This window comes from Streptococcus oralis subsp. dentisani (assembly GCF_002096335.1).
Classification (GTDB): domain Bacteria; phylum Bacillota; class Bacilli; order Lactobacillales; family Streptococcaceae; genus Streptococcus; species Streptococcus oralis_Z.
On sequence record NZ_NCUW01000028.1, the window covers coordinates 1 to 115,343 of the forward strand.

Genomic DNA, 115,343 nt, shown 5'->3' on the forward strand with positions numbered 1-115,343 from the left:
GACGTACTGGCACTTACTGAGGCACTCGTTGAGGCGGATACGCTCGCTGACGTACTTGCTGAAACTGAAGCACTTGTTGAAGCGGATGCACTTGCAGATGTGCTTGCACTTACTGAAGCACTCGTTGAAGCAGATACGCTCGCTGACGTGCTAGCACTTACTGAGGCACTGGTTGAGGCAGATGCGCTCGCTGATGTACTTGCACTTACTGAGGCACTCGTTGAAGCAGACGCACTCGCTGACGTGCTAGCACTTACTGAGGCACTGGTTGAGGCAGATGCGCTCGCTGATGTACTTGCTGATACTGAAGCACTCGTTGAAGCAGATACGCTCGCTGATGTACTTGCTGATGCTGAAGCACTGGTTGAGGCAGACGCACTCGCTGATGTACTTGCTGATGCTGAGGCACTGGTCGAAGCAGATACGCTCGCTGACGTACTTGCTGAAACTGAAGCACTCGTTGAAGCAGATACGCTCGCTGATGTGCTTGCACTTGCTGAAGCACTTGTCGAAGCGGATACGCTCGCCGATGTACTTGCGCTTGCTGAGGCACTTGTTGAGGCAGATGCGCTCGCTGACGTGCTAGCTGAAACTGAAGCACTTGTTGAAGCGGACTCACTTGCCGATGTACTTGCTGAAACTGAAGCACTTGTTGAAGCAGATGCACTCGCCGATGTACTTGCACTTGCTGAGGCACTTGTTGAGGCTGACTTGGACGCGCTTGTTGAAGCACTTACTGAGGCACTCGTTGAAGCAGATACGCTCGCTGACGTACTTGCTGAAACTGAAGCACTTGTTGATTGTCTTTGACTTAGACTAGTTGAAGTACTACTACTCTTATATTCACTATCAGAAAGTTTTACAGTGAACGTATCCGTAGTCTTATCTTTATAGATAATGGTAACTGTTCCATTGTTACTAATAGTAAAGGAATCAATACGTTTTTCCTGCTTATTGTTTAGTTTCTCAACAGCCGTCAATATACGAGTTTTTTCTTGAGGTTTTAATTCAGAAACATTCTCTACTTGGAAGGTTTCAGTCGGTGCTACCCCTTCCATAATATCTGTCAGCCTACCTTGCACAATACGGACATTACCTGGCGAAGCATTTCCTGCACTATTTTTATTCCCAGCCTTATCCGTTGCTACTGCATTACGTTGCCAACTATTTCTACCATTTTTATCGTACTCTAGATTATCATTCAAATGAGCTCTTACTGTAATGCGAGCTGGACTAGCAGTAGTCGCTGTGATATTCCCCGTTAAATGCTCTACAGTTCCCGTCCCATATTTATTATCTTCAAAGAAATTATTTTTAAGGGCTGAACCATTTGCATCTTCATTTGAAACAATCTTAAATTCTGATAATTGCCCGCTATTATCTGTAGCAGTGAAATTAATTTGAATATCATCTCCTGCGTACACAACATAGTTGCCGTTTACAGGTGTTAGAGTTTGACCGTTACGAGTTACCGTTGCACTCGGAACTGGAACAGCATCCACATTAGCTGGGATAACAGTTGTAGTATTATCACGGTAGGTAATGGTAATATTCCCATTTTCAGCTACCGAAATCGTTCCGGTTACGCCATCTTTCGTAAAATCACTACCAGATAAAAGCGACTGGTTTTTTTCCTTAAATTTTTCAAGTACTTGATCGCGTTCACTTTTAGTCAAAGAAGAGGGATTCTTAACAATAACAGTATCCCCACTAACTGGGTTGTGGCGTTCGTTGAAGCCTTTGATATGGACATTCGTACGTGCTGTCGCAGTCAGGCCATGAATATCTGTTACTGTGTACTCCAGAACATAGGTACCAGGTTTATAGGGTTTCCAAGTACCGTTTTCACGACCCACCGTCCCCATTATGTTAATAGTGTATGTCCTTTGGGCCCCTGTTTGATTTCCCCACCTATCATAGGTATATAGATCCCCATATCCCCTTTTCTTAGTAGCTGGATAGTTCGGTGCATTTAAGCCTGTAATAATAGCATTGGATGGGGAAGCCGTGATTTTATCCATCCCTTTATCATCATTCAGCCTTATCTGGTAATTAACTGATTCATCATTATAAATTGTGATAGTGGATGGCATAGAAATCGTAGGTGGTTTAGAGGCTGCACGTGAGTGTGCCCCTCTAGCAATTTCTGCCCCATTTCGTGCATCACGCACACCAGAATTAGCCGCCAACACAGCATTGACAATCGAATTACGCGCTGAAGTAGCTTTTTGCACTACTGTTGTTAAATCACTAGTTGGATCAGCGAGGGCTTTTTCAATTTCTGTTACTGCAGCATTGGCCTTAGCAAGAGCTGAATCCGTATTTGGTAAATCAACCGCTTTTGCTAGATAGTCACCTATTTCAGCTGAAAGATTGGTCAACTTCCTACGGTTTTCTTCTTGTTGTTTAGCAGTGACTTCTGAAGATGCTAGTGCAACCGCAGCAGCTTCAATTAAGCTAGTTGTGACAGAAGTTGATTGAACTCCACTAACACTATTCTTACCAGTAATTTCAGTTATTTTTAATTCAGCTGAGTCAATTTCAAGGTTCTTTGCTTCTTTTGAAGTAGAAGGTTGCTGGTCAATTGCTGTTGTCGATCCACTCTGTTCAACAGACAGACTTGACACTACAGAAACATTCGATCCACTTATTGATTGACTGGCACTAGCAGAAGTACTGACAGACTCGCTGAATGACGTACTATTGGAAATGCTGACCGAAAGACTAGTAGAAGTGCTAACCGAGGCACTGGCTGACGAACTATTAGACACAGATTCTGACAGCGAAGTGCTTTCACTTACAGAAGTTGACAAGCTAGCAGAAGTTTCTGAGTCACTAGTTGATGTCTCACCTAGAACCACTGTATTTCTTGTAGCCAAGATATCCTTTGATTCCACCGTCTTTTCAACTGCAACAGTATCATTAGCGTAGACTCTTGTCTGAGTGGCCGCAAAACCTCCCAAAATGGTTCCAGTTGCTGCTACACCTTTCAACAAATCTAAGGCAGTCAATTTTTGACTTGCCTGATCTTCTACTAATTCTGTTTTTACCTGCGTAGCATCAACACCCCCACGCATAACTTTAAACAGACCAAATAGGGAAGTTGAGGCCCGCAACCAATGTTTCCCTGACTTGATTAATTTATACCTTGTGATGCGGTCGGTCTCTCTATATTCACCTCGTTGGCGTCTAAAAAACATGCTCACTCTCCTAAACTAAAAAAGAAATTCTTCTTACTATAAATTTTTATCTCTATATTATATCCTAAATACACCGACAATTCAATATCTCTGATTGGGACAAATAGAAAAATTAAGAAGCAAGTAACTTTCCCTCTGACAACATAACCTAAACGACATTTTCTAGAAGATAGGAAATTCCAACTCCAAACTGAGGAGAAATATCATTTTGGAACAATAGAACAACGAAATCATCCCAGAAGAAGTGACTGCAAAGCCTATTGAATTAAATTGTTTTCACTAATTTATCTTCGTTACAACAAAAAATCCCACGAATGGCCTGGATCCGTAGGGTTTTCTTGCTAGAACGATTATGATACTACAACACGGAGTTTGGCAAATTGATTTCATTTACCAAACGTAGTTAGTAAGGCAGGTTGCTAGGCCTCTCACTACCCGTTACCGATTGTTAGATTACGACACTGAGTTTTACAAATCGATTTCATTTGTAAAACTCAGTTAGTGAGGCAGTTAGGCAAGTCTAATAGGACTTGCCGTAGTCTACTTAGATTGCTATGCAATCAAGTAGATTTACTGAATCACATCTTCTCCTCCAACTCCACGTCTGGGTACTTGTCCGCAAACCAGCGGAGGGCAAAGTCATTTTCGAAGAGGAAAACAGGTTGGTCGAAGCGGTCTTTGGCCAAGATATTGCGGCTAGATGACATGCGTTCGTCTAGATCCTCTGGCTTAATCCAGCGAACCGTCTTTTTACCCATCGGGATCATGACCACTTCCGCATTGTATTCATTTTCCATACGGTGCTTGAAGACTTCAAACTGAAGTTGACCTACAGCGCCTAGCATGTATTCGCCTGTTTGGTAGTTAGTATAAAGCTGAATGGCTCCCTCTTGTACCAACTGCTCAATTCCCTTGTGGAAGGATTTTTGCTTCATGACGTTCTTAGCAGAAACTTTCATGAAAATCTCAGGGGTAAAGGTTGGTAGTGGTTCAAATTCAAACTTGTTTTTTCCAACTGTCAAGGTATCACCAACTTGATAAGTACCTGTATCGTAAACTCCGATAATATCACCTGCCACAGCATTGGTTACATTTTCACGACTTTCCGCCATAAACTGAGTCACATTAGACAGTTTGGCACTCTTCCCAGTACGAGGCAGGTTAACACTCATCCCACGCTCAAATTCACCCGAAACGATACGGACAAAGGCGATGCGGTCACGGTGTCGAGGGTCCATGTTGGCTTGGATTTTAAAGACAAATCCTGAGAAGTCCTTGTCATAAGGATCAACAATTTCTCCGTCTGTTTTCTTGTGTCCATGAGGTTCTGGCGCAAACTTGAGGAAGGTCTCAAGGAAGGTCTGCACACCAAAGTTAGTAAGAGCTGATCCAAAGAAGACAGGTGTCAATTCTCCAGCCAGAATAGCTTCCTCTGAAAACTCATTTCCTGCTTCATTTAGAAGTTCAATATCATCTTTGACTTGCTCGTAGAATGGGTTGCTAGCAAAGAGTTTTTCACCATCTTCTAGACTGGCAAAACGCTCATCTCCTTTATAGAGTTCCAAGCGTTGGTTATAGAGGTCATAGAGCCCTTCAAAGGCTTTCCCCATCCCGATTGGCCAATTCATAGGGTAACTAGCAATGCCCAAGACTTCTTCCAATTCTTGCAAGAGGTCCAGTGGCTCACGACCGTCACGGTCCAACTTATTCATAAAGGTAAAGACGGGAATGCCACGGTGCTTGACAACTTCAAACAATTTCTTGGTTTGGGCCTCAATACCCTTGGCAGAGTCAACTACCATGACCGCAGCATCCACCGCCATCAAGGTACGATAGGTATCTTCTGAAAAGTCCTCGTGCCCTGGTGTGTCGAGGATGTTGACGCGTTTACCGTCGTAGTCAAATTGCATAACAGATGAAGTGACCGAAATCCCACGTTGTTTCTCGATATCCATCCAGTCAGACTTGGCAAAAGTCCCTGTTTTCTTCCCTTTTACAGTACCAGCCTCACGAATCTCGCCCCCAAAGTAGAGCAACTGCTCAGTGATGGTTGTTTTCCCCGCGTCCGGGTGGGAGATGATGGCAAAGGTACGGCGTTTCTTAATTTCTTCTTGAATAGTCATATCTTCTCTTTCTTTTATTTTAGGATAATAGTGATTGCTATATTTTATATTTTTACATCGGAACATTCCAATCCTTTCAACTTACCTATTATAGCGGATTTTAGGGAGTTTTTCAATTGCTCATTCGATGAAAAGGCAAGCTAGAGCACAGATTGCGCTTGATTTCTCTTTTTCCACCGTTTCTTAAATACTTCATCAAAGAGAAGCAAGGCAAGAGAAAGAATAACCGACACAAGGAGGTACTTTATCCATAGAGGAGCATTCGAGATGAATGGTGTGTCTCTTAAGAGGCCATAATTTCCACCCGTCACCTGATTAACCCCAACTAGAAAGAGATTGAGGATAAAGGTATAGGCTACAATCATATATTTCTTGAGCAAGTTCTTGTCATAGTGATTCATCAAGTAGACCAAGGAGTTGACCAAAAGAGCATAGTGCCCAATCAAAAACGAAAAACTGGTGATATGGGGGAAGTCATAGGGGTCAAAAACAGGGTAAACCAGGGCAAAGACCGCTCCACTAGCTCCTAAGAGGGCAAAATATTGCTTGCTCCGCCATTTATCTGGCAAGAAAACCACCGCAAACATCGCCAAACGGCAATGATAAAAAGGAAGGCTATTAGAAAAGGGAATGCCAAAACCAACATACCAACTATAAAGTACTAATAACTGGAGGATCTGAATCCCCTTAAACAAGTAGACAAAGCGTGGATTCTTGTGATAAGCAAACGCCCCATAAATACAAAGCACTAAAAGAAGCATCATAACCCCATACCAAAAAAGCGGAATGGGAGGAGGGACCGTCTGAGTTCTGGTGATAAATTGATGGAACATGTTTCTATCCTAACTCTTATTTTTTTATTCTCTAGTTTTACCATTATAGCGAATTAAAAGCGATTTTTCAATTTCCATTTCTTTTCAGTTTGGCTCCCTTATTTATAGGAAAATATGGTAAAATAGAACAGACTAAAAATCATCATTTCACGAAAGGATGCAAGATGAAAATTACGCAAGAAGAGGTAACGCACGTTGCCAATCTTTCAAAATTAACATTCTCTGAAGAAGAAACTGCTGCCTTTGCGACCACCCTGTCTAAGATTGTAGATATGGTTGAGTTGCTAGGCGAAGTCGACACAACTGGTGTCGCACCTACTACGACCATGGCTGACCGCAAGACTGTACTCCGCCCTGATGTGGCCGAAGAAGGAACAGACCGTGATCGCTTGTTTAAAAACGTACCTGAAAAAGAAAACTACTATATCAAGGTACCAGCTATCCTAGACGATGGAGGAGATGCCTAATGACTTTTAATCATAAAACTATTGAAGAGTTGCACAATCTCCTTGTCTCTAAGGAGATTTCAGCAACTGAATTGACCCAAGCTACACTTGAAGATATTAAGTCTCGCGAGACAGCTATCAACGCTTTTGTCACCATCGCTGAGGAGCAAGCTCTTGCTCAAGCTAAGGCCATTGATGAAGCAGGAATTGACGCGGACAATGTCCTTTCAGGAATTCCGCTGGCTGTTAAGGATAACATCTCTACTGACGGTATTCTCACAACTGCAGCCTCTAAAATGCTCTACAACTACGAGCCTATCTTTGATGCGACAGCTGTCACCAATGCAAAATCTAAGGGTATGATTGTTGTCGGAAAAACCAACATGGACGAATTTGCCATGGGGGGATCAGGTGAAACTTCCCACTACGGAGCGACTAAAAATGCTTGGGACCAGACCAAGGTTCCTGGTGGTTCATCAAGTGGTTCTGCTGCAGCTGTAGCTTCAGGCCAAGTCCGCTTGTCACTTGGTTCTGATACTGGTGGTTCCATCCGCCAACCTGCTGCCTTCAACGGGATCGTTGGTCTCAAACCTACCTACGGAACAGTTTCACGTTTCGGTCTCATTGCCTTTGGTAGCTCGCTAGACCAGATTGGACCTTTCGCACCAACTGTTAAGGAAAATGCCCTCTTGCTCAACGCGATTGCCAGCGAAGATGCTAAAGACTCTACTTCTGCTCCTGTCCGCATTGCCGACTTTACTTCAAAAATTGGTCAAGACATCAAGGGCATGAAAATCGCTTTGCCTAAGGAATACCTCGGTGAAGGAATTGACCCAGAAGTTAAAGAAACCATTCTGAACGCAGCCAAACACTTTGAAAAACTTGGTGCTATCATTGAAGAAGTCAGCCTTCCCCACTCAAAATACGGTGTCGCAGTTTACTACATTATCGCTTCATCAGAAGCTTCATCAAACTTGCAACGCTTTGACGGTATCCGTTACGGCTACCGCGCAGAAGATGCAAGCAACCTTGATGAAATCTATGTAAACAGCCGTAGCCAAGGTTTCGGTGAAGAGGTGAAACGCCGTATCATGCTGGGTACTTTCAGCCTTTCATCAGGTTACTACGACGCCTACTACAAGAAGGCTGGACAAGTCCGTACCCTCATCATTCAAGATTTCGAAAAAGTCTTTGCGGATTACGACTTGATTTTGGGACCAACTGCTCCTAGTGTTGCCTATGACTTGGACTCGCTCAACCACGACCCAGTTGCCATGTACTTAGCTGACCTTTTGACCATTCCTGTCAACTTAGCGGGTCTCCCAGGAATTTCGATTCCTGCTGGATTTGCTCAAGGACTACCAGTCGGTCTACAATTGATTGGTCCTAAATACTCAGAAGAAACCATTTACCAAGCTGCTGCTGCCTTTGAAGCAACAACAGACTACCACAAACAACAACCCGTGATTTTTGGAGGTGACAACTAATGAACTTTGAAACAGTCATTGGACTTGAAGTCCACGTAGAGCTCAACACCAATTCAAAAATCTTCTCACCTACTTCTGCCCACTTTGGAAATGACCAAAACGCCAACACCAACGTGATTGACTGGTCTTTCCCAGGAGTACTGCCAGTTCTCAATAAAGGTGTTGTTGATGCCGGTATCAAGGCAGCTCTTGCTCTTAACATGGACATCCACAAAAAGATGCACTTTGACCGCAAGAACTACTTCTATCCCGACAATCCCAAAGCCTACCAAATCTCTCAATTTGATGAGCCAATCGGTTATAACGGCTGGATTGAAGTCGAGCTAGAAGACGGTACAACTAAGAAAATCGGTATCGAGCGTGCTCACCTAGAAGAAGACGCTGGTAAAAACACCCACGGTACAGATGGCTACTCTTATGTTGACCTCAACCGCCAAGGGGTTCCTTTGATTGAGATTGTATCTGAAGCGGACATGCGTTCTCCAGAGGAAGCCTACGCTTATCTGACAGCCCTCAAGGAAGTCATCCAGTACGCTGGCATTTCTGACGTTAAGATGGAAGAAGGTTCTATGCGCGTGGATGCCAACATCTCGCTTCGTCCTTATGGTCAAGAGAAATTCGGTACCAAAACTGAGTTGAAAAACCTCAACTCCTTCTCAAACGTCCGCAAGGGTCTTGAATACGAAGTCCAACGTCAGGCTGAAATCCTTCGCTCAGGTGGTCAAATTCGCCAAGAAACACGCCGTTATGATGAAGCGAACAAAGCAACCATCCTCATGCGTGTTAAGGAAGGTGCTGCAGACTACCGCTACTTCCCAGAACCAGACCTACCACTTTTTGAAATCTCAGACGAGTGGATTGAGGAGATGCGTACAGAGTTACCAGAGTTTCCAAAAGAAAGACGTGCGCGCTATGTTGCCGACCTTGGCTTGTCAGACTACGACGCCAGCCAGTTGACGACAAACAAAATCACTTCTGACTTCTTTGAGAAAGCTGTGGCCCTCGGTGGCGATGCCAAGCAAGTCTCAAACTGGCTCCAAGGTGAAGTCGCTCAATTCTTGAACGCCGAAGGCAAAACACTGGAACAAATCGAGTTAACACCAGAAAACTTGGTAGAAATGATTGCCATCATCGAGGACGGCACGATCTCTTCTAAGATTGCCAAGAAAGTCTTTGTCCACCTGGCTAAAAATGGCGGTGGCGCGCGTGAATACGTGGAAAAAGCAGGCTTGGTGCAAATCTCAGATCCAGCTATCTTGATTCCAATCATCCACCAAGTTTTTGCCGATAACGAAGCTGCTGTTGCAGACTTCAAGTCAGGCAAACGAAACGCAGACAAGGCCTTCACAGGATTCCTTATGAAAGCAACCAAAGGACAAGCCAACCCACAAGTTGCCCTTAAACTACTTGCACAGGAATTGGCCAAGTTGAAAGAAGACTAGACAGAACAAAACCAGCCCTAAGGTTGGTTTTTTCTTCTCTACCAGCTCCCAATAACTATTTTGGCTTTATTTCCAGAGTATTTTATGGTAAAATGAAGAGTAATAATATTTATTAAAGAGGTAAAAACATGATTGAAGCAAGTAAATTAAAAGCTGGTATGACCTTTGAAACAGCTGACGGTAAATTGATCCGCGTTTTGGAAGCTAGTCACCACAAACCAGGTAAAGGAAACACGATCATGCGTATGAAATTGCGTGATGTCCGTACTGGTTCTACATTTGACACAAGCTACCGTCCAGAGGAAAAATTTGAACAAGCTATCATCGAGACTGTCCCAGCTCAATACTTGTACAAAATGGATGACACAGCTTACTTCATGAATACAGAAACTTACGACCAATACGAAATCCCTGTAGTCAACGTTGAAAACGAATTGCTTTACATCCTTGAAAACTCAGAAGTGAAGATCCAATTCTACGGAACTGAAGTGATCGGTGTTACCGTTCCTACTACTGTCGAATTGACAGTTGCAGAAACTCAACCATCTATCAAAGGTGCTACTGTTACAGGTTCTGGTAAACCAGCAACGATGGAAACTGGACTTGTCGTAAACGTGCCAGACTTCATCGAAGCAGGACAAAAACTCGTCATCAACACCGCAGAAGGAACTTACGTTTCTCGTGCCTAATCTCTAGAAAGAGGTCATTCTATGGGAATTAAAGAACAACTTGGCGAAATCGTTATCGCCCCACGTGTACTTGAAAAAATCATTGCTATTGCTACAGCAAAAGTAGAGGGTGTTCACTCTTTTTCAAACAAATCAGTATCTGATACCCTTTCAAAACTTTCGCTCGGCCGCGGCGTTTATCTTAAAAACGTGGACGAAGAACTCACAGCAGATATCTACCTCTACCTTGAGTACGGAGTAAAAGTTCCTAAGGTAGCTGTTGCTATCCAAAAAGCTGTCAAAGATGCAGTCCGCAATATGGCTGATGTAGAACTCGCTGCTATCAATATCCACGTTGCAGGTATCGTTCCAGATAAAACACCAAAACCAGACTTGAAAGACTTGTTTGATGAGGACTTCCTCAATGACTAGTCCACTATTAGAATCTAGACGTGAGCTCCGTAAGTGTGCCTTTCAAGCTCTTATGAGTCTTGAGTTTGATACAGACGTCGAAACTGCTTGTCGTTTCGCCTACACACACGATCGTGAAGATACGGATGTGCAACTTCCAGCCTTTTTGACAGAGCTCGTTTCTGGTGTTCAAACTAAAAAGGAAGAACTAGACAAGCAAATCACACAGCATTTAAAAGCAGGTTGGACCATCGAGCGTTTAACACTCGTGGAGAGAAACCTCCTTCGCTTGGGAGTCTTTGAAATCACTTCATTTGACACCCCACAGTTGGTTGCTGTTAATGAAGCTATCGAGCTTGCAAAGGACTTCTCAGATCAAAAATCTGCCCGTTTTATCAATGGACTGCTCAGCCAGTTTGTAACAGAAGAACAGTAATTAGAAAAAGTGTTTGACAAATATCAAACACTTTTTTCTTTGCTACCCACTATCTAAAAAAGTGGTAATAGATATAATTATAAACAAAAATCCAGATAGGTTTTGCATGGTTGAGAAAGTTGAAAAAACTATGGCAGAGAATGGTCAATCGAAGATTGTCTGTAGAACGATAGACAAGAGCGAAAAAGAGACCAATCAAACTATAATATAATAAACTAATTGGGTCTCGGTGAGATAGTATCAAATGGCTGAGCCCAAAAATAAGACCTGATAAGATGACATCTAAATAATACTTTGACTTAGGAAAGAAGGTGTTCATAAAATACCCACGATCAAACGTCTCTTACAAAATAGGACCAATAACGACTGTTAAGATAAAACTAAGAACTGTAGATAAAAAAGTTGGTTGTCCATTTGAAAGAATCACCGCAAAATAGACATCATGAATATTCCTAGCATTAATCAAATGAGCAAAGCGTGCCCAAAAATTACCTAGAATCTGATGAACCACATAACATGCAAACAAGTAAAAGATAGTTGACCAGTTCCAGCTCTTTTTCTCAAAGATAAAGAGCATCTTTTGCTTTTTTAACCACCAAATTAATAAAAGGAAACTTCCTACTAATCCTATTGTCAAAATAAGAGAATAGACATCAGCGCCTAACCCTAAAATGATTGCCGCATACAATCCAATTGTTTGTGGTAAATAGGTAGATAGTAAAATAATAAGCAAAAATATTCCAAATTGTCTTAGTTTCTTTGTGTTTCTCATCGTACTTTTTTTGAAAGATTCTCCTGTTCGAAAGCCATACTTCCAAGCTTCCCCATAAGAATTAAGTGCCCCTTGCCCCATATAGGGTGCAAATTCTCTATAATATAACCGCCTACCATAACCATCTTCCCAAACAGCAAGACCATCTGAAACTTGGTCTAAGTCTTCTGACGAAAGAACTGTAAATGTTTCTGTACCTGTCATATTAAGTACCTTCTTAAAATATTGTTGTAGGCTCACATCTGCAGTATACATCTTTTTTATCTATTTTATAGTCCATCTCCTCAACTATCAATTTTTCGTCCTGAATTGCATTTTTCCATAAAAAATGAGACCTTTCTAGTCTCATTTAGTCATTCTTAGTATTTTCTAAAGCGTTGGTAACGTTCTTCAATAAGTTGGTCAAGTGGTAGTTCTTGCAACCTATCTAGTTCTGCACGCAATTCATTTTTAACACGAGCTTGCAGTTCTTTACTGGAGAGGCCTACCTCTGAGATTACCTTATCTACGATTCCCATTTCTAGGAGTTCATGTGAAGTGATTTTCATTAACTCTGCTGCTTCCATGGCACGGCTCCCATCCTTCCAAAGGATAGAGGCAAAGCCTTCAGGGCTAAGTACGGCATAGATTGAGTTCTCTAACATCCAGACACGGTCAGCTACGGCTAGTGCCAATGCACCTCCAGACCCTCCTTCACCGATAATAATCGCGATGATTGGAACCTTGAGGTCACTCATTTCCATCAGGTTTCGAGCGATTGCTTCCCCTTGCCCACGTTCCTCGGCTCCTACACCAGGGTAAGCACCCGCCGTATTGATAAAGGTCACAACTGGACGACCAAACTTTTCTGCCTGTTTCATCAGGCGAAGAGCCTTACGATAGCCTTCTGGATGTGGTTGGCCGAAATTCCGTTTGAGGTTGTCATGAAGACTCTTCCCCTTTTGGATACCGACGACAGTTACTGCTTGGTCACCTAACCAGCCAATTCCACCAATAACCGCACCATCATCGCGGAAAGAGCGATCTCCATGCAATTCGATAAACTCATCGAAGATTCCATTGGCGAAATCAAGTGCAGTCAAGCGACTCTGCTCACGTGCCTCTCTGACTATTTTTGCAATATTCATCCGCGACTTCCTCCATGCAATCTCACTAATTTAGCAATTGTTTCAGGTAATTCTCTCCGTTTGACAATTGCATCAACAAATCCATGTTCAAGCAAAAATTCTGCCTTTTGGAAGTCATCTGGCAAGGTCTCACGAACTGTATTTTCGATAACACGACGCCCAGCAAAACCAACTAAACTCTGGGGCTCTGCTAGGATAATGTCACCTTCCATAGCAAAAGAAGCTGTCACTCCGCCTGTTGTCGGATCCGTCAAAATAGTCAGGTAAAAAAGTCCTGCCTTGGAATGACGTTGAACTGCTGCAGAAATCTTAGCCATCTGCATCAAGCTCATGATTCCTTCTTGCATGCGGGCTCCACCAGAAGCTGTGAAGAGTACGACTGGCAAGTTTTCTACCGTTGCATACTCAAACAAGCGCGTGATTTTTTCACCCACAACGGTTCCCATAGAAGCCATGATAAAGTTAGAATCCATGATTCCAAGGGCAACTTTTTGTCCCTTGATGCTAGCTGTACCAGTTAGTACTGCTTCATCCAAACCTGTCTTTTCACGCATTGTTGCAAGTTTTTTCTGGTAGCCAGGAAAGTTTAATGGATCTTGAGTTTCAATACCCGTAAACATCTCCACAAAGCTGTCAGAATCAATTGTCAAATCCAAGCGTTCCTGAGCTGAAATACGGAAAGTATAGCTACAATGGGGACAAATTCGTTCACTCCCAAGATCCTTTTGGTAGATGATATGTTTACATCCAGGACACTTGGAAAAGAGTTCATCAGGAACCTCAGGCTTGGCTTGTGGTTTCTGCCTTACGGAACGGTTAGGATTGATCCGAATATACTTATCCTTTTTACTAAATAGAGCCATAACTCCCCCTTTTAGTTCTCATACTGTTTGAAAGTCTATTCTTTTTCTTGGTATTTTGGCAAGAAAGTTTCCATCAAGAAAGAAGTATCGTAGTCACCAGCGATAACTCGGCGGTCTGAAATCAGATCCAACTGGAAGTCTGCATTGGTTTGCACTCCTTCAATATCAAGTTCATAAAGTGCCCGTTGCATCTTCATTAAGGCATCAAAACGATTCTCCCCATGAACAATGATTTTAGCAATCATACTATCATAGTAAGGGGGAATGGTATAACCTGGATAAACTGCTGAGTCCACGCGCAAGCCAACTCCACCACTTGGTAGATAGAGATTGGTAATTTTACCTGGGCTTGGAGCAAAGTTAAATGCTGGATTTTCCGCATTGATCCGGCACTCGATAGCATGACCTCGTAGGACGATATCTTCTTGTTTGAAAGGTAAAGGTTGCCCGGCAGCAATGCGAATCTGTTCCTTGACGATATCAACACCTGAAACAAACTCAGTCACTGGGTGTTCAACTTGCACACGAGTATTCATTTCCATGAAGTAGAAATTGCCACTCGCTTCATCGAGAAGAAATTCAATTGTCCCAGCATTTTCATAGCCTACAGACTCTGCTGCACGAACGGCTGCAGCACCAATTTCATTACGAAGGGTTTTGCCAATCGCAATGGATGGGCTTTCTTCTAAGACCTTTTGGTTATTCCGTTGGAGTGAACAATCCCGTTCACCAAGGTGGACAACATGACCCTCTTGGTCCGCAAGGATCTGAACTTCGATATGGCGAGCTGGATAAATCACACGCTCTAGATACATAGCGCCATTTCCAAAATTGGCCTTGGCTTCACTGGATGCTGTCTCAAAGGCTGCGACCAAGTCTTCTGCCTTTTCAACCTTACGAATCCCTTTTCCACCACCACCAGCTGATGCCTTAAGCATGACTGGATAGCCAATCTTTTCTGCAACTGCAAGGGCCTCTTCAGCCGTGTGAACTTCACCATCAGATCCTGGGATAACTGGAACCCCAGCCTTGATCATTTGCTCACGCGCATTGATCTTATCTCCCATGGTATCCATTACAGCCCCAGAAGGACCGATGAACTTAATCCCCACTTCATCACACATCGTGGCAAACTTGGAGTTTTCGCTAAGAAAACCAAAACCTGGGTGGATGGCTTCTGCTTCTGTCAAGACTGCGGCAGATAAAATCGCATTGATATTGAGATAAGACTCTGTCGCCTTACCAGGTCCGATACAGATAGCTTCATCCGCTAGGAGTGTGTGAAGAGCTTCCTTATCAGCAGTTGAATACACTGCTACGGTCGCAATGCCCAATTCACGCGCAGCTCGAATAATGCGAACCGCAATCTCACCACGGTTGGCAATCAAAATTTTACGAAACATGGAGAACCTCCTTAGTTTCCAATTGCAAAGGTAAGAGTACCACTCGCTGCAAGCTTGCCATCCACTTCAGCCTTTGCTTCAACCACAGCAATCGTACCACGACGTTTCACAAAGGTAGCCGTCATGACTAATTGATCACCTGGTACAACTTGCTTCTTAAACTTGACCTTGTCCATGCCAGCGTAGAAGACTAGTTTCCCTTTGTTTTCAGGCTTGGACAATTCCAAGACACCCGCAGTCTGTGCCAAGGCTTCCATAATAAGGACACCTGGCATAACTGGGTATTGAGGAAAATGACCATTAAAGAAAGGTTCGTTGATAGTGACATTTTTAATGGCAACAATAGTATCTTCGCTCACTTCCAAGACTCGATCCACTAGGAGCATGGGGTAGCGATGGGGTAGCGCCTCTTTGATTCCTTGAATATCGATCATTTGATACGTACCAATCCTTTACCAAACTCAACCATTTCTTCGTTAGAAACAAGAATTTCAGTTATCACACCATCCTTAGGTGCCGGAATTTCATTCATGACTTTCATGGCTTCGATGATCACCAAAGTCTGACCTTTTTTTACACTGTCACCAACCGTTACAAAGGCAGGTTTGTCTGGTCCAGCAGCCAAGTATGCTACCCCTACAAGTGGGCTTTCAACGATATCACCCTCTGGAGCAACCGTCGGTTCAGCAGGCGCTGGAGCTTCTTCCAATACACTTTCTACTGGAGTTGAAGGGGCAGAAACTACTGGACTTGTAGCTACCGCAGTTGGTGCTGGAGCAACTTGAGCAGGCGCTTCAGAAGCCATTCTAGCTTCATTCTTGCTAAATTGCAATTCATCCGTTCCGTTTTTATAAGAAAATTCTCTCAAACTTGATTGGTCAAATTGAGCCATCAAGTCCTTGATCTCATTTAAATTCATAATTATTTATTCTCCCAACGTTTGAAAGCAAGAACCGCATTGTGTCCACCAAATCCAAAAGTATTTGAAATGGCATAAGGAATTTCTTGCTCCAAGCCTTGTCCATAAACGACATTCGCTTCGATATAGTCTGACAACTCGCTTGTCCCAGCTGTCATTGGTACAAAATTATGACGCATGGCTTCGATGGTAGCAATCGCCTCTACCGCTCCTGCAGCACCAAGCAAGTGTCCTGTAAAGGACTTGGTTGAAGATACAGGTACTTCTTTACCAAGAACAGCTACGATCGCACCACTTTCTCCTTTTTCATTAGCAGGAGTTGAAGTTCCGTGGGCATTGACATATGCTACTTGATCAGGAGAAATTTCTGCCTCTTCCAAAGCCAGTTTAATCGCCTTAATCGCGCCTTGACCTTCTGGATGAGGTGAAGTCATATGGTAAGCATCACAGGTATTCCCATAACCAACTACTTCAGCCAAGATGGTTGCTCCACGTTTTTCAGCGTGTTCAAGACTCTCGAGAACCAACATCCCAGAACCTTCTCCCATGACAAAACCGTTACGATCTTTGTCAAATGGAATAGAAGCACGAGTTGGATCTTCTGTAGTTGATAGGGCAGTCAAAGCTTGGAAACCGGCGATGGCAAAAGGAGTGATTGATGATTCTGATCCACCAACTAGCATGACATCTTGGAAACCAAACTTAATAGAGCGGAAGGCATCTCCAATGGCATCATTTGATGAGGCACAGGCTGTATTGATTGATTTACAGATACCGTTTGCTCCAAAGCGCATAGCAACATTTCCTGAAGCCATATTTGGCAAGGCTTTTGGAAGGGTCATTGGTTTAACGCGTTTTGGACCTTTTTCATGAAGACGGATAACCTGATCTTCGATTTCTTTGATACCTCCAATACCTGAAGCAACGATGACACCAAAACGATCTTTATCGATTGCTTCTACATCAAGATTTGCATTAGTAACCGCTTCTTGAGCTGCATACAAGGCATACAAAGAATAGTTATCAAAACGGTTGGTATCTTTTTTGACAAAGTATTTATCAAATGGGAAATCTTGAATTTCTGCTGCATTGTGTACAGCAAATTCGCTGTGGTCAAATTTAGTAATTTCTCCAATTCCAATTTTTCCAGTTTGCAAACTGTTCCAAAATTCTTCTGGAGTATTTCCGATAGGAGAGGTCAATCCGTAACCTGTTACTACAACTCGATTTAGTTTCATCTGTCTTACCTATATCTTTCCTTATTTTTTTACATGCTAAGTCCGCCATCAACAGCGAGAACTTGTCCAGTCAAATAATCTTGTTGGGCTAAAAAGACCGTGGCGTCCGCGATATGGTCCGCCTGGCCAAACTGTTTCATAGGGATTTGCGCAAGTGTTGCTTCCTTGACCTTATCAGACAAAACGGCAGTCATATCTGACTCGATCATTCCTGGCGCAAGAGCATTTACACGTACATTGCGATTGGCTACTTCACGTGCAACTGACTTAGTGAAACCAATCAAACCAGCCTTGGAAGCCGCATAGTTGGCTTGTCCGATATTTCCCATCAGACCAACCACACTGGACATATTGATAATCGCACCTTCACGCGCCTTAATCATCTGTTTCAAGACTGCTTGAGTCATGTTAAAGGCCCCTGTCAAGTTGATCTTAATCACTTTTTCAAAGTCTTCCTCGGTCATCTTAAGCATGAGCGTATCTTGAGTGATCCCAGCATTGTTGACCAAGACATCGACGGAACCGAGTTCTGCAATCGCTTGATCTACCATACGTTTGGCATCTGAAAAGTCTGAAACATCACCCAAGATCGGTACCACTTTGACACCGTAGTTTGAAAACTCAGCCAGCAATTCTTCTGAGATTGCTCCGCGACTATTCAAGACTACATTGGCACCCAGTTGAGCAAATTTGTGAGCAATGGCAAGCCCAATACCCCGACTTGAACCTGTAACAAAGATATTTTTATTTTTTAGTTGCATTCTGTTCTCCTGTTTCCTGTTGTATTTTGTGGGAGAAGGGATCACTAGTTTCCTAGTAGAGCATCCAAACTTGCCAAATCTTCGACATTGGCTAGTTGAGCTGTTTTATCAATCTTTTTGACAAAGCCTGACAGGACTTTCCCCGGACCGATTTCAATGAAGTTGGTCACACCAGCATCTTGCATCACTGCGATACTCTCATAGAAACGAACAGGTTCTTTCACCTGACGCGTCAAGAGCTCTTGGATTCGGTCTTTTTCCATGATTGCAGCTTCAGTATTACCTACTAGAGGACAGTTAAAGTCTGAGAATCTAATCCCCTCAAGAGCCCCAGCTAGTTGCTGACTGGCTTGCTCAAGAAGAGCTGTATGGAAAGGACCAGATACATTTAAAGGAATCAATCGTTTGACTCCTGCTTCCTGCAAGAGTTGGACTGCACGGTCAACCGCAGCCACCTCTCCACCAATGACGATTTGGCTTGGGGTGTTGTAGTTGGCTGGAGTCACTACTCCAACTTCAGAAGCAGTTTTGCAAGCTTCCTCTATCACATCTACTGGAGTATTGAGAACGGCTACCATTTTACCAGAACCAGCTGGCGCCGCCTCTTCCATATAAGCTCCGCGCTTAGCAACCAAGGCCACTGCCTCTTCAAAGTCCAAGGCACCACTTGCTACAAGAGCAGAATATTCCCCAAGAGACAATCCTGCTACCATATCTGGCTGATAGCCCTTTTCTTTCAATAGACGGTAGATGGCAACCGAGGTCGCTAAAATTGCTGGTTGCGTATAGCGAGTCTGGTTTAACTTGGTTTCTTCCTTATCAATCAAGTCACGAAGGTCATAACCCAAAACCTGACTGGCTTGGTCAATGGTTTCCTTGACGATAGGATAGTGATCATAGAGATCACGCCCCATCCCTAGATATTGAGCACCTTGACCTGCAAATAGAAAGGCTGTTTTAGTCATTTCTTACAACTCCTGCCCAACGAGAGGCTTCTTCTTGAATTTTCTTGGCTGCACCATAGTATAGATCTTTTAGGATTTCTTCGACAGTTTCTTCTTTAGAGACCAAACCAGCAATCTGACCTGCCATTACAGATCCACCTTCTACATCTCCATGAACAACGGCTTTAGCAAGAGCACCAGCTCCCATTTGCTCAAATATTTCTAAATCTGGATTTTCTTGTTTAAAGGCATCCTTTTCAGCCTGTTCAAAGTCACGTGTCAACTGATTTTTAATGGCACGAACAGCATGTCCAAAGTGTTGAGCTGAAATAGTCGTATCGATATCACGTGCTTTTAAGATTTTTTCCTTGTATTTTGGATGGGCGTTAGATTCCTTAGCTACTACGAAACGCGTACCGACTTGAACAGCCTCAGCACCAAGCATAAAGCCTGCAGCGACACCCTCACCGTCTGCAATTCCTCCAGCTGCGATAACTGGAATTGAGACAGCCGCAGCAACTTGGCGGACCAAGGTCATCGTTGTTAATTTCCCAATATGCCCACCGGCTTCCATTCCTTCTGCAATAACTGCATCTGCACCAATTTTTTCCATGCGTTTTGCCAAAGCAACACTTGGAACAACAGGAATAACTGTAATTCCTGCATCATGGAAACGAGTCATGTATTTACTTGGATTTCCAGCACCAGTTGTAACCACCTTAACCCCTTCTTCAATCACGAGATCAACGATGTCTTCTACAAAAGGTGACAAGAGCATGATGTTGACACCAAAAGGTTTATCCGTAAGTGATTTGATTTTATCGATATTAGCCTTTACGACCTCTTTAGGTGCATTTCCACCACCGATAATCCCTAGACCACCAGCTTTTGATACTGCACCAGCCAAGTCACCATCAGCAACCCAGGCCATTCCTCCTTGAAAAATAGGATAATCAATGTTCAATAATTCTGTAATACGTGTTTTCATAGTGCCTCCATCATTCCTTGCTTACGTAATAGTTCGATGAGCTTATCGTTTGAGTTTCAAACTATTACCTAAACAAGAGGGAGTGGGTTTCCCCTACTCCTTCTAGTAATATGTTAATTATTTTGTTTGCTCTTCAACGTAGGCAACCAAGTCACCAACTGTTTTCAAGTTATCTTCTGCTTCAATTTGAATATCAAAGGCATCTTCGATTTCAGAGATTACTTGGAACAAGTCCAATGAATCTGCATCCAAATCATCAAAAGTAGATTCAAGTGTTACTTCTGATGCATCTTTCCCAAGTTCTTCAACGATAATTTCTTGTACTTTTTCAAATACTGCCATGATAGGACTCCTTTAAAATATAAAAAATTTATAACTATGTGTTTACCACATGATTACCTAGATTGTAAGAATGAGTGTGCCCCATGTCAAACCTCCACCGAAGCCTGATAGGAGAATCGTCTGGCTACCATCTAAACGAATCATGCCATTCTCCACACACTCTGAGAGCAAAATCGGAATACTTGCTGCACTGGTATTTCCATACTCCATCATATTAGCGGGAAGCTTGTCTCGGTCTACACCGATTTTCTTAGCCATCTTATCCAAAATGCGGATATTTGCCTGATGAAGCAAGAGATAATCCAATTCCGATGCTGCGATTGGACCATTTTCAATGGTCTCTTTGATTGATTTAGCAACATCTCGATTTGCAAAATCAAAAACTGCTCGTCCATCCATCTTCAGAAAAGCAGGGACTGCTTCTTGATCCGAGAAGGGCGAAGTCAAAGCCGTTTGACCATAGGTCAAACACTCGCTCCGAGAACCATCCGTATAGAGACTTTCCACGAGGAAGTGCCGTGTTTCACTCGCTTCCAAGAGAACCCCACCTGAACCATCTCCAAAGAGAACAGCTGTCGAACGATCCGACCAGTCAACCGCCTTGGATAAGGTCTCAGCCCCGATTACAATCCCTTTCTTGAACTGTCCAGAGCTTAAAAACTTTTCAGCAGTTGAGAGAGCGAATACAAAGCCACTGCAAGCTGCTGTCAAATCAAAGGCGAAAGCTCTATTAGCTCCGATATTGGCCTGAACCCGAGCTGCCGTAGAAGGCATCATCGAATCTGGAGTAATCGTCGCTACAATGATAAAATCAATCTGCTCAGCCTCTATGCTCCCTTTAGCCAGCAAGTTCTTGGCAACTTCTGTCGCCAAGTCACTTGTGGACTCCGTTTTTGAGATATGTCTCTGTTTAATTCCTGTACGACTTGAAATCCACTCATCGCTTGTATCCATTATTTGGGCTAAGTCATGATTAGTGACCACTTGCTCTGGAACATAATGAGCAACCTGGCTTATTTTTGCAAAAGCCATTATTTCAAATCCTCCAAAAATTGATAAAGGTTCCTTAAGCCTCTGTCCATGACTTCTTTTTCCTCGGGACTCATGCCATCAATAATTTTTTCGACCATGGCCTTGTGGAAACGTTTATGAAGGCGGTGAACTAGACGACCTTTCTTTGTCAAATGCAGATAAACCACACGACGATCTTGGTCTGAACGAACACGCTCAATATAACCCTTTCTTTCTAGGTTATTCAAGCTCGTCGTAACTGTCCCTAAGGTTACCATCAGTTCTTTGGAAACTTTGCTAGGTGTTGCCTCAGGAAACTTACCAATCACATCAATCGTGTGCATTTCTTTGATGGAGATGTCTTTGAAGCGACTACCTCTCAAGCTAACCTCCTCGATCACAAGGACATTATTAAAAATGGATGTTAAATAATCATTGACTTGTTGGTAATCCAATTCTCATCCCTCCTCTTTAGAAAAAACTTTCATTATCAAAACATTTGATAAAAGAAGTATAACAAACTTCAAAAAATTGTGCAAGTCTTTTTTTATTTTCCTGAAAATTTTGGTCGTCTTCTTTCAGAATGAGCTCGAACTCCTTCTTTAAAATCTTCCGTTAAAGATAAAGATTCTTGTAGTTTCAATTCCAAATCGGCATAATTCTGCCAATCCTTAAATTGACTTTCCCAAACTAGCTTCTTAATAGCTGCATAGGAGTTAGCTGAGCCTCGTCTTAATTTCTTCAGAACTTGTTCTCTTGTTTTTTCTAATTTATCAGCTTCACAAACACGGTATACCACGCCCCATTCTAGCGCTTTTTCCGCAGTCAAGGCTTCTCCTGTCATGGCAAGTTGTGCTGCTCGTGTTACCCCGATACTACGACTCAAGAGATGAATTCCACCAGCGTCTGGCGCCAATCCAACTCCAACAAAGGCTTGAATGAATTTTGCCTTGTCAGTCGCCAAACAAAAATCAACTGCTACTGCCATATTTGCTGCAGCACCAGCGACCGCTCCATCTACCTCCATCAAAACAGGTTTAGGAATTTGCTTGATTTTAAAAGAAATTGTATTGACTAATTCTGCAATCTTATTCAAAGAAGGGATATCATCCTCGTCCACTGCTCGTTTCATCTCAACCAAGTCTCCCCCAACTGAAAAGACCTTCCCATTAGCATTAATCAAGATAAACTGAACAGCTTGATCCTGCTCTGCTAGGGTCAAAGCTTCTAAAATCTCCTCACACATTGGGATATGGAAACCATTTGCCACTTCGGGACGATTCAAAGTAATGATAGCAAGATCATCTACAATCTGATATAAGATATGATTCATAGCTTCTCCTTTTCTTTTGTAAGGCAATGAAATTATTTTATTTTCAAAGTATATCTTTTTTTGGATAAAGAGGCAAGAAAAAACTAAAGGAAAGTGTCTCAGCTGATTATTTCCCCATCGTTTATGAATGTGAGTGAAAGTTGACCACTTATTTTTAAACTGTTGTATCTTTTCAGAACAAATTAACATTTACTTCTATTGTAATAGGAAGATATTTTCTTCATTGAAAAATGCCCCTCTTTCTGCTATAATCGTATAAAATACTTACTTGAGGAGTCCTTATGAAGGTTGTAAAATTTGGTGGAAGCTCGCTTGCCTCTGCTGGTCAGTTAGAAAAAGTTTTAAACATCGTTAAAAGCGATAAAGAGCGCCGTTTTGTCGTCGTTTCTGCACCCGGCAAACGCAATGCTGAAGATACTAAGGTAACTGATGCCTTGATTAAATACTATCGCGACTATGTGGCTGGTAATGACATCAGTGCTAGTCAAAGCTGGATCATTGATCGTTATGCCGCTATGGTCAGTGAACTAGGGTTAAAACCTGCTGTTTTAGAAAAAATCTCTAAAAGTATTCGGGCCTTGGCAACTCTTCCTATAGAGGACAATGAATTTCTCTATGATACCTTCCTAGCTGCTGGAGAAAATAACAATGCCAAATTGATTGCAGCCTACTTTAACCAAAACGGCATCGATGCACGCTATGTTCACCCAAGAGAAGCTGGGATTGTTGTCACAAGTGAACCAGGAAATGCACGTATCATTCCATCTAGTTATGACAAGATTGAAGGCTTGGCTGATAGCACCGAAGTTCTTGTCATCCCTGGTTTCTTTGGTGTGACTAAGGAAAATCAAATCTGTACTTTTTCACGTGGTGGTTCAGATATCACAGGTTCTATCATTGCAGCAGGTGTTAAGGCTGATCTCTATGAGAACTTTACAGACGTAGATGGTATCTTTGCTGCCCATCCTGGTATTATCCACCAACCTCACTCCATTCCTGAATTAACCTACCGTGAAATGCGTGAGTTGGCTTACGCTGGATTTTCAGTCCTTCATGACGAGGCCCTTCTTCCTGCTTACCGCGGAAAAATTCCTCTTGTCATCAAGAATACCAACAACCCTGACCACCCAGGAACACGCATTGTTTTAGAACACAGTAGTGATAAATTCCCAGTAGTCGGGATTGCGGGTGACTCAGGATTCGTCAGCATCAACATGTCAAAATACCTCATGAACCGTGAAGTAGGGTTTGGTCGCAAGGTTCTTCAAATCCTTGAGGACCTCAATATCGGTTGGGAACACATGCCTACAGGTATCGACGATCTTTCAATCATCCTCCGCTCCCGTGAATTGACTCCTATCAAAGAAGAAGAAATTCTACGTCAACTCGTTCAAAAGGCTGAAGTGGACCATGCTGAAATCGAACATGACCTTTCCATCATTATGATTGTCGGAGAAAAGATGAAGAGCCATATCGGGGTAACTGCTACTGCAACACGTGCTTTGTCTGAGAATAAAATCAACATCCAGATGATGTCCCAAGGTTCAAGTGAAGTTTCCATCATGTTTGTTGTCAATAAAGAGCAAGAAAAAGCAGCTATCAAGGCTCTCTATCATGCCTTTTTCGGTGAAAGTAAGGAAGATTAATCATGGCCCAATCACTCAATCAAGCCATTGACCTCCAAACCACTGGAACATCTTATCTCTCTATCTCTGGAAAGGTTGGGAAATTTCTAGTTGGGGATCAAGCCTTAGAGTTTTATCCTGATGTCAATGTCGAACAATATATCCAGATTCCTTGGTCTAGCATTCAGCAAATCGGAGCCAACGTAAGTGGTCGCAAGATTAGCCGTCACTTTGAAGTCTTCACTGATCAAGGAAAATTCCTCTTTGCTTCAAAAGACTCTGGAGCTATCCTCAAAATCGCTCGGGAAAAACTTGGCAATGACAAAGTTGTGAAACTTCCGACTCTACTCCAGACCATTGGACAAAAACTTAAAAATCTATTTGCAAAAAAGTAGAAACTTTAGTATAATCATAGCAACGGATAAGTAAGTTATCTCCTTCTTTCAGAAAGTCTGCGGGTGCTGCGAGCAGATAGAGGGGATAGGTGAAATTCTACCGTTAGTAACAATTACATACACAATCAAGTGCACACCTGTGAAGTTGGATGGAACCGTGGCCCTGCCACTCCAACGCTTTGTCAGGTGTGCTTTTTTCATAAAGGAGTTCTTATGTTAGATATTAAACGTATTCGCACAGATTTTGATGCTGTCGCTGAAAAATTAGCTACACGTGGTGTAGATGCTGCTGTTTTGAATGAGATGAAAGAAATCGACGCTAAACGTCGTGATATCTTGGTCAAGGTTGAAACGCTCAAGGCAGAACGTAACACTGTTTCTGCTGAGATTGCCCAAGCCAAACGCAACAAGGAAAATGCAGATGACAAGATTGCTGCTATGCAAACCCTATCTGCTGAGGTCAAAGCCTTGGATGCTGAATTGGCGGAAATCGATGCTAAGTTGACAGAATTTACGACTACTCTTCCAAACATCCCAGCTGACAGCGTTCCTGTCGGAGCTGATGAAGACGATAATGTGGAAGTTCGTCGTTGGGGTACTCCGCGCGAATTTGACTTTGAGCCAAAAGCTCACTGGGATCTGGGTGAAGACCTCGGTATCCTTGACTGGGAACGCGGTGGTAAGGTAACAGGCGCTCGTTTCCTCTTCTATAAAGGTCTTGGAGCTCGCCTGGAACGTGCTATCTACAACTTTATGCTAGATGAGCATGGTAAAGAAGGCTACACAGAAGTCATCACACCTTACATAGTTAACCATGATTCTATGTTTGGTACTGGTCAATATCCAAAATTCAAGGAAGACACTTTTGAATTGAAAGACACTAATTATGTCCTTATTCCTACTGCTGAAGTTCCTCTAACTAACTATTACCGTGATGAAATCCTTGACGGAAAAGACCTGCCAATCTACTTCACTGCTATGAGTCCATCATTCCGTTCTGAGGCTGGTTCTGCTGGTCGTGATACTCGTGGCTTGATCCGTTTGCACCAATTCCACAAGGTTGAAATGGTCAAATTTGCCAAACCAGAAGAATCTTACGAAGAATTGGAAAAAATGACAGCCAACGCTGAAAACATCCTTCAAAAACTCAACCTTCCATACCGTGTCGTTGCCCTCTCTACTGGAGACATGGGCTTCTCAGCTGCCAAGACTTACGACTTGGAAGTTTGGATTCCAGCCCAAAATACCTATCGTGAAATCTCAAGCTGTTCAAATACCGAAGATTTCCAAGCGCGTCGTGCCCAAATCCGTTACCGCGATGAAGCCGATGGTAAAGTTAAACTTCTTCATACCTTGAACGGTTCTGGACTTGCAGTTGGACGTACAGTGGCTGCAATTCTTGAAAACTACCAAAATGAAGATGGTTCTGTGACCATTCCAGAAGTACTTCGTCCTTACATGGGTGGAGCTGAAGTTATCAAACCATAAAAAACAAGGCCTAGCTAAATAATAGCTAGACCTTTTTTCGTAACCAAATCAGATAAGCACCCAATACGAAGAATAAAATAGTGAGGCAAATAACAGTTTCAGCCAACACCAGATAATCCAGAAATGGAAGTTTCAAAATTCCCTGAGCCATCTTGAGAGAGGTAGCTGTGATAATGGTTGGAAAGGTGAGGGCTGAGAAAGCTGGTTGAAATCCTTGTTTTAAAATATTGGGCAGGCGAGTTAAAACAAAGAAAAAGAAGGATTGAGAAGCCAAAATCATGACGATTAAGAGCCAAGTCGGTAGGCCTGCTCCTCCAACTCGAATCAGAGAAGCCAAAAGTAGAGAGAAAGGGGCGCAGTAGATCCCTTCTTGTCCAAGTAAGGCTAGTGGGAGTGGCTGTTTCTTTAAATCGCTATAAATAAGCGGATAGAGATAGAAGGTTAGGAGAAAACCAAAAATCAAGGTCGCATAGGCGATTTCGATGATACCTACAAGAGGATAGGTCAAGGCAGCCACTGCTATCCCCACATAAAGCACCGTCCAGCTTGGAGTCGCATGAACCCTCCGACCCGGACAAGCAAACTTGATGGTAAAACCAGCAATCAAGACCAAATCCAAGAGAAATGAAAACCACCATAGCCCTTGCGCTACTAAGGGAAGATGAGGGAACAAGCGAAAGACATAAGTTGATAAAATCATTCCAGCCATGGGAAAGGTCGCCATTCCTGATAAAAGAGGGGGCTTGGTCAATTCTTGCCTGGTTTCCTTCCGATTAAACAGATGAAGAATCAGAAAGTAAATCCACAAAATCAACCCTATCAGACTAAACAGATGTGACAGAGCAGGCCAAGTATCTGCAACCAGATTTCCTGCACCTGCCAAACCTAACAAACAACCAGAAAATACCAAGGGGAGTTTTTTCATGGCAACCTCCATTAATCATATTATTAGTATAGCATAAAAGCGCTTAAAATAGCATAGAAAAATGAAGACTGGGTTTCTCAGCCTTCATTTTTTTCTTTATGATTCGAACTAGGCATAGGGTTGCAATTCTGGGTTAATAGGCGTATTGGCTAAGTTATTAGCATAGTTGCAAAGGCTGGCTAGGCTGACACCGAGAACCACATCCAGGGCATTTTGCTGCGTATAGCCGGCTTCTAAAAATTCACTAAGCGCTTCATCCCCTACACGTCCTTTGGTATTGATGACTGCCAAGGTAAACTTGGCCAGAGTATCTAGCTTAGGATCTGATTCGATTGGAGTGCGATTGCGAAGGGCTTGAAGAAGATCATCATTCATTTGGATTTGTTTGATTGAAAAGGCAGTATGGCCTGCCACGCAGAAAGCACAACCATTGGTTACTGCAGCTGTGATTTGCACCACTTCTCTCTCAACTGGGGTTAGGCTATTGCGACGGTTGATGGCTCCGACAGTTCGGTAGGCTTTTAGAGCAGTAGGAGCATTGGCCAAGAGACCGATTAGATTGGGAATATAGCCATTGTTATCTTTTTGTACTGTTTCCAGAACTTCTTTCACTTCTGCTGGAGCTGATTCTACTGTATGGATGGTAAATGTTGTCATAAGAAACCTCTTTTCATTTTATTGTCATTTAGTCTATCATAGAATTTCTTCTTTGGATAATATATATTTTCAATTGCCATGATAGGAAATGTTTATGAAAGAAAAAAATCACACTAAGAGTGTGATTGGGTTAGTGTTTAAAATACTTTTTGGTTTCAGCAATAACGACTGGTGACAAGACCAAAAGGGCAATCAAGTTTGGTAGAGCCATCAAGGCATTGACGATATCTGCAATAATCCAGACCATATCCAACTCGATAAAACCTCCCAACAAGACCATGAGCACAAAGATCACTCGATAGAGCCAGATAAAGCGAACCCCAAAGAGAAACTCGAAACAGCGTTCTCCATAGTAATTCCAACCGAGAATTGTCGTAAAGGCAAAGAGAACAAGGAAAATAGTCAAAAGAGCAGGGCCAAAATGTGAAAAAACTGTTGAAAAGGCTGACTGGGTCAAAGCAACACCATTCAAATCACCGCTCCAAACCCCTGTCACTAAGATTGTCAGACCTGTCAGAGTACAGATAATCAACGTATCAATAAAGGTTCCTGTCATGGAAATCAAGCCTTGCTCGACAGGCTCATTAGTCTTAGCTGCAGCCGCTGCAATCGGAGCTGAACCAAGGCCAGATTCGTTAGAAAAGACTCCTCGCGCCACACCATTTTGAATCGCAGTACGGATAGTCGCCCCTGCAAAACCACCTACCGCAGCTACTGGGTTAAAGGCTGAAGTAAAGATGAGGGCAAGTGTGGCTGGGATTTTCTCGATATTAAAGAGAATAACTGTAAGAGTTCCCAAAATATAGACGATGGCCATAAAAGGAACAACTGCTGTTGAAACCTTGGAAATGGATTTGAGTCCACCAAAAACGGCAATTCCTACAAAAATGGATAAAATAAGAACTGTGATAGCTGGATCAATTTGAGCTGTATTTTGGATAGATTCTGTAATTGAATTGACTTGGGTAAAGGTACCAATCCCTAGAAGAGCCACCAACACACCCGCTAGGGCAAAGAAGATTGCAAGGGGACGCCACTTTTCTCCCATACCCAAAAGAATGTAGTGCATGGGCCCTCCAGCTACAGCCCCATTTGCATCCTTGCTACGGTATTTGATAGCCAGTAAGCCTTCAGCATACTTGGTTGCCATCCCAAAGAAGGCTGCCATCCACATCCAAAAGAGAGCACCTGGCCCACCAACCTTAATGGCTGTTGCAACTCCGATGATATTTCCCGTTCCAACAGTAGCTGCAAGGGCTGTACATAGAGCGGCGAAACTGGACACATCTCCATGTCCCTTGTCCTTGGTAAAGATTAACTGAAAGGCCTTGGAGAGACGAGTTACCTGTAAAATCCCTAGTCGGATGGTTAGATAGATACCCGTTCCGACCAATAACAGTAAGAGGGGAGGTCCCCAAGCGAAAGCATCAAGCGCTTTTAGCAATTCTAACATGTCCTACTCCTATCTTTCAACCCCAAAAGAAAGAGCACATGCAAGATACATGTACTCTGGAATGCTTAGATAAATGCCAAAAAGCGGTCTATCTTAGCTCTGTCCTTTTACCTGAGAGTTTGAGCAGTTGCCTGCCTTGCCCCTTCGGTGCCTTTACGGTCTCTCCAGAGTTCCGTCCATTTACAGTCATGGAAAACAAACTTTTCTCCACTTCTATTAAACTTCATTCGGTGTTGGTATTTTATTTTTTATTATTCTACAAGAAAAGTGGGGATTTGTCAATGTGTTTGTGAATAAAATAGAAATTAGTTCACCAGTTTTTATTGTATGAATGACCTTATTACCCCAAAAGTAGAGCCATAATTCAATAGAAATCACAACTTTCTGATAAATTTTAAAACGCTACTTAAACTCATTTCCCACTCTGTGCTTCTCCTAAAAATTTTCGAATCGCTTCTACCATTTTCTCTGGTTCAGTTGACGAAAAAATACGACTATCTCCTCTCAATTCATGACTTGTATTGTCAAAAGCAAAAATTGGTTTATGTTTATTACCAATTTCTTCTACAATCGTTTCTATAACTCCACCATGATTGATATCCAAATAAAAATCCATATTATCCAAAGCTTCTTTCATATTAAAAGGATTAAAATTTGGATAAATTGACAGATTTAAAAATCGTTGCATGTCAACTACACTATCAGCAAAATTTGTTGGCGCTAATATTGTAAAATGAACTTCCGATAGTTCTGACAAAAGATACTCTATTGATTCTAAAACAGCACTATTTGTAAAAATACAAGTATGATATAACGGCGCTCTCACTAGCTCATCAAAAGAACGTCTAATGATATCTGTTCCCAATAATACATCATTCCAATTCAAGCCATAATAAAACCACCACAATTTACGAAAACGAGTCAAAGTTAAATGAGTCCATGGTTTAAACTCTGAGGTATAGTGAATAATCTTAGGTTCAGAATTTCCATAATAGTCAGATTCGTACCATTTACTGTTGCCTGTTAAATGTAAAAATTGATCCAAACCAACCATAAAGTTATACTCTTTATTCAAATGTAGCCACTGGTCACCAAAATACATGTTGAGAACACCTTGATCTCCATAAACATGCTTATGATGTTGGACAGTTAACTCTAGTAAACTTTTTGTCGAATGGTTTTCCCGCCATTTCTTCGCATCAATCAACAACATACCCGCATTAAAGGTTGTCAACCAACCATCTTGTCCAAAATCTTGAACAGCTGCAATGGCATAGCCTTGTAAGTCTAAGGAGAACAATTCATCCAATCTTGCATTTACGATCATATCTGAGTCTAAGTAGAGAACTCTGTCTTCTTGTACTTCATCTGCTATGAAATACCTAAAGAAAGTAGCATAGGATAGAATTGCATTTGGCAAGCGAAAATCACGAAGGTTGTGAGCCGTTTTTTTAACATTGACGATCTCAGAACCAATGACCTTAAGGCGATTTCTCATTAAAAGAAACCATTCACTAGGTAAATCGTCATTAAACACATAAAATTTCACTTCATGATTATGAACCGAAACGGATTTTATTACGGTTTCTACCTTATCAAGGTAATGAATATCCGCTCCAAGAGCAATCACTTTATGATACATTCTCATCACTTCTCTCCAATATCAATTTTCCCTAGTTGATGACGAATATACATCACCAAGTTCTCTTTATCCTCTAAGCTAAATATCTGATTTTCCTATCACTGAAATGCTACCAATAATATCGCCAACCCCATTTCAGTGGTTAATATCCAATTCAGTTTTAAGCACATAATCGTTATTAGATTAATAATAAAATCAAAAACTCCCATTCCATTCTCAAATATTGAATCCTGACCAATGGTGATTTCTTACATATAACAGATTGAACAAAAATCATTAAAAATACTCTACTAGCAACTCAGCATCTAAAACTTCAATGTGACGATAATCTCCAACTGACTGTACTAGATTTTTAAAATCTATCCTGCATTTCTCGACTCTTTTAAAAGTGAAATTTGCAAAAACAGTACTTCTATATTCTCAAAAATCACTCCTCATTGTCATCTCTTTACAATGTATTTACCACTGACTTCGTCAATCTTATCTTCAACCTCGAATTTGTATTTTTAACTGACTGGAACTTTCGTTATAATTTATTGTTTGATTTAACCTTACTTTATAAATTACGGAATCCTTCTACCCTTTAAAAGTCACAATGGTTGCGCCACTGCCTCCAGCATTTTGTGGGGCATAGCCAAAACTCTTGACATGCTTGTTTCTTTGTAGGTATTTGGTAACACCCTCGCGGATGACTCCTGTTCCGATACCATGAATGATGTCTACTTGTGCCATGTTATTGAGCAGGGCTTGATCAATAAAGGCGTCCAGCTCATTCATGGCTTCCTCGTACCGTTTGCCACGAAGATCTAGTCTCGCCTGTGGACCACGACCAGATGCACGTTTGACAACATTGACTTGTTTTTTCTTGACTAGGGCCTCTTGCTGAGCCTGAACAAGATCAAATTCTTTCTCTTCCAAGGTCATCTTGATCAAACCAACTTGGGCTTCCCAACGGCCATCCTTGAGCTGATTGGTCAAGGTTCCTCTTTGACCATAACTGAGAACCACAATATCATCTCCCACCTTCGGAGCTCGTTTTTTCTTGGCTTTTTGCAGAACCTTGTTTTTAGACAAGTCGACTTTTTCAGGAGCCAATTTTTTCAGCTCAGCCTTGGCCTCAATGATTTCGTGGGGTTTGAGTTGAGACTTACTGTGAAGATTCTTGAGAATCTGGTCACTCTCACTTAGAGCGAGTTCCACAATCTCAGCAGCCTGTTCACGCGCCTTATTGAGCTCAGTTTCCTTTTCACGATTGAGCTCATTGTAGAGTTTTTTGAGCGCTCGATTCATCTTGAGGTTTTCTTGCTCGACCTCACGGATATTATCCAAGCGTTTACGGCTTTCAAGCGTTTGTTCTTCCAATTGTTCAATGATGCGGTTGACATCATTATCTTGGTTGACCTGCTGGCTAGCATCCCCCACGATGACATCTGACAAGCCCAGGCGTTTGGCAATTTCAAAGGCATTACTTCTGCCAGGAACTCCCTGCATAAAGCGATAGGTCGGACGCAGACTAGCTGTATCAAACTCCATGCTGGCATTTTGCACAAAGGCTGTCTCAATACCATAAGCCTTGAGTTCTGGATAATGGGTCGTCGCCATGGTCTTGACCTGACGCAGACGAAGATCCTCCAGAATAGCCATGGCAAGAGCTGCACCTTCCTGTGGATCGGTACCAGCCCCGAGCTCATCTAGCAATAAGAGCGAATGTTGGTTGACCTTGCCAAGAATATCTACGATATTGGTCATGTGGCTGGAGAAAGTAGATAAGCTTTGTTCGATAGACTGCTCATCCCCAATATCCGCGAAGATTTCCTCGAAAATACCGACACGGCTCCCCCTATCAGCTAGAATGGGCAAGCCTGACTGGGCCATAAGTTGAGTCAAGCCCAGAGTTTTGAGCATGATGGTCTTCCCACCCGTATTGGGACCTGTAATGACAATAGCCGTTAATTCCTTACCAAAGTGTACATCGTTTGCCACTGCATTTTTGACCAAAGGATGGCGAACATGAAGGAGTTGAATCTCTTGCTTATCTGAAAGTTGAGGAACAACTGCTTGTCTTTCTTGAATGAAACGCACTTTGGCACGAATCAAATCTAGGTGCCCGATAATCCAAGCGTCATTAGCAATCTCTGCAGCATGAGGACGGACCCGTTCCGATAACTCCTGCAGGATACGAATCATCTCATAGCGCTCATCAGCTCGCAGACTCGCGATTTCTTCGCTTAGTTTCACGACCTCACGTGGCTCGATATAGACCGTATTTCCACTGGCAGAGATGTCGTGGACAACACCTGCAATCTTGTTGCGATAGGTATTCTTGACAGGTAAGACTTGACGGCCATTTCTGCTAGCGATAATCCCTTCCGTCAACATCTGAGCTTTTTGCTTGAGCAAGTCTTGCAAGACATCTCGAACTTGACTCTCGCTATCATGAATTTTCCGACGGATGCGTGCTAGTTCTTCGCTGGCGAAATTTTCTATGAAACCTGCGTCATTTAGGGCTTGGAGACTTCCTTGCAAGTGTGGAAAATCATGTAGTTTTTCAAACCATCTCGCCAACTGTTCCAAGCGTACGTTTTCAAGATTGGCATAAAAACTTTGTAACTCTCTGCTAGCAAGCAAGACCCGTTTGAGGAGTAGAAACTCCTCGATATTGAGGTCCGCCCCCATCTCCAGACGCTTACAAACCGCTGAAATCTCACGTGTCGCTAGGATGGTAAAGTGAGGCTGCTCCACAAATAGGGCTTGCATTTCCTCCATTTCAGCAAAGGCCTGTTTGATTTTATCCTCCTTGGTAGTCGGAACCAAACCTTTTAGCTCCTCTAGTCCCTGTTCGGTCAGGATATGAGGTTCAAACAAGGCTTTGATTTTATTAAATTCTAAGGTTTCTAGTATTTTTGTATTCATATTCTTTCCTTGTGTATTTGTTTACAAAATTGTAGCAACTAGAGGTTTTTGACTTTACCTGATACTAGTCATCCAATCTGTAAACAAAGGGCTAGGAAAACTCCCGCCCTTTTTATCCGATTAAATTTGTAACCCAGAGTTGTTTGATAAAGTTTGTCGTAAAAGGAACACTTTGGATGATATGCTTGGCTACCACGCTCTTTTCAAGGGGATTTTGCACAGCTGCCATAGGCACCGTTGCAAGAATGGTCAAAGCCATTTGCAAGACAAATAAGGTCACCAATAGAGACAATAGGCCTGCTCCGATACGAAACCATTTGACATCGAGCTTTTTAGTTGGAATCAAGTGTAGGAACAAACCGATAAAACGTCCGATACTGTAACAAATTCCGAAAACTAGAAGGTAGGCCAGACCCGCATAAAAGACCTTGTCTAGCTGAAAAAGCTGGTCTGAAGGGAAGAAAAAGGTTCCCTGCCCTTCCTGAGGATTAGCATAAGGGACAAGCAAGTGAAATTGATCTCCCAGCGATTTATAAAACTGCCCAGCAACAAAGGCTGAAATCACTGCCACGAGGAAATAATAAACTTGCAGCACCAGACCTCTACGGTAGCCGATGTAAAACCCCCAAGCTAGAACCAGTAAGAGAAGGATCGAAATCATAGGGAATCCTCAATCTTGCTCTGCTCTTGCTTGACAGCCACTAATTTATTTCGAAGGTCTTTAAGCTCCTGCTCCTTATCGTCAAACTCAATCTCACGACTGAGCTGCGTCGATAGGCTGTTGATCGCTAAAAGGAGGGCAATCGTTTCATCATCTGCCCCAGGCATTTGTTCTTTAATTGCTTGGTATTTTTCAGTCGCAACCTTGGCTATTTCCTCCATAAAGAGGTTGTCATGCTCGGTTGTTAAGGTTAATGTCTTTTTCCCGAATGTAAACTTATATCGATTTAGATTTGCCATAAAATTCACCTCACGATATTATACCAAATTTCGCTAACTTTGTCAGTTTTTACCAATTCTCCTGCTTTTATGGTACAATAGAAACTATGGCAAGTATCACACTCACACCAAGTGAACAGGAAATTCAGAGCTTTTTAAGTCAGTATCAGAAGGCTCTCACTCCTAGTAAAAATCCTTATATCCGCTACTTTTTGCGCCTGCCTCAGGCAACGGTTTCCATCTATACTTCTGGAAAAGTCCTCCTGCAGGGAGAAGCTGCTGAGCAATACGCCAGTTTCTTTGGCTATCAAGTCCGACAAGAAAAGAGCGGACAAGACTTTCCTATGATTGGGACTGATGAGGTGGGAAATGGTTCCTACTTTGGTGGGCTAGCTGTCGTGGCTTCCTTTGTGACACCAGACCAGCATGACTTCTTGAGAAAACTCGGAGTGGGGGATTCAAAAACCCTGACAAACCAAAAGATTCGTCAGATTGCCCCTATCCTCAAGGAAAAGATCCAACATCAAGCGCTCCTCCTCTCACCGAGCAAGTATAATGAAGTTATCGGAGAGCGTTACAATGCTGTTTCTGTAAAGGTTGCCCTTCACAACCAAGCTATCTTTCTCCTGCTTCAAAAAGGAGTCCAGCCAGAAAAAATCGTGATTGATGCTTTTACAAGTCCTAAAAACTATGACAAGTACTTGACGCAAGAAGCCAATCATTTCCCAAACAAGGTTAGTTTGGAAGAGAAAGCCGAGGGAAAATATATGGCTGTCGCAGTTAGCTCCATCATCGCGCGTGATCTCTTCTTGGAAAACTTGGAAAATCTTGGACGAGAACTGGGCTACCAACTGCCAAGTGGCGCAGGAACCGCTTCTGATAAGGTTGCTAGCAAAATCCTTCAAGCCTATGGTATGAAAGGTCTCAACTTCTGTGCCAAACTGCATTTTAAAAATACTGAAAAAGCTAAAGCACTGCTAGAAAGGTAAATTATGAATTATTTGAAAACATTTCTAAAAGAGTTGGGACTTACGTTCCTCATCGTTATAGTAGTGGGACTCAGTCGCCTCTTTCTCTGGACCAATGTCCGTGTGGAAGGACACTCTATGGACCCTACCCTAGCTGACGGAGAAGTTCTCTTCGTTGTTAAACACCTCCCAATTGACCGCTTCGACATCGTTGTTGCCCATGAAGAGGATGGAAATAAAGACATTGTCAAAAGGGTCATCGGTATGCCTGGAGATACCATCCGCTACGAAAACGATAAACTTTATATCAACGATAAAGAAACGGACGAACCTTACCTAGCAGACTACCTCCAACAGTTTAAAAACGACAAACTTCAGAGCACTTATTCAGGGAAAGGCTTTGAAGGGGATAAGGGGATCTATTTTAGAAGCCTTGCTCAGAAGGCTCAGGCCTTTACTGTCGATGTAAATTTCAACACCAGCTTCAGCTTTACAGTTCCTGAAGGTGAATACCTCCTCCTTGGAGATGACCGTTTGGTTTCTAGCGACAGTCGCCATGTTGGAACCTTTAAGGCCAGTCAAATCAAAGGGGAAGCCAAATTCCGTTTCTGGCCACTCAACCGTATCGGAATCTTTTAAAACCAGCAACCAGATGCTGTGATAGTCTTTTTGAGTTAGCCTTTTAGGATTAGATTGCAACTTGGCGATATCTTGTACCAAGCCCCAAATCCAAGAAAAGCCTAACTGAGAGCTCTATCCCAGCTCTTTTTCTATCAAAAAGGAAACCTATGGAAGTTTATTTTTCAGGCACCATTGAACGTATTATTTTTGAAAATGTCAGTAATTTTTATCGCATCCTCCTCCTAGATATCCAAGATACCAATGCGGAGGACTTTGACGATTTTGAAATCATCGTTACAGGAACCATGGCTGACGTGATTGAGGGCGAAGAGTACACTTTTTGGGGACAAATCGTTCAGCATTCCAAGTATGGTGAACAGCTACAAATCAGTCGTTATGAGCGAGCAAAACCCACTAGCAAAGGCCTAGTCAAGTACTTTTCGAGTAGCCATTTTAAGGGAATTGGACTCAAGACAGCTCAGAAAATCGTTGATACGTATGGCGAAAATACCATAGACGAAATTCTGGAGCATCCTGAAAAGCTGGAAAGTATTGCTGGACTCTCTGCCAAAAACCGTGAAGCTTTTGTCTCCACCCTCCGTCTCAACTATGGGACAGAGATGGTCTTGGCAAAACTGGCCAACTACGGCATTCCTAATAAACTAGCCTTTCAGATTCAAGACTTTTACAAGGATGAAACGCTGGATATTGTCGAGAATTATCCCTACCAGCTGGTTGAGGATATCAAGGGCTTGGGCTTTACCATTGCTGACCAATTAGCTGCTGAACTAGGTATTGAAAGTCAAGCTCCTGAGCGCTTCCGTGCAGGTCTTGTCCACAGTCTCTTTCAAGGCTGTATGGATACGGGTGATACCTATATGGAAGCTCGAGATTTACTGGAACAGACCCTGACTCTCCTCGAGTCTTCCCGTCCCGTGGAACTGGATCCCAGCCAAGTTGCTCAGGAACTCTCCTACCTGATTGAAGAAGACAAGGTTCAGCAGATTGACACTAAAATCTTTGATAATAGCCTCTTTTTCGCTGAAGAAGGCATCCGCAGTCACTTGGTTCGTATCCTTGAAAAAGGAAAGAAACAAAGTCAAGATTTGGAAACCATTCAAAAGCATATCGCTAGTGTTGAGGAAGAACTAGGTATCCAATACGATAGTATCCAAAAGCAAGCTATCTGTGATGCCATCCAGAACAAGGTCTTTATCCTAACAGGTGGTCCTGGTACAGGTAAGACGACTGTTATCAATGGGATTATCGCTGTTTATGCCCTGCTTGAAGCACTCGATCTCAAGAAAAAAAGCAACTTACCTATTCTTCTCGCTGCCCCAACTGGTCGAGCGGCTCGGCGCATGAATGAATTGACAGGTTTGCCTAGCGCTACTATACACCGTCATTTGGGAATGACAGGTGACGATGATACCAGCCATCTGGAAGATTATCTGGATGCTGATTTTATCATTGTAGATGAGTTTTCTATGGTGGATACTTGGCTAGCAAATCAACTTTTCTCCAACATCTCTTCTAACAGTAAAATCCTCATCGTGGGTGATAGCGACCAGTTGCCTTCTGTCAGTCCTGGACAGGTCTTAGCTGATCTGCTCCAGATACCCTTGATTCCGCAGACTCGCTTGGAACGGATTTATCGCCAGAGCGAGGAATCAACTATCGTTACCTTGGCTAGCCAGATTCGACAAGGCATCTTGCCAGCTGACTTTACCCAGAAAAAGGCAGACCGCTCCTACTTTGAAATCATGAGTAGCCATATCCCTGCAACCATTGAGAAAATCCTCGGTGCCGCCCTCAGAAGTGGCATTTCGGCTCGTGATATTCAGGTGCTGGCGCCTATGTATCGAGGTACTGCAGGTATTGATGCCATCAATCAGCTCATGCAAGACCTGCTCAATCCACCACAAAAAGACCAACTCAGTTTTGAAGCTCCCCAATGCTTCTATCGCAAGGGTGACAAGGTCATTCACCTAGTCAACGATGCCGAAGTCAATGTCTTTAATGGAGACCTAGGCTACATCACAGACCTGATTCCTGGAAAATACACCGAGTCCAAACAAGACGAGATTGTCATTGATTTTGATGGCAATGAGGTTATCTACCCTAGAAATGAATGGTACAAGATTCGGCTAGCCTATGCCATGAGTATCCATAAGTCTCAGGGGAGTGAGTTCCCCGTTGTCATCCTGCCCATTACTAGTGCTAGCAAGCGCATGCTGGAACGCAATCTCATCTATACGGCTATTACACGGGCTAAGAGCAAGCTCATCTTACTAGGCGAATTACAGGCCTTTGACTATGCAGTCAAACATATCGGAACTGCTCGCAAGACCTATCTGATTGAGCGTTTTCAGGATTTGGTTGAATCAGCTGACCAAACCAACCCAGCCCCAACTGAAACAACAAATCAAGAGGGAGCTCCTCTATCCTACATCCTCACCGAGGAAAACTGGAACAGCATCCCAGCCATGATTGGGATTACAGATGCAGACTTAAAAGAGATTTTTGGAAAATAGAGCAGCAGAAAGCCCACCTGATTAGGTGGGCTTTTTATCTTTTAAGATTATTTTACTGTTGCAGTGCTTGTGATCAATTCAACAGCTTTTTTGATTGCGATATCATGTTTCAACATATCAGCTGAAAGCAAGTTTTGAACTTGTGCAACTTCCATGTTGTAAGTTGCTGCCAATTGTTCGATTTCTTTTTGGATTTCTTCTTCAGTAGCGTCAAATCCTTCAGCTTTGGCAACTGCTTCGATAACAAGGTTAGTCTTAGTACGTGACTCAGCCTCTGCTTCGTATTGTTTGTGAAGGTCTTCTTGAGTAGTTCCAGTGATTTGGAAGTACATGTCAGGGTTGATACCTTGACGTTGCAAGTTTCCAAGGAATTCGTTTACTGAGCGGTGAACTTCTTCGTGGATCATTTCCTCTGGAAGTTCTACGATTTCAGCGTTTTCTACAGCTTTATCAATTGCTGCACCTTCTACTGCATCTTTGTATGCTTCTTCTTTTGCAGCAGCCAATTCCTTACGGTATTTTTCTTTCAATTCAGCAAGTGTTTCAACTTCTTCGTCAATGTCTTTTGCAAGTTCATCGTCAAGAGCTGGAACTTCTTTTGCTTTTACTTCGTGGATAGTTGTTACGAATTTAGCTTCTTTACCTGCAAGATCTTCTGCTTGGTAGTCTTCTGGGAATGTTACGATAACATCAACAGTTTCGCCAGCTGAGTGACCTACCAATTGGTCTTCGAAACCAGGGATGAATTGACCTGATCCAAGTCCAAGTGAGAAGTTTTCACCTTTCCCACCGTCGAACTCAACACCGTCGATAGAACCAACGAAGTCAATCACAACTGTGTCGCCATTTTCAGCAGCACCTTCTTTGATAACCAATTCAGCCAAGTTGTTGCGTTCGCGTTCGATACGCTCTTCAACATCAGCGTCTGTTACTTCTTTTTCCACATCTACTGATACTTCAAGGTTTTTGTAGTCGCCCAATTTTACTTCAGGTTTTGTCACGACTTCAGCAGTGATGACCCAGTCTTGACCTTTTTCCATTGAAGTCACGTCAATTTTTGGTTGCGCAACCACTTCAAGACCAGCTTCTTTTACAGCTGCTTCATAAGCGTTTGGCAAAAGAGCGTTCAAAACATCTTGGTAAAGTGTTTCTTCACCAAACTTTTTATCGAAGATAGGACGTGGAAGATGACCTTTACGGAAACCTGGAACGTTAAGAGTTTTCTTTACTGAGTTAAAGACACGATCCACTTCTGGTTTGATTTGGCCTTGAGAGATAGTAAAAGTCAAGACACCACGGTTTGTTTCTTTGTTTTCAAATGATACAGACATTCTGTCATTTCTCCTTAAAATTTTTTAAATACAGTCTATTATAACATAAACGGGCGACTTTTTTCAAGTCATGAACGCGCTTTTCAATGATGCTAAAGGTACTTGCTAGCCTCCTTGATACTAAGTTCAGCCATTCTTTCCTTGTTTTTTTCGATGAAGCTTGCTACCCAATCTGGATTGGTTTTGGAGTAGTCTCTTAGAGCCCAACCGATGGCTTTATTGATAAAAAATTCTGTCTGATCCAGATTATTGAGCAGGATCTTTTCCATTAGATGAACATCCGTTTTCTCTTTTCTTAACAACTGGTGGTCAATGGCGACTCTTCTCAGCCAGATATTATCTGATAGGCTCCATTGGAGGATGATTTCTCCCAGTTCTGGCTTGTCATATACCAAATTTCCTACTACTCGATCTAGGATATCCACCGTATCCCACCAAGATTTTGTGACGACCAGATGCTCAAGCTTGGGCAAATCGCTCTCTGTTAGATAAGACTGCATGGCTTTCAAATAGTTGGCAGCCACATATTGGTATTCTCTAGCATCCTTTTCCCAGCAAGTGTCTACAAAATCCCAATCGATGACCTTTATTTTTTTCGCACTTGGAAAGTATTTTTTATAAAGTGCATTTCTTTCAGGACCTGCAATGCCTAGAAAGGGAAATTGGTGGCGCATATAGGCTTCCATGGGGCCTGCTTTATGCGGATCTTTTGCCGCTTCTAGCTCCTCAAGAATATCTACAAGACTCATCTAAAAGTCCTCCTGCCCCACCAAGTGGTGCTGAAAGGCATAAACCGCAGCCTGGGTGCGATCACTGACCTCAAGCTTAGCTAGGATATTAGACACATGGGTCTTAACCGTCTTGAGAGAGATAAAAAGTTCATCTGCGATGCGTTGATTTTCGTAACCCTTGGCGATGAGTTGGAGCACGTCTCGCTCACGCGCAGTCAGTTCTTCATGAAGTTCCATATGATTGCGGTGGTATTCGACCTTCTTGCTGACCTCTTGTTCAATAGCCAGCTCTCCAGCAGCAACCTTACGAACAGCATGGAGCAATTCGTCTGCGCTAGAAGTCTTGAGCATATAGCCCCTAGCCCCAGCATTTAAGACAGGCATAATTTTTTCATTGTCTAGATAAGAGGTCACAATCAAAATCTTGGCTTCAGGCCATTCTTTGAGGATAGACAAGGTTGCATCAATCCCATTCATCTCAGGCATGACGATATCCATGACAATCACATCTGGGCGCAATTCCAAGGCCAAGGAAATCCCTTGAACACCGTTGGCCGCCTCGCCCACAACTTCTACATCGTCTTGGAGGTCAAAGTAGCTTTTCAAGCCCAATCGGACCATTTCATGGTCATCTACCAGTAAAATTTTCATCTTTACTCCTTTATGATTCCTTGTCTAGCAGGGGAATACGGATATCAACCGCCAGTCCTTGCTTAGGTGCTGTCAAGAGTTGAACAGTCCCTGCCATATCCTCTACCCGCTCCTTAATATTTCGCAGTCCATAACTCAAGTCGTCGAAGCTCCCCAACTGGAAACCAATCCCATTGTCCACTACCTTTAGCTGCAATTCAACATCTGTCTGATAGAGATAGACATCCAAACAAGATGCCTGGGCATGGCGGAGGGTATTGCTGATCAACTCCTGCAAAATACGGAAGATATGCTCCTCGATTTTCTTTGGCAATTTCGTCACATTTTGCTTGAGACTAACCTTGAGATCGCTCTTGTCCTCAAGCTCTTTTAAGAGGATTTGAATCCCCTCAACCAGACTCTTGTCTTCCAACTCAACTGGTCGCAAATGCAGGAGCAAGACCCGAAGATCCTTCTGGGCTGTTTCGAGGATGGCTGCGACACTTTGCAACTGGGTCTGCATCTTTTCTCTATCAAGCTTCAAAGCCTGCTGACTGACACCTGATAAAATCATATGGGCCGCAAACAACTCCTGACTAACTGTATCATGTAAATCACGCGCTATCCGCTTCCGTTCTTTCTCGATAATCACTTCTTCCTTGGCTAGGCTTTGATTTTCAGCCTTTTGAACAGCTTCTGTCAAAAGATTGAGCTTGCCAGACAAGGACTTGAAACTGGCATCCAAGTCTGGATCTGCAACCTGAACCACTTCTTTTCCTGCTAATAAGCGCTTGAGATTGACCTGCATTTTTCTGCGAGAGACTTCTTCTATCACTCGCCAAAAGAGGACAAAAAAGAAGGTCATGGAAAGGCTAAAGACAAAGATCAAGAAGATTAACTTTTCAGTTTTTTCGATATCTTGTAACAAATAGGGCCAGTCTAGTTCAAAAATATCAAGCAGACTATTGGTCAAAAAGAGGATAAAGAGGAGAGAAGTCAGCCCGATTAACAGATACGATTGCTTTTTCATCCTCTGACCACCTCCACATCTCCAATCATACTGGTTAGGAAAATTTTGACACTCTTGTTACTCTTGAGATAGTCCCTGGTTTCCTGATGATAGTGTTCATTACGAAGGGCTCGCTTGGGTTGATGGAGGAAAGTTAAATCTCCATAGAGGCAGTTGACACTGAGACTGATTTCCACATCTACAGGTACGATAATCCTAGTCGTTCCAATCATCTTTCTAAGGATAATGACATTGTCATGATTGGTTAGAATAACTCTTTCTAGATGAATGGTATCCTTACCCATGAGGCGAAAGAGATTGATATCATCAAACTGACAGGTCTGGTGACTAGAAAAATGATGGAGATTGCCAAACCAGCGATTCTTTTCATTTTTAACCGTCACCACCTCTTCAAAGACTAGATCCGTCTCCTCCCTTTCTTGGTTCATCATAGGATAAAGGAGAAAAAGACTGTAAATTACCGCTACAAAGATAGCTAAAATCACAAAGGGATTGAGCATGACGATGAAAAAGAAAAGAATGGTCGCTGCAATGAGGAAGACATTGTTGCCCTCTTTACCTGAATAATAGCGGAGCAAGAGCAAAAAGAGGAATAGAATCAGCAGAAAACGCGAAAAATGCTCTGATACCATCAAAATCAGAGCTCCCGTCAACAGACAGGCTTCAATAAATAAAAAGATTTGAAATTTTTTCATAGCTGCATCCTCTCTTTTCTATTTTATCACAATTCAAAAAAGTCACCTCGGTCTGAGGATGGAAAAAAGGCGGTGGTTACGCCTTTTTCATCTGATCCTTTGCCTCTTTTAATTTTCCATAGAGAAGATAGTCTACTTTTTGCAGATCAGCTATGGTGGCACAATTAAGGGCACACATGATCAAACGCAGATCTTCTTTCCATCCTTGGACAATCGCAATCACCTCTTCGACTGAGTGATTTTCTACTAGCTCTAACATGGTTCGTGACAATCCCACAGCCTTGGCTCCAAAGACCAAGCACTTAATCATATCAAGCGGGTTCCGAACCCCTCCACTAACCAAAAGTTCGACCTTGTCTTTCCAGCCTTGGGCATTGAGAAGGGCTTGCATGGTGGATTGTCCCCATTGATTGAGGTAGTCGCGTTGCCCACTGCGACGGTTTTCAATGTAGGCAAAGCTAGTCCCACCACGACCCGACAGGTCAAAGGTTCGAACACCCAGTTCATAGGCTCTCCTGATGGTCTTCACATCCATCCCAAAACCGACTTCTTTTAAAACAAGAGGAACAGGGATACGCTTGCTATAATCTGCTAGATGCGATTGCCAGCTTCTAAACTTCCTTTCTCCCTCAGGCATGAGCAATTCCTGCATGACATTGACATGCACTTGCAAGAGAAGAGGATTCATCTCTTCTACAGTCTGAAGTCCTAACTCAACAGGTTTGTCCAATCCAATATTGGTTCCAAGGAGGAGCTTTGGATGGCTAGATTTGACAGAAAAAGAGTCATCTGTTGGATTCTTGAGGGCTGCGCTGTAAGACCCTGTTACAAACAAAACCCCACAGGCTTCTGCCACCTGAGCCAGCTTTTGATTGATTTCTTTACCTTTTTCGCTCCCACCTGTCATGGCATTCATATAAAAAGGAAAGTCCCACTTTCGACCTGCAAATTCTGTAGACAAATCAATCTCATTCAGGTCATAAAGGGGCAGGGAAGAATGAATTAACTCCACCTCATCAAAGCTATTATAGGAACTTTTCTGCTCAAGGGCATAGCGGATATGCTCGTCCTTACGATTTGTCGTCATGTCCTATCCTTTCTTGGTATAAGAGCTCAATCCCCAGATCGGCCCAGCGATTTTTTAAGGTTTCAGTTGATTGCTCATCAAAACTCAAGGCAACGCCACAGTCACCACCACCAGCGCCACTACTCTTGGCAACAGCCTGCAAATCTTGACTGGCTTCTTTCAACTGTCTGAGCGAAGGAGTGTAAATACCTGCACTCAACCCTTCTAAAAGCTGACTGGCTGTTTCCACCTGCTCGATGATTTTTTCCACGTTCCCCTGCTTCAAGGCTTCTACCAAAGCAGACACCGTTGCTTTCGAGGAAGTTAAAAAATTCTGGTCTATGTTTTGCTTGATTTGCTGGACCATGTCACTTGATACGGCCACTTCCTTAGTCCATCCCACTAGGAAATCACATTCTAGAGCTGGTTGCACTTGTGAGATCGAAAAGCCCCAATCACGCTCCAAAACTGTCGCCAAGTTTTCTTCTTCCAACCAAGTAGTCACCTGCTGGCGATTAAAAGACTGGTAGAGAACCAAATGCTCCGCCACAATACAGGCAAGGTCTCCCATAGAACCATTGTCTCCTCGCTTGAGCAAGACCGCGCTAGCCAGCTTGAATAAGAGTTCCTGATCAACCGTAATATCATGTAGAGCCAGCAGAGCCTTGACAACCAAAATAACGACGCTGCCACTAGAGCCTAGACCAAACTTTTTCCCTTCTCGTTCCATTTTGCCATGAATTTCTAGGGAAAAAGGTCGCAAAGTCTGACCACGATCAGCGAGGAAGTCATTCATCAAAGCAATTGTTTCTTGAATCAAACTGTAGGCAGGATTTGGCGTCAAGTCCACTGCAAAATCAAACATATCTGAATAGATACGGTAGCTGTCAGAAAAGGCAACCTCTCCCCTCATATAGATGGGAATGGCCTTTATTAAGGCCAACTGCCCTGGTTCTAAAATAGCATACTCACCCGCCCAATAGAGTTTTCCGCAAGTTTTAACAGCAATCATCTTGACTCAAATCCTTTGTTTTCGACACAATCAAGCGATAACGTTGACCGAAGATTTCTGACAAATGCTCCAAGTCTTTCTCCTGACAGAGGACCTTAACATTGGGACCAGCATCCATGGTAAAGTAGCAGGCTTCCCCTTGCTCACGAAGCCGGCGAACAAAGTCCATAGCTTCATAGCTTGCATCGGTCAGATAAGAAAAGGCTGGTGATGCAGTTTTGGTTGTAGCATGCATAGCAAGGGCGTTTTTCTCAGTCAATTCCCCAACCTTGGCAAAGTCATTCTCCTTGAGATAAACTAGCATATCCTGATAATCCTTCTCAGATTGTCGGACCCAGTCATCAAAGGTCGTCGAGGTTTCCACACAGAGTTTCATCCCATCTCGGCTGGAGATTGGTTTTTTCTTGTCTTCTAGCACCAACATAATCATAGCTAGTTTCAAGTCTGTCTCTACAGGATAAATTTCTCCGCTATCCTTGTCCCAGGCACCTAGTGGTCCATAAAAACTCCGAGAGGAAGAGCCCGAGGCAAACTTAGCCTCCTGCGCCAACTGACTCCGATCCAAACCAAGCTGGAAATAAGCATTGCAAGCCTTGACCAAGGCGGACAAACCACTGGAACTGGATGACAAACCTGCTGCAGTCGGCATGTTGTTTTGGGTATCGATACGGACAAAGCCCTCACCTGCTGGACGGTAACGGTCGATGATTTTGCTCATCTTGGCATGCTCTGCCTCATTTTGGAGCTGACCATTGATATAAAAGGCATCAGCCGTCGCAGCCGTCGGTAGAGGTGACAAGGTCGTCTCTGTGTACATATTTTCCAAAGTTAGAGAAATACTGCTAGTAGCAGGTACCATTTCTTTTTCTTTTTTCTTTCCCCAGTATTTGATGATGGCAATATTTGCGTAGGAACGTACTGTTACAGGCTTTCGATCCATGTCTGAACAGCTCCTTTCTCTTCTAATCCTTTTGCTAGTTCTTGTGCTTGATCTAGAGTAGCTACCAAGGCTATGATACAGCCTCCTAGCCCACCACCACTCATCTTGGCACCCAAAGCTCCCTGACTCAGAGCCGTTTCAACGAGGGAATCTGCCTCAGGGCTACTGACACCAATTTCTTTTAGATGTAAATGCGCCTGACTGAAGATTTGTCCCAGTTTTTCAGCATCTTTTTGTCTGATTGCATCTTCTGCCCGCTGGGTCAATTCTCCCAAGGCATGCAAAAACGGGAGAGCATCCTTGCCCTTGCTTTGAACCACTTGGATGGCTTCGCGTGTATGACCGTAAACGCCTGTATCTGCAATCACCAGATAGGCTGATAAGTCCATGTTTAATTCTGTAAAGCCGACATTCTTGATAAAACAAATCGGTCGATTACTAAGACAGGTCTTGGCATCCAAACCACTTGGATTCATATGGGCAATCATCTCAGCTCGATTGACCAAGATTTCTAGTACATCATGAGACAGTTCTGCCTGATAGTAGTCAAAAACCGCACGAATGGCCGCTATGCTGATAGCCGCTGACGAACCCATACCTCGTTTTTCAGGGATAGCCGAGTCAATCACACAGCGAATGCAGGCTTCTTTAATCTCTAAATACTCCAGTGAAGCATACACTGCCATGGACAAGGTATCCTCCTCATAGAGACGCCACGGACTGTCAGTAGGGACCACCTTACAAGTCACCTCCACCTCTAAGAGAGGCAGGGAAATAGCAGGATAGCCGTAGACGACCGCATGCTCCCCTATTAAAATAATCTTACTATGTGCCTGACCGACACCAACTTTTTTTGTCATGTTTTCCTTTAACCAGACGAAAAGACCGTCTCATTTCATACAGTAGTATTTTCTCCTATCTATTTTATTATATTTTCACAAAAAAAGCGATTGTTTCCATTCACAATCGCCTCTTTCATTATTGAACCCATTCGCCATTATAGTTGACAGAATAGCCTTCTACGGTCGTATTCACTGCTAAAGCACCTGAACTATAAGCATAGTACCATTTACCATTGGCTTGGAACCAACCCGTCTTCATATCACCATTATTTGCGTTTAGATAATACCAAGTCGAACCTTCCTGATACCAACCAGTTGCCATAGCTCCTGATGAACGGAGGTAGTACCACTTGTTACCAAGGTATTGCCAGCCCGTTTTCATATCTCCATTTTGAGCATCTAGATAATACCAAGTTGAACCATCTTTCACCCAGCCAGTCGCCATAGCTCCTGATGAACGGAGGTAGTACCACTTGTTGCCAAGATATTTCCAACCAGTTTGCATAATGCCAGTTGCTGGATCTAGGTAGTACCATGGGGCCGCTTTTAGCTTCTCTTCATCATAGGTTAGAGGATAATCCTTGATCCAACCACGTGCTATCTCCCCAACAGTCAATCTGTCGATGCGAGAATCAAAGCCGCCATCCTTTTGTAAATAATACCATTGCCCGTCGTCATATACCCAACCAGTTTTTAAGGTGTGATAACTTCGTTGGTCTTCAAAATAATAGACTCGTTTTTCTGCTGGGCTATCATATTGTTCCCCATGATGTTTGTTGGTATTGGTAGCAGTTTTTGCTTCTAAAACTTGCTTGCCAACAAACTCTTGTAGTACTCCATCTTGACCAAAGTAAAACCAATCTGGTCTAAAAGCAATATCTTGCCTTAGAGAAGAACCAATCGTAACCCCTTCGTGTGGAGCAGGTATATATTGCCAGCCGACAACCATCTCTCCAGATAGAGGATCAAAATAATAGTACTTACCATCAATCACTCGCCAGTAGGTTTCTTTGAGGTCCCCCTTCTTGTAGTAGGTTCTTCCGTTTTCTTGGACAAATTTCCAACCTTCTGAATCAGCATCAGCCGCCAATACTGTACTTGTCGCTAGCAAACCAAAGAAAAAGACTGCGAGTAGAACTTGCATCATTTTTTTCAAAAATTTCATTTTAGTATCCTCCATGATTAATTGTAGCAAAGACCTGACTGCATGTCAATATAGAAAGAATTCACAAAAAAGCAGTTCCAAATGAACTGCAACTGCTTTCCTATTCTTGCATGGTGTAACCAACACCACGCACGGTTTTAATGTAGCTTTTTTGACCTTTTACATCAAGTTTGCTACGTAGATAACGGATATAAACATCCACGATATTGGTCTCTGTCGCACTTTCGTACTTCCAAACACTTTCCAACAACTGCTCACGAGTCAAGACTTTCTTGCTTCCCATGAGAGTGGCCAAAAGGTCATACTCACGGCGCGTCAGAGCAATCATCTCCTCGCCACGATAAACGGTATGATGTTCTACATCCATACGCAGATTGCGGTAAGACGTTGGAACCTTCATCTGACTACAGTGTTGGTCAATGAAGTCCCGACCTCGGAAAATCGCTGAAATACGAGCTACCAGATTATCAATAATCACTGGCTTATAGATGTAAGAAACGGCGAAGCGCTGGATTGTCTCAATCTGGGCTTGCAATTCTTCGCGATGGTCCAAGACCATGATTACTGAGGCTGGTTTTGTCCGACTCAGCTTGTCTGCAAAATCCTGGGCCGTCATATCCCCCAGATGAGCATTCAGTAAAATCAAGTCATAGTCTGTCTGGAGAGCTATGGAGAGGGCTTTTTGCCCCCCCTCTACCTGATCAACACGGTATTGCTCTTTTTGGAGTTCCAGACTGAGAAAATGAGCTAGATTTCGTTCTTTCTCAAGTAATAAAATCCGTTTCCCCATGGCAGACCTACTTATTTTTCGTCATACCAAGAGTAGTGGAATGTTCCTTCTTTGTCTTTACGTTGGTAAGTGTGGGCACCAAAGTAGTCACGTTGCGCTTGGATCAAGTTAGCTGGAAGGTCAGCTGAACGGTAGCTATCAAAGTAAGTAATAGCTGCTGAGAAGGTTGGTACTGGTACACCAGCTTGAACAGCAAGAGCTACGATATCACGCACTGCTTGTTGGTACTTAGCAGTAACGTCCAAGAAGTACTCGTCTAAGAGAAGGTTAGCAAGGTCTGCATCACGATTGTAGGCATCTGTGATCTTTTGCAAGAAACGTGAACGGATGATACAGCCATCACGCCAGATAGATGCGATGTCTGCAAATGGCAAGTCCCAGTTGTTTTCTTTAGAAGCTACACGCAATTGAGCAAAACCTTGTGCGTATGAAATGATTTTTGAGAAGTAAAGGGCTTGACGGATCTTTTCGATCAACTCTGCCTTGTCTCCTTCAAATTTGAAGGCAGCTGGTTTCGGAAGCACCTTGCTAGCATGCACACGTTCTTCTTTGTAAGTAGAGATGTAGCGTGCAAATACGGACTCAGTGATGAGTGACAATGGCACACCAAGATCAAGTGCTGATTGACTCGTCCATTTACCAGTTCCCTTGTTACCTGCAGCATCAAGGATGTAGTCTACGATTGGTCCCTCTTGACCTTCATCGTCTTTACGGCTCAAGATATCAGCTGTGATTTGGATCAAGTAGCTGTCCAATTCGCCCTTGTTCCACTCAGTAAAGATTTCAGCCATGTCTTCTGCAGAAAGGCCGAGCAAGTGTTGCATGAGGTCATAACTTTCTGCGATCAATTGCATGTCACCATACTCGATACCGTTATGGACCATTTTCACATAGTGACCAGCTCCATCAGGACCGATGTAAGTCACACATGGTTTGCCATCTTCTGGTGCTTTGGCTGAGATTTCTTCGAGAACATCAGCAACCAATTCGTAGGCTTCTTTTTGTCCACCAGGCATGATAGAAGGACCTTCAAGGGCACCTTTTTCACCACCGGAAACCCCTGTACCGATAAAGTTGATGCCAGAGTTGGCCAATTCTTCATTGCGACGGATAGTGTCTTTGTAGAAAGTGTTTCCTCCGTCAATCAAGATGTCACCCTTGTCAAGGTGTGGAAGAAGGGCTTGGATAGTTGCATCTGTACCAGGTCCAGCTTGAACCATGAGCATGATACGACGAGGTTTTTCGATTGAGTTTACAAAGCTTTCCACGTCATAGCTTGGCACAAAGTTCTTTTCAGGATGGCAAGCAATCACATCTTCTGTTTTTTCTTTACTACGGTTGTAGATAGCAACTGTGTAACCACGAGATTCAATATTTAGGGCAAGGTTACGACCCATTACGGCCATACCTACGACACCAAAGTTAGCTTTTGTCATGTGACACTCCTCTTGTTTAATATGTTTTATTTTATCATTTTTACCTATGAAAGGAAAGAATTTTGTAACGATTGCTTAGTAGTCCAAATCATCTGCATGGCCAGAAGCATTCCCGACAAAGTAACCCGTCTTACAGTTGAGGGTGAAGAGATAGGTTCCATCTGGTTTGTAGAGGTTATAATAACCATTTCCGTTTACGATATTGACCCGTTCTAGGATATATTGGTTGCCTGTGATATAACCGCGAGCACGTGATGTTGCTAGGATTTGTTCCAGAACACCATCAGCAAAGGTCCAAGCAGGGTTGTTGCTATCGTCTACAGCTGATTGGTTGTATGGTACACGGCTGACACTTCTTTGAAGGTTGACACCATCGCTAGACAGGCCTCCATTTGTATCATTACTAGCTGGGGCAGTTGGAGCACTTGATGCAGAACTAGATGATGCAGACGAACTGCTCGTACTACTATCAGTCGTTGCGCTTGAACTTTCCTGACTACTGCTACTTGAACTTGAACTAGAGGCACTTGTTTGCTGACTCTTACCAAGGCTAATGGCCTTATCTAATAGTTTGTCTAGCTCTGTATTTCCTGTTTTAATTTCTGTAAATTTAGCATCTGCCTTGATTTTTGCATTGGTATCCAAGACACCGTCAGTAATTGCAGGAGTTTCAAACTGATTATTCACTTCTTGCACAGCCTTGATTTGAGTTGCTAGGCTATCATACTTAGATTTTGCAAGTGTATGCTCTCGGCTACCTTCAAGTTTATCTAACAAGGTCTTTAGCTGATCCAGCTTATCAAACTGATTATTTTTCAAAGCTGTTTTGTTAGCATCCGTATAGAAGGCATCATAGAGGGTATTAAACTCTTGTAGGTCCGTTTGTGTTTCTTGATTGTTAGAAGACGACTGAGAAGACTGGATGGCTTGGTTGGAGCGAGTTACTTGGCGATAGACGTAGTAGCTTCCTGCCAAGACGAGAGCTGCCGCCAAGACTGATCCCGCAACCACCCACTTTCTCTTCTTAGAATCACTTTCAGGCTCTGACTGGGCTGAACGAGAAAGAATAGGTGTCTCCTCTTCTTTCTCATCAGCAACCTCTACTGGCGCTTGCTTTTCCAACACAAGCGACTCCAAGTCTTTGTTTTCTTCTCCTGAAGGAGGCAAAATCACGTCCGAGCTTGTAGTTTCAGCTGAGTCTGACAGCGATTCTTCTGAAACTGTCTCGGGTTCCTCTATGACTGGCGCCGACTCTTCAGTGATTTCTGGAACTTCCTGTGTCAATTCTTCTTGAGCCTGAGCTGCTAGTAGTTCTTCTTTTTTAAATTGACGTGTTTCAAATTTATCCGCCTCGATTTCCTCGCGGTGTTGTTTGATATATTTATCCAGAATGCTGTCTTCTGGCAGAACACCCGCTTCGACTTCTTCATTTTTACGAATGACTTGACCAACTGTCAAATCTTTAGCCTCTCCAAAATCAAATTGGGCTTCTTGTTGCTCATGATTCTGCTGATCCTGTGTTTTGTTACTCATTTGTCTTCCTTTCTATTTCAACTCTTGGCGTTTCACACGCTGACCAAAGTATTGATACAAATCCACTTTTAAGGTCCCGTTATACAGTTTTCGTTTTTTATCAGCTGGACTTCCGTACTTACTTTCAAATGCTTCATCACTCGTCAGGATAAACTTACTCCAGGTTTTCAGTGGCGCAAACACCTGTCCCATCTCAGCATAGAGCTTGGTAACTCCTGCATCATCAGACAAACGCTCCCCATATGGCGGATTGGAGATGATGACACCATTTACCTTGTCTGTGCGCAAGTCTTGTACCCGCATTTGCTTAAAGGTGATATCGCCTGCCACACCTGCTGCTTGGGCATTTTCCTTGGCAATTTCCACCATACGAGCATCAATATCACAGCCCATAATATCCAGTTCCAGTTCACGGTCAATTTTCTTAGCAGCCTCGGTACGCACTTCTTGAATTAACCGATCGCTGACCCAGTTCCATTCCTCAAAAGCAAAGGAACGGCGAAGGCCAGGAGCCATCTTTTTAGCTATCATAGCCGCCTCGATACAGAAAGTTCCTGAACCACAGGTCGGATCAATTAAAGGCTTGTCTGGATACCAGTTAGAGAGTTGTAAAATGGCTGCTGCCATGTTTTCCTTGATAGGTGCTCCACCCTTTTCCGTACGATAGCCACGCTTGAAAAGACTAAATCCTGTTGTATCAATCATGACAGTTGCCATATCTTTAAGGATGGACACCTCAATCTTAAATTCAGGACCATTCTCCATCAAGGGAACACCTTCTGGGCGAGCATAATGTTTTTGCAGTTTCTTCACAACAGCCTTCTTGGAAATCGCCTGAACACTAGGCTCATTATGAAGTTTAGACTTAACACATTTAGCCTTTGAGATAGGGAAACGTGCTCCAAGCGGAAGATAGTTTTCCCAATCTAGAGCAAAAACTCCTTGAAAGAGTTCTTCAAAGGTCTTTGCAGGAAAGCTCCCGACTACAATCTTGATGCGGTCAGCTGCTCGAAGCCAAAGATTGGTCTCAATGATTGCCCGCACATCTCCTTGGAAACGGACACGGCCATTTTCAACCTGGCAGTCATAACCGAGCTCTCGCACCTCACGCCCAACGACAGCTTCAAGACCCGCTGCAGCAGTTGCGATTAAATTAAATTCTTTTTTCATTTTACAGTCTTGCAAGACCTTTCTTTTGTTCACTTTAAAAAATGAGGTTGAGAAAGATTTCTCAGCCCCAACCTATATGCAATTTTCTATAAGCCATGTTTTGTTCCAGAAGTGACTAGGACCACTTCCTTCGATAATCATCTGTCTACCACTAACAGCATGAAGCTGCTAGCAGTCAGAGTACTACGTTCGTTTCCGTGCACTCCATGCCCCGACCAGAATTTGGGTTGCTAGCTTGAGGGGTTTACCGCGTTCCACTCTCTCCGTTTCCAGAGAGACTCCGTCACTGTGGCACTTTCAAGCCTACTCTGACCTATCCGAAGACTTAGCCATTTCGACTGCCGTAACGATCTCTCGTCCCTAGGCTTATGGTTTCGCCTAGCACAAACACTACAGGCATCACAGCCTGTGCTAGCATGGACTTTCCTCATGAAAAGAGATTCTCTTCACGCGATTATCCAAAAATTGCATTTATGCACTTGATAAACACTCAATTATCAATCTTGATTGTCTAAAATTTGCTTGCCAAATACTTCTTTTTCAAGTCGATTTAAGCGTTTCAAGATATCAAAATTTGTCATCGAGGTAGTGCTCGTCATTTCGATAGAATCCGGCTGAGTCGGCGTTGTCTGCGATTTATGAGACAATTCCTCCTTCAAATCAGCAATCTCCTGACGAAGAGATTTAACCAAAGCTGCATAGGTTTCATAGTCCTTAATCACATCATCCAAGAACTCGTCCACTTCTGCCTTACTGTATCCACGAACTTCACGTCCAAAGTCCTGTTCAAAAATATCTTTCGCTGAAAAAATAATACTTGCCATCTCTATCTCCATTATCAGTTGCTAGTATTATTATATAAAAAAACAAACAAAAATCAAGGTCAAAGCCTCAATTTTCGGGAAAATTTTCTGCCAATTCATTTAAGTCCTCAAATGTTAATCTTCTTGTAACATAGTTTTCTTGATTTTTCATCATTTGGTAAAAATAGCCTAACTTGCTTTCCTTTTCTTCGTCATAAAAGAGATAGCATCCGTCCGTATTTTCCAGCAAAAATTTCTGATAATCACGCAGTTGTCCCTTATGCTCATAGTGTGGATAGGCGTATTTAACGAAATCAACTTGTTTAAATTCACTTAGTTTGACCTGATTAGCCTCATTCCAATTACTTCCATGAGTTTCGAAATCGAAAACCGTTGCAAGTTGAAATCCATAGTCTGCTTTCATATCCCGAGCAACTTCTAGCACCCAGTATTCAAAACCCAGAGCCCCTGTAAAGACAAGCCAAACCACTCCATCCTCAGCTAGGCGTTCTAAATCTCGTCGGATAGCCTTTTTTATGATTTCAAGGCGGATATCCTTGTCATTAAACAAACCCAAATCAAAGGCAGAGTAGCCCAAAATTAAAACCGTTGTCATTTTTAACCTTTCTTTGTAATTTTATGATATAATGAAGTGATGTTATTGTACCAATAAGGAGAACCATGGTCAACTATCCACATAAAATTTCATCACAGAAAAAGCAGGTCTCCCCTTCACAAACAAAAAATTTCGCAAATCGGGGAATGTCTTTTGAAAAGATGATCAATGCTACCAACGACTACTATCTGTCACAGGGAGTGGCTGTTATCCACAAAAAACCTACCCCCATCCAAATCGTACGTGTTGATTATCCCCAAAGAAGTCGAGCCAAGATCGTTGAAGCCTACTTCAGACAAGCCTCAACTACAGACTATTCGGGAGTTTATGATGGATACTACATCGACTTTGAAGCCAAGGAAACCAGACAAAAATATGCGATTCCGATGAAGAATTTTCATCCTCATCAGATTCGTCATATGGAACAAGTCCTTGCCCAACAAGGTATCTGCTTTGTCCTCCTTCACTTTTCTTCTCAGCAAGAAACCTACTTATTGCCGGCCATTGACCTCATTCGTTTCTATCATAAGGATAAGGGACAAAAGTCAATGCCACTTGGATATATTCGAGAATTTGGATATGCAATCGAGCCAGGTGCTTTTCCTCAGATTCCCTATCTCGACGTTATCAAAGAACACTTACTAGGTGGTAAAATAAGATGAACAAACAAACTATCCTACGAATAGCTAAGTATGTAAGTATCTGCCTTTTGACCTTATTTATCGCAGCTATTATGCTAGGTGGAGGTCTCTTCCTCTACTATGTGAGCAAGGCTCCAGCCCTATCCGAAAGTAAACTAGTCGCTACAACGTCTAGTAAGATTTATGACAACAAAGACGAACTCATCGCCGATCTTGGATCAGAACGACGTGTCAATGCACAAGCAAACGAAATTCCGACAGAGTTGGTCAATGCCATCGTCTCAATCGAAGACCATCGTTTCTTCAATCACCGTGGAGTCGATACCATTCGTATCCTCGGTGCCACTCTACGAAACCTTCGTGGTGGGGGGGGACTTCAGGGGGCTTCAACCCTGACACAGCAGTTGATTAAATTGACCTATTTCTCTACTTCAACTTCTGATCAGACCCTTTCACGTAAGGCTCAGGAAGCATGGCTTGCCGTTCAGCTCGAACAAAAAGCAACCAAACAAGAGATTCTAACTTACTACATCAACAAGGTCTACATGTCAAACGGTAACTACGGAATGCAGACAGCTGCTCAAAATTACTACGGCAAAGACCTCAAAGATTTAAGTTTGCCCCAATTGGCTCTCTTAGCCGGAATGCCTCAAGCTCCAAATCAGTATGACCCTTACTCACATCCAGAAGCTGCTCAAGAACGCCGAAATCTCGTTCTCTCTGAGATGAAAGGGGAACATTATATTACTGCCGAGCAATACGAAAAAGCTATCAACACCCCTATTACTGATGGTCTCCAAAGTCTGAAGTCAGCTAACACCTATCCACCTCACATGGATAATTACCTCAAAGAGGTAATCGACCAAGTTGAACAGGAAACGGGCTACAACCTTTTAACTACAGGTATGGAAGTTTATACCAACGTTGATTCCAATGTCCAACAACGTCTCTGGGATATCTACAATACCGACGAATACGTTAATTATCCAGATGATGAGTTGCAAGTAGCTTCTACCATCGTTGATGTCACAAACGGAAAGGTGATTGCCCAGCTAGGTGCTCGCCACCAATCAAGCAATGTTTCCTTCGGTATCAATCAGGCTGTTGAAACCAACCGTGACTGGGGTTCTACTATGAAGCCTATCACTGATTATGCTCCTGCTTTGGAGTATGGTATTTATGACTCTACGGCTGCAATGGTTCGCGATGTTCCCTATAACTATCCTGGAACTGACACCCCTGTCTACAACTGGGATAAGAGTTACTTTGGAAATATTACATTACAGTACGCCCTACAACAGTCACGAAACGTGCCAGCTGTAGAAACGCTCGATAAGGTTGGACTAGATCGTGCCAAGACCTTCCTAAATGGACTAGGCATTGATTACCCTAGCATGGTTTATGCCAATGCCATCTCAAGTAATACAGTCGAGTCTCATAAACAATACGGAGCTAGCAGTGAGAAGATGGCTGCTGCTTACGCGGCTTTTGCTAATGGTGGTATCTACCGTAAACCAATGTATGTCAACAAGGTCGTCTTTAGTGATGGTAGTTCAAAAGAATTTTCTGACCCTGGTACACGGGCTATGAAAGAAACTACTGCCTACATGATGACGGAGATGATGAAAACTGTCCTAACCTATGGAACTGGTCGTGGTGCCTACCTCTCATGGCTACCACAAGCTGGTAAAACTGGTACATCAAACTACACAGATGACGAGATTGAGAGATACATTAAGAACTCTGGATATGTAGCTCCTGACGAAATGTTTGTCGGCTATACTCGTAAATACTCAATGGCTGTTTGGACTGGTTATTCTAACCGTCTCACTCCTATCGTTGGGGATGGTTTCTACGTCGCTGCTAAGGTCTATCGTTCGATGATGACTTATCTTTCTGAAGATGACTCCCCTGGTGATTGGACCATGCCGGAGGGTCTCTATCGAAGCGGAGAATTCATCTTTAAAAATGGAACACGCTCTACATGGACAAATCCATCTCCCCCACAGCGTTCTATCCCTGAAACCTCTACTTCTGAAAGTACATCGCAAACTACTACGACTCCCCCAAATACAACTCCAAACACGAGCAACAGTCAGCAACCAAATTCACCTCAACAAAATACAAACCCTAATCAACAAAATCAGGCTCCTCAAACAGGACAGCCATAATAAAAACAACCTCCTGAGAATATTCTTTCTCAGGAGGTTTTAGCTATTGGTAAATAGTTCTTGTGGCTCTCTAGCATGAGAGGGATATGTTCCAAACTTTTAGTCTGGGTAGTTTGGTAGAATACCTTAGTTCAAGTTCATGTGATTGGATTAATATTGTTTTTTATTATTTGTAGAATATATACGATAATAGTTCATTAAAACTTAATATACTTCTGTGGTAATAAAACAATATTCAAAAATGGAATTTTTTTCAATATATAAGTTGCTAGTATGGATAAATACCAGCCTAAGACAATTCCAACAACAACGTGAAGAAAAACTGAGTTTACTCCCACTTTCAACATTAGAATCCGAATCATGCTACAAATTGGTGCATGGAGAATATAGATACCTAAACTATCTTTCCCGTATTTAGTGAAATATAGGAAAGTTTTAGGGAAGCTTTTCTCCATTTTAGGAAAAATCGCAAAAGCAACTAATACACAGACAATAAAAGCAATTCCCCACAAACCTGGGTTACTATAGCTTACATAATCCTTCTTAGACCCTACTTCATAAAACAAGAACCAAGCGAACATATAAATAAAATCAAATAGCACAAAGAAAAGCAGAAACTTTTTCAAATTAATTTTATCAAAATGAATTTCACTCAACACACTACCAAGAAAGAAACAGATCCCCCAGACTAGTGTTCTTTGAACAATATAAATATCTGTTTGAACAAATAGGGTTAAACAATAAGCAAAAACACTTATTAAAAATAACATTCTACGATTTTTGATTAAAATAGATACTAATCCATAGATTATCAAAATCGACCAGAGTATATATAAATACCATGAAACCCCAAGAGGATCTTTATAGATATTTAGCAAATCAGATATGGTTGTAGGAACACGAACAGATGCCCCCGCAATTTTTTGAAGACCAAAGTGAATGATTGAATAGAAAATATATGGCAGACCAAAAACAATTGTCTTCTTTTTAGCATATTGCCAGAACTCTTTCAAATCAGATATGGGTTTGAAAAAGTATCCTGATAGGGCAAAAAATACGGGTATATGAAATATATAGACTTGTGCTACTAATAGTGATAATATATTGTCCGCTGTGGGGAATTTTTCTGATTGATACAGTCCAAGCAACACATGTCCTACTAAGACTAAAAAGATGGAAAAACCTTTTCCAAAATCTATCCAACTAATTCTACTTTTTGCCATGCTCAAACTCTTTCTCCACAACCTCAAGTGCCCGTTCAATCACCACATGCATATCGTAATATTTATAATCTGCTAAGCGCCCACAGAAGATAACTTTATCATTCTTTGAGGCTTCCTCTTGGTACTTAGCAAACATAGCATTATTTTTCTCGTCGTTGATTGGATAGTAAGGCTCGTCCCCACGCTTCCAGTCAGCTGGATATTCACGCGTGATAACTGTCTTTGGCTGTGTTCCATATTCGAAATGTTTGTGTTCGATGATACGAGTATAAGGGATCTCACGCTCTGTATAGTTCACTACAGCATTCCCTTGATAATTTTCCTCGTCCAAAATTTCATGCTCAAAGCGAAGGCTACGGTATTCTAACTCTCCGTGCTTGTAGTCAAAATACTGGTCGATCATTCCTGTGAAGACAACTTTTTCAGCTAATGCTTCTAACTCTTCACGGTGAGCAAAGAAATCAACACCAAGCTCAACTTCAACGCCTTTAAGCATATTTTCGATGATGACATTGTAACCACCAATAGGAATCCCTTGGTAACGGTCGTTAAAATAGTTATTATCAAAGGTTAAACGAACTGGAAGACGTTTAATGATAAATGGAGGAAGTTCTGTTGCTGAGCGTCCCCATTGCTTTTCAGTATAACCCTTGATCAATTTTTCATAGATATCTGGACCAATCAACTTAATAGCCTGTTCTTCCAGATTTTTCGGCTCAACATCTTTCATATCAGCTGTCTGCTCAGCAATCTTATCTTTTACTTCCTGTGGAGTTTTTGTGCCCCACATAGCATAGAAGGTATTCATATTGAAAGGAAGATTATAAAGACTTCCTTTGTAGTTTGCGACAGGTGAGTTGATATAGTTGTTAAATTCAGCGAATTGATTGACATAGTCCCACACTTTTTTATTAGAGGTATGAAAGATATGGGCACCATATTTATGAACATTGATACCTTCTACATTCTCACAGTAGATATTTCCACCGATGTGATCACGCTTGTCAATCACTTTTACTTTTTTTCCACGTTTTGTAGCTTCGTGCGCGAAGATTGCTCCAGACAAACCAGCTCCAACGATTAGATAGTCGTACATATTAAATCTCCTTTATTTTTTACTAAGCTGTTCTTTTAACTCTTTAAGTCGAACAACTTTAAATACTAGAATGCATACAAGATAAATGATTACTCCTAAAACAGCATAGACTACGACATTAAGTGTTGGACTAAAAGATAATGATGTTTTTAAGTAAAGTAATATTGTATACATCAGACATGAAGCCACAATAATCTTAAACATAGGTTTCAATATAGTAACTTCTTTTAAATAAATTCTTGTATAGAACAATTGTATTCCCCATACAAGAGCTTCTGTCAACACCGAGACAATGGCTGCCCCTATATAGCCAAACTTAGGGAGAAATAACAAATTCAATCCCACACTCAGAATAGCGGGAGCTGTCGTTGAAACCATAAATTCCCTATTTTTATTGTGCGGAATCAATATTTGAATTCCCATTATATTGGTCCAACCGATAAAGAACATACGGAAAATCATAATAGCGATTGCATAGCGTGCATCTTGAAAGTCTTGACCAAGGAAAAATTGGACAAAATCATCATTAACAATCAACATTCCTGCCATAATTGGAAAAATAACCAAATTATAAATTAAAAAGGACATCTCATGCATCTTATTGACTGCCTTATGATTACCTGTCGCTAACAAATGAGCGACACGAGGTAACATAACGCTTCCCAAGGAAGTTACCAAGGTCAAAAGTATATTTACCAACTTTAGAGCCTGGTCATAAATCCCTACATCTTTTGTCGAAGCTAACGCTCCGAGCATGGTACGATCTAGCGTAACATACAAGGAAATAGCCACTTGCGGAAGGAACAATAATATGACGGGCTTCACATGATGCCTAGCATATTCTATGTCAAAATGCGGTTTACCGATAAACTCACTAGCAGGCAACCACATACTTAGCTGTCCCAAGAGTTCAAACATAGTTAGTAAAAAGACATAGAGGTATAGGTCATTTGCAGATTTGACAAAGAGGAAGACGGAGATCACCCCAACTAGTTTAACCGTAATATTTCGAACAGTAATCTTTCGAAAATCTTCTAAACCTTGAAAGAGCCAGGATATATCTAATCCTTTAGAAAACAAACTCAAACCAAGAATATAGGCTACCGGATTTTGCATAAAGGGAAGAGTTAGGCAAAGAAGACAATACAAGGACAGAGAAAGAACTGTTGCACCTAATTGCAGGGAGTAGATTCCCCAAAAATTTTTTTCAATTTCCTTACGATGACCTGAAATAACCTTGGTCCCATAGTTGGCAACTCCTAAAGTCGCTAAAAGGATAAAGTAGGTGACAATGGAATTGAAGTATCCATATGTTCCTAGGTCATCCGAAGAAAAGACTCGTGTCACATAGGGAGTCGTAATGATAGGGAGTATAATCACTAACAATTGATACGAAAGATTGTAGGCGTAGTTTTTTAATACTTTCATTACCTTTTCTCCATTATATCTAGATTTAACTTTTTAAATAGCTACTGTCTCTACCTAGTTGACTAGCCATTTGTATTTTTTAAAATATTTTTTAAATATAATTGTTCCTATCAATGATATAAATAACGTAAGAAAAAATCGTAGCACCACTAAAACAACTATTCCTAATGGTGTAAACATAAAATACGAATTTAGGGAATAACTTAATTTCAAGATTAAATAATTTAATGGATCAGAAAAAATATATATACCTAATCCATTAATTAGAATCATCTTAAAAATACTAGCATCACCAACACTTTTCTTTTGAGATAATTGATACGCGATGCTATACGTTAATAATGAACCCAAGACAGCCATTAACTCAACTAATACTTTACTAAACAATACCTGAGTAAACTTAACATAGAGATTTAATAAAACCATTAAGGCAAATACCGTAGATAATAACAAAACATAATTTTTTTTCTTATTAATAAATTGATTATATTTTTCTCTATTTGATTCAAACAAAAAGCCTAAACTAAAGTAAAATAAAAATTGAAGAGGTACTTTAAATAGTGGGAGTTCTATTTTGTAACTCAAAATATGCAGAACATAAAAGACAACATAAGTAGCAAGCTTTGTTTCTTTTTTTAGCGTATAGAATGCAAATATAAAAATAATAAATAAAGCATATAAATACCATAAATGACTATTCCCAATTAAGAAAAATTGTCCTACAAATGCTTTAAAAGGATCTGTAGAATCAAAATAATTTGAAATATATTTTATTGGTATTGAATAAAGAATAGTAAATATAATGAAAGGAAAAAGCAATCTCTTTGCCTTATTTTGCACAATTAATTTCAAAGTAGACCATTTATCTCTTTGAACCTGAAGATAGTAGAAAGCTCCTGACAATGCCATAAAAAGTGGCATATGGAAGTAATATAATACTTCTCTTACTTTATCAAAAACTTTATACAATACCAACGATAAATTTTGATTTATATATTGTTGATAATCAACCCCCCCGTACTTAGTCGAAATCACATAGTATGTACTGTGGCTTAATACAACCATTAAAATGGCAATTACTTTTAAAATATCATATTCCTTCTTCATGTATGTTCTCTATTCAGAATCAAGGCATAAAATATCCCAACAAACAGGATAAATAACGGTGTATCTGTAAATATTGCTGTAAATATTAGAATTATAAACAATAAAGCTAACATCTTAGAGTTTGATGAAAATCTCTTCAATAGTACACTAACAACAGGATAAAAGTATAGCACGCCCAAAATTATTCCCCCTTGAGCTAAGATGACAAAAAAACTATTACTGTATCCTAAATTACTTCGTATAGTGGTATCCATGTAGGACTCAATCGCTCTAATCCCAGATGATAAACCTGAACCAAAAATAAAGTGATCTTTCCATGCCAAAAAACCTGCTACATAATCATCATATCGAATACTTGCTGAAGCGGAATCGGATTTTTCCCCCCACACTTTAACCAAAGTAAAGATTAATACAGGGATAGATATTAAGTTAATATATTTAAACCAACTTCTTTTTTGATTTATCACTTTATAAATAAGTAATAAGCCAGCTATAAAAAACCCTGTTGTTGATGCTGTTGTAAGAATTGTTAACATTAATAAAACAAATATTCTAGTGCTATGTTTAAGCAATAACTCTTGAAATATTAAAGCAACACTTAGCAATAAACTCCACATTGGCGCTTCTGCAAAAATACCGCTATTCCTAATCATTTTATAACCCAAAAATAAAGCGTTTTGCGTTTCAAAATACAAATTATAATAACTAGTAGTTACCTGACCACCACTCCAGCTACTTACTACATAGTTTGTCGGTTTTATTATATTTAAAACACTACCAAAACACCAAAAGAGCAGAGAAATAACAGCTAAAATTAAAACAATCCTCACAAAGATAGCTAAAAAATTTGTTAATGTATTTTTATAATATTTATACATTACTAGTATTAGCATTAATGGTACAACAATAAAATGGTATGTTAGTATATTTGACGATATGACAGAAGCCGAAACAAAAAGATTAATAATAATTGCAAAAAAATAAAGAACAATAACTAATAGCATTTTTTTAAAATATTGGAGAGATAATCTACCGCTAATTACTTCCAACAAAACTGCAATTGTAATCACAACAATCAGATAAAAATTTAATTTATTCTCTACACCTATATACAAATAAATAGAGTTTGTTTTTATAATTATTAGAAAAAGTAGTAACGTATCAACAATATTCATTAAGTTAATCTTCAATAATATCCCCCCTACCTTTTAATTGCTTATTAAACTAAAAATAAACCATACTTCATTTTAAGTTTTACAGATACCCCAAAAAATCTGTGGCTCTTTTTTCGATTAGCTTAAATTTCCTTAGTGCCATAACTAACAACTCCTAGAGTAACTAATAAAACCGGTAACAATAGAGTTAAAATATCCATGTATTCCCAAATTCTCTGAAGACAATACCCATGTCACATAGGAAGTTGTAATGATGGCAAGTATAGTGATTAATCGTAGACTCCTCCACATTAACCTTGCTGTCTACAATAATAAAAATATCATGTTCCTTATAATCCAACAGAGAAATTAAAAATTTCAACTATTCAAACTTATTATGTTCAATTATTATATAAGCTTGTTTCATAATTCCTCGTTTCTTAAAATACTCGATATTCTTATCAAATACATTAATCTACTATACTACCTTAACCTTAAATATACTTTAGATGATAGCATAAATATTGTATATTTTAATTTTAGTCTCCACGATATTTTTTTGTTTAATAACATGTTCTTAAAGTCAACTTTCAATAATTCTCGATCTTTCGAAAAATCTGTTAAACCAGAGTCAGCCTTTGCACCGATTACAGCAAAGCCTCCTCGTAATTTTTTAGCTTGCAGAGATTGTTTTAATTCTATACTTTGAGTGTAATCTTTCTTTATAACTTCCTCGTTTTTCGAAACGGCATCAAAAAAATCATATCTTTTCTCAGTAAAAGTCGAACGGACAATACTACCTTCTCTACGGTAATAGTTATATGTTTTAAGTGGACTAATCACAATTTTATCCGCTAAGGCAAGATGATCCGCTACCACATAAAAGTCTTCATAGATTTTTCCAACAGGAAATGGAATTTTTTCCAAGATATTTTTGTGATAAAGCTTAGCACAAGCAGAAACTGTCGCAATCTTGTCGTCTAGCATTAGCTCAAGAGCCTTCTCTTTTGTAACAACACACAAATCCTTATAATCTGACTCCTCAAGTTGATACGAACTATAATCATTATACTTAGACGTTGCCTTCACTTTGGTAGAAATCAAGTCTGCTTGATGCTCCTGCTGAATTTTCACTATCAATTCTAGAGTATAATCTTCCAAATAATCATCTGGGTCTAAAAAGAAAATCCACTCTGATGACGCTTTCGAAACTCCTAAATTACGGGCATCAGATAAACCTCCATTTTCTTTATGGAAAACAGAGACGTTTTCATATCGCTTAGCATACTCTTCACATAACTGAGGAGAGTTATCTGTTGAACCATCATTTACAAGGATTATTTCAAAATTTTGATACGTTTGTTTTATCAGACTATCCATGGCAAAGTGTAAATAATCAGAAACATTATAAACCGGAACAACAACACTAATAAACATCCTAAACTCCTCTCTCTTTTTCTTTCTTTTTAGAATATTTTTTCAATATTGGATTGAAGACAAAGTCTAGAAAATAGTGAGATTTATAGTTCAAATAAGACAATCTATCAAATTTTTTCGTAGGGATATACTCATAAGAACTCTGCTCAATTTGTCTGTATAATTCTTCTGATAGTGTCTTTGAGTCCTCAACCATCCATGACAAATCTATCTGCAAACTGATAAGATAAACTAAAGTATCTGCAACCACTTTCTTTAAGACAGGATCATCCGCAATTTTTGAGAAATAAGTCAGCACAGAATTTGTTACAGTCAAATGGTGACGAACATTTCGTTTCATACTCTCAATATTCATACTCTGCTCGGGTCGTCCGATATAGTATTGGTATACATCATAATTCCAATAACAGAAACTATGAACATACTCTAAAGGAAAAAGAGTGTACTGAATGTCAACATAAAATGTCTTTTCACTTAAACGAATTCCATTCTCAACTAGGATAGATGTTCTATAAGTTACCGAGTGCATTGGGATCCGTTTCTCTGGAATCCCAGAATATTCCTTACCAACCTCATATTTCTCAGCAAAATCATTTCGAACAGTAGTATTGTTATAAACATGTTGTTCTGTAAAGTCCGTAAGAATCATATCCACATCAACAACTGATAAAGTATCTAAAAACTTTTCAAACTCTGACGGGATAACCCAATCATCGCCATCAATAACTTTAAAGAATTTCCCCTTTGCTTCCTGAATGCCACGATTAATTGTTGAGCCATGACCTCCATTTTCCTTTGTGATAATACGACCATTCAGCAACGAATCTTTTCTTAGGACCTCTTCTGCTACTTTGGCTGTGTCGTCCGTACTTCCATCATTCACAATTAAGACCTCAAATTTTTGTTTGTAATCTGGGTGTACTTGCTGGAATGATTCGATTCCTTTAGAAATATAGTCCTGAATATTATAACTAGGCATTACAATTGTCAATAAACACTCTTGCATCTTATCTCCTAAATTGTCTCAATCAACTCTATCCATTGATTGAGAATTTTATTCTTATCAAATTTATCCATATTGTCTTTGGCATGTTCTGAGAAAGAGTGTCGCAAATCATCATTTTTCATCAATTCAAGCAATTTCTCACTCATCTGATCCACGTCATAGCAATCAATCAGAAATCCGTTGATTCCATCTTCAACAATCTCACTGGGTCCCGTCGGACATCTAAAGCTAACAATAGGAAGATTGTATTGTTGTGCTTCTAATAGGACTAAAGGCAAACCCTCATAGCGAGAAGTCATGACATAGATACTATGATTGGGATAAATATTTTCAGTTCCCTTTACATTCCCTTTAAAATTAACTTGTGAAGAAACACGACCTTCTTCTAGTTTTCTTTTTAAATCCTGTTCAATAAGCTTATCCCCTGAACCATATATATCCCACTGCCAGTCTGGATGTTGTGATAATACTTTTATAGCTACTTCGGCGAGATAATCATATCCCTTTTGACTGTGAAATCGACCCACCGTGAGGATTTTTTTAGAATCATTATTCAAGCCTGTTTTATGGTGCTTGGTTTCTTCTATCCAATTATAAATTGTAGCTACTTTCTCTATAGAAATCTTATATTTTTTTGAGTATTTTATCCGGTCTTCCTGCGTTAAAGTAACAACCTTATCAAAATACTTCGCTCCAATATATCTCTGTATTTTTCTACTTCTTCCATCTTGAAACTCTAAGCTGTGATGATCACAAAAAACAATTTTCACATCTAGACCCAGAGTAGCCAATCGTATCATAATATTTGTTAAAGGAGCTATTGAAAAAATCACTTCTATTCTTTCTTTTTTTATATACTCTCTGAGCTTAGTAGTTAATTTTAAAATAGCAGTTCTAATACGAATATCACCCTTGTAAAAATTCACCAATTGAACATCTGGATGAATATCATAATTTATGAATCCATCCTCATCCAATAGAATAGACAAAAGTTTTACATCATAATGACTTGACAACTCATTAGCCATACTGATAGCTACTTTTTCAGCTCCACCAATTTTACTTAGATTGTATCTAACTATTGCTATTTTTTTCATATTTAACCTACTCTTATCCTTCTTTCTCACCAAGCGATATTATTTTATAGTGGTGCTGGACTCTCTTTTCTTCTGGAGGTAATTGCATGTAATTTTCCCCGTAGATCGCTGTCAAATATTCTTTATACCTAAAAGGACAACTCAAGTCAATTTCTTCAAATTTTAATAAGACTGGTGTGCCAAAATAATCAGAGGGAACAATCTCTCTTAATTTATATGCCCCTGTATAATTGCCTGAAAATTCTTCATCAAATGAATATCTTTTAATGGTCTTTAAATATTTTTTTTGCGCCCAGTCAAAAGAAAGTATCTTCTCAATTTTAACTATGTTTGCAAAGGCAATAATTACTTTTTCAACTAAGGGCCTATTTTCTTTCTTCTGATTTACTAAACTATTAAACTGAGAAAGTTGAACCATCATCCGTCTGTATAAGTATCTATACTCATGAATTTTTCTCTTAATTGGGGCAGCAGGCATTCCATCAAGTGGAAAAATGTCTATCCACAAACTCTCCACCAATTCTTCTTTACTATAATTCATTATGATTTTCGTTGAATCATCCCGAATTACAGAGAAAGCTTTTTTATAATTAGCGGCGTCTTCACTTAAAAATTTATAATTATTCGGCAGGAAATTGGGAGCTACTTTCTTAAACTTTTCGTAATCTTCTCTTGGCATGCCAATATCAATATCATCATCCCAAGGGATAAATCCTTTGTGACGTACTGCTCCAAGCAATGTTCCCCCTAGAGCATAGTAAGTCAAATTATTTTCTTCACAAATGTTAATAAATTCTTTCAAGATAGACAGGATTTTATCTTGAATAACTTTTATATCTGACATACTTGTCCTCCTAAACTAAGGGTGAGTTCTTCGTTTCACAATGCCCAATGATAGTTAAATTAAATAATTTTAATATTAGTATAAAGCTTGAAAGTTACTTGGTAAACTCTAAAAACTCTGTCCATATTTTTTCCCGAAATACTTGGCTTTCAAGAAAGATTTGCCCTTCTCAAACAAATTCACTTTTCCCATATACATAAATGGAACTTCTTTAACACGTAGATTTTGGTAGTCTAACCAAACATTAAAGAGACGCTCACTAACACGCCCAAATAATCTTGCATCAAAAGCAGAGTATCCTGTTATATCCAATCTTCTGTACAACTCATCAATGATAGGGAACAACCACTCACAATAAGATGATACATTTTCTTTGGACATGATAAACATATTGAACATGTAGCCACTACGACAGTCCATCACCTTGTCAAATGTTGCTAAATATTCTGGCGAAACCTCTTTTATAATTTCTCGTGTTACATCTAAATGACTGGAGTCATGAGTGTTGGCATAATGAGAATAGAGAGTTTCAATATAATATTTTCTCTTTTTGGGAACAACGACATCTACTTCAGACATGAGCTCCTTAACTTGATCTGCCGATAAGATAACTTCATTCATGTTAATCTTATCATGATAAGGTCGGTTCTTATCTGTAAAATAACGTCGGTAATGAACTAATCCTAGGTAATCACAGTCTAAATTTTTCCAAGCCCAGTATAATCCTGTCAATTCACAATAATAAGGATTGAGGTGTGAGATATGATTACCTTGATTATCTCGTTGGTAGCCTAGATTTTCCTTTCCTTCACTGCCAACCTGAACAGGAACATATAAGTCCTTATCTTCTGGCATTTGAAATCTTTTATGAGTCGCTACTATAATTTTATACTTTTTTGACATTTCTACATCCTAACTCCAATTCCTAAAATCTTACCTCACTGGACAATTCTTTGGATTGAATCCCCATTCATTTTTTCAAGCAAAAAATACTAGATTAAATCCACTTATTCATAATGCTTCCTTCACTTGAAAAAATGAATACGAATACCCAAGAAACGTTATTCGTATTCAACTTCATCTTTCTATCTATTTTTTACTAGATGATTTAGCTCATACATCAATGAGCCCCTTCTCCAGATAGAACTTTTTTTATTGTCAAAAAGAAGATCTTGACATCCAACAAAAAGGATTGGTTCCGAGGATAGTACAATTCCATTTCACAGCGTTCAGGATAATATACCTCACTCCTACCAGAAACTTGCCACATCCCTGTAATACCTGGTCGTACAGATAACAAAACTTGCTGTTCTTCCTTAGAATACTCCTCTAACTCATTCTCCAAAACCGGTCTAGGTCCAATAAGACTCATATCACCTAACATTAAATTTATAAATTGAGGAATTTCATCAATACTCGTTTTTCTTATAAAATCTCCGATATTGGTAAGACGAGGATCCTCATTTGGAGGTAATTTATAACTATTATTTATATATTTTTCATAGAGTGCTTTATTTGCGGTCAAAACTTCTTCAGCATTTTCAACCATTGATCTAAATTTAATAATTTTAAATTTTTTCCCCTTCAGTCCCACTCTATATTGTGTGAAGAATATACTTCCTTTGTAACCTTTTATTTTATAGATAATATAGATTATTAAAGAACTAGGTAAGACTATGAATATTGTTCCAAATAAGCCGATAAAAACATCCATAACTCTTTTAAAGCAAATATAGATGATGCCATTCTGTTTCACCTTAAACTCCCCCTCCCATGATAATCATCTCAAATAACCTTGGTACTACAAGACTATTTATTTCTTTCCATAGTTCCCATAGACTCCATAAGAAGAGTATTTCTCTATTGAAGTATTCAGTTTATTTAGCACAACTCCTAAAAACGGCTTACCTGTTTGTTCCAACTGCTCTTTCGCCTTTTGAACATCCTTGCGATGTGCTTCACCAACTGCCGTAATCAAAACAGAAGCATCACATTTCTGTGTCACAATAACTGCATCGATCACGATACCTACGGGAGCAGTATCCACAATGATATAGTCAAAATATTTACGCAGGGTATCTAGCATCGTTCTGAAATTTTCACTTTGTAGAAGAGCTGTGGGATTTGGTGAAATTGAGCCCGCCTGAATGACAAAGAGATTTTCAACATTGGTATCACATAAACCTTGTGACAAGTCTGTTGTACCTGATAAAAACTCTGTTAAGCCAGTAATCTTCTCACTAGATCTAAAAACACCTGACATGACCGAGTTACGAATATCCGCATCAATCAATAGGGTTTTATAGCCTGCACGCGCAAAAGCCCAAGCAATATTAGTAGAAGTTGTGGACTTTCCTTCTCCCGGCTTAACTGAAGTAATAGAGATGACTTTCAAATTATCTCCACTTAACTGTATATTTGTACGTAAGGCATTGTAGTATTCCTCTGCCTTTTTTACGAGCTCCAATTTTTTCTGTGTGATTTCTAATGTTGGCATCGTTCTCTCCTATTTCAATTTATCTAAATTTGGAATGACCCCTAAGAGTGGAATTTGCATAACGTCTTCGATATCCTCTGGTCGCTTGACGCGGACATCTAGCAATTCAACCAAGAGAACGACAACAACTACCACCCCTAAACCTCCGAGAAAACCTATCAAAGTATTACGACGGATATTTGGAGATGAAGGAGAAGTGGCTGGTCGCGCTTCTTCAAGCGTTGTCACATCAGACACACGCGTTACGCTAATGATTTTTTGAGCTGCAATCTCACGCAAGGAGTTAGCGATACGACTTGCTTCCTCCGGCTGTTTGTCCTTGACGGAAATAGAAACAATACGTGTATCAACTGGTACAGTTACTTGTATTTTACTAGCAAGATTTTTGGTCGGCATATCGAGTTGCAAGTCTGTTACAACCTTCTCTAACACGTCTTGGGAAAGAATGATTTCACGGTAGTCTTTAACAAGATAAGAACCTGCCTGCAAGTCCTGATTTGTCAAGCCTGGCTTGTCACCTTGGTTACGGTTGACTACATAAATACGCGTTGTACTGGTATACTCTGGCTTTACAATAAAGCTACTATATGCAAAGGCAAGCGCTCCCGTTACGATAGCAACCAAAGCAATAATCAATTTCCGTTTCCACAAGGTATTTAACAATTGAAATACATCAATTTCCATAGTATTTTGTTCTTTCATCATTTCTCCTAAATTAGTTGATTCATTACAATTTGTCGAGGATTTTCTTCAAAGAGTTCTCTAGCCTTCTCTTCCCCATACTTTTTGGCAATTATGCTATAAGCTTCTGCCATGTGAGGAGGTCTACCGTATAGACTGTGCATGTCACTTGCAATCACATGGACCAGATCATGCTCTAAAAAATACTGAGCTCTTTTTTTCATGAACTTGTGGCGTTCTCCAAAAAGTTTGGGTTTGAGGACGTGTGAACTATTTACTTGTGTGTAACACCCCATTGCAATCAGCTCACGAACACGTTTTTCATTTTGTTCAAGAGCATCATAGCGCTCGATATGGGCAATGACTGGGGTAATACCCAACATCAAGATTTTGCTTAAGGCACTATGAATGTCACGATATGGTGTATCCATACTAAACTCAATCAGGGCATATCGACTAGCATTGAGGGTGGGGAGTAGCCCTTGTTCTAATTTATCAAGGACATCTCGTGTATAATAAATCTCCGCTCCATAAGCAATCACCAAGTCATCTGCCACTTCCTTGGCGAGTTCCTGCACCTGACGAAAATTAGCAGCGATCTTCTCTTCTGGGGTCTCAAACATACCTTTGCGACGGTGAGAGGTGGAAACAATCATCCGTACTCCCTGATGATAAGCTTCTGCCAAGAGAGCCTTGCTTTCTTCTCTTGATTTTGGTCCATCATCTACATCAAAGACTATGTGCGAATGAATATCAATCATCTCATTTACCCTCCATCACATCTTGAATTGCCGACTTGACAGCAGCTAAGCTACTATCATCAATTTCCATCATGTAAAGGTTGCTATCTGGCATGGCATAAGAAGGAAGATCCATTCGTCCTGTTCCTTTTAGGTCTTGAGAGTTAACCTTATAGTTGCCACCGCTCTCCAACTGTGTATTGACCAAGTCCATCATGGTCTCAAGTGGCATATTGGTTTGGAGAGAGTCTTGTAGGCCTTGAATGATATGATCATAATTTTTCAAGGCTTCAGTTGAGGTCAATTTTTGAATAATGGCCACGATTACTTTTTGCTGATTGCGTCCACGATCTCGGTCACCATCTGCTAGAGAATAGCGTTCTCGAACAAAACCAAGAGCTTGTTCTGAGTCAAGATGCACATTGCCAACAGGATAATACTTCCCATTAGTGTGGGCTGTAAATTCTTGATCATTATAAACATCAATTCCACCTAAAAGGTCAATCAATTTCAGGAATGATGTAAAATTCAAGCGAACGTAATAGTTAATATCTAGACCATAGAGATTTTCCAAAGTGTGGATAGAAGCATCCACTCCATAGATTCCTGCGTGGGTCAATTTGTCCTTTTGGTTGTTGCCCCCATCTGCAATCGGAACATAGGAATCACGTGGCGTTGTTGTCAAAAGGATTTTTTTTGTGTCGCGATTTACGGTCATCAGGATATTGACGTCTGACCGCGAAACCGAACTAATCGGACCGTAGGTATCAATCCCACTTACATAAATGTTAAACGATTGACTCTTGGTTGCCTTCGGAGCAGCCACTTTTTTAGTCAGCTCCTTGGTATAAATTTTTTTGATTTTTGCAGCATAGTCAGGATATTCTGATTCAATGATATTTTCAAAGACACTATTTAAAACAATCGCCTTTGTGTCACCTGCAAGCAGGTTCTTATAAGCTGCTAGATAAGAAGCACTCTGCTCTACTGTCAGATCCTTACCTTGATTTGATTTAATATCTGTAAGTAATTTTTGAATATTTTCATTATCCGTTTCGGTCGGAGCCATAACACTGTCTAACTGGCTAACATTATTGATATCGCTGTCTTTCAAAACTACAACACTAATCGAATACTCTGAATAATTAGACGTCGCATTCAAACGATTAGTTAAGCCAATAAATTGTTGGACTGTAAATAAAGAAACAGATCCTATAAGAATAGACAAAATCAATAGAAAAATAGTGAACTTCTCAGCTTTTTTATAAAAAATCAGAAGAAAACTGATAACAGCCACCGTTAAAACCAAGACTGCCGCGACTATGTTGAGATATCTGAAAGCAAGTATGTTGTGTCGAAAGATTAGAAACAACAAAAAACCACCCAAAATCAGATAAATGGTTAGTAAAAATATATTAATATTGCGCTTCATATTGCCCGAACGAACTCTCTTTGAAGGTCTACTCATGATACTCCTCTATACGTCAATAGTTAGAATCATTATATCATAGATACAAGATAAATTCCATTCATTCGGTCGAGTTAAGCGTTTTTATTTCTATGTGTGGCTTCCGATTAGACGATTCAATATAGAGAGTCTCGACAAGAAAAATAAGATCCCTTGCAAGAGACCTTATTTCAACTTTTTATTTGACATGATTTTTAAATTCTTTTTGACTCTTTTCGATAGCCTTTTTACTTTCTTCTTCCCACTTAGCCTTGGCTTCATCAAATTGTTTCTTGGTAACAGGGTCTTTTTGTAATCTCATGTACTTGTAATTATTTCCGTCACCCTTGATACCTACTAAGGAGTAGGCACGCGTAAACGGAGTTACTTTAGTTACAGAGGCTGTACCACCATTTGACATAGCAGACATGACTAGAGAATTGTCAATCATCCAAGCTTGAGCTTCAGCGTATTTTTCATAACGCTTAGCGACATCTTTGTTCTCAGCATCTGCTCCTTTCAGGAGTTGTGTATAGGTATCAAGTCCCAAACTCTTGATGAGTTCCTGGTCTTCCTTGGCATCAAGGCCAAAAATCTTGAGATAGAAGCCAGTTTCAGCATTGAAGGGGTCTAGATAAGTTGATGGATCCTGGTAATCACCAACCCAACCATCAAAGTTTAGGTCGTAGTCGCGGGCTGCTGGATTGGGTGCTAGGAAGGCAACATTGCCAAAGTCATCTGTAGAAAGCTGTTGAACATCAATGACAACATTATCAGAGCCTAGTACTGTTTCAAGTGTCTGTTTAACCGAATTCATACCAGAAACTGCATTTTTATTGGTTTGATCAACTGGGACGTCCAAATGAATCGGGAAGGTCACCCCTTGGGCTTCCAATTCCTTTTTAGCTTCCGCAAATTTGGCTTGGGCCTTTTCCTTGTTGAAGTAGGCATCTTGGGCATCCGCCAAGTTGATACCTGACCACTCTGATCCGTAGTTGACAAGCTTAGAAGCTGTCACTTCTCCAAAGGTCTTATCTCCAATCTGGACAAAAGTTGGGGGAACTAGAGTATTACGAAGGGTCTTGCTAGCCGCTTCTTCACCGTTAGATTGAGCAGAGTAGGCTGTACGATCGATGGCAAAGTTCAACGCCTGACGGAAATTTTTATTTAAAATCGCTGTTTGTGTTGATTTCTTTTGCTCATCCGTCGTTTTAGCTGTGTGGTTATAGGCTTTACGGTTAACGTTAAAGTTGAAGTACCAAGAAGTCTTGTCTTGTAAGCTATAAACGATATTGTCTTGGTATTTTTCTTTTGTCTTGGCATAGCTAGAGCTATTTGGATAGACTCCCGCAAGCGTATAGGCACCACTTTCAAAGTTTCGAATGGTCATCTCCTGATCTGATCCATCAAAATAGGCTAACTTAACTTTTTCAATGGTCACTTTATCATGATCATAATAGTGCGGGTTCTTCACATACTCGATCGAAGATTTTGATGTGAAATCTTTTAACAGATATGGACCATTGTAAAGAATGCTGTTTGGCGTCAAGGTTCCAAATTCTTTATCCTTGGATTTTAAAAACTCTTCGTTAACTGGGAAAAGGATACTGTTGGTTGTCTTTGAGTTCCAGTATGGCTCTGGTCGAGTCAAAGTGTACTCAACCGTATAGTCATCCAAGGCTTTCACACCAACCGTTGTGAAGTCATTGGTCACACCTGTCACATAGTCATTCAATCCCTTGATTGAATTTTGAATCAGATCCATGGCTTGACCCTTGTTGTCCGCAGCATACTTAATCCCGGTGACAAAGTCTTGGGCTTTGACTGGAGCGTACTCTTCTCCATCAGCAGTGTACCACTTGGCATCTTTTCTGAGCTTGTAGGTATAGGTCAGACCATCCGATGAAACAGACCATTCTTCAGCTAAAGCTGGCGTTAGATTTCCATAACTATCATTTTCTAGCAAACCATCCACAAGATTGGTAATAACGGCAGTATTATCTGCATAATAGTCTAAAAGATAGTTAAATGTCGTCGGATTTGCACTAAATGTTGATGAGAAGGTACTTGTATCTGAGTTGGACTGTCCACAAGCTGTCAGTAAAATCCCTGTAGCTAGGACAAGACCTGTCCCGATTAGTCTTTTTTTCATTTTGATCATCATCCACTCCTTTATGTCACTTTTTATAACATAACTATATTTTATCAAATTTATTCAAAAATGTAAAGTTACTACTTTTACGACGACTGGTGTCTCAAAAACAAAAAAGGAAGTAGAGATTTCCTACAACTTCCTTTTCTATTTATAGATTACTTGACATGTTTTTCAAGTTCTTTTTGGTATTTGGCATTTGTTTCAATTTTTTCTTTCTGCCATTTCTTGAGAGCTTCTTCGTATTCTTTTGTAGTCACAACATCATTTTGCAACTCCAAACCTTTGAAGACAAATGGATCTCCCTTGATTCCGACTTGAGAGTAAGCTTTTGTAAATGGTACAGTACGGCTAACAGTTGGAGAACCACCTGAAGAAGCAACTGGGATCAAGAGCGAACTATCAGATACCCAGGCTTGCGCTTTAGCGTATTTCTCATAACGCTTATTGAGATCACTTGTTTCAGCTGCGGCATCATCCAAGAGTTTCTTGTATTCATCCAGACCAACTTGAGCCATCACTTCTGGATCTTTGCCACGAGTGATACCCAAGTGCTTAAGGGCAGAACCCTTCTTGGCATCAAGAATATTGAGGTAGGTAGCTGGATCTTGATAGTCTGGTCCCCAACCAGTTCCATTCAAGTCATAGTCTTTTTGTGCTGGAACCTTAGCTTGAGAAGTAATGCTCAATTTTTCATTATCGGTCATTTGAAGGACATCGACAATGACATTCTCCGTACCAAGTGATGATTCGATAGACTGCTTGAGTGAGTTGGTTTGTTGAACCGCGATTACATCTGTTTGTTCAACGGGAATGTCCAAATGGATTGGGAAGGTGACACCCTTGGCCTGCAATTCTGTCTTAGCTTTAGCAAAGGCTGCCTTAGCTTTTTCAGGACTGTAAATCGTATCCTTGCCATCTGTAAGGGCTACGTCTTTCCACTGGTCACCATAAGAAACGAGCTCTGCCTGAGCCAACTCTCCAAAGGTTTTTTCACCCACTTGAACGTAGTCATGAGGCACCAGGCTGTTACGGATAATTTTGTCCGCACCTTCTTCACCATTCAACTGAGCAGTGTAAGAGTGACGGTCAAGGGCAAAGTTCAGCGCCTGACGGAAGTTCTTGTTAAGAAGAGCTTCTTTTGTTGAAGTTTTTTGAGCTTCGTCTGTTTTGGCTGTTTTATTGTAAGACTGGCGGTTTACGTTAACAGTGAGGTAGTAGCTTGTCGCTTCTTGTGGACTGTAGACAATCTTATCGCCGTACTCTTTTTTAGTTGATTCAAAGTTTGAGCTTGTTGGGAAGAGACGGGCTGTTGTATAAGCACCTTGTGTAAAGCTGCGAATCAAGGATTCTTGGTCAGAACCATCGTAGAAGGTTAGTTTAATATTGTCAATCTTAACATTATCCTTGTCCCAGTAATTTGGATTCTTTTCATATTCAATGACTGATTTTGAAGTCAATGATTTCAAGAAATAAGGACCGTTATAAAGAATGCTTGATGGTGTTGGCGCACCGTAGTCGCTCCCTTTAGAATTCAAAAACTCTTCATTTACTGGGAGCATGGTTGCAGTTGTGACCTTAGAGTTCCAGAAGCTTTCTGGTTTGTTAAGCGTATATTCAACCGTGTAATCGTCAACAGCTTTCACTCCTACAGTAGAAAAGTCATTGCTTTCTCCACTGATGTAGGCAGCCAAGCCTTTGATAGAATCTTGAAGGAGAGAGAGGCCGTCTGATTTACCATCAGCTGCGTGTTTCAGACCCGTAACAAAGTCCTGAGCCTTGACTTCAGCATACTCTTCTCCTTCAGAAGTATACCATTTTACACCCTTACGAAGTTTGTAGGTATAGGTCAAGCCATCTTTAGAAACGGACCAGTCTTCTGCAAGCGAAGGAATCAAGTTCCCGTATTTATCGTTTTCCAAGAGGCCATCGACAACGTTGGCTATAACGTCAGAAGTTGAGCTCTTGCTCGTCACGCTGTAGTCCAAAGATGATGGATCTATTGCATAGACATAAGAAAATGTCTTGGGAGCATCAGCCTTTTTTTCACTTTGCCCACAAGCGGTTAACAGAAGTGCTGCACTCAAGACAGCACCTGCTCCTAAGAGCCACTTTTTCGATCTCATAAGTAATCTCCTTAAAGATAGTATTTTCACCATTATACCCTATTTTTTTATAAAAGCAAGGGCTTTCGGACAATTTTTTAGAAAATTCTAACAAATATTTTTTAAAGATTTTTCTATACAATTTTTAGTAAAAAACCTCAAGCTTCAAAAGCTTGAGGTTCGCTCATTTTAGTCAGTCATTTCCACACAGAAGGCATCCCATGGAGCCAAGGTCTGTTTCTCAACTGATTCTTGAGCCACAGTATTTTCAATCAAGACAGATTTAACTTTTCCTTCTACTGAAAAGTTTTGTCTTTCATTGGACAAATTAGCCACGACTAGGAAGCAACGGTCACCGTCCTTACGGATATAAGCAAAGATCTTATCAGCCGTATCAAGTAATTCAAAATCAGCTCGAATCAACCAGCTGTTCTCCTTACGGATCTGGATGAGTTTCTGATAGGTATAGAAAATAGAATCTGGATTTGCCAGTGCTTCGTGAACATTGATTGCTTGATAGTTTGGATTAACTGCCAACCAAGGTTGACCTGTTGAGAAGCCAGCATTTTTGCTTTCGTCCCATTGCATCGGAGTACGGGCATTGTCACGACCGATGACACGGATGCTGTCCATGATTTCTTCAATCGGAACGCCTTTTTCAAGAGCCTCACGCGCATAGTTGAGGGATTCAATATCTTCTACTTGATCCAGTGTTTCAAATGGATAGTTGGTCATCCCAATCTCCTCACCTTGGTAGATATAAGGAGTCCCTCTCATGAGATGAAGCAAGATTGCAAAGGCTTTGGCAGATTTTTCGCGGTATTCTTGGTCATTTCCCCAGATAGAGACGATACGAGGAAGATCATGGTTGTTCCAGAAGAGGGAATTCCAGCCATCCTCAACACCTAGCTCTGTCTGCCATTTGTTGAAGATTTCTTTCAACTTACTGACATTCAGTTCTTTTTGATAGTGCCACTTAGGTTGCCCTTCCTGATACTGAAGACAGATGTGCTCAAACTGGAAGACCATCGACAATTCTTGGCCCTTCGGATCAGAGTAAAGCTTGGCAATTTCTGGCGTCGCCCCCCAAGTTTCTCCCACTGTCAAGAGATCTTTATCTCCAAAAGTCGCTTGGTTCATCTCCTTGAGATAGGGGTGGAGCATAGGACCGTTATTAACTACCTTCTCATCAGGAATCTTACCAATCATATCAATGACATCCATACGGAAACCACCAATTCCTTTATCAATCCAGAAGTTCATCATCTCGTAAATTTTCTGGCGTAGTTTTTCATTCTCCCAGTTGAGATCAGGCTGTTTCTTGCTGAAAAAGTGGAGATAGTATTGACCTGACTTTTCATCGTATTCCCAAGCAGACCCACTAAAGATAGACTCCAAATCATTGGGTTCATCACGCCAAATATAGTAGTCTCGCTCAGGACTATCAGGATTTTCACAGGCCTCGACAAACCAAGCATGCTCATCCGAGGTATGATTGACTACTAAGTCCATGATAATTCGAATATCACGCTTCTTAGCTTCCGCGATCAATTCATCCATATCCTCCATGGTCCCGAAAATAGCAGCAATCGCTTGATAATCTGCTATATCATAGCCATTATCATCCATAGGACTGTCATAAACGGGAGAAAGCCAAATCGCTGTGATCCCTAACTTGGCTAGATAGTCCAACTTACTTGTAATTCCTGGCAAATCGCCAATTCCATCTCCGTTGCTGTCCATAAAGCTCTTAGGATAGACTTGATAGACTACGGCATTGTGCCACCATTTTTCTTGCATCTTGTTACCTCATTATTTTAATAATCTACAGTCTATGATAACGCTTTTTCAAACTTTGTGCAAGCGTTTGCCTAATCTTTTTGATTTCTTTTTTACCTTTATAGTTTCCTAACTTCCGATTTTTTATTATAATGGAGGTCAGAGGTAAAAAAATGAAAAAACAAGCTTTTAGTTCTGAACAATATTTGAATCTACAACGCGACCATATCTTGGAGCGCATCAACCAATTTGACGGCAAGCTCTACTTGGAGTTTGGTGGCAAAATGTTAGAAGATTTCCACGCTGCTCGTGTACTTCCTGGTTATGAGCCTGACAACAAAATCAGACTTTTGCAAGAGTTGAAGGAGCAGGTTGAGGTTGTGATCGCTATTAATGCTAGCAACATCGAACATTCCAAAGCACGTGGTGACTTAGGTATATCTTATGACCAAGAAGTTCTTCGTTTGATTGACAAATTCAATGAATTGGGAATTTTTGTTGGTTCGGTTGTTATTACGCAATACGCAGGTCAACCCGCTGCAGATGCCTTCCGCAACCAGCTAGAGAAAAACGGAATTGATTCTTATCTTCATTATCCAATCAAAGGATATCCGACGGATATGGATCACATCATTTCTCCAGAAGGCATGGGAAAAAACGACTACATCAAAACTAGTCGCAAGTTAATCGTCGTAACGGCTCCTGGACCTGGTTCCGGGAAATTGGCAACTTGTGTGTCCAATATGTACCACGACCAAATTAACGGTATCAAGTCTGGTTACGCTAAATTTGAAACCTTCCCTGTCTGGAACCTGCCCCTTCATCATCCAGTCAACTTGGCCTACGAGGCCGCCACAGCAGACCTAGATGATGTCAACATGATTGACCCCTTCCATCTCCAAACCTACGGAGAAACTACTGTCAACTACAACCGTGATATTGAAATTTTCCCAGTGCTTAAACGTATGTTGGAACGCATTCTTGGTGAATCTCCATACGCTTCACCGACAGACATGGGTGTCAACATGGTTGGTTTTGCTATTACTGATAATGAAGCTGCTATTGAAGCTTCTAAACAAGAAATCATTCGCCGTTACTATCAGACTGTACTTGATTTTAAAGCTGAAAAAGTCGGCGAAACTGCTGTCAAGAAAATCGAGTTGCTCATGAATGACCTCGGTATCACACCTGCAGACCGCAAGGTTGCTGTTGCTGCACGCCAAAAAGCAGAAGAAACTGGTGGCCCTGCCCTAGCTCTTGAATTGCCATCTGGTGACATTGTCACTGGTAAAAACTCAGAGCTCTTTGGTCCAACAGCCGCTGCCTTGATCAATGCCATCAAAAAATCAGCTGACATCGCTAAGGAAGTGAAACTAATCGAGCCTGAAGTCGTCAAACCAATTCAAGGTCTTAAAATCAACCATCTAGGTAGCCGCAATCCGCGACTCCATTCAAATGAAATCCTGATTGCTCTTGCCATCACGGCTATGGAAAATCCTGATGCTGCGCGCGCAATGAAGGAACTCGGCAACCTCAAAGGAAGTGAAGCCCACTCAACCATCATTTTGACCGATGAAGACAAGAATGTCCTTCGCAAACTAGGTATCAACGTAACCTTTGACCCTTACTACCAATACGATCGCCTGTATCGGAAGTAATTAAACGAGGCTGGACAAAACTCAATTTGAGGAAAAAGCCAGTAGATATTTCCATGATAAAAGATAAAACGCATAATATCAAGTCTTTTGAATACTTGGTATTATGCGTTTTTATGATTTTCTTTCCTCATTTATTTCAATGAAATTGCCAACTCGACACAGGCTCCTCCTTGGTATGGATTGAGCAGGGTCAGACGACCAGCATGCAAGAGAGCGACCTGCTTAGAAAAGGCTAAGCCGATTCCATGATGGGGATTAGCCGAATTGCGGCTTTGGTCACTCTGGTAAAAGAGTTGGTCTGCTCCCAGCAGCATCTCCTCCGAAAATGCAGGGCCGTTGTTCCAGATAGCAAAAACCAACTGGTCCTGTTGTAATGATACCGTTAGCTTGACTTCCTTTTGATCCTGGTCTGCATGTTCAAGCGCATTCAGTAAAATATTGAGCAAAGCGCGCTTGAGATAGTCCAAGTGAATCGACAAAATCAGACTAAGATCACAATCTTCTTGGAGATAAAAACAATAGCTTTCCTGTTTGCTGAACAGTGCCCAATCGTCCTGCAAATCAGCTAAAAAGTCCCCTAAGGAAAGCTGACTGAACTGATTAGAATCAATCTGAAAAGTCTTAGCGTAATCAATCAAAGAGCCACAATACTCTTCCATCTTGTGACTGGCCTGCAAAATCTCAGCAGCATAGTCTGCCTGCGGCTGGCTCAACTGCGCCAATTCCAAGAGCTCAGCATTCCCCTTAATCACAGTTAGGGGTGTCTTCAAATCGTGCGATGTCGCTGATAACTGTAAAATCAACTCCTGATTATGCCGCTGCTCTTTTTCTAGAAGACGAGCATTTTCTTGGTGGCTGTTCCGTAAATCGCTATAGACTTCTAGCATTTCCTCAATTCGAAAAAGCTGGCTTTGATTTTCTTCTAAAAGCTTCTCACTCTTTAGCATTTTTATTTCCCTGTCGATTTTTCGGAGCAATTTCAAAATATGATAAAAAGTAATCAGCAGCAAGCTCCCTGCCCAGAAGAACAAGGTGAAAAGGGCATAATCGCTGCCTTGTGTAAATTCATAGCCTATAAGCACAAAAATCAAAACATGAAAGAATACGATTTTTAAACTGGTTGTCCAGACTAGGCTTTTGAAATTTCGGGTTCTAATTGCCATCTATAGCCTACTCCTCTCACTGTTGCGATTGCTTGCAGCCCTTCTTGTTTGCATTTTTGGCGAATCTGATATACGTATTCTGAGATGGAGCGAAGCTGTGTTTCTGAGCTTTCTGGATAAAGCAAGGTATGCAAGCGTTCAGCTGAAAAGGTCTGCTTGGGATTGCTAGCTAGTAAATGCAGCAACTTAAACTCTCGCTCTGAAAACTTCAAGACTTTACCAAAACAGGCAACTTCATAGCGCTCTGGATAAAATTGACAAGAAGCAATTTCAGAATAGCGCTCCTCACGTCTTTCCTCCCGCCGAAGATGAGCCCTGACACGCGCCAGCAATTCTTTGGTTCCAAAAGGCTTGACAACATAGTCATCTGCTCCGCGAAAGAGCCCTTCTACTTTGTCCGCCTCCAATTCCTTAGCCGTCAGAAATATAATTGGACACGAAAGATGAGGACGAATGTAGGAACACAACTCAAAACCATTAACAGGCTCCATCATCACATCCAGCAGAATCAAGTCATATCCGACAAAATTCGTCAGCTCTAGCTCTTCTATCCGATCAAGCGTCGTTACATCATAAGCATCGAGCTCTAGGACGTTTTTCACCAGCTTCAAAATGCTCTGGTCGTCATCAACCACCAAAATACGATACTGTCTCATATTTTCCATTATAGCATACCTCTAGCGAACATCTCGTTTCAAGGTTAAGAATATAGCAGAACTCCAAACCAAAGCTAACCAGAAAAGCTGTATTCCCAACCCTGATAGATCTATTGACTGCTGAAGCCCTTCATACTCAAAAAGATTTAGGGTAGCCAGATCGGGCAGGTATTTTGCTTCCTTGATGAACGTTGCCAATAAACGGCTGAGACCAATCAAGAGAGGAAAGAGCACCGACACCGGCACAACCCAAGATTGAAATAGCAAAGCGAGGCCGGCGGTTAAAAAAGCCAGAAAAAGATTGCTGAGAAGACCAAAAGAGCTGTAATAAAGGAATTTCCCCAGCAAGGACCAGCTAAAGCTTAGGTCAAATCGAGCCAGCATAACAAAGAAACAGCTACTTATAATGACACTATAGAGAACCAAGAGCAGCAAGAACAGAAAAAGGATTTTCCCAGTCAACCAAGCCTTTCTATTTGATACGGTTAGAAAATTCGTTCGCATCCCTGACTTGACAAACTCCTGGGCAAAATAGAGGGAAGTAAAGATGACGATGACAGGCTGCGCCAGATAGAGGGCATGCAAAGTCTCGCTCAGAGCTTTCGTCTGGCCAACTGCTGTCTGACTGTAGTCAAGATTCATCAGAAAAAATGGAACGACGACCAGAGCCGCCAAGGCGGCACCAAGAGCGAGATAGTAAGAACGGAACTTAATCCATTCACTTCTAAGCAGAGCTTTGATCATCAGTAGCGCCCTCCTAAATCCGTCTTCAAAAAGCGCAGAGAGGTCATGCCGCCGATGACTAGGATCCATGCGCCTAGTATCAACAGCCCTTGCAAGGGATTGTTGACATATTGGGAAGTTGGCGTTGCAGTAAACAACTCTCCAGCTGGCTGTGGCAAATAAGCTCCCCAACTCGTGTGAGCTGTCAGGTAGTTTCCTAGATTATAGATCTGTGGCACGAGAAAAAGCAGAGGAACTAGCATGGTCCGAGCCAATAAACTTAACAAAAACGAAAGAATTCCCAATAGGGTTAGAGATAAGGTTTTCCACAAAATCAGACTCCAAGCTGCCTGATTGAGCAGAATCGGATCAAGCCCTTCCTTTCCTAAAGCCATGTGCATGACCATATAACTAAAGTAAATTGATAAAAAGCTAGTGGCAAGAGAAAAGCAAGTAAAGGTCATAAGTTTCCCCACAAGCAGCTTCAGGCGGTTATTACAGGACAAGAGGCTGGTTCTCAAGCTATGAGACTGAAATTCCATAGCTCCCAAAATTCCGGCTAAAATGACCAAAACCATGCCCGCCATAGAGGCACCGTTGAGACCCAGATATTCCAGCGGATCAATGGCTTCTGCCAAACCGGGAACCGTCTCAGGTGTGGCATCCAAGCCAATAGACAAATACTGTCGCCCCTCCAGCCAGGATACGGCAGGTACCAATAGCAGCATGAAGGCCATACTCACTTTGAAAGCCTTGGTTGAACAGATTTTCAACCATTCTGAATGCAATAAGGACATCGATTCTTTCATCTTAAACCTCCTCTGTCAAGTCAAAGAAGAGATCTTCTAGACTGTCTGAATCTTGCAGCACCTCTTCCAATCGTCCATGCTCAATAATTCGCCCATGATGAATCAAGACCACATCATCTGTCACCATTTGTACCTCTGACAGGATATGGGAGGATAGAAGTACCGTTTTCCCTAAATCAGCCTGCTGACGGATGAACTTTCTAAACCACTTGATCCCACTTGGATCCAGTCCATTGGTCGGCTCATCTAATATAAGAAACTGAGGATCACCCAGCAAAGCTGCTGCCAGACCCAGTCGCTGACCTTCCCCCAGAGACAGACTTGACAAGAGGTCCTTCTTCTTATGAGCGATTCCTGTCATCTCCAAGACCTCATCAATCCGAGACTTGGGAATAGCATTACTCGCCGCAATAATCCTCAAGTGGTCATAGACCTTTCGATTTGGCAGACCGCCAATGCCGTCAAAAGCTGCACCTACCGTTCTGAGCGGATAAGTCATTGACTGATAGGTTTGCCCATCAAAAGTCGCCGTCCCTGCTGTCGCCCGATCTAACCCTAAGAGAATCCTCAAGGTCGAGCTCTTGCCAGCACCATTTGGGCCCAGAAAAGCTGTAATCCGACCACTTCTAGCTGTAAAAGAAATATCTTTTAAAATCTGCTTGCTGCCATGCTTTTTGCAGACTCCTTCTATTTTCACCATATGTTCCATACTGAACTCCTTTATCTTTATTTTTTCCAGTATACCCAATCTAGTTCAGAATTAGTTCAGAGATCAAGCAGAAATTCTAAAAGTTGACTCCACCTTTCAAAAGTCGCTCTAGCTTCATTAGAAAGAACTCAGTTTTTCTTTATAATTCTGCGGGTTTTGTATGGAGACTTTGTTATAACGCTAGTCTCAAAAAGTCATTTGTCAAACTCCATCAAGAGCTGGCTTTATGTTATAATGAAAGAAGAAAACTGAAAGGAACGACCATGTCAAAAGAAGTTATTGTTGAAAGTTTTGAACTTGACCACACTATTGTTAAAGCACCCTATGTTCGCTTGATTGGGGAAGAAACAGGGCCAAAGGGAGATGTCATCTCCAATTTTGATATTCGTTTGGTGCAACCAAATGAAGACTCTATCCCATCCGCTGGTCTTCACACTATCGAGCACCTCTTGGCTAAACTCATCCGTACCCGCATTGACGGCATGATTGACTGTTCACCCTTCGGCTGCCGTACTGGTTTCCACATGATTATGTGGGGGCGTCATACCAGCGCTGAGATTGCAGCCGTTATCAAGGATTCACTCAAGGAAATTGCTGAGACCACTACTTGGGAAGATGTCCCCGGAACAACCATCGAATCTTGCGGAAACTACAAGGACCACAGCCTCTTTTCTGCTAAAGAATGGGCTAAACTCATCCTGAAACAAGGTATTTCAGATGATGCCTTTGAGCGTCATGTCATCTAAATGCAAAAGAACCAGTTACAATAACTGGTTCTTTTTTATTCTCAAAATCTTGAGTTAGGCTTTCTCACGAATGACCAAAACGCCATCTTCCATATCTGCTTCTAGGTGTTTGGCATCTAGGTGATCCAAGTGGAAGTCTGTCACCTTATCACGAATTTGTTGTTCAACCACACGGCGGAGTGGACGAACACCCATGACTTCGTCATAACCTTCTTCTGTGATAAAGTCCTTAGCTGCTTGGCTAACTTCAAGGTCGATTCCTTTCTTAGCCAAGGTTTGGTTGACTTCAGCCAACATCAAGTCCACAATCTTAGAAAGGTCTTCCTTATTCAAGTGTGAGAACTCGATAACTGCGTTAAAGCGGTTAAGGAACTCTGGACGGAAGTATGGTTTCAAACGATCCATTAATTCTGGTTTGTCTGCATCTTCCATCAAGTTAGCTTCATAGCCAAATCCAGCATTTGATGTTGCGATAATGACAGTGTTTTTGAAGTTCACGGTATTTCCTTGACCATCAGTTAAACGACCGTCATCCAAGACTTGGAGGAGAAGGGTAATTACTTGAGGATCAGCCTTTTCAATTTCGTCCAAGAGAATGATAGAGTAAGGATTGCGACGAACTCGTTCTGTCAAGGTATTGCTATTGTCATCATACCCCACATAACCTGCTGTTGTACCGATTAACTTAGAAACAGCTGTGCGGTCACTGTATTCAGACATATCCAAGCGGATAATCGCATCCTTAGTCCCAAACATATCGAGCGCCAATTGCTTAGCAAGCTCCGTCTTACCAACCCCAGTAGGACCTACGAAGAGGAAGCTACCGATTGGGCGATTGCCTTCATCAAAACCAGCACGGTTACGACGGATAGCGCGAGCCACTGCTTCTACTGCCTTATCTTGGCCGATTACCTTGTGTTCCAAGCGATGGGCCATATCTTTCAAACGTTCGATGTCTGACGCTCCCATTTGTGATACTGGAATACCTGTCATTCGTTCTACAGATTCGGCCACATCATTGACAGTGGCAGTCACTTTCATATCTTCTGTGTGGTTTTCAACTTTTTTCTCCAATTCTGCAATGCGTGTTTTGGCATTGAGAGCTGCTTCAAAGTCTTCTGCCTCAACTGCTTTTTCTTGCTTGTCTTTTTCTGCCTCAATTTCACGTTCAACAGCATGAACATCTGTTACTGGATGTTGAGCTGCCAAGTGAGCTGCCGTTACATCGACAAGGTCGATAGCCTTATCTGGCAAACTACGTTGAGGAATATATTGGATCGAATAATCCACTGCTGCTTTCAAGACTTCATCTGGCAAGATGACATTGTGGTGTTGTTGATAGAGGTCACGAATCCCTTGAAGGATTTTAAAGGTATCCTCTGCTGAAGGAGCATTGACCTTGACTTCGTTGAAGCGACGAGCAAGAGCTGCATTCTTCAAGATAGTGTTACGGTATTCGTCTTGAGTTGTCGCTCCAATAACGGTCAACTCACCACGGGAGAGAGCTGGCTTGAGAATGTCCGCAAGCCCTTTAGAACCACTGTCTCCACCAGTGCTACCAGCACCGAGGATTTGGTGAATTTCATCAAAGAAGAGGATAATATTTCCTGCTTCTTTCACTTCATTGACTAAGTTTTGAACGTTTTCTTCAAAGCTACCACGGTATTGAGTACCAGCCTCAAGACCTGAGATATCTATGGAAATGATTTCCTTATTCTTAATAGCAGCTGGAACATCTCCGTTCACAATGGCTTGCGCTAGTCCTTCAACAACTGCTGTCTTACCAACACCTGCATCTCCGACCAGAACAGGATTATTTTTCGTACGACGTGAGAGGATTTCAGATGTTTCTTGAATTTCCTTGTTTCGTCCGATAACAGGATCCAACTTACCCTCACGAGCTTCCGCTGTCAAGTTACGACCTAGTTTAGCAAGGACTCCGTCTTGTTTCATACCTGAAGCGTGTTGTTGCATTTGCGCATCAGATTCTGCATTTCCTGGTAATTTCCCAGTTGCACGATACTGAGCAAATTCCTCAGGTGTCACTTCTCGTCCATTAATCAAGTAGCGACGGTTTTCAGAACTGTATCCTCGCATACCACCCATCAATTGGTTAAATAAATCATCCATGTTGTTAAAGTTATTAAAGTTGTTGTTCATATTCTTTACCTCGTTTATTGTTTATTATTTGCGATCTCTGATATTGACTATCTTTGACCTTTGTTTTAAAAAATTTAGACTAGCTATCTAGCTACTCTACGTATAATTTCTGGTTTTTCTTTTTTAAATAAGCCTTTTATCATCTTCTTTTCAAAGTCTGTTAGATTAAACATAGGCCTCACCCCTTTCTAGGGTATCTATCGTACATTTTCAAGAAATAGAATCATTGAAAATGAAGTTTTCTAAGGAATTCATTTTCCTTATGTTTCTACTATATCACATTGGTCAGTAAAAGTCAATAACTTTTTGACCAAATTTAACTATTTTTTAAAAGAATTTTCAAAGACGCAAAAAGCCAGTCATATCGACTGGCTTTCTTTCCATTCTAATTGAATCTTAGCTCAATGCGTCATCCATTGAAAGAACTTCGTGGAAGACACGTTGTGTCAATTCAGTTTTTTGTTCTGGAGTGAGGTATTTGGTGTTTACACAGTATCCAGAGATACGTACGATAACGTCTTCACCTGACATGATCTTTTCGTAAACATCGTTCAAGTCCATAACGTTCAAGTTAACGTGTTGTCCACCGTTTTCGAAGTAACCATCAAGAATTGTTACCAAGTTATCAACTTGTTCGTCACGAGTCTTACCAAGAGCGCGTGGTGAAACTTGAGTTGTCAATGAGATACCGTCAGCTGCGTAACCAAAGTCAAGGCTAGCAAGTGAGTTCAAGTTTTGCAACCATCCACCTTTAGCTTTGTTAGATGGGTTCGCACCTGGTGAGAAGAATTCAAGTTTAGACAAGTTCACTGAACCATCTTCGTTGAGGTATACACCTTTGTGAACTGGTGAGTTACCAGTTTGTTTAGAGTATGCAACGTTAGATGTGATTGTCAAAAGTGATACGGTAGCTTCTGCGTCTTTGTAAAGTTTGTGGCTACGTAGACGAGTTGTGTAAGCTTCGATCAACCATTCTGCCAATTCGTTTGAACGTGGGTCATCTTCACCCCAACGTGGGTATTCACCGATTGTTTCGTAATCGTAGATGTAGCCATCTTCGTCACGGATTGGTTTAACTGTAGCGTATTTAATAGCTGACAATGTATCAACAGTGTTCGCAAATCCACAGATACCGAATCCCATGTTGGCACGTTGTTTAGTTGGCAAGAAGGCCATTTGAACAGCTTCGTAGTTGTACTTATCAGTCATGTAGTGGATGATATTCAAAGCATCTACGTAAGTGTCAGTCAACCAGTCAAGAGATTTTTCAAAGTTGGCTTTAACTGATTCAAATTCAAGAACTTCATCACGGATAGGATCGATGTCAAATACCTTGTAGTCTTTGTGAACATCATCGTAACCACCGTTCAAACCAGTAAGAAGGGCTTTAAGAACGTTTACGCGAGCACCGAAGTACTGAATGTTGTGGCGTTGATCTTCATTTTCTGGGTCAAGTGGTGATACACAGCATGAGATACAGCTCATTTCTCCATATCCGTCTTTAGCCATTGTTGTTACACCTTCGTATTGGATAGAAGAGTGCTTGTGGCTCATATGCATACAGTAGCGACGGAAGTTGTATGGCAATTTGTCAGTCCAAAGAACTGTCAAGTTTGGTTCTGGTGAGTTACCGATATTGTCAAGAGTGTTCAAGAAACGGTAGTCCATCTTAGTAACACGGTGACGACCATCGTTACCCATACCAGCCATAGAAGTTGTGATGAAAGTTGGGTCACCTGAGTACAATTGGTCATAAGCTTTTGTACGAGCAAATTTAACTGTACGAAGTTTCATAACGAAATCATCAACGAATTCTTGGATTTCTGATTCAGTAAATGTACCACGAGCAAGGTCACGTTCTGCAAAGATGTCAAGTACGATTGGTACACGTCCTAGAGATGTGGCAGCACCGTTAATAACACGGCAGACAGCCATGAAGGCGATATTCACCCATTGGATTGCTTCTTTAACGTTCATCGCTGGTTTACGAACATCCACTCCGTAAAGATCACCCAAGCGAACAACTTGTTGCAATGCTTGGTATTGAAGGTTTACTTCTTCACGAAGACGGATTGTTTCTTCATCAATTTCTTTGATTGCATTCCAGTCGTTTACTTTTTCTTGCATCAAGTAGTCTGCACCATAGAGAGCGAGACGTGCGTAAACACCGATGATACGTCCACGTGAGTAGGCATCTGGAAGACCAGTTACAGTGTGAGCGTGACGAGCACGACGGATGTTTGAAGTGTAGGCACGGAAGATACCGTCGTTAACCGTTGTTACATATTTAGTGAAGATTTCGTGAACAGCTGGATCTGGTTCGTATCCATTTTCTTTCAAAGTAGTTTCAGCCATACGGATACCACCTTTTGGCATGAAGTTCAATTTGAAGAGTTCATCATTTTGGATACCGAAGATCAATTCGTTTTCTTTGTCGATAAATCCAGCAGGAATATCAGCAATAGATGTTGGACGAGTGTCCATTGGGAAACGAGTTTCTTCGTAGTGAGCCTTCGTTTCTTCTACAATCTTTTTGATGTGAAGTGAACGTTCTGTTGGTCCTGCAAGGAAACTTTCATCACCATCATAAGGTGTGTAGTTAGCTTGAACGAAGCGAGAAATACTTGCTTTTTCTTTCCAATCTACGCCTTTGAAGCCTTCCCAAGCTTTATCAAAAATATCTTGTGCTTCAACAACTGTCTTAACAACCATGTTAATGTCCTCATTTTTCTTTCTAGTAACAGTCATCTGTTACATTCATGAGTCAAGTATACCATACAGTAACCGATTTCAACAAGTGATATACGGCTTTTTTGTTGCTTTCTTTTCTAATACAGTCTGTTATTTGGCACTATCTGTATTATATATTTGAAAGTAGGATTACTCTTTTCCATTTTTTCAGAAAAAAAGGTATAATGAATAAAAAATGACATTAGAAAGGAAGCTAAATGCTCATATTTCCATTGATTAATGATTTGTCCAGAAAAATCATCCATATCGACATGGATGCCTTTTTTGCCGCGGTGGAAATAAGAGACAATCCTAAGTTAAAAGGAAAACCTGTCATCATTGGAAGTGACCCTAGACAAACAGGCGGACGGGGTGTTGTTTCTACTTGTAGCTACGAGGCACGGGCCTTTGGTATTCACTCTGCCATGAGTTCTAAAGAAGCTTATGAGCGTTGTCCCCAAGCCGTCTTTATCTCCGGAAATTATGAAAAGTATAAGGCAGTGGGACTTCAGATTCGAGCTATTTTTAAACGGTACACTGATTTGATTGAACCCATGAGTATCGACGAAGCCTACTTGGATGTGACAGAAAATAAACTCGGCATCAAGTCAGCTGTCAAAATAGCCCAATTGATTCAACAAGATATCTGGCAGGAACTACACCTGACTGCTTCTGCTGGCGTTTCCTATAATAAATTCTTAGCTAAAATGGCCAGTGATTATCAGAAGCCGCATGGTTTGACAGTAATTCTACCTGACCAAGCCCAAGAATTTCTCAAACAAATGGATATTGCTAAATTTTACGGTGTGGGCAAAAAAACAGTTGAACGCCTTCATGAAATGGGCATTTATACTGGTGCAGACTTATTGGACGTCTCAGAAGTCACTTTAATCGATCGGTTTGGCAGACTCGGTTTTGATCTTTATCGAAAGGCTCGTGGTATTCACAATTCTCCAGTCAAGTCCAATCGCATTCGTAAGTCTATTGGCAAGGAGAAAACTTATGGTAAGATTCTCCAGGCTGAAGAAGACATCAAAAAAGAGCTGACTCTTCTCTCTGAAAAAGTAGCTCACAATCTCAACAAGCAGGACAAAGCTGGAAAAATCATTATCCTAAAAATACGATATGCTGACTTCTCCACTCTGACTAGGCGAAAAAGCCTCCCACAAGCAACACAGGACGCTAGTCAGATTTCTCAAACTGCCCTTCAACTCTACGAAGAACTAGCTGAAAAAGAAAAAGGCGTTCGTTTACTAGGAATCACAGTAACAGGATTTTAAACCCTTGAGGGGAGTTTCATTAGTTTGAATCAAATGAGGTTGGAACAACAGTGTTTCAGCCTCATTCTGTTTTAGAAATAATACTCAGAGCGTGATAGCTAATCACTAAAATAGTTCGAGGAACTATCTTAAATCGCTGGCCAGCATTCAACAGGCTGTTATTCACATTTTAGACTCTAAAAAATCCTAATTCAAGAAAACTTCTTTCCCTTAGTTCCCACACTCTTTTGCTAGAAAACTGAATGTTTTTGGGAAATATAGTTTAGTTTGAATTTCTACCGCATTTGTACTAGGATAAATTCTATAATTTTAGAGAAGGAACATTCTCACATACATACTTGGACTATGCTGTTTTTTGACATTTTATTAATAAAAAAGCCCACTTGATTTTAATTATGTATTATTTACAGCACTTAAAATAAAAACGGTGAGATTGATTTCAAATAGTTGATAGTAAAAATATTTTTCCGCAAGTGTTAGAAGCTGACACCTTCATTTATATTTGTTAAACTAAAAAACATAAAACTACCGTCTGGTCGGTTTTTGCAGAAGGGACTTAACATGAAAAAATCTATGCTAGAAAAAACAATTGATTATATTGCAAAACAAGAGCAACGAGTACGTCAACATCAAATACGTCATCACGAAGCCATTAAAAAGCAAATAATGCAGCAAAAAGAACAGTTTTATCGATTAACACAAGGAGAGAGCGGTATCCGACATTCTCGTTTGGGAGTGAAATGTGGGTATGCTACAATTACTGGCGGGATCATCACTACTTTGTTTAGTCCTTGGAATGGTTTAGGAATAATGACCATCGGTGGAATTACAGTTCTCTCAAACTTGTATCACATCAAACGTATGGAAGCAAAATTAAAAAAGTAGAGTGGTTTTCTTAAGAATGAGACTTGTTAGACTGCTCAAATATTACCTTTTCTTCTTTTTTTGATAAAATAAATTTAATAAAACAGAGAGAAGGAACTTAATGGTCGCAAAAACAGAAAAATCTCAAGCAATGATTGAAAAGATTTTATCAACAGCTTCACAGCTTTTTATTCACAATGGCTATGAAAAAACAAGTGTACAGAACATAGCGCAAACAGCTAGCATTTCAAAAGGGGCGATTTATCACCATTTTCAATCAAAAGATGAAATTTTTTTTGCAGTTTTAAAACAGCGTTATCAATTGATGGAAAAGGAATTGCTAGACTGGCTTGAATCCACCAGTCATTTAACTGGAAGAGAACAGCTCAAAGAAACCTTTCAGTTTAGTTTAAAAAGTCAGAAAACTAACTACGAAATGTTGAATCACGCGCCTCTTGATGCGGAGTTCATGCTGACTATTATCCGTTACAATCTGCGTATAGGAACTCCCCTTATTGCAGATATTATAAAAAAAGGAATAGAAGATCAGTCCATCCACCCCATCCCCTTCCCTAATGAAGCGGCCGAAACAATCTTGCTTTTGACTAACTTTTGGGTAGAAGGAAGTATTTTTGAAAATTCTTCCGAAAAAATTGTCGATCGGATTTATTTTTTACAATTTATGCTTCAATCTATCGGACTGGATATTTTTGATGAATCTTTAATCCACGAAATTTTAAGTCAATCAAATTAAATACAATCTTTTAGTTCACGTTTAAAACCCTGATCAAACAGAGGGCAAGACGACAGAATAACGTAATAAAAAATAAACTAAATAATTATAAAAATAGGATAGTTCCTCCCAAAATGTTTTTTGGCGAACTATCCTATTTTATTCTATTTTCAACTTATACAAATAAACGCACAAAACTATAGAGCAACAAGACACTACCAAGTACAATACGGTATTTACCAAAGAGTGTAAAGTCGTGCTTCTTCACATAGCTGGTCAAGAAACGAATAGCAACCATGCTGACCGCAAAGGCTACTCCCATAGCAACCAAGAGCAAGAATAGTTGACCAAAACTCAAAAGTTGACCGGCTTTAATAAATTTGAAAATCTTTAAAGCGCTAGCTCCAAACATAACAGGAATTCCGAGATAGAAGGTAAACTCCGTTACGACAGAGCGACTTGTTCCATTCAACAATCCACCAACGATAGTGGCACCTGAACGACTTGTTCCTGGGAAAAGGGCAAGGACTTGGAAAAGACCGATGTAAAGGGCTGTTTTATAAGGCAACTTGTCTAACTCAGTTACTGTTGGTTCAATAGCTTGGGCCTTATTTCTTTTTTCAAGATAGATAAAGGCAACCCCATAGATAATCAACATGATGGCAACTGAAACCATGTTGTGGAAGTTGGCATCAAACCAATCATCCAACTTAAAAACCAATAGCAAAGGCAAAGTTGCGACGAAAACTTTTGACCATAACTGCCAAGTTCGACGAACTTCAACCTTGGTTTTACCAGGTTTGAAGGGATTGAGCTTGTTAAAGTAAATCACCATAACGGCTAAAATAGCACCAAGCTGAATGACAACATTAAACATGGACATGAAGGCTTCATTTTGGTCCTTGTATTGTACAAATTCTTCAACCAAGATCAAGTGACCTGTACTTGAAATTGGCAACCATTCTGTAATTCCTTCAACAATCCCAAAAAAGATGGACTTCAAAATTTCAATAAGATACATACATTACTCCTTTTTCTGTCCTCTATTATAACATAATTTCGGATGTTGCGATAGATTTTTTAGAAGGCGCCGATGCTACCACCGCCTCCACCTCCTGAGAATCCCCCGCCAGAACTTCCACTTCCAGAAGATACGGAGTAGGTGCTAGCTGTGTTTGCAATACTAGCATAGTGGCTCATTTGAGCAGTAGAATGATAAAACATACTGTGCCAGCCATAAGCTACGTAAAGATTGATATCTGGATTCTCAACTTGAATCTGATAAGATTTCATCAAATGACTCACCTTGTCCGCATAACCAAATAAAGTAGCATAGACAAGGAGGCGATTCCAAAGAACAATACTCTCTAATTCTGCCTTGTCTAGGTGAGCAATATCGCGAAGCATGTTTTCAAAACTAGTCCAGAGATAGTATGCTTCTAGTCCTTCTTCGTTTAAAATGCCATCACGAGTATCAAATCGGGTCGTCCAATAATAGACGGCAGCTAACATCAAGCTCACAAACCCAAGGATAGGAAGTGGCAGAGAAAGGTACCCGTGAGCATCCAAACTATACAAGAACCAGCCAAAACCAACGAAAGCAGGTAGAAGCGTAGAGCCACCTATCATCAATCGCAAGATTTTTTCTCCATTGCTCAGTGGACGATAATAATCTGGAAGTTGCAAAGAGGAAACCCGCTTTCTCACCCCATCCTGCATCTGCTTAAGTGCTTGCTCGAAAGACGACTTAAGCTTACGTCCCGTTTTCTGAATCCGTTTTTCATCAGCTGCTTTTGCACCTTGGTAAAGACTAGTTGACACTTGGTAATCTGCAAACAAATCTGAAACAAGCACTTCTTCTCTTCCTGAAAAGGCCAAATTAAGGCAATCTTTTTCAAAACTTGCCAGTCCTTTTTCTTTTACGACTTTTAAACGGACCTCATCTCCATTTGAGATGATTGAAACATTTCCACGGTCAATCACATCCAATAAAGTGGCCTGAACGAGTTGGTCAAAGGTGAACTTCCCTCCTCCCTTGGTCAAGGGACTGACTTCCTCTAAAGAAGTGGAGTAAACAGCTTCCGATAAAACCATCGGTTCTAAGTCCATTGGCGGTTCATAGAGACGGTGATTTTTAGCATATTTCTTCGATGGGGAGGTTTTTCTTCTGTAAATGCAGTATAAAATAACACTAAAGACTAAAGAAAGCGAGAGTAGCAAAGGGATGATCCACATAATCAGAGCTTTGCTTTGAGCTTTTTCAGCAGTAATGGATTCCTCTATTTTTTCAAATTCTGCTAAACGATTGCCCTTCAATCCCTGATCCAAAGCTGTTCCAAAATCTTTTCTAGGCCAATATGCATGCAATTCGACCCCACGCTGACGAGGTAGGTTCTGTAAATGAACACGATAATCACCATCTATCTTTTCTACCTTGCCCTCTGTAAAGAGTTTCCCTGTATGAAAGAATAATTTTTCTGCTCCATTAAAGCCCGTTACTCGAAACTCAAATTTTTCGATAGGTTCTGAACTATCCGTCAGGGGCTGCCAATTAAGTTCCGCGATATCATCATATAGAAATAAGAGATTTTTTAGTTGCCATGTGATTACCACTTCAACGGTATCCCCCCCTTGGCCTGGATTATACACTTTTACAGTATAGCCTTCCGATTCTTCTATCACTTCACTATTGACATTTTCAATGGTAGCAGCATTCTTCCATACCTGAATCTTCGGACTGGAATCTATTTCAAAGCCCTTTGGCATCTTACCCGCATGGCCAAGTCCTACTAGTTGTCCATTAAAGTCTTCATCAAAATAATAGACTACTTTCTCCCTAAATTCTGCTGTATTATCTGCATGAATATTCAAATCACCTTGATAAGAGCGAATCTTGAAATCAACCGCAAAAACAGAGAGTGGTAAAATACAAAACAAGCTAAATAAAAGCAAGAAAAAAGTCTTTTTCACAACACAATCCCCCTTTTTATCTTTGCTATCATTATATCATTTTTTATAAGTAAAGGCTTACTTGTATTGAAAATCTCACTATTTTTCGATACAATAGAGAGAAGTCATTTTTAGACTAGAAATAGGAGAAAACATGAAAAAATTATGCTTATCTATCCTTGCTAGCCTAGCCCTTACACTGGGATTAGTTAGCCAGGTCCAAGCTGACGAATATTTACGCATCGGGATGGAGGCAGCTTACGCTCCCTTCAACTGGACCCAAGACGATGATAGTAACGGGGCTGTCAAAATTGACGGTACCAACCAATATGCCAATGGCTACGATGTCCAAATCGCTAAAAAGATTGCCAAAGGCCTAGGCAAGGAACCTTTGGTCGTTAAAACCAAGTGGGAAGGACTTGTTCCAGCCCTTACTTCTGGCAAAATCGATATGATCATTGCAGGTATGAGCCCAACGGCTGAACGCAAACAAGAAATTGCCTTTTCAAGCAGTTACTACACTAGTGAACCGGTTCTATTGGTCAAAAAGGACTCTGCCTATGCCAACGCCAAATCTTTAAACGACTTTGGCGGAGCAAAAATCACATCACAACAAGGCGTTTACCTTTATGACTTGATTTCCCAAATCCCTGGCGCCAAGAAAGAAACAGCCATGGGTGATTTTGCTCAGATGCGCCAAGCACTTGAAGCTGGTGTTATCGATGCCTATGTTTCAGAACGCCCTGAAGCCCTGACCGCTGAATCTGCCAACGCTAAGTTCAAAATGATCCAACCCCAACCAGGTTTCAAAACTGGCGAAGAAGATACAGCTATTGCCATTGGTCTTCGCAAGGACGATAGTCGCATCAGCCAAATCAATGCCAGCATCGAAACCATTTCTAAGGACGAACAAGTAGCCCTCATGGATCGGATGATCAAAGAACAACCAGTGGAGGCGACAACAACGGAGGAAGAAAGTAGTTTCTTTAGCCAAGTCGTTAAGATCCTTTCTGAAAACTGGCAACAACTTTTGCGTGGTGCCGGTATCACACTCTTGATCTCCATTATCGGAACCATCACAGGGCTCATTATCGGGCTTGCAATTGGAGTCTTCCGTACAGCCCCTCTATCTGAAAACAAGGCCATCTATGGCTTGCAAAAGCTACTTGGCTGGATCCTCAATGTCTATATTGAAATTTTCCGTGGTACACCAATGATCGTTCAATCTATGGTTATCTACTATGGTACAGCACAAGCCTTCGGAATCAATCTCAATCGTACACTGGCAGCCATCTTCATCGTTTCAATCAACACGGGTGCCTATATGACAGAAATCGTCCGTGGAGGTATCCTAGCAGTTGACAAGGGACAATTTGAAGCCGCAACCGCTCTTGGTATGACCCATAATCAAACCATGCGTAAGATTGTCCTACCTCAGGTCGTTCGCAATATCTTACCTGCTACTGGTAATGAGTTTGTCATCAATATCAAGGATACGTCTGTACTGAATGTTATCTCTGTGGTGGAACTCTACTTCTCTGGAAATACCGTGGCAACTCAAACTTATCAATACTTCCAGACATTTACAATCATCGCCGTGATTTACTTTGTCCTCACCTTCACAGTGACCCGTATTCTACGCTCCATCGAAAGACGCATGGACATGGATACCTACACTACAGGTGCTAATCAAATGCAAACGGAGGACCTGAAATAATGAATCAACCCATTCTTGAAATTAAACACCTCAAAAAATCCTATGGACAAAATGAAGTCTTAAAAGACATCTCTCTGTCAGTTCACAAAGGAGAGGTTATCTCCATCATCGGCAGCTCAGGAAGCGGAAAATCAACCTTCCTACGTTCTATCAACCTACTTGAAACACCTACTGAGGGGGAAATTCTCTACCGAGGAGAAAACGTCCTTGCAAAAGGCTATGACCTTACTCACTATCGTGAAAAGCTCGGAATGGTTTTTCAATCCTTCAACCTCTTTGAAAACCTCGATGTTCTCGAAAACACTATTGTCGCCCAAACGACTGTCCTCAAAAGAGAACGCTCTGAAGCTGAAAAAATTGCCAAAGAAAATCTTGAAAAAGTTGGCATGGGAGAACGCTACTGGCAAGCCAAACCAAAACAACTCTCTGGTGGCCAGAAGCAACGTGTAGCCATCGCTCGCGCCCTCTCCATGAATCCTGATGCCATCCTCTTTGACGAACCAACATCTGCCCTTGACCCTGAAATGGTCGGTGAAGTCCTCAAAATCATGCAAGACCTAGCTCAAGAAGGCTTGACTATGATCGTCGTCACCCACGAAATGGAGTTCGCCCGCGATGTCTCTCACCGTGTCATCTTTATGGATAAGGGTGTCATCGCTGAAGAAGGCAATCCCGAAGACCTCTTCACCAATCCAAAAGAAGAGCGAACAAAAGAGTTTCTTCAGCGCTATCTCAAATAACAAACAAAGACTGCATAAAATATGTAGTCTTTTTACTAACTCTTTGCCAAACAAAAGGCAGATCCATTTTAAGAATCTGCCTTTAAGCCTAGTTTAATCTTCAAATTTTTCATGATTCTTGTCATAAAAATCAATCAAACCTAGGGCTGTTTCAAATGAAATATTTTTCACTTTTGCACGACCTTGTGCCAAAGCAATAATTGACATTTCACGTGCATTTGTTTCCTTAGAGATACGGTAACCTGTGATTTTCTTATCACGAACCCAGCCAACAACTGATTCTACTTTTTCAAAGTTTGACTTAGCCATGTTCTTCTCCTATTTTATTCTTTACGATACTGACATATATCCATTCTTTTAGGATTATCCAAAAAACATCTACTTATTGAAAACAAATAATGAATTGTTATTACTTAGCTTTTAAAGCTGATAATATGCTTGTTCGTATATCTTCAACTCCATCAGGATTTGCTGGTAGGAAGATGGTGTTATTGCCCTTATTGTCGGCGAAATTATTCAAAGTATCCAAATACTGATTTGTTAATAGAATGGACATAATCTGGGCTTCCGTGAGTTCAACATTGGCTCCTTTTAATTCTTGAATAGAATCAGCAAGTCCGTCAACAATAGCCTTACGCTGTTCTGCAATCCCTACACCATGTAGGCGATCTTTTTCTGCCTCTGCCTCCGCCGCTGTCACGATTTTAATCTTATCTGCTTCTGCAAGTTCTTGCGCAGCGACTCTCTTACGTTGGGCAGCATTGATTTCATTCATTGATTGTTTAACTTCAGCGTCAGGCTCAACCTTCGTAATCAGTGTTTTTACAATGATGTAACCATATGTAGACATTTCTTCTGCTACTTGTTTTTGAACTTCTAATGCGATTTCATCTTTTTTCTCAAATAGTTCATCCAAGGTCAATTTCGGTACGGACGAACGCAAGGCATCCTCGATATAGGATTTGATTTGAGCTTCTGGTCTCATTAGTTTATAGTAAGCATCTGTGACGTTGTTCTCATTCACTCGATACTGAGTTGCCACATTCATGGTCACAAATACATTATCTTGTGTTTTTGTTTCCACGACAATCTCACTTTGCAAAAGGCGCAATTGCACTCTGGCCGCAATTCTATCAATTCCAAACGGTGCTCGTACATGAATACCACTATTACTCAACTTTTGGTATTTACCAAAACGCTCGATAATAGCGACAGACTGTTGCCTTACAACATATACAGAGCTGATAATAATCATTGATGCAATCAGCACTAGAAAAAATAGAACAAGTAAAACATGTAAAACCATGGGAATCCCCCCCTTTCGTCACCATCATTATAGCATCATTATATTCATTATGCAAATAATATGATAGCAAATTTATTTTAGACTAGCATATTATACAAAGTCTCATTCCCATTTAAATTAATATAAGACGGGTCAAACTTTTCCATCCGATGAATCAAACCGGCATAATCATGTTTATCAGCAAGAGCAATCCCAATCAAGACTGGCCCTGTTCCCTTGCTGGCCCGTTTGATATACTCAAAACGAGTGATGTCATCATTTGGCCCCAAAATGTCATTTACAAACTCTCGAAGAGCTCCTGGACGTTGTGGGAAGTTTACCACAAAGTAATGCTTAATGCCATCATAAATCAAGGCACGCTCTTCCATCTCTGGCATACGGTTAATATCATTATTCCCCCCAGAAATGATACAACAGATTGTTTTGCCTTTGATATAGTCCGATAGAACTTCCAAGGCTGCAACACTAGCAGCTCCAGCTGGTTCGGCGACAATCCCTTGCTTGGAATAAAGATCAATCAAGGTCTCAGAAATCAAACCCTCATCCACTCCGATAAGAGTTTCAACATTCTGACGTGTCGCTTCATAGGTCAACTGTCCAACTTTCTGTACAGCTATACCATCAGCAAACTTGTCAATTTCTTTGAGTTTAACTGGTCCCCCAGCCTCAAAAGCAGCCTTCATCGAACGGGCACCATTTGCTTCAACTCCGATTACTTCAATAGCGGGTTTTGTTTCTTTGATGTAAGTTGAAACCCCTGCAATCAGTCCGCCACCACCTACCGGTACTAGTACTGTATCAAAATCAATAGACTCTTTACGGGCTTCTTCAAGAATTTCATAGGCTACAGTCCCTTGTCCTGCCTGAACATGGGCATCATCAAAAGGATCGATAAAGGTTCTATTTTCTGAAACGGTGAATTCTTGGGCCGCCTTAGCCGAAGCGTCAAAAGTATCTCCGACCAACTTGATCGTCACATAGTCACCACCAAAGAAACGAACTTGGCCAATTTTTTGTTGGGGCGTTGTGATGGGCATAAAAATTGTCGCAGGAATCTTCATCTCCTTACAAGTGTAAGCGACACCTTGAGCGTGATTCCCTGCTGATGCACAGACCACACCACGTTCTCGTTCTTCTTTTGTCAACTGTGAAATGGCATAATAAGCTCCACGAATTTTAAAAGAACGAACTCGTTGCGCATTCTCCTTTTTGAGATAAATTTTTGCTTGGTATTTTTCTGATAAGTAATGATCATATTCTAGTGGTGTATTCACCACTACACCACTTAAAACTTTGTGGGCTTTCACCACATCTTTTGCACTTAGCATATCTCCTCCTCAAATACTTTACAAGATAAAAAGCGAGTTAGGTACCCCCCAACTCGCCTTCTGTTTTTATTTTCAAGAATTAGTTGTAGATTTTGAAAGCATCGTCATCGTTTTTACCAACGAATGGCATTGCTTTACGTAATTCCGCACCAACTTTTTCAATTTCAAGATTAGCTGCTTGTTCACGGTAAGCAGTAAGTTTTGGACGACCAGCCTTGTAGTCATTTACAAAGTCATTTGCAAATTTACCATTTTGGATGTCTGCCAAAACAGCTTTCATGTTTTCTTTAACTTGCTCAGTAATCACACGTGGACCTGATACATAGTCACCGTATTCAGCAGTGTTTGAAATAGATTGACGCATTTTCTTGAATCCACCTTCATAGATCAAGTCAACGATCAATTTCATTTCATGAAGAACTTCAAAGTAAGCCAATTCTGGGGCATAGCCTGCTTCTGTCAAGACTTCAAAACCTGCTTCGATAAGGGCAGTCAAACCACCACAAAGTACGGCTTGTTCACCAAACAAATCTTCTTCAGTTTCTTCTTTGTAAGTTGTTTCAAGCAAACCAACACGAGCTGCTCCAACACCTTTACACCAATCCATGGCAATGTTTTTCGCATTTCCTGTAGCATCTTGGTAAACTGCATAAAGAGCTGGAACACCAAATCCTTCTTCGTAAGTACGACGTACCAAGTGTCCTGGTCCCTTAGGAGCACACATGAAGACATCTACATCAGCAGGAACTTTGATAAATTCAAAGTGGATGTTGAAACCATGAGCAAATCCAACTGCATTTCCAGCTTCCAAGTTTGGAGCGATTTCTGCCTCGTACAATTCTTGTTGGATTTCGTCTGGAGCCAAGATCATGATCACATCAGCCAATTTAGTCGCTTCTGCTACTGTGTATGTGTCAAAACCATCTTCTTTTGCTTTGTCAAAAGACTTACCAGGACGTACACCAATGATGACATCACGACCTGAGTCACGCAAGTTTTGCGCATGCGCATGTCCTTGTGAACCATAACCGATAACGGCGATTTTTTTACCGTCAAGCGCTGCTACTTTAACATCTTTTTCGTATTCCATTTGTACTGCCATAGTTTTTCTCTCTTTTCTATTATTTATTGCCTTTTAGGCTGGTTTAACAAATTTAAACTGGATTTTATAATCACTGAAAATCAAGGAGCATTAGTCGCGGGTAAATCCGGTTGCACCCGTACGAGCGATATTTTTAATACCGTATGGTCGAATCACTCGCAATAATGCTTCACTCTTTTCAGCATTTCCAGTCATCTGAATAGTGATCGAACTTGGAGCCACATCTACTACCGTTGCACGGAAAGGTTGGATAATGGCCAAGATTTCTGCACGCTTTTCAGCAGGAGCAGATACCTTCACCAAGATAACTTCTCTTTCCAAGTGTGGCTTATCTGTAATATCCCGAATGCGAATCACATCGATCTGACGGTTGAGTTGCTTGATAATTTGCTCGACCTCATCATGAGAAGCCACATCAATGATGATGGTAATCCGTGAAACGTTTGGATCCTCTGTTGCACCGACCGAGATACTCTCAATATTGACCTGACGGCGAGAAAGGACACCCGTAAAACGATTGAGTACTCCTGAGCGGTTTTGTAGTCTTGCTGTTAACATTCTACGCATGGAACTTCACCCCCAACATCTCATGATTACTCTTACCAGCTGGTACCATTGGTAAAACCTGTTCCTTACGAGAAATATCCACCTCGATAAACATCGGCACATCCTTCAGAATAACCTCTAGATCCTTCTCTATCGTCTCTGGATTATCAAATTTATAGTTTTTGATGCCGTAGGCCTGTGCCATCAGCTGGAAGTCAGGAAGGGTATCAAAGACCGACTCAGATGTTCTACCTTCATAGAAGGATTCCTGCCACTGACGAACCATTCCTAGTGAGTGGTTATTCAACATCACGACCTTAATGGGCACCTTGTAGATATTTAGGATGGCTAGTTCTTGGTTGGTCATTTGGAAGCCACCATCACCGACAAAAAGAACTACTTCTTTTTCTGGATTGGCAATCTTAGCTCCGATAGCTGCAGGAACTCCAAATCCCATGGTACCCAAACCACCAGATGTGACTAATTGACGTTCATTCTGATATGGGTAATACTGGGCTGTCCACATTTGGTGTTGCCCTACGTCCGTGACAACAATGGCATCTCCATTCGTCAACTCACCGATGCGTTCAATGACTGCCTGCGGTTGAACCACACGTTCTTTCTTATCATAAGAACGAACACGGTTCTTGTCCTTGGTGACTTTGTCAATCCACTTTTCAGTATTGTTATGAACAGTTGGTTCTGCTAGTAGCATCTGCAAGGCTTTCTTTGCATCCCCAACCACTGGAATGTCTGCACTGATAATCTTACCAATCTCTGCTGGATCAATATCGATATGAGCAACCTTGGCATTTTTAGCAAAGGTCTTAGGATTTCCAGTCAGGCGGTCATCGAAACGGCAACCAATACTAATCATAAAGTCTGCCTCGGTCATGGCAATATTAGCTGCGAAAGAACCATGCATGCCTCCCATTCCGAGGAAGAGTGGATGGCTAGTTGCAATTGTACCTTGTCCCAAAAGACTGGTAACGACTGGAATTTGATAGCGTTCAGCAAATTCATTTAATTCTGCAGCTGCTTCAGCATAACTAATCCCACCACCTGCCAACAAAACAGGTTTCTTAGCCTTAGACAATTGTTTCAAGATTTTCTTGATTTGCATGTCGTTCGGTTCTATCGTCGGTTGATAACTCGGTAAATTTACTTCTGGTGAATAGATGAAGTCTGTCTCTAAGGCAGATACATCCTTAGGCAAGTCAATTACAACTGGACCTGGACGACCTGTGGTCGCGATATGGACAGCTTCCGTAATGATACGAGGAATGTCAGCTGTCTCACGAACTTGGTAATTGTACTTGGTAATGGGCATAGTAATACCGACAATATCCGCCTCCTGAAAGGCATCCTTCCCAATTCCCGTTCGAGCGACTTGTCCGGTAAAGACCAAAAGGGGAACGCTATCGCTCATGGCATCCGCAATCCCTGTAATAGCATTTGTTGCTCCTGGCCCACTTGTGACGACTGCGACACCCAACTTTCCAGTTGATTTGGCATAACCTTCAGCTTCGTGCAAACAGCCTTGCTCATGACGACCCAAAATGTGACGAATACCTTTGAAATTATAAATCGCATCATATAAAGGCAAGACAGCCCCACCAGGATAACCAAATATGGTATCAATTCCTAAATCATGGAGGGTTTCCAAAACTAGGTCCGATCCCGTCTTAGGAGCGTCTAAACTGATTTTCTCCATTGTTCCCCTTTCTCTTCTCTTAAAAATAGCTTGTTACTATCATACCATTTTTTCAAATATTTTCAAGGCAAAAGTATCAATTTTCTGAATTTTCTATCTAAGAGTGTATTTATGAATGTTTTTATAATTTTTATTAACAATTTAAACAAAATCGGATTCTTTATTAACTTTCATTTATTAACTTTCTCTATTTTCTTAGTAAATAGACTTTCTAAAATCCTTACTAGATTTCTTTCATTTTGCAAATATAGACATACAAGATGCTTGAGAAAGGCATAAAAAAGGAAGCCACCAAGTGACTTCCTTCTAGAGCGAGGACTGATTAGTCTTCACCTTTGTTTTTCTTAATGATTTCTTCTTGTACTGACTTAGGTACATCTTCGTAGTGGTCAAATACCATCATGAAGGTACCACGTCCTTGTGATGCTGAACGAAGAACTGTTGCGTAACCGAACATTTCAGCAAGTGGAACGTAAGCACGAACGATTTGGCTGTTACCGTGAGCTTCCATACCATCTACACGTCCACGACGAGCAGTTACGTGACCCATAACATCACCAAGGTTTTCTTCAGGAACAGTAATGGTTACAAGCATCATTGGCTCAAGGATAGCTGGTTGTGCTGATTTAGCAGCTTCTTTAAGGGCAAGTGAAGCCGCGATCTTGAAGGCAGTTTCAGATGAGTCGACATCGTGGTATGAACCATCGTAAAGTTTAGCTTTAACGTCAACCATTGGATAACCTGCAAGAACACCGTTAGCCATAGATTCTACCAAACCTTTTTCAACCGCTGGGATAAATTCACGAGGAACCACACCACCGACGATTGCGTTTTCGAATTCGAATCCTTTTCCTTCTTCGTTTGGAGTAAATTCAATCCAAACATCACCGAATTGACCTTTACCACCAGACTGACGTTTGAAGAATCCACGTGCTTGAGTAGAAGCGCGGAATGTTTCACGGTAAGATACTTGAGGAGCACCTACGTTTGCTTCCACTTTGAACTCACGACGCATACGGTCAACAAGGACGTCAAGGTGAAGTTCACCCATACCTGAGATAACTGTTTCACCAGTTTCAACGTTTGTTTCAACGCGGAATGTTGGATCTTCTTCAGCCAATTTTTGAAGGGCGATACCCATCTTATCTTGGTCAGCTTTAGATTTTGGCTCAACCATCAACTGGATAACTGGTTCTGGAACGTGGATTGACTCAAGGATGATTTTAGCTTTTTCATCTGTCAATGAATCACCAGTAGTTGTATCCTTCAAACCAATAGCAGCTGCAATATCACCAGCATAAACGGTTTCGATTTCTTGACGACTATTGGCATGCAATTGCACAAGACGTCCGATACGTTCACGTTTACCTTTAGAAGTGTTCATTACGTAAGAACCTGATTGAAGAACACCTGAGTATACACGGAAGAATGTCAAACGACCTACAAATGGGTCTGTTGCAATCTTGAAAGCAAGAGCTGCGAATGGCTCTTCGTCAGATGCTGGACGAGTTTCTTCTTCGTCTGTATCTGGGTTGATACCTTTGATTGCTGGGATGTCAAGTGGGCTTGGAAGGTAATCGATAACCGCATCAAGCATCAATTGAACACCCTTGTTCTTGAAGGCAGAACCACACAATACTGGGAAGAATTCAACGTTGATAGTTGCTTTACGGATAGCAACTTTCAATTCTTCGTTAGTGATTTCTTCACCTTCAAGGTATTTCATCATCAAGTCTTCATCAGTTTCAGCAACTGCTTCAACCAATTTTTCACGGTATTCTTGAGCTTGGTCAAGGTATTCAGCTGGAATATCTTCTTCAAGGATATCAGTACCAAGGTCGTTAGTATAGATTTCAGCTTTCATCTTGATCAAGTCGATGATACCGCGGAAGTCATCTTCAGCACCGATTGGCAATTGGATTGGGTGTGCGTTTGCTTGAAGACGGTCGTGAAGAGTGCTTACTGAGTAAAGGAAGTCAGCACCGATTTTGTCCATTTTGTTGGCAAATACGATACGTGGAACTCCATACTCAGTTGCTTGACGCCAAACTGTTTCAGTTTGAGGCTCAACACCTGATTGTGAGTCAAGAACAGTAACCGCACCGTCCAATACACGAAGAGAACGTTGTACTTCGATTGTGAAGTCCACGTGTCCTGGTGTGTCGATGATGTTTACGCGGTGGTTGTTCCATTGAGCTGTTGTCGCAGCAGATGTGATAGTGATACCACGTTCTTGCTCTTGCTCCATCCAGTCCATTTGTGACGCACCTTCGTGAGTTTCACCGATTTTGTGGATTTTACCAGTGTAGTAAAGAATACGCTCAGTAGTTGTTGTTTTACCGGCATCAACGTGAGCCATGATACCGATATTACGAGTTTTTTCAAGTGAAAATTCGCGTGCCATGAGGTTAGTTTCTCCTATTTTTTATTTTACAATCTATTATAACATTATTTAGAAAAAACGGATAGGCAGGACCTACCCGTTCTCAATGTTTATCTTGTTTTTGTTGGTTTCAACTTACGAGATGGTAAGTTAAATTGAACTCGGGCTAAAAGCTTAAGTTAGCTAAGTTGAACTCAAGCTAAAAGTCTGGAGAAAAAGATGAATCTCATTGGTTGCAATCGCAACCTACTTCGATTCCCTATTTTCTCTTGGACTTTCTTAACGCTTTCGTATCCTATCTTACCAACGGAAGTGTGCGAAGGCACGGTTAGCTTCAGCCATACGGTGAGTGTCTTCACGTTTCTTAACTGCTGCACCAGTGTTGTTCGCAGCATCCAAGATTTCTTTTGCAAGACGATCTTGCATTGTGTGTTCACCACGAAGACGAGCGATTGTTACCAACCAACGAAGTCCAAGTGTTGTACGACGTTCTGGACGAACTTCAACTGGGACTTGGTAGTTAGATCCACCAACACGACGTGCACGTACTTCAAGTACAGGCATGATGTTTTCCATAGCTGTTTCAAATACTTCAAGTGCATCGTTGCCAGTAGCTTCTTTGATTTGCTCAAAAGCACCGTAAACGATTGAAGCAGCTGTACCACGTTTACCATCAAGCATAACGCGGTTGATAAGACGAGTAACTAGTTGTGAATTGTAAAGCGGATCTGGCAATACGTCACGTTTTGGAGCTCTATTTTTACGACTCATTTCTCTTTATCCCCTTTCCTTATGCTTTTGGACGTTTAGTACCGTATTTAGAACGGCCTTGTTTACGATCGTTAACACCTGCAGTATCAAGTGCACCACGGACGATATGGTAACGTACCCCTGGAAGGTCTTTTACACGTCCACCACGAAGAAGCACCACGCTGTGCTCTTGCAAGTTGTGTCCGATACCTGGGATGTAGGCAGTAACTTCGATAAGGTTGCTCAAACGTACACGAGCGAATTTACGAAGGGCAGAGTTAGGTTTTTTAGGTGTCATTGTTCCAACACGAGTCGCAACACCACGTTTTTGTGGTGAAGAAACGTTTGTTTGAACTTTTTTATGACTGTTGTAACCAACGTTCAAAGCTGGTGATTTAGATTTTTCTACTTTTGATTTACGCGGTTTGCGAACCAATTGGTTAATTGTAGGCATCTACATTCTCCTGTGTTTTTTTATTTTTGGTGATGATACACTTGGTGACAGCTACCATCTGTGTGTACTTTTGCAACATTTGTCAGCACGTCCCTGTACACTTTTGAGAGACCAAAAGTAAAAAGTACCGTCTATTATTGTAACACATTTTTTCCTTCATTGTCAAGATATTTTTCGTTTTTATTCTGATCTTTTATCTCTTTGACACTAGCTCTAACCGCTTTTTTAAACAAAGAAAAGGAGGCAATTTTGCCTCCTAAATTCTATGGATTTCCTTCGATTCAAGTTATCGTTTCGGAATTTTTTAACTCTTCTTATCAAAGCCAACCAGATTCTTTTGCGACATTGGCTGCCTCTGTTCGATTACCAGCATCTAGTTTCGAAAGAATATTGGTGACATAGTTTCGGACGGTTCCATTTGATAGATAGAGTTGGTCTGCGATTTCTTGATTAGATAAGCCCTGAGCGATTCCCTTTAAAACAGCGATTTCTTGCTCTGTTAACGGATTGGGATGCGTCATCACCACTTCCATCAATTCAGGGGAATATTCCTTGCGCCCTTCGAGAACAGTGTGCAAGGTTTGCATGAGGTCTGCAATGCTTCTTTCTTTTAAGACATAAGCATCCACTCCAGCCTTGATCGCTCGTTCAAAATAGCCTGGGCGCTTGAAGGTTGTCACCACAACTACCTTTGTTTCTAACTTTTCTGCTCGTATCCACTCCAAGACTTCGAGACCTGTCTTAACAGGCATCTCTACATCAAGAATGGCGATATCTACAGACTCTTTTTCTAAAAGTTGGATTGCTTCTTGCCCATTCTTGGCTTGTAGGACAGACTCTACATCTGGTTGAAAGGTAAGCAACTGGCACATAGCATCTCGCAACATACTTTGATCTTCTGCAACAAGTAGTTTCATCTTAGTTTCTCTCCTTATAAGGTAGTCGAACCTGCACTTCAGTCGGCTGTTTCTGACTGATTACCTTTACTTCTCCTGAAAAAGGAAGGACACGGTCTCGAACGGTATGGAGCTCATCTCCTTTTAGAGAAGCAAAGCCACAGCCATCATCTCTTACTGTTAAAATGAGTTCTTTCTCTGTTCGTTCTAATTTTAAGTAGGCTTTCGACGCTTTGGCATGTTTGATGATGTTGGTCACTAACTCAAGTAAAATCATGGAGGCCGTTGATTCTAATTCCTGAGTTAGGCTAGCAGTATCTAGTTGGTGATTGATTTCCGTTTCAATTCCTGCAATTTCCAGCATTTTTTTAACAGTCACAAACTCGGAAGCAAGTGTTCTGGTTTTGAGATTTTCAATGATGGTACGAACTTCATTCATAGATTCTTTACTGATCTGATGAATTTCTTTTAATTCTTTTTCCACTTGAGGATAGGCCTGCATTTGAAGAAGTTGGAGGGCAAGATCCGTCTTCACACTCAGCATGGCGAAGGTATGGCCTAGACTGTCATGGAGATCCTGGCCGATACGACTGCGTTCATTTTCAGCCAAGAAAAGATTGAGCTTAGCATTTTGCTTTCTCTTTTCTTCTTTTATTTCCTCTGATACTCGAATTCGGTAGAGACCAAAGGTAAAAGCATCAGAAAAGACAAAGGTCAGCAAGAAAAAGAGCAGTTGCCAGGGACTAACATGATTGACCATATAAATCCCGGTTAAAATCAATGGCTGCAAGACAACAAAACTGACAAAACGCCAAGAGTGAAGAGAAATCTCATCCAGCTCATAAATGAGGAGATTAGATAAATAAAAGATAAACCATGTGAAACCCGAATTCAGCCAAACCGATGTATAAAAAATGTAGGCAATCATGACCCACCAAGCCAGCCACTGCACAGTACGGTTTTGACTTAATAAAATCGAATAAAAGGCTAAGACAAATAATAATGTCCAGAACAAGGTTAAAAGCGGGTACTCTCCACTGATGACACCCGCTATAGGAAAGATGATAAACACTAATGAAATATGAAACATATAATGAGTGTTTTTTAATTTTTCCAACATAGATTTATTTTACCTCGATCCGTTTTTTCAGCTGGATTACCAGTACACCAAAGAAAACTGTATAACCTAGTACAACCAAGGTGGCAAGAATGTTAAACTCGTGGTGTTCCATATAAGTAGAGACGACCTGCATCAGTTGATAGGTTGGAGTCAGTTTTCCAATGGATTGGAGCCATTCTGGGAAGGAACTCAAAGGGAACCAGAGTCCACCTAGGACAGCCAAAGCAATATAGGCAATATTTCCAATAACCGTCATCAATTGAGCACTGGGAAGCAAGCTCACCAAGACACCCATGCTGATAAAGACCACGCTTCCGACCAGCAAAATAACTCCAATCACCAACCAATCAAGCCAAGGCAGAGTCACTCCACGGACAAAATGACCAACCGAAAAGACAACTATAATTGATAACAAGAAAGTCAGCAGAGTACTGAACAGTTTTGATACATAATATTCTACCATAGATACTGGAGAATGTTGAATCAATTTTTGCCAGTTGTTTGTCTTATCAGACTCGAGTGTGCTAGGGATACTGAAAAAGGCGCTTGACATGATACTAAAGAGCGTCATGGCAAAAAGATAGGCTTGAAGAGCAATTTCTGGAATGTCTGACCCTGACATCATACCAGAGAAAATAAGGTAAAACACACTTGGAAGTCCGATGGATAGCAAGTAGTAGACTGCTTGCCGTTTCATCAGAATGATTTCCACTTTCATGAGACTTGTCATATTTTTCATCGTCAATCTCCTTTAGTCTTGAGTCGTTTCGAAAATACTGTCTAAGAGAGTTCGATTGCGAACTTCAATTTCTTCGATCGTGCAGCCCTGTTCTTGCAAGGCTTCCCATACTTGGCTGGCTTCTTTGGTTGTGAAGGAAAGAGCATTTTGCTTGATTTCAAGCTCTTGAACCATAGTCAAGGTACTGACAAAATCTTGATAAGTTAGAGGTACGGTAAAGTGTTTTTCTTGTTCTTCACCACGCATGGCATAAGGTGTCGTATCACGAATCAATTCACCCTTGTGGAGGACTAAGATGCGATCAGCCGTATGCTCCACCTCTTCGATATAGTGAGAAGAATAGACAATGGTCACACCATTTTTCTTCAAGTGATCGACAATCTCCCAAAAATGCTGACGTGTCGAGGTATCCATGGCAGCAGTTGGCTCGTCTAAAAATAGAATTTTCGGACGACCGATTAAAGTCAACACGAAAGAGAACAAACGTTTTTGCCCACCAGACAACTTGCCCGCTAGCTGATTTTTCTGCTTGTCTGAGAATCTCAGCAAGTCATCAATTTCTTTGTCTGAAAGACTGTCGGGATAAAGTGACTTGAAAAATGATAGAAGTTCTTTCACTTTCAAGCTTTGGACAACTGCATTTTCTTGGGGTAAGACAGAAATAAGCTGCTTTAATCGAGGATCTGTTGGTGCAAAGCCTTGAATGGCTATCTGACCTGAGCTCACGAACTTGTCGCCCAAGAGGCAATCAATCAAGGTTGTTTTTCCTGCTCCGTTAGGCCCGATCAAGGCGACACATTCACCATCGTTGATTTCAAAAGAGATGTTCCGCAAGATCTCCTTGTCTTTTATTTTCTTACTCAATTTCTCAACTTTAATCACAGTCATGAGATTCTCCTTTCAACCACTTCATTCCCATAGGGAAAACGACAAAAATCATAAATCCAAACCCCCAAGCACCACGAATGAATTGGCGAAGCAAGGTTTGGTCAAACCAACCAGTAAACATTTCCACTAACCATACCAAGAGTGACAGGCCGATAAAGAAATAGATGATTGCTTTTTTCATTCCTCAAACTCCTTTTTCACATCTCTGACCAATTTCAAACCTTCTCTGACAAGCCAAGACATCATTCCAAAGCCAGCAAAGAGCTCCCAAGGAAAATGATAGAAACCCTCGTCCAATCCTGAAAACATGAGATAGGTCATAACTCCTGCTGCTACTAAACTCACTGCGACAATCATTTTATTTTTCATTTCTTCTTCCTCCATTTCATACTTCAATTATAGTCTTTTGAATTTGGCGGAGCTAGATGCTTCTGTCACTAGGAAATATGACAAATGTCATAAAAAAAGAAAGTTGCAAAATCAACTTTCTTTTTAATCGATTAAATTTTTATTCCACACTGAAAAGATATGGATATACAGGTTGTTGACCTTGGTGAATCTCTACTTCAACATCTTCAAATTCTTCTGCGATTTCTTGGGCAATTTCATTGGCAAGTTCTTCGCTTCCATCTTCACCGACATAGAAAGTCACGATTTCACTATCTTCGTCCAACATATGTTTCAAGGTTTCTGTCAAGGTTTGATGCATGTCGGGATTTGACACGAGGATTTTTCCATCTACCATACCAAGATTGTCATTTTCATGAATTTCCAAGCCATCGATAGTTGTATCACGAACGGCTGTTGTTACACTACCGCTGATGACATCACTGAGGGCTGCAGTCATGCGTTCTTTGTTTTCTTCGATTGATTTGCTTAGATCAAAGGCAAGCAGGCTTGTCAACCCTTGAGGAATTGTACGTGCTTCTACCACAACAGCTGGTTGTTCAAGCACTTCAGCTGCTGACTGAGCTGCCATAAAGATATTTTTATTGTTTGGCAAGAAAATGATGTTGCGAGCATTGACCTGTTCAACAGCCTTGATAAAGTCCTCTGTTGAAGGGTTCATCGTCTGACCGCCTTCGATGACATAATCCACACCTTGGGCACGGAAGATATCTGCCAATCCTTGACCAGCTACTACTGCGATAAGGGCATACTCCTTCTCTTCAGCTGGCTTGCTGACTTGTGCTGCTTCTTTTTCAACTTGTGCTTCGTGTTGGTTGCGCATGTTGTCCACTTTAACCTTGACCAAGCTACCATATTTAAGTCCTTCTTGCATGACAAGACCTGGATCTTCTGTATGGACGTGAACTTTGACAATCTCATCATCGTTGACAACAAGGAGCGAGTCCCCAAGTTCATTCAAGTAGTTACGGAATTCATCATAGTCAAAGTCCTTAGAATAAGTTGGTCCTTGTTTGAGAGCAACCATGATCTCCGTACAGTAACCGAAGGTAATATCTTCTGTTGCCACATGTCCAGCAACTGACTTGTGGTGTTCAGCATTGATCATTTCACTCATGTTGGCAGGGGTCGCTACAAAGTCCTCAGAAGCGCTGTATTCACCAGTGAGTGCTGAAAGGAAACCTTCATAGATGAAGACCAAACCTTGACCACCAGAGTCCACGACACCAACCTCTTTCAAGACTGGGAGCATATCAGGAGTCTTAGCCAGAGCTCTCTTAGCACCTTCCAAGGCTGCACGCATGACCTCAACAGCATCATCTGTCTCCTCGGCTTTTTTCTTAGCCCCAATGGCCGCACCACGAGAAACTGTCAAAATAGTTCCCTCAACTGGTTTCATAACCGCCTTGTAGGCTACTTCGACACCAGATTGGAAAGCAAGAGCCAAGTCTTGACCTGTTAATTCGTCTTTTTCCTTAATAGCTTGGGAAAATCCACGGAAGAGCTGAGAAGTGATAACCCCTGAGTTTCCACGCGCACCCATCAAGAGTCCCTTAGCAAGAATGCTCGCCACTTCTCCAACTGTAGAAGCTGGCTTGTCTGCTACTTCTTTGGCACCATTCTCGATGGTCATTCCCATGTTTGTCCCAGTATCTCCATCTGGAACTGGAAAGACGTTTAATGAATTGACATATTCAGCTTGCTTATTCAAACGAGTTGATGCAGCCTGCACCATTTCTTGAAATAAGCTGGTAGTAATTTTTGACACGATTATTCTCCTACAACTTTGATATTTTGAATGTAGACATTCACAGTCTGAGCAGTGATTCCTAGTTGGTTTTCCAAACTAAAACGAACGCGCTCTTGGATGTTTTTTGAGACTTCACTAATCTTTGTTCCGTAGCTCAAGACGGTATAAACATCAACTGCAATGCTGCCATCTTCGGCTGCCTTCACGACTACACCTTTTGCATAATTTTCCTTGCCAAGAAGGGCTTGGAAATTATCTTTGAGGGTATTTTTGCTAGCCATACCGACCACACCAAAAATCTCAGTTGCTGCACCACCTACAACGGTTGCAATCACTTCATCTGTCAGCTCGATTTGACCATCTTTTGTATTAATTTTTACAGTCATTTTTTTTACCTCAACTAGTTGATACTCTATTTTATCATATTTCATTCCAAGTGTAAAAGCAGAATGCTGTATCGGCGGATATTTACTCTATTTTTCAAATGGTTTTATCTATCGAGCAAAAGAAAAAGACCTAAGCGGCCTTTTCATTTTTATTAAACGCGTTCAACTTTACCTGATTTCAAAGCACGAGCTGAAGCCCAAACTTTTTTAGGTTTACCATCGATAAGAACAGTAACTTTTTGAAGGTTTGGTTTTACGGCACGTTTTGTTTGGTTCATCGCGTGTGAACGGTTATTTCCAGATACAGTCTTACGACCTGTAAAGTAACATACTTTAGCCATTGTGTTTTCCTCCTATTAGATCTAATATAGCGGATGTGCTAGCACCACATACCGTACTATGTTATCACACTTTCTTGAATTTATCAAGAGAATTAAAATATTTTTTTATTTGACGTAAACAACTCCAAGTTTACCAAAAGCAACTTCCCCACGAATAATCAAAGTTTTGCTGGTTGGTGCTACAGGAGCATCTGCCTTAGCTGCACCAAAGGATGTTTCTACTTTCAAGTCTACACGCCAGTGTTGTGGGACATAGACTGTTGCATTTCCGAAGGCAACTTCAATATTTAAAG

General features: G+C 41.1%; 106 protein-coding genes, 1 other RNA gene, 2 pseudogenes and 1 riboswitch (1 of these 110 running past the window's edge). Of the genes and pseudogenes, 21 read left to right on the forward strand and 88 right to left on the reverse strand.

Annotation, left to right across the window (positions count from 1 at the left end):
- The 3 genes from B7709_RS10085 to B7709_RS03695 all read right to left on the reverse strand — a co-directional run.
- Positions 1 to 3,200: accessory Sec-dependent serine-rich glycoprotein adhesin (locus B7709_RS10085; protein ID WP_162279154.1), on the reverse strand; the 3,200-nt coding region annotated here is incomplete at its 3' end.
- A gap of 578 nt (positions 3,201 to 3,778) precedes the next feature.
- The gene (locus B7709_RS03690) at positions 3,779 to 5,323 is read right to left on the reverse strand and encodes a peptide chain release factor 3 (protein WP_084971763.1); all 1,545 of its coding nucleotides are present in this window, start codon (positions 5,321 to 5,323) and stop codon (positions 3,779 to 3,781) included.
- 140 nt (positions 5,324 to 5,463) lie between these two features.
- The gene (locus B7709_RS03695; RefSeq protein WP_084971765.1) at positions 5,464 to 6,156 is read right to left on the reverse strand and encodes a YwaF family protein; all 693 of its coding nucleotides are present in this window, start codon (positions 6,154 to 6,156) and stop codon (positions 5,464 to 5,466) included.
- 164 nt (positions 6,157 to 6,320) lie between these two features.
- Between B7709_RS03695 and gatC the strand changes: the two genes are divergently transcribed.
- From gatC to nusB, 6 genes are all read left to right on the forward strand, one after another.
- The gene (gene gatC / locus B7709_RS03700; protein ID WP_084971767.1) at positions 6,321 to 6,623 is read left to right on the forward strand and encodes an Asp-tRNA(Asn)/Glu-tRNA(Gln) amidotransferase subunit GatC; all 303 of its coding nucleotides are present in this window, start codon (positions 6,321 to 6,323) and stop codon (positions 6,621 to 6,623) included.
- The gene (gene gatA, locus B7709_RS03705; RefSeq protein ID WP_084971769.1) at positions 6,623 to 8,089 is read left to right on the forward strand and encodes an Asp-tRNA(Asn)/Glu-tRNA(Gln) amidotransferase subunit GatA; all 1,467 of its coding nucleotides are present in this window, start codon (positions 6,623 to 6,625) and stop codon (positions 8,087 to 8,089) included. Before gatC ends, gatA begins: the two co-directional genes overlap by 1 nt.
- A complete protein-coding gene (gatB, locus tag B7709_RS03710) occupies positions 8,089 to 9,531 on the forward strand; it encodes an Asp-tRNA(Asn)/Glu-tRNA(Gln) amidotransferase subunit GatB (protein WP_084971771.1) in 1,443 nt (480 codons plus the stop codon). The genes gatA and gatB overlap by 1 nt, the downstream gene beginning before the upstream one ends.
- Before the next feature lie 128 nt (positions 9,532 to 9,659).
- Positions 9,660 to 10,220, forward strand: a complete 561-nt coding sequence (efp, locus tag B7709_RS03715; RefSeq protein ID WP_000568642.1) for an elongation factor P — start codon at positions 9,660 to 9,662, stop codon at positions 10,218 to 10,220.
- Between the two features lie 21 nt (positions 10,221 to 10,241).
- Positions 10,242 to 10,631 (forward strand): Asp23/Gls24 family envelope stress response protein, encoded by a 390-nt coding sequence (locus B7709_RS03720; protein WP_084971773.1) that lies wholly within the window; start codon positions 10,242 to 10,244, stop codon positions 10,629 to 10,631.
- Positions 10,624 to 11,046, forward strand: coding sequence for a transcription antitermination factor NusB (gene nusB / locus B7709_RS03725; RefSeq protein WP_084971775.1), 423 nt, complete (start codon positions 10,624 to 10,626; stop codon positions 11,044 to 11,046). The genes B7709_RS03720 and nusB overlap by 8 nt, the downstream gene beginning before the upstream one ends.
- Positions 11,047 to 11,095: 49 nt before the next feature.
- Here nusB and B7709_RS10350 read toward each other — a convergent pair.
- The 15 genes and pseudogenes from B7709_RS10350 to B7709_RS03805 form a co-directional block, all read right to left on the reverse strand.
- Positions 11,096 to 11,818 (reverse strand): annotated as a pseudogene (locus B7709_RS10350) (lysostaphin resistance A-like protein).
- A gap of 21 nt (positions 11,819 to 11,839) precedes the next feature.
- Positions 11,840 to 12,022: pseudogene (gene briC / locus B7709_RS03740) on the reverse strand (biofilm-regulating peptide BriC); the annotation flags it as partial.
- A gap of 155 nt (positions 12,023 to 12,177) precedes the next feature.
- Positions 12,178 to 12,945, reverse strand: a complete 768-nt coding sequence (locus tag B7709_RS03745) for an acetyl-CoA carboxylase carboxyl transferase subunit alpha (RefSeq protein WP_084971779.1) — start codon at positions 12,943 to 12,945, stop codon at positions 12,178 to 12,180.
- Positions 12,942 to 13,808, reverse strand: a complete 867-nt coding sequence (gene accD, locus B7709_RS03750) for an acetyl-CoA carboxylase, carboxyltransferase subunit beta (protein WP_084971781.1) — start codon at positions 13,806 to 13,808, stop codon at positions 12,942 to 12,944. Before accD ends, B7709_RS03745 begins: the two co-directional genes overlap by 4 nt.
- Positions 13,809 to 13,843: 35 nt before the next feature.
- Positions 13,844 to 15,211 (reverse strand): acetyl-CoA carboxylase biotin carboxylase subunit, encoded by a 1,368-nt coding sequence (gene accC / locus B7709_RS03755; protein ID WP_000488665.1) that lies wholly within the window; start codon positions 15,209 to 15,211, stop codon positions 13,844 to 13,846.
- An 11-nt stretch (positions 15,212 to 15,222) separates the two neighbouring features.
- A complete protein-coding gene (gene fabZ / locus B7709_RS03760) occupies positions 15,223 to 15,645 on the reverse strand; it encodes a 3-hydroxyacyl-ACP dehydratase FabZ (protein ID WP_000565515.1) in 423 nt (140 codons plus the stop codon).
- On the reverse strand, positions 15,642 to 16,130 hold the full coding sequence (gene accB, locus B7709_RS03765) for an acetyl-CoA carboxylase biotin carboxyl carrier protein (RefSeq protein ID WP_084971784.1): 489 nt from the start codon (positions 16,128 to 16,130) through the stop codon (positions 15,642 to 15,644). Before accB ends, fabZ begins: the two co-directional genes overlap by 4 nt.
- Before the next feature lie 2 nt (positions 16,131 to 16,132).
- A complete protein-coding gene (gene fabF, locus B7709_RS03770) occupies positions 16,133 to 17,368 on the reverse strand; it encodes a beta-ketoacyl-ACP synthase II (RefSeq protein ID WP_084971786.1) in 1,236 nt (411 codons plus the stop codon).
- Between the two features lie 29 nt (positions 17,369 to 17,397).
- The gene (gene fabG, locus B7709_RS03775; RefSeq protein WP_084971788.1) at positions 17,398 to 18,129 is read right to left on the reverse strand and encodes a 3-oxoacyl-[acyl-carrier-protein] reductase; all 732 of its coding nucleotides are present in this window, start codon (positions 18,127 to 18,129) and stop codon (positions 17,398 to 17,400) included.
- Positions 18,130 to 18,173: 44 nt separating this feature from the next.
- Positions 18,174 to 19,094, reverse strand: a complete 921-nt coding sequence (gene fabD / locus B7709_RS03780; protein ID WP_084971790.1) for an ACP S-malonyltransferase — start codon at positions 19,092 to 19,094, stop codon at positions 18,174 to 18,176.
- Complete coding sequence (gene fabK, locus B7709_RS03785) at positions 19,087 to 20,061, reverse strand: enoyl-[acyl-carrier-protein] reductase FabK (RefSeq protein ID WP_000857452.1); 975 nt, start codon at positions 20,059 to 20,061, stop codon at positions 19,087 to 19,089. Before fabK ends, fabD begins: the two co-directional genes overlap by 8 nt.
- A gap of 117 nt (positions 20,062 to 20,178) precedes the next feature.
- Positions 20,179 to 20,403, reverse strand: coding sequence for an acyl carrier protein (locus tag B7709_RS03790; protein WP_000257840.1), 225 nt, complete (start codon positions 20,401 to 20,403; stop codon positions 20,179 to 20,181).
- A 57-nt stretch (positions 20,404 to 20,460) separates the two neighbouring features.
- A complete protein-coding gene (locus tag B7709_RS03795; protein WP_084971791.1) occupies positions 20,461 to 21,435 on the reverse strand; it encodes a beta-ketoacyl-ACP synthase III in 975 nt (324 codons plus the stop codon).
- Positions 21,435 to 21,869, reverse strand: coding sequence for a fatty acid biosynthesis transcriptional regulator FabT (fabT, locus tag B7709_RS03800; protein ID WP_061454076.1), 435 nt, complete (start codon positions 21,867 to 21,869; stop codon positions 21,435 to 21,437). The genes B7709_RS03795 and fabT overlap by 1 nt, the downstream gene beginning before the upstream one ends.
- Positions 21,870 to 21,961: 92 nt before the next feature.
- The gene (locus tag B7709_RS03805; RefSeq protein ID WP_084971792.1) at positions 21,962 to 22,747 is read right to left on the reverse strand and encodes an enoyl-CoA hydratase; all 786 of its coding nucleotides are present in this window, start codon (positions 22,745 to 22,747) and stop codon (positions 21,962 to 21,964) included.
- Positions 22,748 to 23,028: 281 nt separating this feature from the next.
- Between B7709_RS03805 and B7709_RS03810 the strand changes: the two genes are divergently transcribed.
- From B7709_RS03810 to serS, 3 genes are all read left to right on the forward strand, one after another.
- On the forward strand, positions 23,029 to 24,393 hold the full coding sequence (locus B7709_RS03810) for an aspartate kinase (RefSeq protein WP_000869637.1): 1,365 nt from the start codon (positions 23,029 to 23,031) through the stop codon (positions 24,391 to 24,393).
- A gap of 2 nt (positions 24,394 to 24,395) precedes the next feature.
- The gene (locus tag B7709_RS03815) at positions 24,396 to 24,767 is read left to right on the forward strand and encodes a DUF956 family protein (protein WP_084971793.1); all 372 of its coding nucleotides are present in this window, start codon (positions 24,396 to 24,398) and stop codon (positions 24,765 to 24,767) included.
- 213 nt (positions 24,768 to 24,980) lie between these two features.
- Complete coding sequence (gene serS, locus B7709_RS03820) at positions 24,981 to 26,255, forward strand: serine--tRNA ligase (protein WP_084971794.1); 1,275 nt, start codon at positions 24,981 to 24,983, stop codon at positions 26,253 to 26,255.
- A gap of 25 nt (positions 26,256 to 26,280) precedes the next feature.
- On the opposite strand, the gene B7709_RS03825 is transcribed toward serS, so the two are convergent.
- The 7 genes from B7709_RS03825 to zapA all read right to left on the reverse strand — a co-directional run bounded on the left by B7709_RS03825 (position 26,281) and on the right by zapA (position 34,805).
- Positions 26,281 to 27,180, reverse strand: coding sequence for a TDT family transporter (locus tag B7709_RS03825; protein ID WP_084971795.1), 900 nt, complete (start codon positions 27,178 to 27,180; stop codon positions 26,281 to 26,283).
- Between the two features lie 108 nt (positions 27,181 to 27,288).
- A complete protein-coding gene (locus B7709_RS03830; RefSeq protein WP_084971796.1) occupies positions 27,289 to 27,837 on the reverse strand; it encodes a carboxymuconolactone decarboxylase family protein in 549 nt (182 codons plus the stop codon).
- 130 nt (positions 27,838 to 27,967) lie between these two features.
- A complete protein-coding gene (locus B7709_RS03835; protein WP_084971797.1) occupies positions 27,968 to 29,290 on the reverse strand; it encodes an alanine/glycine:cation symporter family protein in 1,323 nt (440 codons plus the stop codon).
- Between the two features lie 89 nt (positions 29,291 to 29,379).
- Positions 29,380 to 29,468, reverse strand: a riboswitch (glycine riboswitch).
- 234 nt (positions 29,469 to 29,702) lie between these two features.
- Positions 29,703 to 30,932, reverse strand: a complete 1,230-nt coding sequence (locus B7709_RS03840) for a glycosyltransferase (protein ID WP_084971914.1) — start codon at positions 30,930 to 30,932, stop codon at positions 29,703 to 29,705.
- A 576-nt stretch (positions 30,933 to 31,508) separates the two neighbouring features.
- Positions 31,509 to 33,845 (reverse strand): endonuclease MutS2, encoded by a 2,337-nt coding sequence (locus tag B7709_RS03845; protein WP_084971798.1) that lies wholly within the window; start codon positions 33,843 to 33,845, stop codon positions 31,509 to 31,511.
- 112 nt (positions 33,846 to 33,957) lie between these two features.
- Positions 33,958 to 34,506 (reverse strand): CvpA family protein, encoded by a 549-nt coding sequence (locus B7709_RS03850; RefSeq protein ID WP_084971799.1) that lies wholly within the window; start codon positions 34,504 to 34,506, stop codon positions 33,958 to 33,960.
- The gene (gene zapA, locus B7709_RS03855) at positions 34,503 to 34,805 is read right to left on the reverse strand and encodes a cell division protein ZapA (protein WP_000002027.1); all 303 of its coding nucleotides are present in this window, start codon (positions 34,803 to 34,805) and stop codon (positions 34,503 to 34,505) included. Before zapA ends, B7709_RS03850 begins: the two co-directional genes overlap by 4 nt.
- An 86-nt stretch (positions 34,806 to 34,891) precedes the next feature.
- On the opposite strand from zapA, the gene rnhC reads away from it, so the two are divergent.
- The 3 genes from rnhC to recD2 all read left to right on the forward strand — a co-directional run bounded on the left by rnhC (position 34,892) and on the right by recD2 (position 38,907).
- Positions 34,892 to 35,773 (forward strand): ribonuclease HIII, encoded by an 882-nt coding sequence (gene rnhC / locus B7709_RS03860; RefSeq protein ID WP_084971800.1) that lies wholly within the window; start codon positions 34,892 to 34,894, stop codon positions 35,771 to 35,773.
- 3 nt (positions 35,774 to 35,776) lie between these two features.
- A complete protein-coding gene (lepB, locus tag B7709_RS03865) occupies positions 35,777 to 36,391 on the forward strand; it encodes a signal peptidase I (RefSeq protein WP_084971801.1) in 615 nt (204 codons plus the stop codon).
- A 149-nt stretch (positions 36,392 to 36,540) separates the two neighbouring features.
- Positions 36,541 to 38,907, forward strand: coding sequence for an SF1B family DNA helicase RecD2 (gene recD2, locus B7709_RS03870; RefSeq protein ID WP_084971802.1), 2,367 nt, complete (start codon positions 36,541 to 36,543; stop codon positions 38,905 to 38,907).
- 47 nt (positions 38,908 to 38,954) lie between these two features.
- Here the strand turns inward: recD2 and tig are convergent, their stop codons facing one another.
- From tig to B7709_RS03955, 17 genes are all read right to left on the reverse strand, one after another.
- Positions 38,955 to 40,238, reverse strand: a complete 1,284-nt coding sequence (tig, locus tag B7709_RS03875) for a trigger factor (protein WP_084971803.1) — start codon at positions 40,236 to 40,238, stop codon at positions 38,955 to 38,957.
- 92 nt (positions 40,239 to 40,330) lie between these two features.
- Positions 40,331 to 40,987 carry a DNA alkylation repair protein gene (locus B7709_RS03880; RefSeq protein ID WP_084971804.1) on the reverse strand — a complete coding sequence of 219 codons (657 nt, stop codon included), beginning with the start codon at positions 40,985 to 40,987 and terminating at the stop codon, positions 40,331 to 40,333.
- Positions 40,988 to 41,620, reverse strand: coding sequence for a response regulator transcription factor (locus tag B7709_RS03885; protein WP_084971805.1), 633 nt, complete (start codon positions 41,618 to 41,620; stop codon positions 40,988 to 40,990).
- Positions 41,621 to 41,630: 10 nt separating this feature from the next.
- Positions 41,631 to 42,629, reverse strand: a complete 999-nt coding sequence (locus tag B7709_RS03890) for an envelope stress sensor histidine kinase LiaS (protein WP_084971806.1) — start codon at positions 42,627 to 42,629, stop codon at positions 41,631 to 41,633.
- Entirely contained in the window at positions 42,626 to 43,324 is a 699-nt protein-coding gene (liaF, locus tag B7709_RS03895) for a cell wall-active antibiotics response protein LiaF (protein ID WP_084971807.1), read from the reverse strand. Before liaF ends, B7709_RS03890 begins: the two co-directional genes overlap by 4 nt.
- Before the next feature lie 76 nt (positions 43,325 to 43,400).
- Positions 43,401 to 44,411, reverse strand: a complete 1,011-nt coding sequence (gene fni, locus B7709_RS03900; RefSeq protein WP_084971808.1) for a type 2 isopentenyl-diphosphate Delta-isomerase — start codon at positions 44,409 to 44,411, stop codon at positions 43,401 to 43,403.
- The gene (locus B7709_RS03905) at positions 44,395 to 45,402 is read right to left on the reverse strand and encodes a phosphomevalonate kinase (RefSeq protein ID WP_084971809.1); all 1,008 of its coding nucleotides are present in this window, start codon (positions 45,400 to 45,402) and stop codon (positions 44,395 to 44,397) included. Before B7709_RS03905 ends, fni begins: the two co-directional genes overlap by 17 nt.
- Positions 45,389 to 46,342: a diphosphomevalonate decarboxylase gene (mvaD, locus tag B7709_RS03910; protein ID WP_084971810.1), complete on the reverse strand. Its 954-nt coding sequence runs from the start codon at positions 46,340 to 46,342 to the stop codon at positions 45,389 to 45,391. The genes B7709_RS03905 and mvaD overlap by 14 nt, the downstream gene beginning before the upstream one ends.
- A complete protein-coding gene (mvk, locus tag B7709_RS03915; protein ID WP_084971811.1) occupies positions 46,324 to 47,202 on the reverse strand; it encodes a mevalonate kinase in 879 nt (292 codons plus the stop codon). Before mvk ends, mvaD begins: the two co-directional genes overlap by 19 nt.
- Before the next feature lie 118 nt (positions 47,203 to 47,320).
- On the reverse strand, positions 47,321 to 48,349 hold the full coding sequence (gene cbpF, locus B7709_RS03920; protein ID WP_084971812.1) for a choline-binding protein CbpF: 1,029 nt from the start codon (positions 48,347 to 48,349) through the stop codon (positions 47,321 to 47,323).
- Between the two features lie 100 nt (positions 48,350 to 48,449).
- Positions 48,450 to 49,139, reverse strand: coding sequence for a response regulator transcription factor (locus B7709_RS03925; protein WP_084971813.1), 690 nt, complete (start codon positions 49,137 to 49,139; stop codon positions 48,450 to 48,452).
- An 11-nt stretch (positions 49,140 to 49,150) separates the two neighbouring features.
- On the reverse strand, positions 49,151 to 50,575 hold the full coding sequence (gene gndA / locus B7709_RS03930) for an NADP-dependent phosphogluconate dehydrogenase (protein ID WP_084971814.1): 1,425 nt from the start codon (positions 50,573 to 50,575) through the stop codon (positions 49,151 to 49,153).
- Between the two features lie 75 nt (positions 50,576 to 50,650).
- Positions 50,651 to 52,108, reverse strand: coding sequence for a cell division site-positioning protein MapZ (gene mapZ / locus B7709_RS03935; RefSeq protein WP_084971815.1), 1,458 nt, complete (start codon positions 52,106 to 52,108; stop codon positions 50,651 to 50,653).
- 12 nt (positions 52,109 to 52,120) lie between these two features.
- Positions 52,121 to 53,278 carry a THUMP domain-containing class I SAM-dependent RNA methyltransferase gene (locus B7709_RS03940; RefSeq protein WP_084971816.1) on the reverse strand — a complete coding sequence of 386 codons (1,158 nt, stop codon included), beginning with the start codon at positions 53,276 to 53,278 and terminating at the stop codon, positions 52,121 to 52,123.
- 84 nt (positions 53,279 to 53,362) lie between these two features.
- Positions 53,363 to 53,744: RNase P RNA component class B (rnpB, locus tag B7709_RS03945), an RNA gene on the reverse strand.
- Positions 53,745 to 53,775: 31 nt separating this feature from the next.
- On the reverse strand, positions 53,776 to 54,102 hold the full coding sequence (gene gpsB, locus B7709_RS03950; RefSeq protein WP_061454052.1) for a cell division regulator GpsB: 327 nt from the start codon (positions 54,100 to 54,102) through the stop codon (positions 53,776 to 53,778).
- Between the two features lie 67 nt (positions 54,103 to 54,169).
- Complete coding sequence (locus tag B7709_RS03955) at positions 54,170 to 54,697, reverse strand: SLOG family protein (RefSeq protein ID WP_084971817.1); 528 nt, start codon at positions 54,695 to 54,697, stop codon at positions 54,170 to 54,172.
- Between the two features lie 65 nt (positions 54,698 to 54,762).
- Here B7709_RS03955 and recU point away from each other — a divergent pair, with 65 nt between their 5' ends.
- Together recU and pbp1a are read left to right on the forward strand one after the other, a co-directional pair.
- Positions 54,763 to 55,359, forward strand: a complete 597-nt coding sequence (recU, locus tag B7709_RS03960) for a Holliday junction resolvase RecU (protein WP_061454050.1) — start codon at positions 54,763 to 54,765, stop codon at positions 55,357 to 55,359.
- A complete protein-coding gene (pbp1a, locus tag B7709_RS03965; RefSeq protein ID WP_084971818.1) occupies positions 55,356 to 57,509 on the forward strand; it encodes a penicillin-binding protein PBP1A in 2,154 nt (717 codons plus the stop codon). Before recU ends, pbp1a begins: the two co-directional genes overlap by 4 nt.
- Positions 57,510 to 57,706: 197 nt before the next feature.
- On the opposite strand, the gene B7709_RS03970 is transcribed toward pbp1a, so the two are convergent.
- The 18 genes from B7709_RS03970 to B7709_RS04060 form a co-directional block, all read right to left on the reverse strand.
- The gene (locus B7709_RS03970) at positions 57,707 to 58,732 is read right to left on the reverse strand and encodes an acyltransferase family protein (RefSeq protein WP_084971819.1); all 1,026 of its coding nucleotides are present in this window, start codon (positions 58,730 to 58,732) and stop codon (positions 57,707 to 57,709) included.
- Positions 58,719 to 59,828, reverse strand: a complete 1,110-nt coding sequence (glf, locus tag B7709_RS03975; RefSeq protein WP_084971820.1) for a UDP-galactopyranose mutase — start codon at positions 59,826 to 59,828, stop codon at positions 58,719 to 58,721. Before glf ends, B7709_RS03970 begins: the two co-directional genes overlap by 14 nt.
- 12 nt (positions 59,829 to 59,840) lie before the next feature.
- Positions 59,841 to 61,256 (reverse strand): flippase, encoded by a 1,416-nt coding sequence (locus B7709_RS03980; RefSeq protein ID WP_084971821.1) that lies wholly within the window; start codon positions 61,254 to 61,256, stop codon positions 59,841 to 59,843.
- Between the two features lie 54 nt (positions 61,257 to 61,310).
- Positions 61,311 to 62,363 (reverse strand): acyltransferase family protein, encoded by a 1,053-nt coding sequence (locus B7709_RS03985; RefSeq protein ID WP_084971822.1) that lies wholly within the window; start codon positions 62,361 to 62,363, stop codon positions 61,311 to 61,313.
- The gene (locus B7709_RS03990; RefSeq protein WP_204956359.1) at positions 62,360 to 63,538 is read right to left on the reverse strand and encodes an O-antigen ligase family protein; all 1,179 of its coding nucleotides are present in this window, start codon (positions 63,536 to 63,538) and stop codon (positions 62,360 to 62,362) included. Before B7709_RS03990 ends, B7709_RS03985 begins: the two co-directional genes overlap by 4 nt.
- A gap of 462 nt (positions 63,539 to 64,000) precedes the next feature.
- Entirely contained in the window at positions 64,001 to 64,954 is a 954-nt protein-coding gene (locus B7709_RS04000) for a glycosyltransferase family 2 protein (protein WP_084971823.1), read from the reverse strand.
- A gap of 1 nt (position 64,955) precedes the next feature.
- Positions 64,956 to 65,960: a glycosyltransferase family 2 protein gene (locus B7709_RS04005; protein ID WP_084971824.1), complete on the reverse strand. Its 1,005-nt coding sequence runs from the start codon at positions 65,958 to 65,960 to the stop codon at positions 64,956 to 64,958.
- 8 nt (positions 65,961 to 65,968) lie between these two features.
- The gene (locus B7709_RS04010) at positions 65,969 to 67,057 is read right to left on the reverse strand and encodes a glycosyltransferase family 4 protein (RefSeq protein WP_084971825.1); all 1,089 of its coding nucleotides are present in this window, start codon (positions 67,055 to 67,057) and stop codon (positions 65,969 to 65,971) included.
- 13 nt (positions 67,058 to 67,070) lie between these two features.
- On the reverse strand, positions 67,071 to 67,901 hold the full coding sequence (locus B7709_RS04015) for a LicD family protein (RefSeq protein ID WP_084971826.1): 831 nt from the start codon (positions 67,899 to 67,901) through the stop codon (positions 67,071 to 67,073).
- A gap of 108 nt (positions 67,902 to 68,009) precedes the next feature.
- Positions 68,010 to 68,804 (reverse strand): DUF4422 domain-containing protein, encoded by a 795-nt coding sequence (locus tag B7709_RS04020; RefSeq protein ID WP_084971827.1) that lies wholly within the window; start codon positions 68,802 to 68,804, stop codon positions 68,010 to 68,012.
- A gap of 217 nt (positions 68,805 to 69,021) precedes the next feature.
- Positions 69,022 to 69,657, reverse strand: a complete 636-nt coding sequence (locus tag B7709_RS04025) for a sugar transferase (RefSeq protein WP_084971828.1) — start codon at positions 69,655 to 69,657, stop codon at positions 69,022 to 69,024.
- Positions 69,658 to 69,714: 57 nt separating this feature from the next.
- Entirely contained in the window at positions 69,715 to 70,398 is a 684-nt protein-coding gene (locus B7709_RS04030) for a tyrosine-protein kinase (protein WP_084971829.1), read from the reverse strand.
- A gap of 9 nt (positions 70,399 to 70,407) precedes the next feature.
- Complete coding sequence (gene cpsC / locus B7709_RS04035) at positions 70,408 to 71,100, reverse strand: capsular polysaccharide biosynthesis protein CpsC (protein ID WP_084971830.1); 693 nt, start codon at positions 71,098 to 71,100, stop codon at positions 70,408 to 70,410.
- An 8-nt stretch (positions 71,101 to 71,108) separates the two neighbouring features.
- Positions 71,109 to 71,840 (reverse strand): capsular polysaccharide biosynthesis protein Cps4B, encoded by a 732-nt coding sequence (cps4B, locus tag B7709_RS04040; protein WP_084971831.1) that lies wholly within the window; start codon positions 71,838 to 71,840, stop codon positions 71,109 to 71,111.
- A gap of 1 nt (position 71,841) precedes the next feature.
- Positions 71,842 to 73,287 carry an LCP family glycopolymer transferase CpsA gene (gene cpsA, locus B7709_RS04045; RefSeq protein ID WP_084971832.1) on the reverse strand — a complete coding sequence of 482 codons (1,446 nt, stop codon included), beginning with the start codon at positions 73,285 to 73,287 and terminating at the stop codon, positions 71,842 to 71,844.
- A gap of 178 nt (positions 73,288 to 73,465) precedes the next feature.
- Positions 73,466 to 75,427 carry a peptide ABC transporter substrate-binding protein gene (locus B7709_RS04050; protein ID WP_084971833.1) on the reverse strand — a complete coding sequence of 654 codons (1,962 nt, stop codon included), beginning with the start codon at positions 75,425 to 75,427 and terminating at the stop codon, positions 73,466 to 73,468.
- Positions 75,428 to 75,576: 149 nt separating this feature from the next.
- On the reverse strand, positions 75,577 to 77,544 hold the full coding sequence (locus tag B7709_RS04055) for a peptide ABC transporter substrate-binding protein (RefSeq protein ID WP_084971834.1): 1,968 nt from the start codon (positions 77,542 to 77,544) through the stop codon (positions 75,577 to 75,579).
- A gap of 168 nt (positions 77,545 to 77,712) precedes the next feature.
- Complete coding sequence (locus B7709_RS04060) at positions 77,713 to 79,323, reverse strand: glycoside hydrolase family 13 protein (RefSeq protein WP_084971835.1); 1,611 nt, start codon at positions 79,321 to 79,323, stop codon at positions 77,713 to 77,715.
- Between the two features lie 152 nt (positions 79,324 to 79,475).
- Here B7709_RS04060 and B7709_RS04065 point away from each other — a divergent pair, with 152 nt between their 5' ends.
- Positions 79,476 to 80,960 (forward strand): DUF1846 domain-containing protein, encoded by a 1,485-nt coding sequence (locus B7709_RS04065; RefSeq protein WP_084971836.1) that lies wholly within the window; start codon positions 79,476 to 79,478, stop codon positions 80,958 to 80,960.
- Between the two features lie 131 nt (positions 80,961 to 81,091).
- Here B7709_RS04065 and B7709_RS04070 read toward each other — a convergent pair whose 3' ends face one another.
- Genes B7709_RS04070 through B7709_RS04090 form a run of 5 tightly spaced genes read right to left on the reverse strand, consistent with a single transcriptional unit; the run spans position 81,092 to position 85,020 of the window.
- Positions 81,092 to 82,123 carry a sensor histidine kinase gene (locus tag B7709_RS04070; protein WP_084971837.1) on the reverse strand — a complete coding sequence of 344 codons (1,032 nt, stop codon included), beginning with the start codon at positions 82,121 to 82,123 and terminating at the stop codon, positions 81,092 to 81,094.
- The gene (locus B7709_RS04075; RefSeq protein WP_084971838.1) at positions 82,090 to 82,788 is read right to left on the reverse strand and encodes a response regulator transcription factor; all 699 of its coding nucleotides are present in this window, start codon (positions 82,786 to 82,788) and stop codon (positions 82,090 to 82,092) included. The genes B7709_RS04070 and B7709_RS04075 overlap by 34 nt, the downstream gene beginning before the upstream one ends.
- Positions 82,789 to 82,800: 12 nt before the next feature.
- Positions 82,801 to 83,523, reverse strand: coding sequence for a lantibiotic ABC transporter permease (locus B7709_RS04080; protein WP_084971839.1), 723 nt, complete (start codon positions 83,521 to 83,523; stop codon positions 82,801 to 82,803).
- Positions 83,523 to 84,311, reverse strand: a complete 789-nt coding sequence (locus B7709_RS04085) for a lantibiotic ABC transporter permease (protein WP_084971840.1) — start codon at positions 84,309 to 84,311, stop codon at positions 83,523 to 83,525. Before B7709_RS04085 ends, B7709_RS04080 begins: the two co-directional genes overlap by 1 nt.
- A gap of 1 nt (position 84,312) precedes the next feature.
- A complete protein-coding gene (locus B7709_RS04090; RefSeq protein ID WP_084971841.1) occupies positions 84,313 to 85,020 on the reverse strand; it encodes an ABC transporter ATP-binding protein in 708 nt (235 codons plus the stop codon).
- Between the two features lie 263 nt (positions 85,021 to 85,283).
- On the opposite strand from B7709_RS04090, the gene B7709_RS04095 reads away from it, so the two are divergent.
- A complete protein-coding gene (locus B7709_RS04095; RefSeq protein ID WP_084971842.1) occupies positions 85,284 to 85,766 on the forward strand; it encodes an S-ribosylhomocysteine lyase in 483 nt (160 codons plus the stop codon).
- A 54-nt stretch (positions 85,767 to 85,820) separates the two neighbouring features.
- Here the strand turns inward: B7709_RS04095 and B7709_RS04100 are convergent, their stop codons facing one another.
- Together B7709_RS04100 and pflB are read right to left on the reverse strand one after the other, a co-directional pair.
- Positions 85,821 to 87,926 (reverse strand): ATP-dependent Clp protease ATP-binding subunit, encoded by a 2,106-nt coding sequence (locus B7709_RS04100; RefSeq protein WP_084971843.1) that lies wholly within the window; start codon positions 87,924 to 87,926, stop codon positions 85,821 to 85,823.
- 396 nt (positions 87,927 to 88,322) lie between these two features.
- The gene (gene pflB / locus B7709_RS04105) at positions 88,323 to 90,638 is read right to left on the reverse strand and encodes a formate C-acetyltransferase (protein ID WP_000260614.1); all 2,316 of its coding nucleotides are present in this window, start codon (positions 90,636 to 90,638) and stop codon (positions 88,323 to 88,325) included.
- A 236-nt stretch (positions 90,639 to 90,874) separates the two neighbouring features.
- Between pflB and dinB the strand changes: the two genes are divergently transcribed.
- The 3 genes from dinB (at position 90,875) to B7709_RS04120 (ending at position 93,554) form a co-directional block, all read left to right on the forward strand.
- Complete coding sequence (gene dinB, locus B7709_RS04110; protein ID WP_084971844.1) at positions 90,875 to 91,936, forward strand: DNA polymerase IV; 1,062 nt, start codon at positions 90,875 to 90,877, stop codon at positions 91,934 to 91,936.
- A gap of 561 nt (positions 91,937 to 92,497) precedes the next feature.
- A complete protein-coding gene (locus B7709_RS04115) occupies positions 92,498 to 92,821 on the forward strand; it encodes a hypothetical protein (protein WP_084971845.1) in 324 nt (107 codons plus the stop codon).
- A 100-nt stretch (positions 92,822 to 92,921) separates the two neighbouring features.
- Positions 92,922 to 93,554 carry a TetR/AcrR family transcriptional regulator gene (locus B7709_RS04120; protein ID WP_084971846.1) on the forward strand — a complete coding sequence of 211 codons (633 nt, stop codon included), beginning with the start codon at positions 92,922 to 92,924 and terminating at the stop codon, positions 93,552 to 93,554.
- Positions 93,555 to 93,708: 154 nt separating this feature from the next.
- On the opposite strand, the gene B7709_RS04125 is transcribed toward B7709_RS04120, so the two are convergent.
- Entirely contained in the window at positions 93,709 to 94,554 is an 846-nt protein-coding gene (locus tag B7709_RS04125) for an undecaprenyl-diphosphate phosphatase (RefSeq protein ID WP_000280787.1), read from the reverse strand.
- A 59-nt stretch (positions 94,555 to 94,613) separates the two neighbouring features.
- The gene (locus B7709_RS04130) at positions 94,614 to 96,503 is read right to left on the reverse strand and encodes a DUF2207 domain-containing protein (protein ID WP_084971847.1); all 1,890 of its coding nucleotides are present in this window, start codon (positions 96,501 to 96,503) and stop codon (positions 94,614 to 94,616) included.
- Between the two features lie 133 nt (positions 96,504 to 96,636).
- Between B7709_RS04130 and B7709_RS04135 the strand changes: the two genes are divergently transcribed.
- Both B7709_RS04135 and B7709_RS04140 read left to right on the forward strand, forming a co-directional pair.
- Positions 96,637 to 98,199, forward strand: a complete 1,563-nt coding sequence (locus tag B7709_RS04135; protein WP_084971848.1) for an ABC transporter substrate-binding protein/permease — start codon at positions 96,637 to 96,639, stop codon at positions 98,197 to 98,199.
- Positions 98,199 to 98,939, forward strand: coding sequence for an amino acid ABC transporter ATP-binding protein (locus B7709_RS04140; protein ID WP_084971849.1), 741 nt, complete (start codon positions 98,199 to 98,201; stop codon positions 98,937 to 98,939). The genes B7709_RS04135 and B7709_RS04140 overlap by 1 nt, the downstream gene beginning before the upstream one ends.
- Before the next feature lie 93 nt (positions 98,940 to 99,032).
- On the opposite strand, the gene B7709_RS04145 is transcribed toward B7709_RS04140, so the two are convergent.
- The 19 genes from B7709_RS04145 to B7709_RS04240 all read right to left on the reverse strand — a co-directional run.
- Complete coding sequence (locus B7709_RS04145; protein WP_001130035.1) at positions 99,033 to 99,248, reverse strand: capsule biosynthesis transcriptional regulator; 216 nt, start codon at positions 99,246 to 99,248, stop codon at positions 99,033 to 99,035.
- Between the two features lie 100 nt (positions 99,249 to 99,348).
- The gene (locus tag B7709_RS04150; RefSeq protein WP_061454016.1) at positions 99,349 to 100,245 is read right to left on the reverse strand and encodes an SPFH domain-containing protein; all 897 of its coding nucleotides are present in this window, start codon (positions 100,243 to 100,245) and stop codon (positions 99,349 to 99,351) included.
- 77 nt (positions 100,246 to 100,322) lie between these two features.
- Positions 100,323 to 101,573, reverse strand: a complete 1,251-nt coding sequence (gene ilvA, locus B7709_RS04155) for a threonine ammonia-lyase IlvA (protein WP_084971850.1) — start codon at positions 101,571 to 101,573, stop codon at positions 100,323 to 100,325.
- A 79-nt stretch (positions 101,574 to 101,652) separates the two neighbouring features.
- Positions 101,653 to 102,675, reverse strand: a complete 1,023-nt coding sequence (gene ilvC / locus B7709_RS04160) for a ketol-acid reductoisomerase (RefSeq protein WP_000290683.1) — start codon at positions 102,673 to 102,675, stop codon at positions 101,653 to 101,655.
- A 90-nt stretch (positions 102,676 to 102,765) separates the two neighbouring features.
- Complete coding sequence (gene ilvN / locus B7709_RS04165; RefSeq protein ID WP_084971851.1) at positions 102,766 to 103,242, reverse strand: acetolactate synthase small subunit; 477 nt, start codon at positions 103,240 to 103,242, stop codon at positions 102,766 to 102,768.
- A complete protein-coding gene (locus B7709_RS04170; RefSeq protein WP_084971852.1) occupies positions 103,235 to 104,935 on the reverse strand; it encodes an acetolactate synthase large subunit in 1,701 nt (566 codons plus the stop codon). The genes ilvN and B7709_RS04170 overlap by 8 nt, the downstream gene beginning before the upstream one ends.
- A 322-nt stretch (positions 104,936 to 105,257) precedes the next feature.
- Positions 105,258 to 107,339: an elongation factor G gene (gene fusA, locus B7709_RS04175; protein WP_084971853.1), complete on the reverse strand. Its 2,082-nt coding sequence runs from the start codon at positions 107,337 to 107,339 to the stop codon at positions 105,258 to 105,260.
- A gap of 279 nt (positions 107,340 to 107,618) precedes the next feature.
- A complete protein-coding gene (rpsG, locus tag B7709_RS04180) occupies positions 107,619 to 108,089 on the reverse strand; it encodes a 30S ribosomal protein S7 (RefSeq protein ID WP_000087873.1) in 471 nt (156 codons plus the stop codon).
- Between the two features lie 19 nt (positions 108,090 to 108,108).
- Entirely contained in the window at positions 108,109 to 108,522 is a 414-nt protein-coding gene (rpsL, locus tag B7709_RS04185; protein WP_001142332.1) for a 30S ribosomal protein S12, read from the reverse strand.
- Positions 108,523 to 108,839: 317 nt separating this feature from the next.
- Positions 108,840 to 109,439: a response regulator transcription factor gene (locus B7709_RS04195; RefSeq protein ID WP_084971854.1), complete on the reverse strand. Its 600-nt coding sequence runs from the start codon at positions 109,437 to 109,439 to the stop codon at positions 108,840 to 108,842.
- A gap of 1 nt (position 109,440) precedes the next feature.
- Positions 109,441 to 110,538 (reverse strand): sensor histidine kinase, encoded by a 1,098-nt coding sequence (locus tag B7709_RS04200; RefSeq protein ID WP_000890465.1) that lies wholly within the window; start codon positions 110,536 to 110,538, stop codon positions 109,441 to 109,443.
- 4 nt (positions 110,539 to 110,542) lie between these two features.
- Positions 110,543 to 111,277, reverse strand: coding sequence for an ABC transporter permease (locus B7709_RS04205; RefSeq protein ID WP_000794222.1), 735 nt, complete (start codon positions 111,275 to 111,277; stop codon positions 110,543 to 110,545).
- A 12-nt stretch (positions 111,278 to 111,289) separates the two neighbouring features.
- On the reverse strand, positions 111,290 to 112,165 hold the full coding sequence (locus tag B7709_RS04210; RefSeq protein ID WP_000216049.1) for an ABC transporter ATP-binding protein: 876 nt from the start codon (positions 112,163 to 112,165) through the stop codon (positions 111,290 to 111,292).
- Positions 112,152 to 112,346 (reverse strand): hypothetical protein, encoded by a 195-nt coding sequence (locus B7709_RS04215; RefSeq protein WP_000709165.1) that lies wholly within the window; start codon positions 112,344 to 112,346, stop codon positions 112,152 to 112,154. The genes B7709_RS04210 and B7709_RS04215 overlap by 14 nt, the downstream gene beginning before the upstream one ends.
- Entirely contained in the window at positions 112,343 to 112,549 is a 207-nt protein-coding gene (locus B7709_RS04220) for a hypothetical protein (protein ID WP_000390701.1), read from the reverse strand. The genes B7709_RS04215 and B7709_RS04220 overlap by 4 nt, the downstream gene beginning before the upstream one ends.
- A gap of 124 nt (positions 112,550 to 112,673) precedes the next feature.
- Positions 112,674 to 114,341 carry a DAK2 domain-containing protein gene (locus B7709_RS04225; protein ID WP_000036686.1) on the reverse strand — a complete coding sequence of 556 codons (1,668 nt, stop codon included), beginning with the start codon at positions 114,339 to 114,341 and terminating at the stop codon, positions 112,674 to 112,676.
- Positions 114,342 to 114,343: 2 nt separating this feature from the next.
- Positions 114,344 to 114,709 (reverse strand): Asp23/Gls24 family envelope stress response protein, encoded by a 366-nt coding sequence (locus B7709_RS04230; RefSeq protein ID WP_000216441.1) that lies wholly within the window; start codon positions 114,707 to 114,709, stop codon positions 114,344 to 114,346.
- A 152-nt stretch (positions 114,710 to 114,861) separates the two neighbouring features.
- Positions 114,862 to 115,050: a 50S ribosomal protein L28 gene (gene rpmB / locus B7709_RS04235; RefSeq protein WP_001140948.1), complete on the reverse strand. Its 189-nt coding sequence runs from the start codon at positions 115,048 to 115,050 to the stop codon at positions 114,862 to 114,864.
- Positions 115,051 to 115,155: 105 nt separating this feature from the next.
- Positions 115,156 to 115,343: the final stretch of a LiaF transmembrane domain-containing protein gene (locus B7709_RS04240; protein WP_084971855.1), read on the reverse strand. It continues 487 nt past the right edge of the window; only the last 188 of its 675 coding nucleotides appear in the window; its start codon lies off the right edge, out of view; its stop codon occupies positions 115,156 to 115,158.

Bases quoted from the DNA above. Each gene is read 5' to 3' on its own strand.
- B7709_RS03690 (WP_084971763.1), bottom strand. From the start codon at position 5,323: ATGACTATTCAAGAAGAAATTAAGAAACGCCGTACCTTTGCCATCATC.
- B7709_RS03695 (WP_084971765.1), bottom strand. From the start codon at position 6,156: ATGTTCCATCAATTTATCACCAGAACTCAGACGGTCCCTCCTCCCATT.
- gatC (WP_084971767.1), top strand. From the start codon at position 6,321: ATGAAAATTACGCAAGAAGAGGTAACGCACGTTGCCAATCTTTCAAAA.
- gatA (WP_084971769.1), top strand. From the start codon at position 6,623: ATGACTTTTAATCATAAAACTATTGAAGAGTTGCACAATCTCCTTGTC.
- gatB (WP_084971771.1), top strand. From the start codon at position 8,089: ATGAACTTTGAAACAGTCATTGGACTTGAAGTCCACGTAGAGCTCAAC.
- efp (WP_000568642.1), top strand. From the start codon at position 9,660: ATGATTGAAGCAAGTAAATTAAAAGCTGGTATGACCTTTGAAACAGCT.
- B7709_RS03720 (WP_084971773.1), top strand. From the start codon at position 10,242: ATGGGAATTAAAGAACAACTTGGCGAAATCGTTATCGCCCCACGTGTA.
- nusB (WP_084971775.1), top strand. From the start codon at position 10,624: ATGACTAGTCCACTATTAGAATCTAGACGTGAGCTCCGTAAGTGTGCC.
- B7709_RS03745 (WP_084971779.1), bottom strand. From the start codon at position 12,945: ATGAATATTGCAAAAATAGTCAGAGAGGCACGTGAGCAGAGTCGCTTG.
- accD (WP_084971781.1), bottom strand. From the start codon at position 13,808: ATGGCTCTATTTAGTAAAAAGGATAAGTATATTCGGATCAATCCTAAC.
- accC (WP_000488665.1), bottom strand. From the start codon at position 15,211: ATGTTTCGTAAAATTTTGATTGCCAACCGTGGTGAGATTGCGGTTCGC.
- fabZ (WP_000565515.1), bottom strand. From the start codon at position 15,645: ATGATCGATATTCAAGGAATCAAAGAGGCGCTACCCCATCGCTACCCC.
- accB (WP_084971784.1), bottom strand. From the start codon at position 16,130: ATGAATTTAAATGAGATCAAGGACTTGATGGCTCAATTTGACCAATCA.
- fabF (WP_084971786.1), bottom strand. From the start codon at position 17,368: ATGAAACTAAATCGAGTTGTAGTAACAGGTTACGGATTGACCTCTCCT.
- fabG (WP_084971788.1), bottom strand. From the start codon at position 18,129: ATGCAACTAAAAAATAAAAATATCTTTGTTACAGGTTCAAGTCGGGGT.
- fabD (WP_084971790.1), bottom strand. From the start codon at position 19,094: ATGACTAAAACAGCCTTTCTATTTGCAGGTCAAGGTGCTCAATATCTA.
- fabK (WP_000857452.1), bottom strand. From the start codon at position 20,061: ATGAAAACACGTATTACAGAATTATTGAACATTGATTATCCTATTTTT.
- B7709_RS03790 (WP_000257840.1), bottom strand. From the start codon at position 20,403: ATGGCAGTATTTGAAAAAGTACAAGAAATTATCGTTGAAGAACTTGGG.
- B7709_RS03795 (WP_084971791.1), bottom strand. From the start codon at position 21,435: ATGGCTTTTGCAAAAATAAGCCAGGTTGCTCATTATGTTCCAGAGCAA.
- B7709_RS03805 (WP_084971792.1), bottom strand. From the start codon at position 22,747: ATGAATCATATCTTATATCAGATTGTAGATGATCTTGCTATCATTACT.
- B7709_RS03810 (WP_000869637.1), top strand. From the start codon at position 23,029: ATGAAGGTTGTAAAATTTGGTGGAAGCTCGCTTGCCTCTGCTGGTCAG.
- B7709_RS03815 (WP_084971793.1), top strand. From the start codon at position 24,396: ATGGCCCAATCACTCAATCAAGCCATTGACCTCCAAACCACTGGAACA.
- serS (WP_084971794.1), top strand. From the start codon at position 24,981: ATGTTAGATATTAAACGTATTCGCACAGATTTTGATGCTGTCGCTGAA.
- B7709_RS03825 (WP_084971795.1), bottom strand. From the start codon at position 27,180: ATGAAAAAACTCCCCTTGGTATTTTCTGGTTGTTTGTTAGGTTTGGCA.
- B7709_RS03830 (WP_084971796.1), bottom strand. From the start codon at position 27,837: ATGACAACATTTACCATCCATACAGTAGAATCAGCTCCAGCAGAAGTG.
- B7709_RS03835 (WP_084971797.1), bottom strand. From the start codon at position 29,290: ATGTTAGAATTGCTAAAAGCGCTTGATGCTTTCGCTTGGGGACCTCCC.
- B7709_RS03840 (WP_084971914.1), bottom strand. From the start codon at position 30,932: ATGTATCATAAAGTGATTGCTCTTGGAGCGGATATTCATTACCTTGAT.
- B7709_RS03845 (WP_084971798.1), bottom strand. From the start codon at position 33,845: ATGAATACAAAAATACTAGAAACCTTAGAATTTAATAAAATCAAAGCC.
- B7709_RS03850 (WP_084971799.1), bottom strand. From the start codon at position 34,506: ATGATTTCGATCCTTCTCTTACTGGTTCTAGCTTGGGGGTTTTACATC.
- zapA (WP_000002027.1), bottom strand. From the start codon at position 34,805: ATGGCAAATCTAAATCGATATAAGTTTACATTCGGGAAAAAGACATTA.
- rnhC (WP_084971800.1), top strand. From the start codon at position 34,892: ATGGCAAGTATCACACTCACACCAAGTGAACAGGAAATTCAGAGCTTT.
- lepB (WP_084971801.1), top strand. From the start codon at position 35,777: ATGAATTATTTGAAAACATTTCTAAAAGAGTTGGGACTTACGTTCCTC.
- recD2 (WP_084971802.1), top strand. From the start codon at position 36,541: ATGGAAGTTTATTTTTCAGGCACCATTGAACGTATTATTTTTGAAAAT.
- tig (WP_084971803.1), bottom strand. From the start codon at position 40,238: ATGTCTGTATCATTTGAAAACAAAGAAACAAACCGTGGTGTCTTGACT.
- B7709_RS03880 (WP_084971804.1), bottom strand. From the start codon at position 40,987: ATGAGTCTTGTAGATATTCTTGAGGAGCTAGAAGCGGCAAAAGATCCG.
- B7709_RS03885 (WP_084971805.1), bottom strand. From the start codon at position 41,620: ATGAAAATTTTACTGGTAGATGACCATGAAATGGTCCGATTGGGCTTG.
- B7709_RS03890 (WP_084971806.1), bottom strand. From the start codon at position 42,629: ATGAAAAAGCAATCGTATCTGTTAATCGGGCTGACTTCTCTCCTCTTT.
- liaF (WP_084971807.1), bottom strand. From the start codon at position 43,324: ATGAAAAAATTTCAAATCTTTTTATTTATTGAAGCCTGTCTGTTGACG.
- fni (WP_084971808.1), bottom strand. From the start codon at position 44,411: ATGACGACAAATCGTAAGGACGAGCATATCCGCTATGCCCTTGAGCAG.
- B7709_RS03905 (WP_084971809.1), bottom strand. From the start codon at position 45,402: ATGATTGCTGTTAAAACTTGCGGAAAACTCTATTGGGCGGGTGAGTAT.
- mvaD (WP_084971810.1), bottom strand. From the start codon at position 46,342: ATGGATCGAAAGCCTGTAACAGTACGTTCCTACGCAAATATTGCCATC.
- mvk (WP_084971811.1), bottom strand. From the start codon at position 47,202: ATGACAAAAAAAGTTGGTGTCGGTCAGGCACATAGTAAGATTATTTTA.
- cbpF (WP_084971812.1), bottom strand. From the start codon at position 48,349: ATGAAATTTTTGAAAAAAATGATGCAAGTTCTACTCGCAGTCTTTTTC.
- B7709_RS03925 (WP_084971813.1), bottom strand. From the start codon at position 49,139: ATGGGGAAACGGATTTTATTACTTGAGAAAGAACGAAATCTAGCTCAT.
- gndA (WP_084971814.1), bottom strand. From the start codon at position 50,575: ATGACAAAAGCTAACTTTGGTGTCGTAGGTATGGCCGTAATGGGTCGT.
- mapZ (WP_084971815.1), bottom strand. From the start codon at position 52,108: ATGAGTAACAAAACACAGGATCAGCAGAATCATGAGCAACAAGAAGCC.
- B7709_RS03940 (WP_084971816.1), bottom strand. From the start codon at position 53,278: ATGAAAAAAGAATTTAATTTAATCGCAACTGCTGCAGCGGGTCTTGAA.
- gpsB (WP_061454052.1), bottom strand. From the start codon at position 54,102: ATGGCAAGTATTATTTTTTCAGCGAAAGATATTTTTGAACAGGACTTT.
- B7709_RS03955 (WP_084971817.1), bottom strand. From the start codon at position 54,697: ATGACAACGGTTTTAATTTTGGGCTACTCTGCCTTTGATTTGGGTTTG.
- recU (WP_061454050.1), top strand. From the start codon at position 54,763: ATGGTCAACTATCCACATAAAATTTCATCACAGAAAAAGCAGGTCTCC.
- pbp1a (WP_084971818.1), top strand. From the start codon at position 55,356: ATGAACAAACAAACTATCCTACGAATAGCTAAGTATGTAAGTATCTGC.
- B7709_RS03970 (WP_084971819.1), bottom strand. From the start codon at position 58,732: ATGGCAAAAAGTAGAATTAGTTGGATAGATTTTGGAAAAGGTTTTTCC.
- glf (WP_084971820.1), bottom strand. From the start codon at position 59,828: ATGTACGACTATCTAATCGTTGGAGCTGGTTTGTCTGGAGCAATCTTC.
- B7709_RS03980 (WP_084971821.1), bottom strand. From the start codon at position 61,256: ATGAAAGTATTAAAAAACTACGCCTACAATCTTTCGTATCAATTGTTA.
- B7709_RS03985 (WP_084971822.1), bottom strand. From the start codon at position 62,363: ATGAAGAAGGAATATGATATTTTAAAAGTAATTGCCATTTTAATGGTT.
- B7709_RS03990 (WP_204956359.1), bottom strand. From the start codon at position 63,538: ATGAATATTGTTGATACGTTACTACTTTTTCTAATAATTATAAAAACA.
- B7709_RS04000 (WP_084971823.1), bottom strand. From the start codon at position 64,954: ATGTTTATTAGTGTTGTTGTTCCGGTTTATAATGTTTCTGATTATTTA.
- B7709_RS04005 (WP_084971824.1), bottom strand. From the start codon at position 65,960: ATGCAAGAGTGTTTATTGACAATTGTAATGCCTAGTTATAATATTCAG.
- B7709_RS04010 (WP_084971825.1), bottom strand. From the start codon at position 67,057: ATGAAAAAAATAGCAATAGTTAGATACAATCTAAGTAAAATTGGTGGA.
- B7709_RS04015 (WP_084971826.1), bottom strand. From the start codon at position 67,901: ATGTCAGATATAAAAGTTATTCAAGATAAAATCCTGTCTATCTTGAAA.
- B7709_RS04020 (WP_084971827.1), bottom strand. From the start codon at position 68,804: ATGTCAAAAAAGTATAAAATTATAGTAGCGACTCATAAAAGATTTCAA.
- B7709_RS04030 (WP_084971829.1), bottom strand. From the start codon at position 70,398: ATGCCAACATTAGAAATCACACAGAAAAAATTGGAGCTCGTAAAAAAG.
- cpsC (WP_084971830.1), bottom strand. From the start codon at position 71,100: ATGAAAGAACAAAATACTATGGAAATTGATGTATTTCAATTGTTAAAT.
- cps4B (WP_084971831.1), bottom strand. From the start codon at position 71,840: ATGATTGATATTCATTCGCACATAGTCTTTGATGTAGATGATGGACCA.
- cpsA (WP_084971832.1), bottom strand. From the start codon at position 73,287: ATGAGTAGACCTTCAAAGAGAGTTCGTTCGGGCAATATGAAGCGCAAT.
- B7709_RS04050 (WP_084971833.1), bottom strand. From the start codon at position 75,427: ATGATCAAAATGAAAAAAAGACTAATCGGGACAGGTCTTGTCCTAGCT.
- B7709_RS04055 (WP_084971834.1), bottom strand. From the start codon at position 77,544: ATGAGATCGAAAAAGTGGCTCTTAGGAGCAGGTGCTGTCTTGAGTGCA.
- B7709_RS04060 (WP_084971835.1), bottom strand. From the start codon at position 79,323: ATGCAAGAAAAATGGTGGCACAATGCCGTAGTCTATCAAGTCTATCCT.
- B7709_RS04065 (WP_084971836.1), top strand. From the start codon at position 79,476: ATGAAAAAACAAGCTTTTAGTTCTGAACAATATTTGAATCTACAACGC.
- B7709_RS04070 (WP_084971837.1), bottom strand. From the start codon at position 82,123: ATGGCAATTAGAACCCGAAATTTCAAAAGCCTAGTCTGGACAACCAGT.
- B7709_RS04075 (WP_084971838.1), bottom strand. From the start codon at position 82,788: ATGGAAAATATGAGACAGTATCGTATTTTGGTGGTTGATGACGACCAG.
- B7709_RS04080 (WP_084971839.1), bottom strand. From the start codon at position 83,523: ATGATCAAAGCTCTGCTTAGAAGTGAATGGATTAAGTTCCGTTCTTAC.
- B7709_RS04085 (WP_084971840.1), bottom strand. From the start codon at position 84,311: ATGAAAGAATCGATGTCCTTATTGCATTCAGAATGGTTGAAAATCTGT.
- B7709_RS04090 (WP_084971841.1), bottom strand. From the start codon at position 85,020: ATGGAACATATGGTGAAAATAGAAGGAGTCTGCAAAAAGCATGGCAGC.
- B7709_RS04095 (WP_084971842.1), top strand. From the start codon at position 85,284: ATGTCAAAAGAAGTTATTGTTGAAAGTTTTGAACTTGACCACACTATT.
- B7709_RS04100 (WP_084971843.1), bottom strand. From the start codon at position 87,926: ATGAACAACAACTTTAATAACTTTAACAACATGGATGATTTATTTAAC.
- pflB (WP_000260614.1), bottom strand. From the start codon at position 90,638: ATGGTTGTTAAGACAGTTGTTGAAGCACAAGATATTTTTGATAAAGCT.
- dinB (WP_084971844.1), top strand. From the start codon at position 90,875: ATGCTCATATTTCCATTGATTAATGATTTGTCCAGAAAAATCATCCAT.
- B7709_RS04115 (WP_084971845.1), top strand. From the start codon at position 92,498: ATGAAAAAATCTATGCTAGAAAAAACAATTGATTATATTGCAAAACAA.
- B7709_RS04120 (WP_084971846.1), top strand. From the start codon at position 92,922: ATGGTCGCAAAAACAGAAAAATCTCAAGCAATGATTGAAAAGATTTTA.
- B7709_RS04125 (WP_000280787.1), bottom strand. From the start codon at position 94,554: ATGTATCTTATTGAAATTTTGAAGTCCATCTTTTTTGGGATTGTTGAA.
- B7709_RS04135 (WP_084971848.1), top strand. From the start codon at position 96,637: ATGAAAAAATTATGCTTATCTATCCTTGCTAGCCTAGCCCTTACACTG.
- B7709_RS04140 (WP_084971849.1), top strand. From the start codon at position 98,199: ATGAATCAACCCATTCTTGAAATTAAACACCTCAAAAAATCCTATGGA.
- B7709_RS04145 (WP_001130035.1), bottom strand. From the start codon at position 99,248: ATGGCTAAGTCAAACTTTGAAAAAGTAGAATCAGTTGTTGGCTGGGTT.
- B7709_RS04150 (WP_061454016.1), bottom strand. From the start codon at position 100,245: ATGGTTTTACATGTTTTACTTGTTCTATTTTTTCTAGTGCTGATTGCA.
- ilvA (WP_084971850.1), bottom strand. From the start codon at position 101,573: ATGCTAAGTGCAAAAGATGTGGTGAAAGCCCACAAAGTTTTAAGTGGT.
- ilvC (WP_000290683.1), bottom strand. From the start codon at position 102,675: ATGGCAGTACAAATGGAATACGAAAAAGATGTTAAAGTAGCAGCGCTT.
- ilvN (WP_084971851.1), bottom strand. From the start codon at position 103,242: ATGCGTAGAATGTTAACAGCAAGACTACAAAACCGCTCAGGAGTACTC.
- B7709_RS04170 (WP_084971852.1), bottom strand. From the start codon at position 104,935: ATGGAGAAAATCAGTTTAGACGCTCCTAAGACGGGATCGGACCTAGTT.
- fusA (WP_084971853.1), bottom strand. From the start codon at position 107,339: ATGGCACGCGAATTTTCACTTGAAAAAACTCGTAATATCGGTATCATG.
- rpsG (WP_000087873.1), bottom strand. From the start codon at position 108,089: ATGAGTCGTAAAAATAGAGCTCCAAAACGTGACGTATTGCCAGATCCG.
- rpsL (WP_001142332.1), bottom strand. From the start codon at position 108,522: ATGCCTACAATTAACCAATTGGTTCGCAAACCGCGTAAATCAAAAGTA.
- B7709_RS04195 (WP_084971854.1), bottom strand. From the start codon at position 109,439: ATGAAACTACTTGTTGCAGAAGATCAAAGTATGTTGCGAGATGCTATG.
- B7709_RS04200 (WP_000890465.1), bottom strand. From the start codon at position 110,538: ATGTTGGAAAAATTAAAAAACACTCATTATATGTTTCATATTTCATTA.
- B7709_RS04205 (WP_000794222.1), bottom strand. From the start codon at position 111,277: ATGAAAAATATGACAAGTCTCATGAAAGTGGAAATCATTCTGATGAAA.
- B7709_RS04210 (WP_000216049.1), bottom strand. From the start codon at position 112,165: ATGACTGTGATTAAAGTTGAGAAATTGAGTAAGAAAATAAAAGACAAG.
- B7709_RS04215 (WP_000709165.1), bottom strand. From the start codon at position 112,346: ATGAAAAAAGCAATCATCTATTTCTTTATCGGCCTGTCACTCTTGGTA.
- B7709_RS04220 (WP_000390701.1), bottom strand. From the start codon at position 112,549: ATGGAGGAAGAAGAAATGAAAAATAAAATGATTGTCGCAGTGAGTTTA.
- B7709_RS04230 (WP_000216441.1), bottom strand. From the start codon at position 114,709: ATGACTGTAAAAATTAATACAAAAGATGGTCAAATCGAGCTGACAGAT.
- rpmB (WP_001140948.1), bottom strand. From the start codon at position 115,050: ATGGCTAAAGTATGTTACTTTACAGGTCGTAAGACTGTATCTGGAAAT.